Source organism: Bacillus sp. ok061, assembly GCF_900108285.1.
Lineage (GTDB): Bacteria > Bacillota > Bacilli > Bacillales > Bacillaceae_G > Bacillus_A > Bacillus_A thuringiensis_S.
In genome coordinates, this window is the sequence record NZ_FNUW01000023.1 from 1 (window position 1) to 86509 (window position 86509).

The following is an 86509-nucleotide window of genomic DNA, read 5'->3' on the forward strand; positions in this document are numbered from 1 at the left end:
TGAGCCGTTACCTCACCAACTAGCTAATGCGACGCGGGTCCATCCATAAGTGACAGCCGAAGCCGCCTTTCAATTTCGAACCATGCAGTTCAAAATGTTATCCGGTATTAGCCCCGGTTTCCCGGAGTTATCCCAGTCTTATGGGCAGGTTACCCACGTGTTACTCACCCGTCCGCCGCTAACTTCATAAGAGCAAGCTCTCAATCCATTCGCTCAACTTGCATGTATTAGGCACGCCGCCAGCGTTCATCCTGAGCCAGGATCAAACTCTCCAATAAAGTTAGTTTGTCTAGCATCTAAAAATAAAAATTGACGTTTCACGTTGTTTGTTTCGTTCAGTTTTCAAAGAACTAAAAGCGGGTGAAGAGAATCGAACTCTCGACCAGAGCTTGGAAGGCTCTTGTTTTACCACTAAACTACACCCGCGTGGTCGGGAAGACAGGATTTGAACCTGCGACCCCCTGGTCCCAAACCAGGTGCTCTACCAAGCTGAGCCACTTCCCGTAATTGGCGCGCCCGAGAGGAGTCGAACCCCTAACCTCTTGATCCGTAGTCAAACGCTCTATCCAATTGAGCTACGGGCGCTTATTCATGATGTTTTTTCGTCGTTGTATTTTGGCGACTCAATCATCTTACCATACTACATTTTCAAATGCAAGTACTTTTTTAAGATTTTTTTGATGCGGCCGAGAGGACTTGAACCTCCACGGGGTTTCCCCCACTAGGCCCTCAACCTAGCGCGTCTGCCGTTCCGCCACGACCGCGCGGAAAAAACAAAAAGTGAGCCATGAAGGATTCGAACCTTCGACCCTCTGATTAAAAGTCAGATGCTCTACCAACTGAGCTAATGGCTCGTAAATGGCTGGGCTAGCTGGATTCGAACCAGCGCATGACGGAGTCAAAGTCCGTTGCCTTACCGCTTGGCTATAGCCCATCGAAAAAAATATCTTCTTTTCAAAGACAAATGTTATTGTACCATAATGTCCAATAAAAAACAACTGCCAATTAGCAGAAGTTAAAATGGCGGTCCCGACCGGGGTCGAACCGGCGATCTCCTGCGTGACAGGCAGGCATGTTAACCACTACACCACGGGACCATTTGGTTGCGGGGACAGGATTTGAACCTGCGACCTTCGGGTTATGAGCCCGACGAGCTACCGTACTGCTCCACCCCGCGATAATACTATTCATATAAAATTCATATGGTGGAGGATGACGGGATCGAACCGCCGACCCCCTGCTTGTAAGGCAGGTGCTCTCCCAGCTGAGCTAATCCTCCGAAGTGGTGACCCGTACGGGATTCGAACCCGTGTTACCGCCGTGAAAGGGCGGTGTCTTAACCACTTGACCAACGGGCCAATATGTATGGCAGAGAAGAAGGGATTCGAACCCTCGCACCGCGTTAGCGATCTACTCCCTTAGCAGGGGAGCCCCTTGAGCCACTTGGGTACTTCTCTGTATGGCTCCGCAGGTAGGACTCGAACCTACGACCGATCGGTTAACAGCCGATAGCTCTACCACTGAGCTACTGCGGAATAATGAAGACAATTTGTATATTATAAAATTTCTTTCTGTAAGTCAAGAAGTTTTTAACAACATCTTGTTCAAACGTGACATGTTTATACTATACTGGATTGCGTTTTTACTGTCAAGATGTTTTCGATATCGGTTTAAGTTTCCCTTTACACTTTCCGCAGACATATCTTTTGGTATTTATTTGACGCCTTCTTACATATTGAAGTAAACACTCCATACATTCATACTTATAAATCTTTTTTTCCTTCTCTTCATTAATCATTCGTTTACAAAAACGAGGTGCATCAACTTTCTTTAACAACTCACGAAAATCTCTGTCCCTGTGCTTATACCCTCTTCCTGTAATATGCAAGTGATAATGACACAGTTCATGTTTGATGATTCCGATTAACTCCTCCTTACCATACATTTCGTAATATCGATAATTCAGTTCAACATTGTGACTCTTCAACAGATAACGCCCGCCAGTTGTACGCAACCTACTATTGAACTTTGCTTTATGTAAAAACGGCATTCCGAAGTATTGTAGCGATACTTCTTCCACTAGCCGTTGAATTTCTTTCTCGTCCATTCTCATTCCTCCTAAACAAAAAAATATTTTTACACTTTTCACGCTTCTTATACATATATTAAATAGTACATATACCCATCCTCATTCAAGACGCGTGGTTTCTAAAAACACAACATGAATAGAAATCCACTCACCAACCTCTCATTAATAGTACTTTAGATTTTTGAGAGTAGGATTAAACAAGGAGGGATTCCTATGCCTACGTGGCTAAAAAAACAGATGCAACGTGCATATTTCGAAAAAAACCGGTATCAAATTAAATTGCTAAATGAATGCTGGTTTTATTATAGCAAAACACATCAAAACTCATAATCCATTACACTTTTTATTCTATAAAAAAAGAGCAGTTTCATCTGCTCTCTTCTCTTACTATTCAATCGGCAACATAGATAGTGCAACGCGTCCTTTTTTTGTATCAATATCATCTACCCATACTTTTACAATTTGTCCTACTGATACAACATCTAACGGATGCTTTACAAACTGTTTGCTAAGCTTAGAAATATGCACTAAACCATCTTGCTTTACGCCAACATCAACAAAAGCACCAAAATCAACAACGTTACGCACTGTTCCTTCTAGTTCCATACCACGTTTTAAATCTTCTAATTTCAAAATCCCTTTTTTCAGAAGTGGTTTAGGCAACTCATCCCTCATATCTCGTTCTGGACTAATGAGCGCATCTATAATATCAACTAACGTCGGCTCCCCAACTCCCGTTTCTTGAGACAACTTAGAAATCTCTACTTCTTCCAATCTCTTTTGTAATTGCGGTTGTCCTACGTCATCTATCGATAACCCTAAACTCTTCAATAACAATTCAACATTTTTATATTGTTCGGGATGAATACCTGTTCGATCTAACGGATTCGCTCCTTCTAATATACGCAAGAAGCCTATACATTGTTCGTACGTCTTTGCACCTAAACGTGGAATTTTCTTTAATTCCGTGCGCTTTTTGAATTTCCCATCCTCTTCTCTCTTTGCCACAATATTTTTCGCAACGGTTTTCGATAAACCTGAAACATATTGTAACAATGCAACCGAAGCCGTATTTACATTAACCCCAACTTGGTTAACAGCTGTCTCTACTACAAATGTTAATGACTCATTCAATCTCTTTTGAGATACATCATGTTGGTATTGTCCAACCCCAACTGATTTAGGATCAATTTTCACAAGTTCAGCAAGTGGATCTTGCAGACGTCTTCCAATAGAAACGGCACTTCTCTCTTCAACTTGTAAATTCGGGAATTCCTCACGGGCTAAATCAGAAGCTGAATATACACTAGCACCCGCTTCATTTACAATAATATAAAAGACTTCCTGTTTCACACTTTGTAATACATCTACTATAAATTCCTCTGTTTCTCTAGATGCTGTCCCATTACCAATTGCAATCATTTCAACTTGATATTTATCTATAATAGAAAGAACTTTCGTTTTTGCTTCATCATATTTACGAACAGGCGGATGCGGATAAACAACATCAATATGTAGTACTTTCCCCGTATCATCTACTACAGATAATTTACAACCAGTTCTATATGCCGGATCTACCGCTAGCACGACTTTCCCTTTCATCGGAGGTTGTAATAATAAGTTACGTAAGTTCTCAGAGAAAATATGTATCGCTTGTTCTTCAGCTGTTTCTGTTAATTCTTTACGAATTTCTCTTTCAATTGAAGATTGAATTAATCGTTTATAACCATCTTCAATCGCTAATTGTACATAATGCGCACTTTTAGAATCGTTATCACGAATTACTTTCTTGTATAAGAAATTTAATATCTCATCTACTGGTGGGACAACAGAAACTCTCAATATATCTTCTTTCTCACCGCGATTCATTGCTAATACACGATGTGGTACTACTTTTTGCAATGGTTCTTCATAACTGTAATACATTTCATATATATTCTTTTCATCTTTTTCTTCACCTTTTACAGACGAAGACATAATACCTTTTCTAAAAGTAACATTTCGAATCCAACTACGATACGCAGCTTCATCTGAAATCATTTCTGCAATAATGTCTTGTGCACCTTGTAAAGCTTCTTCTGCAGATTGCACTTCTTTCTCTGCATTAATAAATTCCACTGCCTTTTTAGCCGGTTCTTCTTTCTTATATAACAATAACCATTCAGCTAACGGTTCTAACCCTTTTTCTTTTGCAATCGTTGCTTTCGTTCTTCTTTTCTCTTTATATGGACGATATAAATCTTCTACTTCCTGTAACTTTGTAGCTTTAACAATTTGCTGTCTTAGCTCTCCTGTCAGTTTCCCCTTCTCGTCAATAAGACGAATAACTTCTTCCTTCCTATCTTCAAGTTGCATCATATATTGCCATCTCTCTAAAATCGCACGAATTTGCACCTCATCTAAAGAGCCTGTCCATTCTTTTCGGTAACGAGCAATAAATGGAACTGTGTTACCTTCTTCTGTTAATTGAATAACATGACGAACTTGCTTTTCGCTAAAGCCTAATTCTTTCACTAACATTTTCATTAACGCTTGTCGATTATCTACCATTTCCATATACAACCGTAACCTCCTCTATAATAAAAAAAGTTGCCCTTCAAAGAGAGCAACTTAAACTGCCGATTTAAAAATCTATTAGTCCTAAACTAATTTGTAACGCTTCATCTACACGACTCATCATCACTTCATCTAAATGAGTGATTTTGTCCGTTAAGCGTTGCTTATCGATTGTTCGAATCTGCTCAAGTAAAATAACAGAATCTCTCTCAAAACCATACTTTTTCGCATCAATTTCCACATGAGTGGGTAATTTCGCTTTTTGAATCTGTGCAGTAATAGCCGCTACAATCACCGTTGGACTAAAACGATTTCCGATGTCATTTTGAATGACAAGAACCGGACGAACGCCTCCTTGCTCAGAACCAACAACTGGGGAAAGGTCTGCAAAATACACGTCGCCGCGTTTTACAATCAAAATATTACCCCCCGCTAACTAAGCGTTCTACTGTATGAGCTGCTTCATACTCCGCTAAGAAAGCTTCAGATGCAATACCAAGATTAATTTTTCCCATTTCAATATACCCACGTCGCATTGATTCATGTTGGTAGCGTTTCTTCGTCTTATGTTGACGCAATAACAATTGTGTTGCCTGGCAAATTAGTTCATGGCGATTCTTATTCTCTTGTTTTCCAATTCCGTCCAATTCCGTTACCATTTGCTTTGGCAACCGAACCACGATTTCAGTAGTTACACTTGATTCGGACACAAAAATACACCTCCACCGTCAACTACACACCCAAATATATATATGACACCTATTGTAATAATACCATTGTATGGAGCCTGTTGCAAAGACTTCCTTATTCCCTGCTTATGTTTTCCAATTCACAAACAAAACATTCATCTTCTTAAATTTTTTATCTCATAACTAACTAAAAACAATAGAACTCCTCTTCAAAACTTACGTGTAACTTATATAAAAAATGATTATAAGTAAAAAGCTTCTCATCAAAAAGAGCTTATTATCCAGCAATGAACAGTCACTCCAATGACAAGAAGCAATCATACTACCTTCTATATATTGTTCAAGTAATTAATTATCTCTACAACCTTACCATTCCGTATAAATATTCTTGGCACACGGAAACTGATCGTTGCAATAATTTCATAATTAATAGTCCCTGAATATTCCGCAACCTCTGTAGCGCTAATATACTCATCTCCCTGCCTTCCGATAAGCGTAACTTTCGTACCAAGCGGCACTTCACAAGGAAGATGAATCATGAACTGATCCATTGTTACTCGCCCTACAATCGGTACCCTTTTACCATTTATAAGCACTTCAAATCCTTGTAATCTTCTAAGCCACCCATCTGCATAGCCAATCGCTACAGTTGCAATCCATTCTTCAGTTTTCGTTCGGTAAGTGACGTTATAACTAATTCCATCACCTTTAATCACCTGTTTAATATGAGCTACTTTCGTATGCAGTGATAGCGCCGGTTCTAATTCAAATGGTAAAAAAGGACGTATTTCTACAGAAGGAGATAATCCATACATTGCAATCCCAATTCGCACTGCATTAAATGTAATTCCTTGAAAACGTAACGTGGCAGCACTATTAGCTGTATGGACAAACTTAGGATCCACTCCGAATTCTTTCAACCAACTTAACTGCTCTAAGAACGTGTTATATTGCTTATCAAAATACGAAGTCTCAACCTCATCTGCCGTTGCAAAATGCGTGTATACTCCTTCTAACTCTAAAAACGGTGCACCTTCTAAACTCCTTAAAAATTCTTTCAGCTCTTTTCTTTCACGTATTCCAATTCTCCCCATACCACTATCAAAATTAATATGAAATTTCATTACAGATGAACCATCCCAAAGTTTAATTGCTTCGTCCACCCATTCTTTTTGAAAAACAGTTAGCGCTACATCATTTTCAGCAGCTACATTTACATCACGCGGCGGCGAGGGACCTAACACTAAAATCGGCACAGTAATACCAGCCCTCCGAAGCACTAAAGCTTCATCTAAAAAAGCAACAGCTAACCTTGTTGCACCCGCTTCTAATGCCGTTTTAGCCACCGGTACATAATCGTGCCCATACGCGTTCGCTTTAACTACAGCAAAAATCTCTACATCACTTGGGATGAACTCTTTAATATGTGTAACGTTGTTATAAATGGCATCTAAATCCACTTCCACCCAAGTGTCACGGTAAAATGGTGCTTCTTCCATAAATACACTTCCTTATACACGATATGCGAAGCTTATTCTTTTATATGCTTCTTTTATGAAATCCACCTTCAAACTAAGAAAAGACGTGGTGCACATATATCACCACGTCTAAGAAGTTTACTTCACCTGCTTCGCTGTAACTGAACGAGCAACCATTAACAGCTCCTTCGGCTCTAAACCTTTAGACACGAGCATATATTCTACTCCGTTATGCGACCACGTTACAGAGTCTTTCGTCAATGCACCAATCGTAAACCCAAGATCAACCGGTTCCCCACTTACACTTACCGCTGATGAAGCCTCTGCAACTTTTGCCTTTTCTTGTATTAAAGTAAAGGATTTCTTATTTCCAGTGTATGTGAGTATCGCACGCTTGCCACTGTCTGTCTTCAACTCTTTTTCATCTTGCAGAGTCATACCTTGTGGTGTATCAAGCGGATACAAAGTAGCAAACGGTTTGTCTTCTTTCGCTGTTGTTTGAACATCTACCTGCGCTCTAGACATATTTTGTTTCGTATCAAATGCACCTTTATCAAATTTCGCATCGAATTTCACCTTAGAGAAATCTACTTTTACAAGAACATTTTGATCATTATCCATTAACTTCACTGAAACTGGAGTCAAATCGCTCTTCTTCAGTGTAATCTCTTGTTTCGGCAACATATTTTGATGTTGATAGTTTGTTTTTGTTTTAAAAATATAATACTTATCTGTTTTCTCGAAAGTAAGGTTTTTCTTATCCTGCAAAATATCTCTTACAAGTGATTCATATAAATAAGCCTGGCTGCTATTTTGCGGCCAATCACTTTGAAAACGGAAGCTCTTATTAAGTGCTGGCGTTAATACAAATACACCTTCTTCATTTCTTAAAATGATTTGGCTCTGATCTTTTTTTGCATTCTTTAAATTCACACGATAAAAAGACGGTTCTTTATGCCAAATCTCTACATTATACTCCTGAGGCTCATTTCCTGTTTTAATAGATAATTTCGCTTCAGCTTGATAACTTTTCATCCCTTTTACTTTCGCTTCTAAATCTCTCACGACATCATCTTGTTTCTTTTCCACACAACCCGCCAACACAAAAACGGTCAACAAACCGACAAGAACTAAAAACAGACGCCTTTTCATCACTTCAGCCCCTTTGCCCCTATAAATGAATGGAAGATGTACCTTCCTTATCGCTACCTCAAATATATGAGACAAAGATATAAAATATGCAGACTAGCGTGACGAGCTTTCTAAAACAACTTGAGCAACAGCAAATTCCTTACTATGACTAATTGATAAATGAACAATATACTCTGTACTTGTAATCAGAATCGGCTTACCTCTTTCATCATTTTTCACTTCAATATCTAAAAAGCTCACTTCTTTCCCGATACCAGTACCTACAGCTTTTGAATACGCCTCTTTCGCTGCAAACCTTCCAGCTACAAACTCTGTAAGACGACTTCCTTTCAGCTCCATAGCAACATTACGTTCATTTTCTGTTAAAATACGTTCCATAAATTTAAGCTTTCCATCTAGCATTTTTTCAATACGATTTAATTCAATAATATCGATTCCAATCCCTATAATCATTTCAAAATCCCCTTCTTCTATTTAACTTTCTTCTTTCATATTGATAAGAATAACAGAGAATCTTTCTGATGCAAAAGGGGTGATAGTAACCGTATGCTAATAAGATCCACTCAGATTTCTTTACAACCGACTATTCTCACCTTACTTCTTATTCACTTAGTCCTGATGATATTAGGCGACTTTTTCCTCTTCCCACTGGCAGCCTCTAATGAATATATCGCTAAAGGAGAATGGTGGCGTGTCATAACTTCCCTTCTGGTACACGTAGACTTACAACATTTTCTTTCTAATAGTATTTTTTTGTTTGCACTTGGTTCTTCTATCGAAAAGCAACTCGGACACTTTTCTTTTTTTATTCTATTTTTTATTTCTGGAATTTCTGGAAATATTTCTTCTTATATTATTATGCCACCTGAATATATTCACGCAGGTGCATCAGGTGGTATTTTCGGACTATTAGGCGCACAATTATTTTTATTGTACAATCGATACCGCTCTTCAAAACCAAAAGAAATTGCCATTTTCTCAATTATGATACTTCTATTACTGCTATTTACTTTCTTTAATCCTTCCGCCAATCCGATCAGTCATTTAACAGGTTTAATAACCGGCGGCATTTTAACTCCTTTTTTAACAAAAAAAAACGATGGTGCAAAGCTTATTTAATATAAAAGCTTGCACCATCGATAATTTCTACATCTACATGTTCGCTTAAATCCCTCATTAATTGAAATAAAGACTCATCCTTCATCTTCGCCTCAATCATACAATCAATTTGCGGAACACTTCCCTTTATCCTTCTTAAAAAAGATAAAAATGCGTCTACATTAATATAATCTGCATGAGCTCTTGGATCTTTTCCCTCTCTAGGGCTAGAGATATGCATTTTAACTGGCAACAAAGATGTTTCCCACGTATGAACAACACGTGCCCAATCTTCATACCAATCTTCTTGCTCATTATTCATCATATGGTGATGCAAATCAAACACGACAGGAATATCTAATTTTTCTCCTAAATATAATGTTTCCTCTAACGTAAAAGTTGTATCATCATTTTCTAATATAATCATTTCTTGAATACCCCTTGGGACATTAGACCAATTCTCTATAAAACGCTCTAATGCAAGTTCTTTATCTTTATACCCTCCTCCAACATGTAGTACACATCGTTGCTTATGTTCAATCCCCATGCCTTTTAATAATTTTTTGTGCATCTGCAATGTCTTTACAGATTGTTTAAAAACACTCTCCTCAGGTGAATTTAGTACAACAAAATGATCTGGATGGAAATCAATTCGCATATTCATATGAATTGCATATTCACCTAATTCTTTCAATTTTTCTTTTAAAGGACGAATATAGTTCCACTCTAGCAATTCCTCATGATTCGCTAAAGGAATGAGCTTAGAACTAAGCCGAAAGAAAGATATGTCATGTCCCTTATTATGCTTTAATAAACGCAAACAATTTTCCAAATTGGAATTAGCAATTCTTTCAAGTTTACGAATTGCAGCATCACGATCATCTATTTTCTGAAACTGTGCGTACGTCATCGTTTGAGATGGGGATGCATTCTTCAAATGCACACTCATCGCAACGTAACCAAGCCTTACAAGCATATAACAGCCCCTTTTCTATCATAACTACTATGTAGTATGCACAATTACAGAAATAAAAAAAGAGAATGCCCGCAAAGGGCATTCTCTTTTTTTATTAAGCTTGTGGACGGCTATGATGTTTTCTTTCGCCGCGTCCATTTGAAGATCCTGGGCGACCTTGACCTTCACCTCTACGACCACGACTACCACCATCACGATTACGATCACGGTTTCCATCACGATTGCGATCACGGTTTCCGTCACGATTACGTCCATCACGGTTACGACCATCGCCACCACCGCGTCCATCACGACTACGATTACGGTTACCATCACGGTATCCGCCTCCGTTACCGCCACGTTTTTTAGAACCGCCACCTCTTGAAACAACTGGTGGTTCTGATGTTAAAGCAATCGGAGTTGTATCCGGCTCTTTAGTCATCATTTTTAAAGCAGCAGCTACTACTGTTACAGAGTCATTCTCTTCTAACATTTCTTCTGCAATACGCTTGTAGTATGATAAGTTCTCATTTTGAATCGTGCTTTGAAGTTTTTCAGCGATTAAACGTTGTTGACCTTCTAATGCCTCATCAAGTGTCGGTGCTTCCATGCGATCAACTTTACGTTTTGTTGTACGCTCGATATTTTTTAATTGTCCTGATTCACGTGGTGTTACAAATAACATTGCAATACCTTTTTTACCTGCACGGCCAGTACGACCGATACGGTGAACGTATGATTCTGGATCTTGTGGGATATCGAAGTTGTATACGTGTGTTACGCCTGAAATATCAAGACCACGTGCAGCAACGTCTGTTGCAACAAGAACTTCAATAGCACCTTCTTTAAATTTACGTAATACAGACATACGTTTCGCCTGTGTTAAGTCACCATGAATACCTTCTGCTGCATAACCACGTAAGTTTAATGCTTCTGATAATTCATCAACACGACGCTTTGTACGACCGAATACGATCGCAAGCTCTGGAGATTGAATATCTAGTAAGCGTGTTAACACGTCAAACTTTTTCTTTTCTTGCACTTCTAAATAGAACTGCTGAATGTTTGGCATTGTTACTTCTTTTGCTTTTACTTTAATGTGTTGAGGCTCAGTCATGAAACGCTCAGCAATACGACGGATTGGATCTGGCATTGTCGCTGAGAATAATAATGTTTGATGTGTTTCTGGCACATCTGTTAAAATCGCTTCAATATCTTCAATGAAGCCCATGTTTAACATTTCATCCGCTTCATCAAGAACAACAGTCTCTACGTTTTGTAAGCGAAGTGTTTTACGGTTAATATGATCTAAAATACGACCCGGCGTACCAACAATAATGTGTGGGTGTTTTTTTAGAGCACGAATTTGGCGGTTAATATCTTGACCACCATAAATTGGTAGAATACGAACACGTTTATGTTTACCAATTTTGTATAGCTCTTCTCCAACTTGAATTGCTAATTCACGCGTTGGCGCGATAACAATACCTTGAACTGCTTCTTTATTTGTATCCACTTTATCTAATAGTGGTAATCCGAATGCTGCTGTTTTCCCTGTACCTGTTTGCGCTTGCCCAATAATATCCTTACCTTGCAATGCATGTGGAATTGTTTCAGCTTGAATCGGCGTAGCCTCTTCAAAGCCCATACTTTCAACCGATTGCAGTAAAGACTCACTTAATCCTAATTCTCGAAATGTTGTCAATGTTACTTCTCCTTTTCTATCCTATACTTATCATTTAAAAAAAGGCGTTTTCCGAATTTGCGGAAAAGCCCTTTTCCTGAATGCTCACGTATATAACCGGGCGTATATTCTTCACGAAAATACTTCTAAACGTTATTACACTTTATCAATTATAAGTTTTGTATGTGTAAAAAGCAAACCCAACTGTTACCTTATTTTATATTCAGGGCCTTTTTCTTTACTTTTATTTTTTTATCATTTACTGTAAGCGCTTATTATAAGTTTCTTCTATTTTCGTGACTATCATCCCTATTTATATACACCAATTATTTCAACATCGTAATTACTTCTTCTAATTTCATACCGCGAGATGCTTTTATTAATACAACATCTTTGGCATCGACTACCGCTTGTAAATCTCTTACTAACTCTTCTTTATTATCATACGCCTTTACACGTTCATTAGGGAAATTAATTTTCGCTCCTTCAGCAATTTGAGCTCCTAATCTACCGTATGTGAATACATGTGCGATTTTTGCTGGATCGATTAATTTACCTACCTCATAATGGAACTGCACTTCTTGATTTCCAAGTTCTAACATATCACCGAGCACAACGATTTTTTTAGTAAATCCATCTAAACCATTCATTAAATGGAATGCTGCCTCCATAGCCGTCGGACTTGCATTATAAGCATCGTTGATAATTGTTAATCCACTATCCGTTTTTACAATCTCCATACGCATGCCCGTCATTTGAAGTGTTACTAAACCTTGTTTCATTTCTTCCCACGTCACACCAAAATGTGTCGCAATTGCCATTGAAGCAAGTGTATTGTACACATTATGTTTTCCTAATACCGGTAGGTAGAATGAAATATTTTCATCTCTATTCATTTTAAAATGTGTCCCAGTTGCCTGTAATGTTACAGTTGTTGGATAGTAATCGTTGGCTCTTGCATCACCAAACGTAACTGTTTCTGCTGCTAAATTCATTTCAGGAACACGATTCGTTAATAACGGCTCATCTCCATTATATACGAACACGCCACCTTCTTGTAACCCTGTAACAATTTCTAATTTCGCTTCAGCAATTGCCTCACGAGATCCTAAATCCATTAAATGTGCCTCACCAATATTCGTAATGATAGCTGCATTAGGACGAGCTAACTTAGATAAAAATTCAATCTCTCCTCGGCTTGACATACCCATTTCTAATACAGCTACTTCTGTATTTTCTTCTAAGTTTAAAATAGTGAGAGGTAATCCAATATGGTTATTGAAATTCCCTTCTGTTTTTTGAACTTTGAACTTAGTTGCAAGAATACTTGTCACAATATCTTTCGTGGATGTTTTACCGTTACTACCTGTCACACCAACAACTTTAACATCCAATTGATCGCGATAGTTTTTCGCTAACACTTGCAGTGCAGATAGCGTATCTTCTACAAAAATAACCGGAAGATTCTCGGGTGGATTTGCTACATCTTTCATCCATAATGTAGCTACAGCTCCATTTTCAACTGCTTTATCTACAAAAGCATGTCCATCGAAACGCTCCCCTTGAATCGGAACATATAAGTTTCCTTTTTCAATTTTTCTCGTATCAATAGACACGCCTTGAATAATAGTTCCCTCATATTGCTCTGCTAATCCAGTACCATTTACCATCTGTTCTACTTGCTTTAACATTCGCTTTATCATATAGAAACGCTCCTTACATAGAGGAAGCACTATTCCTACGAATAGTGCTTCCTCCTTTTTTTGTTAGATTGTATATTTAATTTTTTGTTTTTCTTCGTGACGTTCAATCGCTAAACGAATTAGCTCTTCGATTAACTCTGGATACGGTAACCCAGTATGTTGCCATAATAGAGGAAACATACTAAACGGTGTAAATCCTGGCATAGTGTTTACTTCGTTAATATACACTTCTCCGTCTTTCGTTAAGAAGAAATCAGCTCGCGTTAAGCCTGCACCATCTAATGATTGGAACGCAATAATTGCATCACGCTTAATCACATCAGATTCTTCTCCTGTCATTTCAGCTGGAATAATTAACGCCGTATCACCATCGATATATTTCGACTTATAATCATAGAAGTCCTTTTTCGGAACGATTTCACCTACAACTGAACATTTCGGCTCATCATTACCTAGTACCCCAACTTCTACTTCACGACCTACAATATTTTCTTCTACAATAATTTTGCGATCAAATTGGAATGCCTCTACAAATGCATTCTCAAGTTCTTCACGATTTTTACACTTATTAATACCAACACTTGAACCAAGGTTTGCTGGTTTTACGAAGCAAGGATACCCTAACTTATCTTCTACTTTAGAATAAGCTTCCTCACGATCTTTTTCCCATGCACTGCGAATGAAAGACGCATATTTTGCTTGTTTTAAACCAGCCTCTGCAAAGATGTTTTTCATAACAACTTTATCCATACCAGCAGATGATGCTAGAACACCATTTCCTACATAAGGAATATTCATCAATTCTAATAGTCCTTGAACCGTTCCATCTTCACCGTTTGGTCCATGTAGTAATGGGAAAATAACGTCAATAGCGTTTTCCTCAGAAGCTGCAGATGGAATAATTTCTGTACTTAATGATAACGGAGAAATCGCATTTTCTGCACCGCTCATTTTTAAAGCTTCAATATCTGTTACTTCGCCTTCAATACGCTCACCGCGTACCCATTGACCTTGTTCTGTAATATAAATTGGATGAATCTCGAATTTATCTTGATTTAACGCTTTAATAGCAGCAAGAGCCGTCTGTAGTGAAACTTGATGCTCAGCTGATTTTCCACCATATAATAAACCTAATTTAATTTTCGTCAATGAAATCACCCTAACCAATTGTTTTCATTTTTCTATTTTAGCACTTTTTATAAAAATAGGTAGTTCCTATTTGAAATAAAATGTAACTTCCATAAATAATTAAATAACATCACATATTGGTTTTTCATTTCATTTTCTTTATAGCTACACAAAATAAAATGGCAATCTAATCTAGTTATGTACCTAAAATATGTAGAGATCCCTTTTTTTGTGTATGTCACCTATTCACTAAGAAGATTATTGGGTCAGTGTGTCTTTTTGCTTTTGCTCAACAAGACGATCTAAAGAAATATATACAATACCTGCAACTACACATCCTACAGCTAAAATTGTAAATAGAAAGTGGCCAAGTAATCGATCTAATAAAAAACCTCCCAAAAGTGGACCAAATGCGCTTCCTGTAATCCACTGCAAACTTGCAGCTCCCATATAAGTCCCTCTCAAATGTTCAGGGGCCAAATTTGCTACAAATGTCATCTGTACAGGTGACATAATCATCTCACCTAATGTATATATAGCATAAACGAACAGTAGTGTTATTAAAATAACTGTAGCATTTGTATTAAATTCTCCAAACCACTTCGGTAACCACCCTATAAAAAATAATCCAATCCCGAACAAACATGCACCATATAACATCGTCTTCCCGACTGGTTTATCCGTAGCCCATTTTGAAATTTGAAATTGGAATAAAACAACTAATAGTCCGTTTAACGCCATTAAATATGGATATGGATTATTCGTTCCAAAAATACGCTTCATTTCATTATCAAAATGTAGTGGCAACATGCCTTCGGTTTGAGAAAACCCCATCGAAATGATAATACCTGCTAATAAGTAAATCATTAATGCCTTATCTCGCATTACAATTTTCCAAACCGCCCCAGATTCCTTTTCTTTATGTTCTTCCTTATCTGTCCTCTTTGGCATCGTCTCTTGAATAAGAAGTAATACAAGTAACGCATAAAATAGCATTGTAGAAGAGGCAATAATAAACACAAGATTCTTTGACAACACAACTACTGATGCTCCCATTATCGGACCAATCGCAGCACCTATATTGTGTCCCATTCGTAATAAACCATATGCCTCTGTTCTTTTTTCTGGTGCCGTTACATCTGCGACCATAGCTGATGCAGCTGGGTGAAATAAAGAATTACTCAACCCTAAAAAAATAGATAAAATTGCATATGGAATAAACCCTTCTATAAATAGAAAACCGAGCATTAATAATGCATTACTTGCCATAGAAAATATCATAATCGGTTTTCTTCCATACATGTCAGCAATTCTTCCTCCGATAAGTGATCCAAAGCTTGCAGCAATTGGAGAAAGCGCCATAATAACCCCAACTTCCAACAACGAATCTACCTTATCTTTTAAATATAATGCAAAAAAAGGCATTAACATCATCATTGCAATTCCATTTAACGTCTCTCCAATAAATCGAATCCATACGTTACGGTCCATCTCTCTTAACTCACGCCACGTATTTTTCATCATTTCACCCCTTTAGTTAGCCAACAATTATCTTATAATAAGTTCAGAAAAATGTAAATTTTCAAATAAAAAAATCCATTCTAACAGAATTAGAATGGATTTTTTTTGCTTATAAATTCGCAACATCTTCTTCTTTTTTACTATTATTTAAAGCACTATGTTTTCGGCTATATAAGAAGTAAACCGCTATACCAATAACCATCCATATCCCAAAACTAATCCATGCTGTCCCCGATAATTGAAGCATTAAGTATAAACAGAAAATCACTGTTAATGCTGGTAAAAATGGTACAAGCGGAGCCTTAAATGCCCTTGGTAAGTCTGGATGGGTTCTTCTCATTACAATTACCGCAACAGCTACGAGTGCAAATGCTGACAATGTCCCCATATTTACAAGATGTGCTAAAACATTTAAATCTATTAATCCTGAAATCAGTGCCGCAATAATTCCCGTTGTCCATGTATTTAAAAATGGCGTTTTAAATTTCGGATGAACTTTAGCAAGACGCTTCGGCAGTAAACCATCTCGGCTCATCGCATAAGAAACACGAACTTGTCCATACATCATAACTAGCATTACTGTTGTAATTCCTGTAATTGCTCCTACTGAAATTACCCCAGCTAAGCCATCTTGTCCAATAAATTGAAGTGCAAAAGCAACTGGATCTGATATATTTAGCTGTCCGTATGGAACAATTCCTGTCAAAATAAGCGAAACAACGATATAAAGAACTGTACAAATTAATAATGATGCAATAATACCAATTGGTAAATCACGTTGCGGACGTTTCACTTCTTCTGCCGCTGTTGAAACTGCATCAAATCCTATAAATGCGAAGAATACTGTAGCCGCTCCAGCCATTACACCATCTAAACCAAACGGCATAAAAGGCGTCCAGTTTTCAGGTTTCACATAATTAAAACCAGCAAAGATAAAAATAAGAACAACCGCTATTTTAATAAATACCATAATGTTATTTACTCGTGCACTTTCACGAACACCCCTAGATAAAAGAACTGTCATCACTAAAATAATTAGAACTGCAGGTAGATCAATTATTCCACCCTTTCCTGTACCAGGAGCCGAGGAGAGAATAGTCGGAATGTGAATTCCAAACCCCTTTAATAAAGATTGAAAATATGCAGACCAACCGTTTGCTACAGCAGATGTAGCAAGTAAATATTCAAGCATTAAATCCCAGCCAATTAAAAATGCGAATACTTCTCCCATCGTCGCGTATGTATACGTATACACACTGCCCGATACAGGAACTGAAGAAGCAAATTCAGCATAACAAAATGCAGCAAAGGCACAAGCTAGCGCGGCAATCGCAAATGATAATATAATAGCTGGCCCAGAATGTTTCGCTGCCACAACACCCGTTAGAACAAAAATACCAGTTCCAACAATTGCTCCGATTCCAAGCATAGTTAAATCTAGCGCGCCCAATGTTCTTGCTAACGTTTTTTGCTTACTTTCTTGCATTAACTTTGCAATTGGCTTCTTTTGAAAAATTTGCTTCATCTTTCACTCCTCCAAGTTTTAAATTTTCTGAAAATTTTTAATTTGCTTTTTTATTTTACTCATTACGCTTTTCCTAGTCAATACTTTTGTCGAAACAAGTAGAAATTCTTCTGAATATGCACTATCCTTATCATTCTTTCTATATATCTTTCCATTATTTTTTTTGGTATTATTATACATGTCGATTCCGTGAAAAAGGCATGCTCCCTTATTGAGAGCATGCCTTTTTTACTTATTTCACAGTATATGAATCTTGTTCAATCCAGCTATACATATACTTTTCATCTTCTGTTTCATGTGCTTGTTTTACAATACGAAGCGGACGGAATGTGTCTATCATAACAGCTAATTCAAGCGTCTCTTTCTTCCCTATACTTGCCTCTGTTTTCCCCGGATGCGGCCCATGGGGAATCCCGCTCGGATGAAGTGTAATAGAACCTTCCTCCACACCTTTGCGACTCATAAAGTTTCCTTCTACATAGTAAAGAACTTCATCGCTATTAACATTACTATGATAATATGGTGCCGGAATTGACTCTGGATGATAATCGTATAAACGTGGTACGAAAGAGCAAATAACAAAATTATGCCCTTCAAATGTTTGATGTACTGGCGGCGGCTGATGAATGCGCCCTGTAATTGGTTCAAAATCCTCTACATTAAATACCCACGGATACAAATAGCCATCCCATCCAACAACATCTAACGGGTGGTGTCCTAAAACATGTTTATGCATATAACCTCTTGATTTTGTCATTACGACAAAATCGCCTTTTTCATCATAGGTCTCTAATTTTTCTGGACCACGAAGATCTCTTTCACAAAACGGACTATGCTCTAACAATTGTCCATATTCATTTCGATAACGACGCGGCGTTGTAATTTGGCTATTCGCCTCTACAACGAGAAACTTAGTCTCTCCTTCATCTGGAATAACACGATAAATCGTTCCAATTGGGATCGTTACATAGTCGCCTTTTCTATAGTGAATCGTTCCAAACATCGTTTCAATTTTCCCTGTTCCATAATGAACAAATAACATTTCGTCGCCATCACCATTACGATAGAAATAATCCATTTTTTCTGTTGGGCTCACTACTCCAATTAACAAATCTTCATTTCCAAGTATGAAATTCCGTCCACTTATTGCATCACCACTTTTTCTATTTTCTTTCGTTCGGAAGTGGCGATGAGAAAGAGCAACATCCTCTTCATACTGCAACTGACAAGAATGCGATAATGCAGAATGACCTACTTCTGTTGGCATATAGTGATGATACAAAATAGACTGCGTACCAGAAAAACCTTTTGTTCCCATTACCTGTTCACGATAAAGCGATCCATCTTTTTTACGAAATTGTACATGTCGTTTATGAGGTAGTTCTCCCATGTGACGATAAAACATGCCCATCACTCGCTTCCTTTTCTTTTTTGATCGTATTACGTAGTGTACCTAAACCAGTAATCGACAGCTCTACAACATCTCCATCTTGTAGCCACTCTTCTGTACCAAGTTCTAAAATACAGCCTGTTCCTACTGTCCCAGAACCAATCACATCTCCTGGATATAACGTAACGTCCTCTGAAGCACGTTCAATCATTTCAGCAAATGTATAGTAAATATCTTGGAAGTTTCCCTTTGATAATAGTTTTCCGTTTACATGAGCAGTCATTTCTAAATCATATCGATCACCATTACGATAAACATCTAATTCCTCTTTCGTAACAAGATGTGCTCCTAACGAAGTTGCAAAGTCCTTTCCTTTCGCTGGACCGAGACCTACTTTCATTTCTGTTGCTTGTAAGTCTCTCGCACTCCAGTCATTCATAATACAATAACCAAAAATATATTCCTCTGCTTGCTCACGAGAAATATTTCGCCCTTCTTTTCCTATTACGCAAGCGATCTCCAACTCGTAATCAAGCTTTTTAGACTTTTTCGGACCAATTACAAAATCACCGGAACCAATTACAGCACGATGATTAGTAAAATAAAAAACCGGAATATCATACCATTCAGGCACAACATCTAGTCCTCTTCGTCCGCGAGCTGTTTTTACATGTTGTTCAAATGCATAAAAATCTCGAATACTACTCGGATTAGGAAGAGCAGCTGTCAATTGTACTTCTTCTAAAGCATATATACCCTTATTTGGATTCTTAACATTCCTCACTACTTCTACATACTCATCAGCTTTCTCTAAAAAAGCCATCATAGAAGAAGGGATTCTCCCTTCACTAGCAAGATTCATATCTATTACTTTGTCACCTTCAAGCCATCCAGCCCGTATTTCTTTTGAAGGAAGACGAAATGTAACAAATTTCATCCTGATTCCTCCTTATAAAAATGAAATTTCCACCAGCAAAGGGACTTTTGCTGGTGGATACAAATCTTATAAGTTTCCGCGACGCTCTTGTTCTCTTTCAATTGATTCGAATAACGCTTTAAAGTTTCCTTCACCAAATCCACGGGAACCTTTACGTTGAATGATTTCAATAAATAGAGTCGGGCGATCAACAATTGGTTTCGTAAAGATTTGTAGTAAGTAACCTTCATCGTCACGATCTACTAAGATCTTTAATTCTTTTAGCTTATCAATTTCTTCATCGATTTTTCCAACTCGTGCAGTTAACTCATCATAATAAGTATCAGGTGTATCTAAAAACTCCACCCCATTTGCACGAAGTGCTTCAACCGTTTTAACAATGTCACTTGTTAATAAAGCAAGATGCTGTACACCAGCTCCATTATAGAACTCTAGATACTCTTGAATTTGTGACTTTCTCTTTCCATCTGCTGGTTCGTTAATAGGAAACTTAATACGGCTTCCATTTGTCATAACTTTCGACATTAAAGCCGAATACTCTGTACTAATATCATCATCATCAAAATGAATCATTTGTTTAAAGCCCATGACATTCTCGTAATAACTAACCCACTCTTCCATTTTTTCAACATTACCAACTACATGATCGACAGCAATTAAACCAGACTCTTCAAATGGAATATTAAACTCTACCTTTTGGAATCCTGGCATAAATGCCCCTTTATAATTTTTACGCTCTACAAGCGTATGAATTGTATCACCATACGTACCAATAACTGCTTTTTTCAATGTACCGTCCTCATCTGTTAATTCCTCTGGTGGAGCAATTGCGACGGCACCACGTTTCACTGCTTCTGAGTATGCTTTATCAACATCATCAACAAGTAGTGCCACATCCTTCACGCCATCACCATGAGTCTTTACAAACTCTGCAATACGATTTTCACTACTTAAAGCTCCAGACACAACGAAACGCATATTTTTTTGCACAAGAACATAAGATACCTTTTCACGGTTTCCAGTTTCTAATCCAGAGTAAGCCACAATTTTGAATCCGAATGCTCTCGCAAGATAATAACTCGATTGCTTTGCATTCCCTACGTAAAATTCCAAATGATCTACATCACGTACTGGAAAAAAGTCCTCCATTTGTGCAGCTAGCGTATCCATAGATTTTTGTTTCATAATATCTTCATCCCCCTGTAAATAGATTAAATGGTCCATACTTAAAACCAACCGAAAACGCTTCCAATATAAATAAATAGAAATTAGTTAGCAAGCTAACAAATTCTGACCTTTAAAATTTTCTATCTTTTCTGTCAAATTCCTCTTTTTTTCTTACATATAAAATTCGACTTTTTTCTCTTTGAAATAAAGTGAAACTTTAATCAGCCCTCACCAATCGGGCTTTTACTCAGTGGATTTTTGATTATTCGTTGAATCAAGTTGCAACCGCAGCGTCTAATTATTCATGAATGCTAAATAATGAGGTAACTTTAATACTTGAAGGTATATAAGAAGAAAATAAAAAAGACTCCAACATATTAACTACTTACTAATACGTTAGAGTCTTTATTTTTTTTGAATGATTGTATTTATATATATCATACTAATACACTTGCAAGGAATAGAATAAATGATGTTAATATTACCGCTCCACCTAAGGATCCTAATAAATCTGTTTTTGTTACTTGAAACACTTGTTCACTGTTCATATCCCTCATTCTCCCTTCTTTTTCTTTTGTTACAAAGTTTCTATTATACTAATACACTTGATAGAAATACGATTAATGCTGTTAATACTACCGCTCCACTTGCTGATCCTACGAAGTCACCTTTTGTTACTTGTAATACTTGCTCTTTCATATCATTTATCCTCCCTTTTCATAAGTTATCTATATGTAATTTCTAAGAAATGTTTATTTCATAGTTTTTATGTTAACGTTACATTAAATTTGATAACGTAACGTTTGTAACATTAATGTAACATAACTATTGTTACGTTGCAATATAATAACGTGAAATTTATTACACTTTTTTTACGTTTTTTTATAACAACCCCCAAAAACCTTTATTTAATGCGATTTTCACTAAGCTCACGTTTGTAACATTCGTGTAACATTACAGTCATAAAGTGAAATATAGTCATACTCCTCTCTATTTTTGTTACAAACAGTTTATTTAGTGACACTAAACCTATCTAATCTTTACTTACTTTTAATATGAGATAAAATACCGTCTTTCCAAGATAAGTTTATATGTTTCCTCTATATAACTATGTATAATAAAAACAAAGAGGTGGTCATTTTGAAATTAATCGCATTAGATATGGATGGTACACTACTATCATCTAATCTTGAAATCTCCAAAGAAAACCTACAAGCAATCCAAACTGCACAAGAAGCTGGTCATATTGTAATGATTTGTTCTGGTCGTGCGAAAGAGGATGCTTTAAAGCTATTGGAAGAATATAAATTATCTCTTCCAGTCGGAGCAAGCAATGGGGCTATTGTTTATGTGGATGGAAAAGTAATTAACTCGCGTTGTATACAAAACGACAAAGTGTACAAACTTGCAAAATTACTAGAATCTGAAAGTTTCCCATATAAGTTATATACAAATAAAGGAGTTTATTCTCCATATACATGGCAAGATCAAGTGATGCAAGCGTTCGAAGAAAATAAGCATGCGCTCGATGTTACATTAGAGGAACTTGAACGAATTACAGAAAAGCAAAAGAAATCGAACCTAATTACTGATTTCAAAAAAATAGAAGATGTTGTAAATAACCAAGAACTAGAAATATCTAAATTCTTCATTTCAACATTTAATGCAGCGCATCGCGCACAGCTATTAAGCGTGTTACAAGAAGACGCTGATATTATGGTTACAGCATCAGCTCCTACTAACTTAGAAATTATGGATAAGAATGGACATAAAGGAAACGGGCTACAGCAGATGGCAGCTCATTTTAATATTCCTATTGAAGATACAGTTGCTATTGGTGATAATTTTAATGATGTACCAATGTTAGAAGTAGCAGGCTTATCTGTTGCAATGGGCAACGCTGAAGAAGATGTAAAAAAACTATGTGATGTTGTAACATTAACAAACAATGAACATGGTGTTTCTCATGCAATCGAGCAATTTGTATTGAAACAAACTTCATCTAGTAAATAAAAAAAGGACTCTTTCAAATTGAAAGAGTCCTTTTTTTATACGTGATGACAAGCAACAAAATGCTCTGCACCAACATTACGAAATTCTGGTATTGTTTTTTTACAAACATCTGTTGCAAACGGGCAACGTGTATGAAAACGACAACCCGAAGGTGGATTTGCTGGACTTGGAATATCCCCTTCTAATATAATTCGCTCTCGCTTCACTGTTGGATCTGGTATTGGAACAGCTGATAACAATGCTTTTGTATACGGATGTAGCGGATTGGTAAATAACTCATCACGCGGCGCGATCTCCACAATTGTACCTAAATACATAATTCCGATTTTCGTACATAAATGTTCTACTACACTTAAATCATGTGAAATGAATAAATAAGATAATCCCTTTTTCTCCTGTAACTCACTAAATAAATTAATAATTTGTGCTTGGATAGATACATCTAGTGCTGCCACAGGTTCATCAGCTACAATGAATTCTGGATTTAATACCATAGCCCTTGCGATTACGATACGCTGACGTTGTCCACCAGAAAACTCATGGGGATACCGGTCAATATGATAAGGAGCTAAGCCACACAACTCCAATACTTCAATTACCTTTTCACGAACATTTTCTTTCGTCGCTAATCCGTGGGCCAACATCGGCTCTCCAAGCGCTTCACCAATTCTCATTCTCGGATTTAATGAGCTAAATGGATCTTGGAAAACGAGCTGCATATTAGGGCGATGTTTTCTCAATTCATCCTTGGATAAAGAATGAACATCTTTCCCTTTAAACTTCACTTCCCCCTCCGTTTTTTGAACGAGACGTAAAATTGTTTTTCCTATCGTTGTTTTTCCGCTCCCTGATTCGCCAACGAGACCAAACACTTCGCCTTTATTAATAGTAAAACTTACTCCATCAACTGCTTTTACATGCCCGATCGTTCTACTAAATATGCCACCTTTAATTGGAAAATATGTCTTTAGGTTTTTCACCTCTAATAATGGTTCACTCATTGTTCCGCACGCTCCTCATATAACCAGCAAGCTACTTTATGATTTTCATCATTTACATTTAGATTTGGGGCTTCTTTTTCACATATTTCCATACAATGCTCACAACGCCCACTAAAGTAGCAAAACTCACCTAAACCAACTAAATTCGGAACTTGCCCTGGAATAGAATATAGTTTATCTATTCGTTTTCCCATTACTGGTTTTGATTTCAATAATCCTTTCGTATAAGGATGTTTTGGATTTTGGAATATCTCTAATACTGGAGCTTCTTCAATAACTTTCCCACCATACATAACGACAACGTAATCAGCCATTTCTGCTACGACACCTAAATCATGTGTAATTAATAAGATCGACGTTTTAAATTCTTCTTTCACTTGTCTTAGTAAATCCAATATTTGAGCTTGAATCGTAACATCAAGAGCTGTTGTTGGTTCATCTGCAATTAATAACTTAGGATTACAACTAAGCGCAACAGCAATCATAATACGTTGTAACATCCCGCCGCTCAGTTCATGCGGATAAGAGTGGACGATTTCATCAGCGCGGGCTATGCCAACTTTACGAATTAACTCAATTGCCTTCTTATATGCTTCATTTTTACTAAGTAATTCATGCTCCCTTAACGTTTCTACAATTTGCTCTCCTACAGTGAAGACGGGGTTTAGCGATGTCATTGGTTCTTGGAAAATCATTGCAATATCATTACCTCGTAAACTACGAAGTTCTTTCTCTTTCATTCCTAAAAGACTTTTTCCTTCATATAAAATGTCTCCACCCACTACACTGCCTGATTCAGCAATAAGCCCCATAATAGATAAAGCTGTTACACTCTTCCCGCAACCAGATTCACCTACAACACAAACAGTTTCACCTTCTCGAACAGCAAAACTAACATGATTCACAGCTTTTACTGTCCCTTCCTCCGTTTGAAAGTGTGTTTGTAAGTCTTTTAGCTCTACTACCGCTCTACTCATACCTTCTCACCTACCGTCTCATCTTTGGATCTAACGCATCACGAAGTGCATCACCAAGTAAATTAATTGATACAACTGTTATAAAGATTGCAAAACCAGGTGGAATCCATAACCACGGACGCTTTTGGAAATCAATTAATGAGTTAGCTGCGCTAATCATGTTCCCCCATGATGGCGTAGGTGGGACGACGCCGAGACCTAAGTAACTTAGTGCGGATTCTCCCAAAATAGAACCTGCAACACCTAATGTAGATACGACAATTAAAATGGGTAAAACATTAGGTATTAAGTGATATATAATTTTCCGGTAATCTTTTATTCCTAACACATCCGCAGCTTGCATAAATGCTTGCTCCCTAAGTGATAAAATTTGCCCTCTTACAAGGCGTGCAAGCCCTGGCCAACCTACTAAACTTAAAATAATCATAATGACATATAAACGATAATCAGACGGTACTTTCCACTCTGATAAAATCGCACCCATTATAATAAGTAACGGTAATCCTGGCATCGACATTAAAATATCTGCAAGCCGCATAATAATATTGTCCACAATACCACGATAAAAACCTGCAATCGCTCCTAATACAGCTCCTAGTATCACTGATAAAACCATTGAAGCTATGCCGATAGTTAATGAAATCCGTCCCGCTTGCATTAGTCTCGTTAAAATATCTCTTCCTAATTGATCTGTACCAAGCCAATGAGAAAAACTAGGTGGTTTGTTAATTAGTGCAACTTGTATTTTCCCTGATGCATATGGTGAAAAGAAAGGACCAATAAAACAAAATAAAAACATAAAAATTAATGCATACAATCCTACGAGTGCCATCTTATTTCTTTTTATCTTTTTAAGAGCCTGTCGCCACGGTGATGATTCATTTTTCCTTTTCTTTTTTTCTTTTTTCTCTGTAATCGCTGTAACAGTTTCCATCTCATTCCCCCCTTACTTCAACCGAATACGTGGATCAACAACTGCATATACAATGTCTGCGAAAAAATTCGAAACAATTGTTAAACAAGAAAGAAACATCGTAAATGCCATTAACACTGTATAATCGCGGAAATTTAATGCCTCTAATTGAATACTACCAATCCCTGGCCAGTTAAAAATTTGTTCAATAATAATCGCTCCTGAAAACAAACCTGGTAATTCAAATGCTAATAACGTAATTGCCGGCAATATTGCATTTTTTAATGCATGCTTATAAATAACCGTCTTCTCCTTCAAACCTTTCGCTCTTGCTGTTCGTATGTAATCTTGTCTTACAACCTCTAACATACTTGTTCTAAAATAACGAGTTAGCGAGCCGACCCCAAGAAGTGTCAAAATAAATACTGGTAAAATCATATGTTTTGCAACTTCTATCACGTAAGCAAATCCTGTTGAATTACTGCCAACATCAATCATTCCACCTATCGGCAATAATTTAAGATCCACTGCGAACACCTTAATTAGAAACAAACCAATAAAAAATGAAGGAAATGACATTGCCGCAAAGATACCAATTGTTACAAGCTTATCGAATAAAGAATGTTGCTTCGTCGCCGAGAATACACCGATAATAAGTGCAATTAGCCAAATAAAAAATAACGCAATAACTGCTACACTAAAAGAATTCCAAATAAATTTATTTAATAATGATGTTACAGGTTCTTGATATTGAAGCGAGAAACCAAAATCTCCTTGCAAGGCATTACCTAACCAATGAAAATAACGCTCAATAATTGGCTTATTTAATCCATACAATTCCCTAAGCTCTGCTGCTCTTTGTGGTGTAATCTTAGGATTTGAATCAATATAATCCCCCGGAAGAAGTGCAAACAGGAAGAAAATAACAATTGATGTTCCAAATAGTGTAGGAATCATTTGTAACAACCTACGAACGATATACGTCTTCACCCTTTTCCTCTCCAATCTTATGCTTAAAATAGAAGAACATTTTTTCGAATCAGCATATTACTAGCTGAATGAAAAAATGTCTTCTACTTATACATTCTTCTCGTTATTTTTCAATAGATAATACTGGCGAGTTCGAACTAATACTGTCATACTTCTCAGGATCAATTCCTTTAATGTTTCCATTGTAAGCTGTGATGACTCTACGATAATTCAATAAAATTACTGGCGGATCATCACTTAATTCTTTGTATAGTTCTTTATAAATCGGTTTACGTTTTTCAATATCTACAGTTTCAAGTCCCTTTTTAATTAATGCATCTACTTTTTCATTTTTATATCCTAGGGTATTATCATCACCATCCGAGGAGTAGCCACCTACAGTTTCACTTGGATCTGTTGTAATTGGTGTTGCAACAGAAGCTAAATCATAATCTCCTTTTTTTACTTTTGACAGCATCGTATTAAAGTCCATAAATTCAGGGTTGAATTCAACGCCTAATTCTTTATAGTTCTCTTTTGCAATCGGAATAAATAAATCACCGTCTTTTGCCGAGCTTGCACCATAATACGTTAATTTAAGCTTTTGACCATCTTTTTCACGAATTCCGTCTGAACCAGCTTTCCATCCAGCTTCATCTAATAATTTCTTCGCCTTATCTAAGTTATATTCGTACTTATTAATCCCCTCTTCTGTATAAGCCCAAGATGTTGGATGAATTGGAACATTAGCTACTGTACCGTATCCTTTAAAAGCTGTATCTACATACTTTTTACGATCCAAACCATAAATAAGAGCTTGACGAACTTTCTTATCTTTTAAATACGGTTTTTTACTATTCATTCTTATATAACTAAATGAAGAAGCCGTCTCTATTTCAACATTTGCAAACTGCAAACTCTTCACTTGTTCTAAAATTTCATCCCCATAACCTACTCCTGTATAATCTATCTCACCTGTTTGGAATAATTGGAACTTGGTATCCGGTGAAGTAATTTTATAAATAAAGTTTTGAATTTTTGGTTTACCTGCATAATAATTTTCATTTGCTATAAAACGAACTTCCTGTCCTGGTATATACTTTTCGAACTTATATGGCCCCGCAGCTATCGGTTTTCCATATAACTCTTTTAAATAATCTAAACTAGTATTTTGTTTATACTCTTTTCCATAATAAGCTTTCGATAATACTGGACCACCTAAAGCAATTAGCGCTTGTGAGTTAACTTTTTCAGTCGTAATTTTAATTGTTTGTGGATCAACAACTTGAATTCCTTCAATAGACGTCGCTTTTCCCTCTTTATATTCTTTTCCACCTTTAATTACATATTGTGAAATATCATCGCCGCCTTCATATGCTTTATCATGTAGAAGTGTTAATGTAAATGCTACATCGTCGGCAGTTAATGGCGATCCATCACTAAATTTCAAGTCTTTACGTAAATGAAATGTATATGTTAATTGGTCTGAAGAAACATCCCACTTCTCAGCAAGATCCGGTATCGGTTTTCCTTGTTTATCTGTTGTAACAAGAGAAGCAAATATAACCGATGTCACATTACCATCCCAACCATTCTCTTGAAAGTAAGGTAAGAAAACTCCCCCAGGCTTGGAGATACCTGAAATAAAAGTATCTTTTCTATTTTTTGCCTTATCAGGCACCTTTGTCTTATCTGTAGCAGCAATCTTTTCAACTTTTACATTTTTTAAATCCTGCTGTTTAACCGGTTCTGTAGAAGCCGCGTCCTCCTGTCCCCCACAAGCAGACAACACAAGCGAACTACTCATTAATACCGAAAATACACCAGCCCATTTTTTTGTCTTTTTCTTCATTGTCCCCACCCTAACTTTTTATGATTATACCCTCTGAACGAATTACCTTATGTATGCCTCCCACAGCAACATTTATAGCCAATCGGAAAAGTCGGTTTTAATCGTAAAAAAATAGATGTTTTTGAGGGGTAACAATCTTATTCCGACCTTTCCGGTAGACTTTATGATTATTAGCTTATATCGTTCATTATGTTTTGTCAATTCTTTCTAAATAAATATTTTTAGAATTTTTCCAAAATTTTATCTCTACATTTATACTTTAAGAAAACTCAGCTATAATTCGTATTAAAAACTTAAAAATCTACTTCTATTTCTTCAGCATGAAACATAGAATACTAATAACCAATTACCAAAAAGGGGGCGAAAATATGGACAACCTATTCCAATACGTCCTGCACTACGTATTATTAACAATTATGATAGTCGGGGCGCTATTACTATTCCCGTTCTTCCCAAAGTTCGTCCTCTTTTTAGCTTTTTTTATCATGCTCGGGATCGCTATTATAATTTCAACAAGAGAAGATGCCACGCAGAAAGAGAGCAGAGTTCAGCGCGTAAAGCTGTAACTTTGCTCTCTTTTCGTTTTCAATCACTAGTCTCTGTTACACATATTTATCCCGCTATTTGCCGGGCAGTAAAACCCCCACTGATTAAAGTTTCACTTTATCTCTCGGGAAATAATTAGCCTTTGTTTTTGTGATTACTCCTATTGAAAAGCCACTAATGACATTTATTTTTCACCTTATCATTTCATACGCTTCACAAGCTATGCAAATTGAGGAACACGGATTTATCTAAGTTACTGTTTCACGTGAAACACATCGCTTCATTTAATCTTTAAAGCAAAATATCATTATGAAAAAGCCACTTCCTCCAGCAAAACTGAAAGGAAGTGGCTTTCTACTCTTTACTCCATAATATTCTCTAACTCACTATATAACTTCGCTCGTAACAACTCTTTCATCGTTTTTTCCTCATATAATTTTTCAAGTCTTTCAACATCAGCTACATGTTCCATTTCACATTCTATTGCATATATATCTTCTTCTACATGCATTAACTCATTTTCAATCTCTTCAAGATTCCTAGCTTTTTTCTCTTTTACTGGAACCATTTCAACACTCTTTCTCCCTTGGCGTTTCTGCTTTATTACTTGCTTCTCAAGCTTTTCTTCCCATTTTTGACGAGCCCATGCATAGTTTCCTGCAAACTCAAATAATTTACATTCATCAATCCAGTACGTCTTTTCAAATAACTTATTTAAAAAATAACGATCATGTGAAACAGCTAGGATTGTTCCATTATATTGCTCAAGGGCTTCCTCTAAAACTTCCCTTGATTCAATATCAAGGTGGTTTGTCGGCTCATCTAAAATTAGAAAATTGATGTCTTGATACATAAGTTGCGCAAGTCTTAACCTCATTTTTTCTCCACCGCTCAGTTGCGTTACTTTCTTAAATACTGCTGGACCATAAAATAAAAACTTAGCCAATATATGTCTTGCTTCTCCTTCGGTTACAGCTACATACTCTCTAAATGCTTCCAATACATTACTCTTCACATTTCCATACGTATGCTGTGATAAATAACCAATTTTGACACTACTACCAATTCGAATTTCACCAACGTCTGGATTTATTTCTTCTAATAGTAGTTTTAATAATGTAGTCTTTCCTGTACCATTACGACCAACGATAGCCGCACGCTCTTGAAAATGAACATGTAAATTCGCTTGTTCAAATAAAGGTCGGCCAGCAAAACCTTTACTCACTTCTTTCATTACAACAACATCTTTCCCGCTTCTCTCTTGCCCTTCAAACTGAAGACCCATCTGTTTTCGTTCTAAAATTGGCCTCTTTAATTTCTCTATACGTTCTAACGCACGTTCCATATTTCTCGCTCTTTTATGCAATCCTTCATTCGGAGGGTTCGCTTGATTTGCCCATTCACGTAGACGCTTAATTGCTTCTTTCATTTTCTTTATTTTCTTTTGTTGCTCCTGATAAGCTTGAAACTCTTGAAGTAATTTTTCTTCCTTCTCCTCAACGAACTGAGAATAATTCGTATGGTACACGTGAATCTCTCCATCTTCCAAATCAAAAATTTTCGTTACAACTTCATCAAGGAAATAACGATCATGTGAAATAACCATAACTGTTCCAGTGTATTCTTTTAAAAATTGCTCTAACCATTCAACTGCAAATAAATCTAAATGATTTGTTGGTTCATCTAATAGAAGTAAATCTGGTTTCTGCAATAGCATATATGCAAGGCTTACTTTCGTCTGTTCTCCTCCACTTAATTCCGTAAACACTCTTGAAAATAAGTCTGTCACTTGTAAGCCATTTGCTACCTTCATTATATTTGCCTCGATTTCATAACCACCGAGAAACGCAAATTTTTCTTGAATGACTCCATACCTCTCCATTAACTTTTCCAAAGCAGATTGTTCCTGTTCCACCGCCATATTTTTTTCTAAAGCATGCATTTCTTTTTCTAATTCCTTTTCTACTTTAAAAGCAGAACTCAATACATCATATACAGTCATAGCCTCATCAAACTTCGGAATTTGTGCGACATGACCAATACGTGTACCTTTCTTCATATGAATGGCTCCTGCATCCAAACTCTCCCTTCCCGTCAGAAGCCCAAAGATTGTTGTCTTCCCACTACCGTTACGACCAACTAATCCAACACGTTCACCATTCTTTATTTCAAGCGATATATTTTCAAATATGGTGTTTCCACCAAAAGATTTCGTTACATTATTTACACTACAAATAGTCATTTTCCGTACTCCTTTCAATATAAAAAACCATGAGAAAGAAACATTCCCCATGGTTTTCGGCATAGAAAAAGGAAGCCAAACAGCTCCCTTTTCACACGTTTATTAAAAATGGGTGAAGAGATTTCTATCGTTCAATAGTCACTATGCAATTGTTAAAAAAGGGCATACGTATCCCGTTAACAACTACATCATGAAAAATCGCACGACAAAAATAGATAAAATCTAAAAATTTGGCACGTGCAGCTAAAGAACGTTTCATCTCATTCACCCCTTTCGTACGGAATTTAATACTTACTTCTTTATTATACTTTCCAATTTCATGTTTGAATAGTCATTTTTCTGAAAATAATGAAGATAGACTAAACATTTCAATAAGTGACATCAAATCTTACAAAACTGTTATGTTCACGTAATGGAAAGCGATAGTACGAAAAGATGCCTCCCTATACAATAAAGATGTAAACAAGAGAGACAAACAAAAGGAGGAAACAAACATGATGAAAGAAATCGTAAAAGCAATCTTTGAGGTATTAGTGAACGGACAAGCAGTTGTAAAAGAACTAAATGAACTATAAAAAGGAGTGAAGAAATATGATGAACATGGTGAAAATGATTTTACACGCTTTAGTCGATGCAAAAGCAGTTAGCCAAGAATTAAACCAACAATAAAAAGGGGTATATGAATATGAAGAAAGCCATTATTATAATTGCAAGCACAGCAATTACTTTATACACAATAAAAAATAGAAAAAAGAAAAATACTGAAAATGTTCTATATTATCCATACACACTATTAGAGAAAAAATAAAAGACAAGGTACCCTATCGTAATGAGGATATCTTGTCTTTTATTTTTTCCATATTGCCTTTAGAGGATTTCCTCCTCCTTTTCCCGAATGTATTAAGCGGGATTTTTACACATATTTTAAAGGGGCATATATACAAATGGATACACAACAACTATATTTTTTAAACGATATCGGTAAACAAAAACCAGAAAGTATTCGGAATAGAAGCGTTGCATGTCCATTTTGCGATAAAGAACATTTAACGGATATTTTAGCAACTGATGGTTCTATTATTTGGTTAAAAAATAAATTTCCTACATTACAAGATACATTTCAAACAGTGTTAATCGAAACCGGTAATTGCGAAGATCATATCGCAACATATACAGAAGAACATATGCGGAAATTAATGCAATTTTCTATTCAACATTGGTTACACTTACAGAAGAAAGAAGAGTTCGCATCTGTGATTTTATACAAAAATCACGGTCCATTTTCAGGTGGAAGTTTGCATCATGCACACATGCAAATTATCGGAATGAAATATGTAGATTATCTTGAAAATATTGAAGAAGAAAATTTCCAAGGGGTAATTGTTCAAAAAAACGAACGCATTGAGCTTAATATTTCAGAGCGTCCCATTATCGGCTTCACTGAATTCAATATAATCATTGATAATATTTCATATATAGATGATATGGCAAATTACATTCAGCAAACTGTACGTTACATACTGACAGATTTTCATAAAGGATGCAGTAGTTATAACTTATTCTTCTATTACTTAAATAGAAAAATTATTTGTAAAGTTGTTCCTAGGTTTGTCGTTTCACCGCTGTATGTAGGATATAAAATACCTCAAGTTTCTACAAAACTAGAAGAGGTGAAAATACAACTCACGCAGTATTTTACGAAAGAAAAGGCTGAAATTATTCATAAAAAAACAGAGTAGGTATCAAAACCTACTCTTTAATTACACCTTTATTTCGATAGTACACATCTTCTAATCCGATGTTATACTTCATGTTATTATCCGTCCACTCTGGCCCTAAATTCCCTGGCCACCCAGATGTATTCGCTATATATTTCAGTAATGCAAAATCAGTTAAACCTTTTTGCACCCCGCGCTTATATCCTTTCATCAAATGCGGCATTGCAATTTGTGCATTTGTACGTGGATCTTTCAGCTCATCATCAGTTAAATGTTCTGGTGCAAGCCCGCCGCCGCGGTGTAGTTGAAACAATCCGAATGAAGTTCCATTATCTCCAACACTTCTTGGATTTAATCGACTTTCATGCTCAGCAATTGCAAGAGGTATCCATTCCGGAAGATTTACTTTCTTAGCTTCCTCTATAATGATTTGTTTCATCTGTTTTGCTTCTTCTGAATCAACATAGCTTGTTCCATTCACTAGCTTATCCATTCCTTCAGACTTTCCTTGGAAATATAAATATACCCCAAGAACAACTAAAAATCCTACAAAGAATTTCTTCACTACCTCTACCTCTTTCTCCGCTGAAATTTGTCCCCTTTCAGCCTTCCCTTTACAATTACCTACATTCTACTACTCTTTTATCATAGCAAATAACTATACATATTATCATCATGCTTTAGACCGATTTTGTGAAAAAAAAGCTGGTAAATACGTACAAAAATGTAACTTTCATAGACTATAACGCATTCATTGTATATAATTGTAAATTGAATTCTAAATATAAACTAGGAGAATAATAATATGAAAAAATGGCTGTTACTCTTATTTAGTTTACTACTATTAATTCCTGTCCCTATTTCTGCACAAAAAACTGAACAACCAAAAACCCTTATTTTATACAGTTCAAACGATGATCAAATTACAAGCGATATCCAAATACTTAATACACAAGTAGGGCATTTCACTAATAATATAACAATTAAAAACATAAAACAGTTAGCTGAAATAACTGATAAATCTTCGTATACACATGTTATTTACATGGGTGAAAAACAAGAAGAACTTTCTACTGAAGCAAAGGAATTTCTAGAAGGCTTCCCAGGACCATTACTAGTTTTAGGTCAAAATATAGAACAGTTATCTACTCGTTTTTCATTTATCACACTTAAAAATGAAGATATAAACTCTGATACAATTGAATATCCAACACGTAAACTAAAGAATATATTAGAAGAAGAAAGATCAATTAAACAACTTGATACAAACGGCACAATTCTCGCACATGCTTTAAGAGGAAATAATACTTATCCATTAATTGTACAGCAAAATAATTCTTATTATGTAGCAACTTCTAACCTCTTTGATTGGATATCTTATTATATTGGCGAAAGCCTATTTTCTTATTTTCGGCAAAAACCCGAAACCAATAAAAAATTAGCTTATTTACGTCTTGAGGATGTTCACCCAGCAGCAGATATAAATCAATTGAAAGAAATTGCTGAATTACTAAAAGAGAAGAAGATTCCTTACATGATCACTGTTATTCCTGTATATACAGATCCAGATACAGGTAAAACACTACATTTAAAAGATAAACCCAAACTAGTCGATCTTTTACGCTCTATGCAAGATGATGGCGCAGCGATTATTATGCATGGTTACACTCACCAATTTTATGATAGTGAAACTGGGGAAGGTTTTGAATTTTGGGACGTAAAGACGGATCAACCAATTCGCCAACCGAAACATGAAAAACCGAAGTCAAAAGATGAATTTCCAAATATAGAGTCATATAACCAATATGTAAAAAAAGGGGAAGAGTTTGAGGAAAAATATACGACAGATCACATCGAAAAGGGGATTCAAGAACTTGTAGATGCTAAACTATATCCTGTCGCCTTTGAAGCACCTCATTACACAATGTCTCAAAAAGGGTATGAAATATTATCAAGATACTTTTCAACTTATGTAGGACAACTACAGTTAAGTGATACAACTTGGAAATCCATGCACTCTCCAGCATATAGAAGTACACCATCATTTCTACATGGAATGAAATTAACGCCTGAAACAGTCGGTTTTATTGAAGAAGATAAGCCACAAGCTATTGCTAAAATGAAAGCAAATGCTTTATCTGTTGCTAAATTATCCGATGGGATTATTGGAGCATTCTATCATCCTTACTTAGGTGTGAAACCATTAAAAGAAGTGTTAAAGGATCTAGAGAGTATTCCAAATATAGAATGGATTGATTTACAAAAGGAAAAGAATGAAGTAAAAATGAAAGGTATTCATATTACTACGAATAAAGACGGCATTCACGTTAAAAAACCAACAAGTGCAAATGACATAATTGATTATATAAAGCAATATGGCTTCTTCCTTATACTAGGATTCGTTATTATTGTCTTTCTTTTATTATTAAAACGCGCGAAAAAATTAGAATCCTAATACAAAACCATCGAGCGGAACGCTTGGTGGTTTTTTGTCCTATATCAAACCGTGGCATTTTATTAAATACATTCAATTTTTACTTTTTCCGTTACATGATTAAAACTATAATTCTCCTATCCTTTCAAATAAAATCGACTTGTATTTTCATATATTGTTTCTGCAACCTTATCAATGGATATGTTTTTTATAGAACTAATTTCCTTTAATACCTCTCGAATCATTCTTGGATGCGTTACAACACCCTCTTGAAATTCCCACGGTCCATCTGTTTCTACCATCATATATTCAAGCGGATAATACGAAACGATTTTTCTAATCTTCTCCTTATGTAAAACATCCGGTGTAATCGAAATATAATAACCATTTCTCATCATCCGTTTCATTGTTTCATCGCTTCCTTTAAACCAATGGAAGTGTGCACGTGAAACTTTATATTTCTCTAGCAAATCACATACAATGTCAGCATCTTCATAAACTGCATGTAATACAATCGGCAAATTATACTTACTAGCTAGTTCTATAAATTTTTTCAATACAGCTATGTATAGACCTGCAGCAATTCTTTCATCTTCTTTTCTCAAATAATAGGGCAAACCTACTTCACCAATCGCAACAATTTCCTCTGCGTTCTGTTCAATAAGTTGATAAATCTGTTCACACTCTTCTTTATGAATCTGTTGCTCTGGATGAAACCCTATCGCTGGATATATAAAGGGATACTTCTTCGCTAAAGATAACGTTTCCTTACAAGATTGATAATTCATAGATACCGCAATAAGCCCCTTTATTTCATTACTATTTTCCACCTCTTTTAGTAATCTGCTCTTCTCTTCATCCTTATATTGATCAACATGTATATGACTATCAATCCATTTCATCTTTATGCCCCCATAAAAAAAACAAGAAAGGACTTCCTTTCTTGTTTTAGCATCTATATTATTTAACAATTAAGTTTGTTATGATATCAAATAATCCAATACACACTACGGCAACAGTAAAGTAGCTACAGAAATCTTTAATTGGTAACTTCACTACTTCTTCTTTACTCATCCCATTTTTCTCCCTTCTTACTAGATCCCTAATTATTTTTCTATTTGTATCTATTATGCAAAAAATATGACAAATTTACTATCGAATTAACTTACGTAAACCTTACAATGTTGTAAGGTTTTAAAAAAGATCCCCATCTTGATTCAGATGAGGATTATTAAAAATTAGTTGGTTTTTCATTCTTCATTACAAACAGAAAGTAATACATTGAGACTTTCTAGTTACACTATATGAAAATTACTATCTTTTAACTATCGAATTACATTACAGAAGGCTTACATGTTTGTAAGTTATGTGTAATGTAATTCGATAGTTCCCCTTACTTATATTTCGTACAATAAAATTAGAAAGTAAGCCAAATAAGAAGAACAATCACATAACCAAATTACATTGCTAGTAGCTACTCTTCTTATACCTTTCACCCATGCTACTACAATGTACCCCCTTCCCCTTTATATAAGAAAAAATCCTTAGTCTATATGGACTAAGGCTTTTTTGCTAACCTTAAAAATACCCTTACCCAGTATTTTTATTTTCGACAAAAAATAGCTGGGGGTATATTTCTCTATCTCACCGTTAAAAGTTTACTCTTCGCATTTATAGGAATATTTGCAACCTCAATCTCTTCAATGGACTCACCGTAACGCCCTTTTGCAAAAACCTTTAATGCTTCATCTCTCTTTAACATATGCTTAACCGTTTTCTTTATTTTCTGCTCTCTACCACGTTCATCGAATGCAATGAATTCATATTCATACCACTCATCACCGATATGCTGACCAATTGTATTCACAACCGTATAGTATTCTTTCGTCTTATAAAATGGATTATATTTATCGATAACCGGTCCAAGTTTCGTAGGCAGTAACATTACTACTATCACTATCATCGCTATTATAGTAGTGATCATTTTTTTCTTCATAATAAACATTCCTCCTCTGCAGGATATATATACATCCATTTTAAAAAGGGGGAATAAAATCTACTATTGAATCTCATTACATTACACTTACATTTTTGTAAGAATTAAAAAAGGTGAACGAATTTACTCGTTCACCTTTTAGCTTGCTTTAAAGCCACCGCCAAGTACATCACGTACATCGTGTATAACAACGAAAGCATCTTCATCTACCCGGCTAATAACTTGTTTTAACTTAACAAGCTCTTGTTTATTAATAACAACATATAAAACTTCTTTATTTTTACCAGTATATCCGCCGCGCCCTTCCAATACAGTAACACCGCGTGTCATATTTTTCGTAATGGCCTCACGAATTAAATCTGGTTGATTTGAAATAATCGTAACAGCCGTTTTTGTATCCATTCCTTCTACAATGAAATCAATCACCTTCGCTCCGATGAACACAGCTACAAGTGTATACATTGCCTTTTCTTGCCCTATTATAAATACAGAACCAGCAATTACAACAATATCAATAATTAGTACGCCTTTACCTACACTCCAACCTAAATATTGATTTGCTAACCGAGCTAAGATTGCTGATCCTCCCGATGTACCTCCGGCTTTGAACATACAGCCTAATCCAATACCCACAAATAAACCAGCAAATAAAGCTGCTAATAATGTATCACTATTTACATGATACTCAATATGTTCTGTAACGTATAAAAACAAAGATGTTTCTACAATCCCTAAAATTGTATAAATCATTGTTTTCTTATCAAAAAATTTATAACCAACAGCTAGTAAAATTGCATTTATAGCAAAATTCACAATCCCTGGTGACCAATCAAATAAGTAGTACGTAACAACCGTTAAACCAATAATTCCACCTTCCGATAAACGGTTTGGAATTGCAAAGTAATTAATACCAATTGCGAATAATAATGAACCAATTGTAATTAGTGTTATTTCCTTTATACGTTGATTAACCATAGTTCATACCCTCCCCCCATTTGACATTGTATCACTATCTCCTAGAGGTTTAGAAGTGGTTTTTATTCCGCATTTTCCCTCTTAAAAATTGAAATATTATGTTTAAACAGAGGGTTGATTAATTATTCATATTTGCTCTAACTACATGGACAAATCGCTCCACATTCCCTTTCTGAATATGCTTAGCTCTAACCGTTTCATGATTATAAGTAAACTCAAAGTACGGATGAAAATCTATGCTATCTATATGCAAATATGAGTACTCTTTAAATGTTGAAGGATAGTACGGAAATTTCCCGTAAAACAGGAGACGTCTAGTAGTGGCAACAAAAATTCCATGTTGATAACATAACATGAAATTATCCTTCTCAAAGATCCCTACTACAAAGGCTAAAATTTTTTCGTCATCCTCTATATACTTGTTCACACTTAATAAAAGTTCATTCATGCATATCCCTCCAAATACTATTCTTGAAAAGAATCCATGGATTATTACAGACCGGTTTAACTCCTTTATAAAGTATGAAACGCGTTTCCTGTCAAAGATATTTCAAAAAAATAATCCGTTATGCGATTATACACATAACGGATTAAGATTAAACTGTAGAACGTTCCACAAGTTCGTATGGAATTTCCAGCTTTTCTTGTTCAGAACTCTCATCATTCACTTTTCTATGCAACATTTCAAAAGCAGTTTTCCCTATCTCCTTTAAATTTTGATCAATAGTTGTCAATTGTAACACTTGCGAGATAGGTTGATTATCCAAACCAATAATTGCTAAATCTTCAGGAACTCGAATACCTAATTTCCCAACTTCCGTCATAACCCCAATCGCAACTTCATCGCCTGCTACTATTAATGCTTCAGGAAGATCCTGCATCTCTTTTAACTTATGAGCCACTTTTACACCGTCTTCTAGTGTAAAACATTCTGTAAAAATCCATTCTTCATTAACCTCTTCGTCTATAGATTGCAATTGCTGTTTATAAACATCAAAACGCTTTTGACTACTCGGCCCTAATTTTCTTCCCGTACAATAACCAATTTTTTTATAACCTTTCTCAATCAAATAATCCATTCCTAATTGAAAGGCCGCTGAATGATTCGTATATACACTTGAGATGTTTGAAATATCATTGTCTTCACAAGCAATTATTGCGCCGTAAGAAGCATACGGTTCTATCGTTTCCCAATCATTTGCACGTGAACAAATAATAAGACCATCCAATTGTTTTGTTTTTAACATATGTAAACTTTTCATTTCTTCTTTTTTATTATAATTCGTTTGGCAAAGTAGCACCCTGTAATTATGAGTTAACGCTCCCTCCATCATTCCCCCTACCATTGCATCAAAGCTCGGGTGATTAATGTAAGGTAGAATTACACCAACAATATTCGTCTTTCCTTTTGATAAATGAACAGCATTTGCGTTTTGCGAGTAATTCAATTTCTCAACTATCTCTATAACCGCTTTCCTTTTTTCTTCACTTACATATGGGTGATCATTCAACACTCTCGAAACAGTCGTAACTGAAACTCCCGCCATCTTTGCAATATCTTTAATATTAGCCATACACTCACCTCTACCTTTAACTTAATGAATCTCATGAACATATGTCAAATCTTCTTATCATTACACCTTCATTCGTTTCTCTTACAAAAGTGTAATTTTTCTGTAAGCTAATTCGATAGTTACTTTCCGCAACATTTCATACAATTGAGTCAGAAACAGGGTAACAACTATTCGAAAAGGAGCGGATTAATATGATGAACAAAATGAAAACGAACAATTTCTTAAATACAATGGGCATGGTATTTTCCGCTCTTATCGACGCAAAAGCTGCTGCTTCTACATTAAACAAGTAAGGAGAATATATTATGAATAACATCACTTTTAACAAATTAGATTTTTTAGGACTAGCTAGTGGCTCTCTTCTTCTTACTGCTTTTATTTACGCCGCTACGCTTGTATAACTTTGTGTCCCCTTTCCCCTTTATTATAAATAGCAATAGAAAAGACGACCGTCTATGCCCGGTCGTCTTTTCTTATTTTTGATTTGATTGCAAAGCTTCTTTTAACTCCTCAAACTTCTCATTTAATTGATCTGTCATCATTTTCATAGCGGTTTTTCGATCTATTTGTTCTCCAGCCTCAATTTGAATTGGATCTCCAAAAATCAATTGTGCCTTTTTTCCCTTTATTAATTCTTTTACACTTGATGGACCAACATAAGCTGCTGGTACTAACGGAACATTAGAACGCATCGCAATTGTCACAGCACCCGCTTTTAATGAAACATCTTCCGCTGATCTTGTTCCACTCGGAAAAATCCCTACTACCTTTCCTTCTTTTAATAAACGTGATGGAATTTTAAGTGTACTTGGTCCTGGATTCGCACGATCTACAGGGAATGCATTTACATTTTTAAAGAACCAATTTTTGAATTTCCCTTCAAATAATTCTTTCTTGGCCATGTAATGAATTTGAGTTGGATACATCCCTGTAGCTAACATTAATACATCCATAAAACTTGTATGTGTACATGCAACAACATACGGTCCACCTTCTGGTAGCTTTTCTCTTCCTTGTACTTCTACTTTCCCAGCTGTTTTAAATATATATTTCAACAAAAATGTAATTGGTTTATACATTTGTTTCGTCCCTTTCTAAACATCCGAAGTATAATCATATTCTTACAATAATTATAACACTAAGTTTTAGGAGTTGGTAATAAAATTAAGAATGAATTGTTAAATTTCAATTCTTACAAAAGTGTAATTTTCTTGTAAGCTAATTCGATAGTTACTTCTTACTATATTTCATACAATTAAGTCAGAAACAGGGCAACAATTATTCGAAAAGGAGTCGATTAATATGATGAACAAAATGAAAACGAACAATTTCTTAAATACAATGGGCATGGTATTATCGGCTCTTTTCGATGCAAAAGCTGTTGCTTCTACATTAAACAAGTAAGGAGAATGTATTATGAATAACATTACTTTTAACAAATTAGATTTTTTAGGATTAGCTAGCGGCTCTCTTCTTCTTACTGCTTTCATTTACGCTGCTACGCTTGTATAACTTTGTGTCCCCTTTCCCCTTTATATAGAAAAAGACGACCGTCTATGCCCGGTCGTCTTTTTAATTTTTTCTTTCTTTCAACTCTTTTAAAAGCTGTATCAGCTCAGCTTGTTGTTTTATCTTTTTACGACCATTTCGATTAATTGCTGCAAGCTCACAGGCAACTCCGACGGCGAAGAAAAACAATAAACTTTCTAACATGTGAAATCCTCCATTTGCCTATTAAACAGCTTGACGTAATTGTTCTTCTTGTAAAACTCTCTTATTTATATTTTCTTCTTTTCTCTGGCAAACGTTATTGCGAATAAGTGCTGCAATAACAAGTACAGTCCCTATAATATCAAACATTGTGATCTGATACCCTTGCATCATCATAATAACTAAAGTCGTAATTGGTACAAAATTAATAAATAAAATCCCATTAATGGATGATAAAATTTTCACACCGTAGTTCCAAGCAAGTAGCGCTACAATACCTGGCAATGTCATCATAAATAACAAATCATACTTCACAATAGAAATCGTTCCCATACTAGGAACTGAAACATATCCAAGCGACGTAATAATTACCGTTATAATTCCTGTAACAGTCGTACCGAATACACACGTCAACGTAGAATAACGTAATGTTGACCAATCACTACACGTTTGACCACCCATCGTATAAATAACCCAGCCTACAACACCAATAAATATAAATGCTAATGAGAACATATTATCTTTCAATGTTACAAAGAAACTCATGTCACCTTTTGTAATAACAAACACAGCTCCTACAAAAGCAATAACCATACTCGTTATCATATACTTCTTCGGTTTTATATGCTTATATCCCCATAAAATACAAATAGAAATCATCGGCATAAGTGATTCCATAATGGAAGCTACCATTACACCCGACTTACCCATTAACATTTGCCCTAAAAATATGAGGACATTATATACTGTAAATGCCATCGTTCCAAAAAAGACGAGTAACTTTCCTCTTCCCTCTAAACGAAATGCCTGTTTTCCTTCTTTCATTAACAACAATACAATCAGCATTATCGCCACTGCTCCATAACGAATAAGCGAAAAATAAAATGGATCTATGTATTCTAGCGCATGATCAGCAACTGGAAACATCGCTCCCCATGACATACTCGCAATTAAACACGCTAAAGCCCCTATTATCATTTGACCTCTTCTCACCGCAATCCCCCGTTTCTTTCTATTTGCACAAAGAGAATTGTAAAAGAAAAAATATATCACGTAAAATGATTCAAAATGATGTTAACTATCATTTATAATGATAGTTAACATCAAGGGGGATTACAAAATGGAATTACGAGACTTACAAATCTTTAAAAGCGTTGCTGACCAGGGTAGTGTAAGTAGCGCAGCAAAGGAATTAAATTATGTACAATCAAATGTAACTGCACGTATTAAACAACTAGAAAACGAATTAAAAACCCCACTCTTCTACCGCCATAAACGAGGAATGACTTTAACAGCTGAAGGAAGAAAAATGCTCGTTTATGTTAGTAAAATTTTGCAAGATGTCGACGAACTAAAACAAGTATTTTTAGATAGCGAAACACCCTCCGGTATATTAAAAATCGGTACAGTCGAAACAGTAAGTACACTGCCTACCATTTTATCTTCTTACTATAAAAGCTATCCGAATGTCGATTTATCATTACAAGCGGGTCTAACAGAAGAATTAATTAGAGAAGTACTTGATCATCAATTAGATGGTGCCTTTATATCAGGTCCTATTAAACATCCACTAATCGAACAATACGATGTTAGTACAGAAAAATTAATGCTTGTAACACAAAATAAAGCTTTTCATATAGAAGAATTTACAACAACGCCTCTACTCGTTTTTAACCAAGGATGCGGATACCGTTCCAAACTAGAACGATGGCTGAAAGACGAAGGTTTGCTACCAAAAAGAATTATGGAATTCAATATATTAGAGACAATATTAAACAGCGTTGCACTCGGCCTCGGAATTACACTCGTACCACAGTCTGCTGTCCATCATCTTTCTAAAGCAGGTAAGGTACATTGTCATGCAATTCCTGAAAAATACGGCAGTATTTCAACGGTTTTCATACGCCGTAAAGATAGCTATATGACGAATTCAATGCGTAGTTTTTTAAAAACAATTGAAGAACATCATCATATCAATATGCTGTGAAAGACATTCTTACATGAATGTCTTTTTTTCTTACAAAAGTGTAAGTCTTTCGTAAGCTAATTCGATAGTTGCAAGTGGACATATTTCCTATAATTAAGACATAAGCAGGGCAACAACAATTCGAAAAGGAGCGGATACGCATGATGAACAATATGAAATCAAATAAATTTTTAAATACAATGGGCATGGTGCTATCCGCACTTGTCGATGCAAAAGCTGTTGCAACTACATTAAACAAATAAGGAGAGATTATAATGAACAACATTACTTTCAACAAATCAGACTTCATCGGACTTGCAAGTGGAGCTACTCTCCTTACGGCTTTCATTTACACACTTGCTCAAGGTCTTGTTTAACACTTTGTATCCCCAAACCCCTTTATATAGAAAAAGCAGCTCGTCTTATAGACAAGCTGCTTTTTAGTTTGTTTCATATATAATTTGACCTGTTTTCGTAATATCATATCCACCAATCGCATTTAATTCATTATGAAATTCTTCCGATTGCAGAATGTCTTTCACGACTTCAATCAGCTCTTCATTTTCTTTATTCTTCAAAATTACTAAATCATACTGTTCTTTCATGATTGGAATAAAGTCCACATTTACAATTTGCGAAAACTTTTCTGAACCTACTCCTACATCAGCTTTTCCATTTGCAACTTGCGTGGCAACACCCAGATGATTCGATTCTTCCCATTCATATCCACTAATATCAGCTTTATTTAATTTTTGGATTCGTAATTGTTCATCCACTAACACTCTAATACCAGAACCCTTTTCTCGATTTATAAACTTTATAGTGGATCTGGATATGTCGGCCCATGTCTTTATTTTCTTCGGATTTCCTTTTTGGACATAAAATCCTACATTTCTGGACAATAAATTAATCATAATACATGGCTGGCCTACTAAAATGCGTTTTACATAAGGAACATTATATGTACCCGTTTCACCATCAAACAAATGCAAACTAACGATACTTCCTTCTCCTTGATACATTTTCACTAAACTTGTTAAGCTACCTTGATACGCTCTTAAAACATTAGAACTTGGCAAACGATTTTCTATACGTTTAGCTAACATATCTAACGTTAGTTCTTGACCACTAATAATACACGTGTTCAAGATACTACTACCATCGTTTTTTACAGGAGTAACTTGTACCTTTCCTGTTTTCATTTGTTTTATATATTGATCTAAATCTGCTGCATCAATGCGCATCTGTCTACCAACTCTATAAGAAGGAAGTTCTCCTTTTTTAATTAAGTCGTATACAGTTAATTTTGATACTTTTAATCGCTTTGCTACTTCTTCCGTTGTGTAGGAATGATGATCCATAGACGATTCCTCACTTTCTTCTTTCATTGTAACAAAGAAAAGAATATTTCTCCTATTTTTTAAAAATAGATATATGTTCAAATTATATTCAATTATAACTAGTTATATTTAGTTATATTTAGTTATAATTAGTTATAATTAGATGTGTCAAAACGAAAGGGGATTTTTTTATGAATAAATTTACATTACGTTCGATTGGGGCACTTATACTTTCTTTTCTTCTTATATTTAGTGTTGCATGTACAAACGGAGATAAGAAAGAGAAATCAACTGCTAAAGAAGGAAAAGCAGTTGAACTTACTATCTCAGCTGCTGCAAGCTTACAAGATGCATTAAAAGAAATTGAAAAACAATATAAAGAAAAAGAACCCAATATTAAACTTTCTTTTAACTTCGGTGCTTCTGGAGCACTTCAACAACAAATTGAACAAGGTGCACCTGCTGATTTATTCTTCTCTGCAGCAGAAGATAAATTCCAAACCCTTGTAAAAAAAGGATTCATTAATGAAAAAGAAGGGAAAAATCTTCTTGGAAATGAACTAGTTCTAGTCATCCCTAAAGATAGTTCTCTTACAAAATTTCAAGATTTAAAAGATGAGAAAATCAAAAAAATTGCACTTGGTACACCTGAATCTGTACCTGCTGGAAAATATGCAAAGGCTTCTCTAACACACGAAAACCTTTGGAATGATGTTCAAAATAAAGTCGTATTTACAAAAGATGTTCGCCAAGTGTTAACATATGTAGAAACAGGGAATATCGATGCTGGTATCGTATACAAAACAGATGCTCTCATTTCAGATAAAGTAAAGATTGGTGAAACAGCAGCAGCTACTTCTCATGAGCCAATCCACTATCCTTTAGGTGTTATAAAGGAATCTAAACATAAGAAAGAGGCGACTTCATTTTATGAATATTTGCAGTCAAAAGATGCACAATCTATCTTTAAGAAATATGGATTTACAGTCCTGTCGTAATTACTATGAGCATTGATGCTATTATATCGCCTGTCTTTCTATCTTTAAGAGTAGCTGCGTGTGCCACTATTCTCGTTACAATTTTAGGGACGATTGTCGGGCGAGCACTAGCTCGCTCCTCATGGCGATATAAAGTACTATTAGAAACTATATTTTTATTACCAATGGTACTTCCACCAACTGTTATCGGCTTCTTTCTCATTATCATCTTTGGAAACAACAGCCCGATCGGAAGGTGGGTTGAATCATTATTTCAGCAGTCTATTATGTTCACATCTACCGCTGCGATCATCGCTTCTACAGTTGTTGCATTTCCGCTTATGTACCAATCAGCGAAAACGGGATTTTCTATCGCAAATGTACAAATTGAAGAAAGTGCTCGTGACCTTGGCGCAAGTGAATATCAAGTTTTTCTGCACGTTACACTTCCGCTCGCATTTCCTGCATTACTAAGCGGGATGATTTTGAGCTTTGTCCGCGCGCTCGGTGAGTTTGGTGCTACACTCATGTTTGCCGGGAATATCCCTGGTAAAACACAGACAATCCCGACTGCAATTTACATGGCCATTGACGCAAGTAATATGCAACTCGCCTGGACACTTGTGGTTATCACTATTAGTATGTCACTCCTATTTCTGCTATGTATTCAGCTTATTAACAAAAGAATTACTAACCCTTAAAGCAGCTTTTTTGGAAGCTGCTTCTTTATTTCTTAGGAAATAAAGAAGCAGTCGGGAAATAACTGAATTTTACCTCTTATTTAAATATACATTTTATTTGAATTCACTTTCTAAAATAGGCAATTTCCTGTTATTATATGGAGGTGTTTCAAAAAATGAAGAAATGAAAACGCATTTATATCGTGAATTCTTCATCCTGTTTTAGCGATCGGTAATCTTCTACTCTATTAGTGGGGCATTACCGATCGTTAGAACAATATGTAACTATATTGGTATAGCAAACCGAAGGGAGTCTTGTAATGGACATTTTATTAGCGCTTCTTCCTGCAATTGCATGGGGAAACATCTTATTAGTAAGCGTAAAAATGGGCGGTGGTGCATATAGCCAAACGGTAGGTATGACAATCGGTGCTCTATTCTTCGCAACAATTATGTATGTATTTACTCAACCAGCTTTAACAATGACAGTCTTAATTGTTGGGTTTATTTCAGGTTTATTCTGGGCTTTAGGACAAGTAAACCAATTAAAAACAGTTGAAAAACTAGGTGTTTCAACTACCGTAACAATTTCTACTGGTATGCAACTTGTTGCAACTTCTATCTTTGGGGTTATCGCTTTCCGTGAGTGGACTACTACTACAACGATTATTCTGGGAACGATTGCAATCCTATTAATCGTAGTTGGTGTTGTATTCACATCATTAGATGATAAAGAAAATGCTCAGCCACCAGGACAATTGAAAAAAGGACTTCTTACTTTAATTGTTTCTACTTTCGGCTATCTTGTATATGTAATTATTATTCGTTGGTATAATATCGATGGTTGGTCTGCTATTTTACCACAAGCAGTTGGTATGTTTGTTGGTGCGGTTGTACTGACGTCTAAACATAAACCATTTAACAAATATGCAATCCGTAATGCTTTATCTGGTTTACTATGGGGAACTGGAAATTTATTCTTACTCCTTTCATTACCACGTGTTGGAGTAGCAACAAGCTTCCCATTATCTCAAACTGGAATCGTTATCTCAACATTCGGTGCGATTGTATTCTTAGGTGAAAAGAAAACAAAACGTCAATTGATCTTTATTGCACTAGGTAGTGTTTTAATTATCGGCGGCGCTGTATTACTTGGTATGACAAAAGCATAATCTTACATTCTATTAGTAAACCCCTGAAGCATATGTGCTTCAGGGGTTTTTTAATTCTAATTATTTTCTAGATATAATTATTTGTATGTTCTTGCTCCTTATAATTGCTCTTCCACTCTAGCAAACCAGCTACACATATAAAGAGATTAATAATAGCTAATATTAGCATGACGTATAAAGTAATAGCCCTTTCCTTTACCATGAATTTCCGCCTTCTCATTATCCATTCCACCTACGATAAGTCTTTTCTTTTTACAAAATTCCCTTAAAAATGATATCGTTTTTATAACATATCTCTACTAGAAAGGAATAAAGGATATGGCAACTAAACATCGAATTTTATTTATTGGCGCCGGTCGTATGGCAGAAGCTATATTTTCCGGATTACTCAAAACAAGCAAAGAATACATCGAAGAAATTATCGTCTCTAACCGAAGTAACGTAGAAAAGCTCAAACAGTTACAACATCGATATAATGTGTCTACTGCAACAGATTGGAAGCAGCATATTACATCTGTTGATACGGTTGTTTTAGCAATGCCACCTTCTGCTCATGAAGAGTTATTAACTGAGCTATCTCCGTTAATATCAAATCAACTTGTCGTAACAGTAGCAGCTGGCATTGGACCATCTTATTTAGAAGCTAGACTCCCAAAAGGCACGCCTGTTGCTTGGATTATGCCTAATACAGCTGCTGAAATTGGAAAGTCTATCTCCTTATATACAATGGGACAATCAGTAAATGAGTTGCATCAAGAAACCCTGCAACTGCTTTTAAGAGGCATTGGTACTTCACAGCTTTGCACCGAAGAAGAAGTTCATCAGCTTACTGCAGTTACTGGAAGTGCGCCAGCCTTCCTTTATTACTTTGCTGAAAGCTTAATTGAAGCAACAAAAAGTTATGGAGTCGATGAAGAAACCGCAAAACATCTTGTCATTCAAATGATTTCTGGCTCTGCTTCTATGCTTGAACAAACGCAAAATCCAGCTAACCTCCGAGAACAAGTAACAACACCAGGTGGTTCCACAGCTGAAGGTCTCAAAACTTTATATGAATATAATTTTTCAGAGGCAATTCAAAAAGCAGTAGAAGCAACAAATAAAAAAGCTAGGGGGAAATAATATGAATTTAACAAATTTAAAAGACTATACAACATTACATAATGGTGTGAAAATGCCTTGGTTCGGTTTAGGTGTTTTTAAAGTAGAAGATGGTTCAGAAGTAATTGATTCTGTAAAAGCAGCAATTAAAAATGGCTACCGCAGCATCGATACTGCAGCAATCTATCAAAATGAAGAAGGCGTTGGACAAGCGATCCGTGAATCCGGTGTTTCACGTGAAGAATTATTTATTACATCAAAAGTATGGAATAGCGATCAAGGCTATGAATCAACACTTCAAGCATATGAAACTACATTAGAAAAATTAGGGCTAGAATATTTAGATTTATATTTAGTACATTGGCCTGTAAAAGGGAAATATACTGAATCATGGAAAGCGCTAGAAAAACTTTATAAAGATGGCCGTGTTCGTGCTATCGGTGTGAGTAATTTCCACATTCACCACTTACAAGACGTATTTGAAATTGCTGAAATTAAGCCAATGGTCAATCAAGTGGAATATCACCCACGCTTAGCACAAGAAGAATTACATACTTTCTGTAAAGAACATAACATCCAGCTTGAAGCTTGGTCACCATTAATGCAGGGCCAACTATTAGATAACTCAACATTACAAGAAATTGCGACAAAATATAATAAATCAACTGCGCAAATTATTTTACGCTGGGATTTACAAAACGAAGTTGTAACAATTCCTAAATCAATTAAAGAATATCGCATTATTGAAAATGCAAACATCTTCGACTTTGAATTAAGTGCTGATGATATGAAAGTAATTCAAGCTTTAAATGAAGATCGTCGCGTTGGTCCAGATCCAGATAACTTTAACTTCTAGTAGAAAAACCACTGCCATATGCAGTGGTTTTTCGTTTAAGAAAACTGAAAATTTAAACTATATTTTATTTAGTTGACACTTCATTATTCAAGGTGTAAGATTTTGAATTATCAAAGAAACACAAAAATTAATAAAATTTATTCGTTTACTCATTGTATCAAGAGAGGTGGAGGGACTGGCCCTTTGAAACCTCGGCAACAGGTTCATTTTGAATACTGTGCCACTTCCTGCAAGCTTTATGCTTGAAAGATAGAATGAGGGACTTCGTTTATATACGGGTGCATAACTTGTACGTAAAAATCCCTCTTTCTCAATATGAAAAGAGGGATTTTTTATTTTTCATTTCCCTCATCATCATCCAAACTTAATTATTTAGGAGGAAAATCAAATGAAAAAGAAGTTTGTACCCGGTATTGCATCAGTTGTAGGAGTAAGTATTTTATTAGCTGGTTGCGGTAGTTATAAAAACGAAGCAAGCGGAGCAAATGCAAAAGACGAGGCACCTAGTAAACAAGTTTTAAACTTATCTTCACCTACTGAAATACGAACAATGGATACGGCTCGTGCTACAGATACTGATTCTGGTCAAGTAATGAGAAACGTATTTGAAGGTTTATATAATCTTGGTGAAGGTAACAAACCTGTTCCTGGTGTTGCACAATCTCATGAAGTAAGTGGCGATAAAACGAAATACACATTCCATTTGCGAGATTCAAAATGGTCAAACGGCACTCCTGTTACAGCTAAAGATTTTGTGTTCGCTTGGCAAAGAGCCGTAGATCCAGCAACAGCCTCTGAATATGCATTTCTATTCTTTGATATTAAAAACGCAACAAAAATTAACAACAAAGAACTTCCAGCCGACCAACTTGGTGTAAAAGCAGTTGATGACCATACGTTTGAGGTAGAATTAGAGCGTCCTGTTCCTTATTTTATTAGCTTAACAGCGTTCCCAACATTTCTACCAATTAATGAGGAATTCTTTAAAGCACAAGGTGATAAGTACGCTTTAGAAGATAATACAATCTTGTACAATGGAGCTTTTACACTAAGCGATTGGAAGCACGAACAAAGCTTTAAATTTAAGAAGAACCCTACCTATTGGGATAAAGATACTGTTAAACTAGAAGAAATCAATTTTAACGTCGTAAAAGAAAAATCAACAGAAGTAAATTTATTCGAGTCAAAACAATTAGATCGTATAAAACTAACATCTGACTTCGTTGATAAATATAAAAAAGATGCTAACTTTAAAGAACGTCCAAACGTAGGCGTACAATTTTTACGTATGAATCAACAAAACAAAGTACTTCAAAACGTTTCTGCACGCCAAGCAATCGATCAAACAATTGATAGAAAATCCTTTGTAAATACGTTATTAAATGATGGCTCTACACCAACATTTGGTCTCGTTCCAAAAAACTTTGCAAAAGGACCTGAAGGAAAAGACTTCCGTACTGCAAACGGCGATTTAACAAAAGTTGATACAAAATCTGCACAAGAGTTATGGAAAAAAGCTAAACAAGAGCTTGGTTCTGAAAAGATAACATTAGAATTATTAACGAGTGATGCTGACCTTGATAAGAAAACTGGTGAATTCTTAAAAGGACAACTAGAAAAGAATTTAGATGGCTTAACAGTAAATATAAAACCGCAGCCGCGTAAGCAACAAGTTTCGCTTTTATTAAAAGGTGACTACGAAATCGGAATTGATGGCTGGAGCCCTGACTTTGCTGATCCAATCACATTCCTTGAGCTATTTACAACGAATAATCCTTACAACTTAGATCATTACTCTAATAAGGAATTCGATGAAACAATAGCAAAAGTGAAAACAACCTTAGCTGGTGATGAAAAAGCTCGCTGGGAAGCATTACTAGAATCAGAGAAAATATTATTTAAAGACTCTGTTATCGCTCCTCTTTATCAAAAAGGAGAATCTTATTTAGAACGTTCTTACGTAAAAGGAATTGTGCAAGTAGATTTTGCTGGTCAGTTAAACTTCAAATGGGCAAAAATTGAAAAATAAAGTGAAACTTTAATAATTGGGGTTTCTTCATCCCCAATTATTATTAGCCCACACCAATTGTTTTTTTAGCAAAATATATTAAAAGCAGATTCTCTCATACAAGAGAATCTGCTTTTTTAATATATTATTCTAAGAAATTAACAATCTGTTTTTATTATTGACATATAGTTCTTTCCAGTGTTAATATTCTAAATAATCAAAGAAACAAAATATTTCACCATCAAAATATAACGTCCACTACGTTAAAAGATATAACGATAGATTATAGTTCAACATGTATATACATATAGAACACCTGATTACCTACATGCACATATCTATAATGGGTTTTATCTCCTTCTATAGCTACTTCAAGACATGGACATTATGACGTTACGAACAACACATTTAGGGAGGACCGAACAATGAAGAAAAAAATTGTACCTGTTGTTGCATCTGTTTTAGGGGCAAGTCTATTACTAACTGCTTGCGGGGGAAATAAAGATAATACAAACGGAGCGAAAGCAAACGATAAAGCACCTGATAAACAAGCAATTAACTTATCATTTGCTTCAGAAATTCCAACAATGGATGTTGCCAAAGCAACGGATGGGGAATCCATGAATGTAATGCGAAATGTTTTTGAAGGTTTATATGCAATGGGAGAAGATAATAAACCTATCCCTGGTGTTGCTGAGTCGGTTGACATTAGTCCCGATAAAACAAAATATACATTCCACCTGCGTGATTCAAAATGGTCAAACGGTACTCCTGTTACAGCAAAAGACTTTGCCTTCGCTTGGCAACGTGCCGTAAGTCCTGAAACAGCTGCCGAATATGCATTCTTATTCTTCGATATAAAGAATGCAAAACAAATAAACCAAAAACAATTGCCAATTGATCAATTAGGTGTCAAAGCTCTTGATGATAAAACGTTAGAAGTACAACTAGACCGTCCTGTTCCCTATTTCTTAAGCTTAACGACATTTTCAACATTCTTACCAATTAATGAAGATTACTTAAAATCTCAAGGCGATAAATACGGTTTAGAAACAAATCATTTAATTTACAACGGTGCTTTCACATTAGATAACTGGAAACACGAACAAAGCTTCCAATTAAAGAAGAACCCTAACTATTGGGATGCTAAAACTGTAAAATTAGAAGAAATCAACTTCAATGTCGTTAAAGATAAGTCTACAGAAGTTAACTTATATGATTCAGGACAAATTGATCGTGTTGCTTTAACTGCAGAGTTTGTCGATAAATATAAGGGCGATCCAAACTTCAAGGAACGCGCTGAAGTTGGCATTCAATTTTTACGACTAAATCAAAAGAATGAAACATTAAAAAATCAACATGCACGTCTTGCTATTAACGGCGCTATGAATAAAAAAGCTTACGTAGAAACAATTTTAAATAACGGCGCTATTCCAGCTGAAGGAATGGTTCCTGCGAAATTCGCAAAGAGTCCTGAAGGCACTGACTTCCGTAAAGAAAATGGAAACCTAGTTAAAGATGATGTGAAAACAGCAAAAGAAAACTGGAAAAAAGCAAAGCAAGAACTTGGTACTGACAAAGTAACAATTGAGCTATTAACAAGTGATAATGCTTTAGCTAAAAAGACTGGTGAATATTTAAAAGGTGAATTAGAAAAGAACTTAGATGGATTAACAGTGAATTTAAAACCGCAACCACGTAAGCAACAGTTGAAACTACTATTAAGTGGTGACTATGAAATCGGAATTGACGGCTGGGGCCCTGACTTCGCTGATCCAATTACATTCTTAGATTTATTTACAACAGATAGCGCTTATAACTTCGATAAATACTCTAACAAAGAGTACGATGAGCTAATTCATAAAGTAAAAACAGATTTAGCTGGTGATGAAAAAGCACGCTTTGAAGCAATGAAGCAATCTGAAAAAATCTTATTACAAGACGGTTCTGTCGCTCCGTTATACCAACAAGGTCGCTCTTACTTACAACGCTCTTTCATTAAAGGACTTGTAACGACTGACTTCGGCGGTGAATTTAACTACAAGTGGACAGAAGTTGCAAAATAATAAGTACTAATAAAAGGTATCCAATTGAAGGATACCTTTTTATTTTATGCTTCTTTAACTACAGAGCTTCTTCTTCCCTTTACCATTCCTTTTATAGCTAAAGTCGTCACTGCTACTAATTGTGTAACCAATACAATAACTAATAATGAAATAATATTTCTCTCTAAACTAACTCCTCCGAATATTATTGTATAATAGCCATTTGCTGCATATGTTGCGGGAAATAATTCACCGATCGTTTGATATGTTTTAGGAAGCATTTCAGTACCTCCTCACAAATTCAATTTACCATATACATACAAATCGTTTTTGATTTAAATTGCGGATTAGCCCTTGTGACTGCAGGATAATAATTTATTTTCAACACATACATAATTACATGTTTTTGGGAAAAACTTGTATAGAACGAATTTACATAAGGAGGAATTTATAATGAGAATTCTACTATCAGTTTTATTAGCTCTTATGCTAGTACCTGCATTAACAGGATGTAAAGCTCCTGCAAAAGAAGACACAACTTCTAATAAAAAGACGACTGAAGAAGCAAAAAATGAGGCTCCTGCAGATTTAAAACTAAACTTCAATGAATTCGATTTAAAGGCAGACTACCAAGATACAAAGAAAGACTACGAAGCAGACTATAAAAATGTAGCAGCTGATAAGAAAATGGAAGCAAAAATTGAAGATCATAAAGCAGATGTAAAATTAACAGGAGACGAGGCTATCACAAAATTAAGCCCACTTCTACAAGAATTAAAATTTGATAAAGATACTGCTGACCAAGAAGTAATCGATCAAGTAGTAAACGTGTTCAAACTTGATAAAGACTATCAAAAATTCGATTTAGAAGTTGTCTTCTCTGATGGAACGAAAAAAGAATATAAAAGAGAAATAAAATAAAGAAGTAGGCGATTGCCTACTTCTTTATTTTTTAATTTTTGCGTATCTTAGTTCTGGACTAGAACCGATAATGAACTGAACACCAGATACTGATGGTTTTTGTAAATATGAAGCACTTGGGAAAATAATTGGGATTAATGGTGAATCTGTAAACATAATATCTTCCGCTTTATGCAATAAGTCAAAACGCTTATCTTCGTTTTGTTCAACTTTTGCTTCTTTTACTAAAGCGTCAAATTCTTTATTATGCCATTTTGCATAGTTATTCGGACCATCACCTGCATATAAATCTAGTTTGGTAATTGGATCTAATAAAGAGCCGCCCCATCCCATATAAGCTAATTGGAAATCACTTTGCTTGTATGTGTCGATGTAACTCTTCCACTCTTTATTTTCTAATTTAATATCTACGCCAAGATTTTTCTTAAACATTTCTTGCATTGCTTCTGCTACTTTTTTATGTTGTGTATCTGTAGTGAATTTTAATGTTACTTCAGGTAATGTAGAGCACCCTTGTTCTTTCATACCTTCTTCTAATAATTTTTTCGCTTCTGCTGGATCAAATTTAACGTAATCACCTTTTTCTTTACGAAAATCACGACCACTTTGTGTTTTTGCTCCTTCTGGAACGAATGCATATGCTTCTTGCGCATTATTTTTATACAGTTTTTCAACGATAAATTTACGATCAACCGCTAATGAAAATGCTTTACGTACCTTCGCATTTGTAAACGGCTCTTTTTCTACGTTAAACGAATAAATATAAGATGAGAATCCTGCAACACGCTTATATTCTTTATTTCCTTTTTCTTTTTCAATCATCTCTTGTGGTAAACCACTTAGTAAATCTAATTCTTTTGATTTAAATAATTGATACGCTGTTTTAGAGTCTGGAATAATACGAAACTCAATTTCTTTTAGAGTTACCTTTTTATCGTAGTATTCTTTATTTTTTTGTACTGTAATAGCCTGGTTATGCTTCCACTCTTTTAACTGGAATGGTCCATTCGTAATTAGCTCTTTTGGATCTGTTTTTAATTTATTATTATCATCAATCGACTTTTTAGCTAATGGAATAAATAATGAGCTTGCTAATTTTTGTTTAATAGAAGCAACTGGATGTTCAAGAGTTACCTTTAATGTTTGAGGATCAACGACTTGAATACCAACTTGTCCCTCTTCACCTTTTCCAGTATTATATGCCTCTGCCCCTTTAATGAAATACATTTCTGTCGCATTCATAGAACCCGTTTTCGGATTTAATAATCGCTTCCATGCAAATTCAAAATCATTTGCCGTAATAGGAGAACCATCTGACCATTTAATATCTTTCTTCAAATGGATTGTATATTCAGTTCCATCAGCATTTACCTCTTCTTTCTCTGCTAATTCATTTTGATATTTCCCATCACTATCTTGCGTATATAAACTTGAAAACAACTGCCCAATTATATAACCTGACGTGCTATCTGTTGCAATAGCAGAATCAAGTGTGTATGGATCACTACTAATATTCGTTACTAATCGATCGCCTTCTCCCTTACCAGCACTCGCCTTTTGCGTCTCTTTCTTACCACAAGCGACCGAAGTAATCGCTAAAACAGTCATAATGATAAACAGTAAAAACTTCTTCATCCTACATTCTCCTTTAACCCGAAATTTTTGGTGTTGATGCTAACAATGTTTTTGTATAAGAATGTTGTGGATTACGGAACACTTCGTCCGTATTTCCAAATTCAACAAGTTCTCCTTTATATAAGACAGCCACTTTTTCACATAAATAGTGAACCATCGGCAAATCATGTGCGATAAATAAATATGTATAGCCTTGTTCCTTTTGAATTTTTTGCAGCAGATGTACAATTTGAATTTGCAATGAAACATCTAATGCTGAAATTGGTTCATCAAGGATCAATACTTCTGGCTCACACAATAACGCTCTTGCAATAGTGATACGTTGACGTTGTCCTCCGCTAAATTCATGCGGATATCGATCAATATATCTTCTATCTAATCCAACACGTTCTAGCGCATCACCTGCTACTTTATCATTCAATCCTTTATCACCTAAACCGAATGAAATATAACCTTCCGTTACGCTATCGCGTACTTTCCAGCGCGGATTTAATGCTGCCGTGGAATCTTGAAAAATGAACTGTACTTTCTGTAAAAAATCTCTCTTATGAGCTGATTTCAGCTTGTGAACGACTTGACCGTTATAATTAATTTCACCAGACGTTGGACTCTCAATCCCTGCTATGAGCTTTCCAAGTGTTGTTTTTCCTGAACCACTTTCACCAATAATGCCAAGTGTTGTTCCTTTCGGGATAGAAAGTGATATGTCTTTTAACGCTGTGATTTCTTTACTTTTACTTCCATACGTTTTCGTTACTTGCTTTACAGTAATTAAATCTGTCGTCATGAGGCATTCACCTTCTCTTTTGATTTCGCTTTATTATGCTCTAGAACATGTTGCCAACAATGTGAACTATGCTCCTTAGAATATGTGGTTCTCTCTGGAAAACGATGAATACATTCTTTTATCGCTACTGGACAACGATTTACAAAAGGACAACCGAAGCTATTTAATGTTTCAATGGAAGGTGTCGTTCCTTCTATAGCACGTAATACCTTTTCAGAATCATCCATATTCGGAATTGCTTGTAATAAACTTTTCGTATATGGATGTTTAGGAGAGCCTATTACCTCCTGTATCGTTCCTTTTTCAACGACACGTCCCCCGTACATAACAACTACTCGATCAGCTACTTCACGTACAAGTGCCAAATCATGTGTAATTAATAAAATACTCGTATTTTGTTTTTCTTTTCTTTCTTTTAATAGCCCCATAATTTGTTTCTGAATCGTTACATCTAACGCTGTTGTCGGCTCATCTGCAATTACAAGCTTTGGATGACAAGCAAACGCAATTGCTAAACAAATACGCTGCCTCATACCTCCACTTAATTGATGTGGGTACTGTTCAAAGCGTTTCTCTGCTTCATGTATCCCTAAATCTGTTAACAAGTTAATCGCAATTTCCTTTGCTTCTCTTTTCGATTTTTTCTCATGTTGCAAAACTACTTCTGTAATTTGTTTGCCTACCTTCATCGTTGGGTTTAAAGATGAAAGCGGATCTTGAAATATAAAGGAAATATCTTTTCCACGAATTTGATTCCATTCTGACTCTTGTAAATTCGTTAATTCCTTTGCTTGGAAAGCTATATTTCCATCATCGATATGAATTGATTCTTGATTTAGTCCGATAATAGATTGTGCTGTAACACTTTTTCCTGAACCACTTTCTCCTACAAGTGCAACTATTTCACCTTCGTTAATAGAAAAAGAAACATGTTTCACAATCGCTTGCTTACTATTCTCTTTTTCAACGGCTAACGTTACGTTTTCTAAAGATAAGATTTGTGCCATGTTTTTTCTCCTTTCGATTCCGTTTGACGATTTTCGGATCAATTGCATCTTGCAAACCATCACCAATTGCATTAAATGCGAACATAATGAGTGCAATCATGATTGCCGGGAAAAATAACTGCCACCATTCTCCGCTCAATAATGTCCCGAGTGCATCATTCGTCATCGTCCCCCAACTTGCCGCTGGTGATTGTACTCCAAGTCCTATAAAGCTTAAAAATGATTCTGAAAAAATAGCTGCTGGAATTGTAAATGATAAATTTACGATAATAATCCCTGTTAAATTCGGAATTAAATGCCCATATATAATTTTCATATGTGATGTACCTAATCGCTCTGCTGCAATAACAAACTCTCGTTGTTTTAAAGACAATACTTGTGCTCGAATGAGACGAGCCATTCCAATCCATCCCGTTAATGCAAGGGCGATAATAATGGTGAAAAGACCTGGTTTCATAACAATTAATAGTAAAATAACAATTAACAAATATGGGATGCCATATAATACTTCAATTCCCCTTATAATCCACTCATCAATTAACGTTCCAAGGCGATTACGCCCTCTCACATATCCACTAAATCCACCAATCAGTACACCAAGCCCTATATCGAGGGCAGCTGCTACTAATCCAACTGTTAGTGAAATCTTCCCACCAGCCCAAGTACGTGCCCAAATATCTCTTCCTAGATCATCTGTTCCAAACCAATGTTCACTACTCGGCGGTAAATTTGTTGCCTCTTTTACTTGTTCACTCGCAGTAAATGAAGTTAAACTTTCGCCAATAAGCGAGAAAACAATAATTAGCAATAACGTCACTGTTCCTAAAACTGCGATTGGATTCGATATAAACTTACGAAACACTTCTTTCTTTCTGCTAATCGTTTGCTGATTTTTATTTATCGTTAATTCTTTTTTCTCTTCTTTCGTTAATAACTGTTCATTAATTTCATAAGCTCCCATTTAAATATCCCCCCTCCTTATGTAATAGAACGAATACGCGGATCAACAATGCGGTGAATAATATCTGTAATGAAAATACAAGCAATTAATAATGCACTATAGAAAATCGTTGTTCCCATAATCACCGGATAGTCTCGGTTAAAAATACTATCTACAAAATATTTTCCTAGGCCAGGAATTGAAAAGATTTTTTCAATAACGAAAGTCCCTGTTAAAAGTCCAGCCATTAACGGTCCCACAAATGTAAGTACTGGAACAATCGCATTTCGAAGAGCATGTCTTATAATAATCTTCTTAATTGGTATACCTTTTGCTCTTGCTAGCTTAATATAATCACTCTGCAGTACTTCGATCATATTAGAACGAACAAACCTCGTAATAACCGCGATTGGCCCTAACGCTAATGCAAAGGATGGCAATACCGTATGTTCGAATGTTCCCCAAGAAGCTACTGGTAAAAGCTCAAATTGGATAGCGAATACTTGTATAAATAGTGGTGCTAAAATAAAACTTGGAATAGAAATACCGAGAATTGCAAGTAAACTCAGACTATAGTCAATTACTTTTCCATGATATAGAGCAGCAAATGTCCCTGCCGCAATTCCTACTAACAACGAAATAACAAGTGCTTGTAGACCAATAATTGCCGATGGACCAAAGCCAGTTGTTATAATTTCTGATACCCCTTGTCCGGTTGATTGAACAGACTCACCAAAATCAAAATGAACTACACCGTCTAAATAAGCAACATATTGATTCCATAACGGTTCATCAAGGTGATACTTCGCTCTCATGTTTTGGATCACTTCTTCAGGAAAGATTTTTGCATCTGATGAAAATGGATCTCCCGGAATAATATGCATAATTAGAAATGTCACTGTCGTAATAACCCATAGTGTGAACACCATAACCGATAATTTTTTAATTACATACACTCTAATAACCCCCTAAACACATATATTTACTTTGTTTTATGAACGTACTTTTTCAATTACTCCCTTTTCTCTTTTTAGAATACAAAAAGCCTTGATCTTAAAAAATAAGATCAAGGCTTAATAAACAAAGGCCCATCACTTATCTTTCAAGACTTGCTTGCTGGAATTAGCACGGTGTTCCTATTACAGAACCCGCTGCTGAGGTGTCATAGGGCCAGTCCCTCTACCTCTCTGGATAAGTAAATTGCTATATTATTATTTGGTTCAAATTGTATATTTCGAATTATAATTCTGAAAAATTAAAAAGTCAATCGAATTGGATAATTTTAGAAAAATCAGTTTTTAATCCTTTTATCGAAATTACAGTTTTCGGCTTATCATAAAAAGAAATGATGATAAAGGAGTTATAAGATGGACCCCTTACTTCTTGCTACTATAGGATTCCCCTTAACAATCGTTATACTTGTCATCATTGGCTTCTATAAACTCTTTATTAAAAAGAAAAGTATTACTTCTTTTTATACCCCTTTCGATAATATTACCGGGCAAACTATTTCCGAATTTTACGAAGAACAGAAGGTATTAGTATCCGAGGATGAAGACGGAGATGGCAAGAAGAAAAAATAACCTTGCACAGGCAAGGTTATTTTTTCGTTTCTGCTTGAAAACGTTTATAGTATGTCGATGCTGTTGCAAAATTAATTTCTATATCACGAATCAACGATGAATCTTCTTCTTTAGCTAACTTCTGTAATTTTTTCATTGCTTGTTCCGATTCATTTAAGAAACCAACATATACCTCATGTTCTTGCTCTTTCGACTTCGGAACACGAATTTCTTTACGTATATTATCAATATCTTCTAACATGCTCGTTGTTACCTTTTGCACATCTTCTTTATATGTAGCCTTCGTTATTTCCTTACCGCCCTTTTCCTTTGCCACTTCAAATAGCTGCAGTGCTTTATTAATTTCTTTATTCATTTTTATATCGTATTTTTCATGTACTGCACGGTATTCTTTCATCTCTTCTGTTTGTTCTGTAGATTGCTCTATCTTTTCTTTCGGTTCTTTCGTATCTTTATTTCCATCACATCCTGCTAGAAGGATCATACTTCCCATTACAGCAATACCTAAAACCTTCTTCATCTCTTCTTCTCCTTTTATCTACAACTACTACTCATTATAGTTTCTTTTATCTCCACTTGTTATTATACCGAGAACATCCTACTTTTTACACTTAAGACGACATCGTAATATATATACCAACATGTTTGTCACAGTATCGTCACTTTATACAAATAACTTTTGCAATGCTTTACTACATCACCTTACAAAACTGTAAGCACACATAAAGAACAAACCATGCTAGACTTACATATGCATAACGCAAACATATGTAAGTTTTTAAGGAGAATCATCTATGTACAACACAACGCCTTTTATGGGAGAAGATATTCGTGTCCTTATTCGCGAAAAATCACTTCATATCGAAAATACAGAGAGCCTTCGCCGCGTATTAAAGAAGAAGCATGCTCCATTTAAGTTAGCCCAATATTTAAAACAACAACATACAAATCAATTTCATACCGTGCTAAATATATCGGATAAATCATTAACAATCGAAATCATCGGTCATGTCTACATTGGAAACTTCGCAGATATCTTAAAAGAAATCCCACGTATACCGAAAATTACTCCTATTATCGTTAAAAAAGCATATAAAATTACCGGCCATACCGATATTATCGACTGCGGGGAAAAAGAGGTCGATAGTAATCGCTGGGTGTGGGATAAACTTGCTGTTTTATATGATACGATCATGAATAATATGTATGAGGTATTTCAAAAAAATGAAAAAAAGAACTGATTCAAACATTCCCTTTGAATCAGTTCTTTTTTGTTAAGCCTCTAGATTTTGTTTTTGCTGCAGTTCAAACTGCTTCTCACTTCTTCTGGCCATAAATAGATAACATAACACTGCTCCTACTTCACAAAGCGCAATAACAACACCCATCGGTAATGCTGTATTACTTCCACCGATACCTACTAGCGGAGCAACAAGAGCTCCTGAAATAAACTGTAATAAACCTAATAAAGCTGATGCTGTTCCTGCAGCTTGTTTCTGATTTCTCATCGCTAATGAGAACCCAGTTGTTGATACAACCCCGACACTTGATACGACAAGGAATAACGAACATAAAACACCAATTAAACCTATTCCTAGTACGATTGTCAGTAATAAAGATAGGCCACCAACAGCTGCGATAATAATACCAGCAATAAATAATGTCTTCTCATTCACTTTCCCCGCTAAACGCCCCGTTACCTGACTAGCAATAATAATACCGATGCCGTTAATCGCAAAGAATAAACTAAATTGCTGTGGTGATGCTCCGTATATGTTCTGTAACACAAATGGTGAGCCCGAAATGTATGCAAACATTGCCGCTGTTACTAATCCTTGTGACAATGCATATCCCATAAATAGACGGTCCTTTAACAATTTTCCGTACGTCGCCAAAGTCCCTGACAAACCACCCGTTTCTCTTTCTTCAGGAGGTAATGTTTCACGCAATACAAAAGTAGCTGAGATTAACATGAATACGCTAATTGCTCCAAGAACGATGAAAACACCGCGCCACGTTGTAAACTGTAACAATTGCCCTCCAATAATTGGTGCCAAAATAGGTGCTGCTCCGTTTACTAACATAAGCAGTGAGAAAAACTTCGTCATTTCAGAACCTGAGTACATATCACGTACCATTGCACGTGATATAACAATCCCGGCTGATCCTGAAGCTCCTTGTAGGAAGCGCAATAACACCAATGTCCAAATAGATGGCGCAACAGCACAAAGTAAAGAAGAAGCAACGTAAATAATAAGAGCAATAATAAGTGGTTTGCGTCTTCCGTAAATATCACTAATTGAGCCAACAAATAATTGTCCTACTGACAGCCCAAGCAAACAAGCTGTTAATGTAAGCTGCGCTAGGGATGCACCTGTTTGCAAGTCATCCGTTAACTTCGGTAATGAAGGCAAATACATATCAATAGATAATGGCCCAATCGCCGTAAGTGTTCCTAATACAAGAATCATCCATAACCTGTTTGCCTTTACAGGTTTATATATTTCGTGATTAACTTCATTCACTTTTTCAATTCACCCTTTCCTATACACACTGAATCGTAACAATTATAGTTACATCATAAACATACGTCAAGTACAGCGCATTTTCCTCTTTCATAATGTAAAAAAAGCGATAGAAATTCTATCGCTTTACTTTTTAACATTGCTATTCGTAAATTTAGATACCGAGGCCATCGTCTCTCCTGTATCTAAATATGTAATTTGAATTGGGTCTCCTACTTCTGTAAACATAGCATACGGGAATTTCTTCACCGGTATCATAAATACCTTTTGTTCATTCTCTAAAAGTACGTACACGATTGTATTTTCACCTGATTTCTCTTTATATACACGTTGTACAATACCTTCTTTTTGCGCTTCTTTTCCTGTTGAGGTTGGTCTAAAGGTATCACCATTACCGCTCATTACGTTTTTATAATTCTCAAGCGCTTCTTTCTGCGAAGAACCTGTCGCAAATATTTTTGCATTAGCAGCATAAACAACTGTATGTGCACGTACTAGGCCTCCGTCATCAACAACCGGAATAATCCAAGCTGGTTTACCGTATACGTTATAAATGACAGGCATTGTCCCATGCCATTTCTCTCTCTTAAAGGAATTATCCACTACTTCTGTAACTGCTGAACCATCCATAATCCCCTTTACTTCTTTTCCATTATAGTAATATAGCTCGCCTGTGCGTGCATCTACTAATGAATAGCCTAGGGCTGAATCTACTCCTTCTTTTGGAGAAGTAAAGTCTGTAAAATAATACAGTGTTCCATCTTTACCAAAGATCGGGGTCACGCCTTCTTTCGTTCCCCACTCAGTCGGAATCTTCATATCAGTTTGCGAAAATTTCGTATTCCAAAATCCGTGAATATATTTACCAAAGTACGTATTTAACGTAGATGCAGTCTCATGATTTAATACACCATCAACAAATTTAGGTGCCTTTCCTTTATCATACCTTTTCACTTCACCTGTTTGTGCGTCTACTACGACAACACCTTCTACCTCAAATCCAGATCTTCCTGAAATAAATTCACCATACGTCATTGTATAATATGGTTTCCCTTTATCATCAACCTCAAATTTAGGTTTTCCTTTAAAGATTAAATCTGGTTCTGCTTGCCTTACCACACGCTCTAAATTATTACCAAAAAACATGCTTGGCACATATTTCATTTTATAACCGAGGTGCAGTTTCGCTTCCGCATCAGGATTCGTACCTGACATCGTTACATACCCTGGAATTGTCTCAGCTTTACGCGCTTTAAAAAATCCTGAAACTTCAATCGGCGCTACATATAAAGCTTCGCCGTTTACCATTTGTGGCGTTAATTCTCCTAGCTCAAAATAAGCTACTTTCGGAATATCACCAAATACTTTTTTCATCTTATTCTCCGCTGTCTTTGGCGGCACTGTAAACGGCTGGTCATTTTCAGTAAATGGCTCTGAAATATCTTTCTCTACCTTAACAACAGAATCATATTTCTTTTGCGAGATTACTATATCGTGCAAATAACCAAAGTAACCGTAACTTGCGAGTAAAATAAACATTAGAAGTCCTTTTAACGCACCTTCTAATTTACCTATTTGATCTTGTGAAAATAAAACAAGCCCAATTAAAATTGCTACTGCAACAGAATAATGAGTAAGAATCGAATCTACTCGATCATCAATTAGCCAAAAGTATTCATAGATTGCAATACCTATCCAAAATAAAACAGGAATAACTAAAATAGATGATTTCTTACCCTTTACAACCTTCTTATCTCCCTTCTTATCCACCGCTCGAAGCTTACTACTACTTCTTGTCCATGGAATCAAAAACAAAGTAAGAATAGCTAAAACTACAAATTTCATCAAAGGCACTGTCCCCTTTTCTTTTGTATTCCCTTTTAGTATAACAAATAAAGGGTATTAAGGTGAAAATAGGAATAGTTATATTTTTTTACTACTTAATACAATCCCGCTCACTACATATAGAATAGATGCAATATAAAAAATTGTACCAATCGTAAAGAAATCTACTAAATATCCCGTGGCAATAACCGCTATTGCTCCGCCAATGGATGTCCACACATGGTATTTTCCAATCTCATAACCAGCCTTTTCCTGCGCAACCTTTCGTGCTAACGAAGTCTTCTCAGTATTACGCTGCACAGCACCTAAAACACCCATTACAATTTGAAGAATATACACATGCCAAACTTCCGTGGCAATTGGAAAGCAAAGCATTAAGATTGCCATGGACCAAGCGTATATGATTAATAATTTTTTATCACCTACTTGATCAGATACCTTTCCCACTAGTGGATATACAAGTGCTGATGTTAAAGCAAATAAGCCATACGCCCAGCCAAATTGCGAGAAGCTATTTCCAACGTTTCGAAGCAATAATATATAAAAAGGAAATACCATACTTCCTGCCATCATGATGATACTTTGCGAAGCCACAAATCTTCTATATGTCATTTCGTATACTCCCTATAAAATAAATTCACAAATCTCTCTTCTGAATCTACTTCCTTCTTTTTCTTGAGAAATTCTTCAATGCGAGGATATGCCCTCTTTAACTGCTCTTTCGTTGGATAAGAATAATACGGCAAATAGTAACTACCATTATGCTTTAAAGTAACATCAATCATCTTTCGAATGACATCCTCTGTTTTCTTTATCTCACTCTCTGAGCGTCCCTGGTTAATCAAAAGAACCAGCGCAAACATATCATCTTTCGCATAGGACAAAACTGCATTTTCATTCTTTTCCACGTAACGAATCGTAATGTTGAGTAAATTAAACTCTTCTTCATTTAATACGTTACGTAAATCATCTATATACTCTGTGAAAGCATCTATAGGCACAAAGTATTCTTGTAACACTTCGGTCCTATTTGGATTTTCATATTCCATAAAAGCACTATCTGATCTCATAACGTTATTACGCGTCTCATACTTTCCATCTGTACGTTCAAAATAACCTCTTTGTATATCCCAAAATGTATTCTTTCCCCAATCACTATAACGTGATAACCCAAGTAAAAATTTCGGTGCAGCTATAATATTTTCTTCCTTTAATTCACTGTACTCTTCTCTCATATTTTGATTTTGTACCAAAGTATAATTTGTCACATACATCTCTTTTAAAAATGAATTTGGAGCAACAGAAATACGCGCTAAGTGCATACGAACATTCTCATCTCTTTTCACTCTCTCTTTGAAATAAGATGCGTATTCTTTATAATCTATCATTCTCGTGTGCATTTCATATAATTCATCATCTGTTAACTTCAGCGTCACATCTAAAATAACTCCAAATAAACCGTAACCCCCAATGACATATGGAAATAACTCTGCATTTTCTTCTCTACTTACATTACGCACCGTGCCATCTGCCATTAACAATCTGAATGACTCTACTGTATCAATTAGTGCCTCATGACGAATATCACGCCCATGTACATTCACACTTAATGAACCACCAACAGTAAAAATATTTTGAGACTGCATGACCTGTACCGCAAGGCCATAAGGATTTATTTTCTTCTGAATATCATTCCACGTGACACCACTTTGAACTGTAATCCGCTTCTTCTCTGGATCAAATTCTAATATTTTATTATATCCTTTCATATCGAGCATCGTGCCATTCGGATAATATGTCTGTCCTCCTTGGCTATGTTGCATGCCTGCAATGGAAATTTTCTCTCCTGAAACTTTTGCATCTCGCACTAATTTTATTAACGAGTGCTCTTCCGTAGCACTTTCAACACGTTTTATTTTTGTCGGAAGCAATTTACCTACATCACTCATAATAGGATGATCAATTTGTTTTTTATACGTATGTACAGACGTTGCAAGCAAAACCGTATATGTGACAATGACCACTGCTATCTTTCTTTTTTTCAAAGGACACTCTCCTTATTAGCAACAAAAAGAGATACCCGTTCTTTCAGGTACCTCTCTTGACAGTGATTACTTTGCTGCTGGCAATTGTATTGGATCAAATTTATCATACGATGTAAACTTTGCATCCGTAATAATGTGCGCTTTATCCTCACCATTGCTACTCATAACCATATCTATCTTTGCTGATTCATATTTAAAATCTTTTGTAATAATATATTCCCCATCTATTTCTTCTATCTTTGCATTTTGGCCTTGTAGCATTTTTTTCTGCTTTTCATCCATACTAGCTAGCATACTCTCTGTCTCTTGCCCTTTTAATGCAAACTTCAGCTTATAATTATCTCCACTTTTCTCCATCTTCACTTTATTTAAAATTTCCGATGGAATCTCTAAATTATCTACCATTCCTTGAGTCGCGTTCATTCCGTTAGCATTTAATTGTTCCTCTGGTACAGACATAACTTCACCCGTATTAGGATTTTTCAACTGACCAGCAATTTTGCCACCCACATCATAAACAACAACCTCTGTACCAGAAATATTCATTTCAGAACGAGAATTTTTTTTCTTCGGCTCTAGTTGCATTTTGGCCTTTATTACATTCATCTCTGTTCCTTCAGCCTTTATTCCCACATCATATGTCATCGTTACATTTTCTTCGTTTTTAAAAGCTTCATTCGCTTTATTGAAAACATCCTTCGCTGTTAATTCCTTTTCTTTCTGCACAGCTTCTTTTTTCGGTTCATCAGTCTTTTTTGTTTTCTCATTACTACACCCTACTCCTAGACCGACTGCAAGTACTAAACTTGAAATTAAAATAAGTTTTTTCATAACGTCCCCTCCTTCCCCAAAATAATATCATCTCTTTTCCTATTAAATCTATATAATTCGTAATATTTATCTTTAAATTTATTTCCTATATAACAACATGTTTGAGAAAAATTTTAAATATGATGTAAATAATAACAACTCATTTCAGGAGGTCATTATGAAAGCGATTATTTGTACAAAGTACGGACCACCTAATGTTCTCCAGCTTCAAAATGTAGAAAAGCCTAAACCTAAAAAAAATGAAGTATTAGTTAAAATTCACGCAACAAGTGTATCGACTGGAGATTGTAGAATACGTGGCTTTAATAGCCCCCTCTTATTTTGGATTCCTATGCGGATCATATTAGGTTTCAGAAAACCGAGAAAACCTATACTTGGCGTAGAGTTATCCGGTGAAATCGAAGACATTGGAACAGATGTAACACAATTTAAAAAAGGAGATCAAGTTTTTGCATTAACAGAACTAAACCTTGGTGGTTATGCGGAATACACATGCGTGCATGAAAGTGGATTAATAGCATTAAAACCTACCAATGTGACATATGAAGAAGCTGCTGTTATTCCTTTTGGCGGAACTTCAGCATTGCACTTCCTTAGAAAAGGACAGATTAAAAAAGGACAACGAGTACTTATATACGGCGCCTCTGGGTCAGTAGGGACAGCTGCCGTACAACTTGCTAAATACTTCGGGGCGACTGTCACAGCCATTTGTAGTAGTTCGAATTTCGATTTAGTAACAGCTTTAGGGGCAGACAACGTAATTGATTATATGAAAGAAGATTTTACTAAGCAGGGCGAGCACTACGATATTATATTTGATGCAGTTGGAAAATATAAAAAGTCTCTTTGTACAGATGCATTAATGCCTAATGGAAAATATGTATCTGTGAACGGAATGATGGCAAAGGTCAGTAAAGAAGATATGAACCTACTAAAACAACTAGCTGAAACAGAAAAGCTAAAACCTGTTATTGATAGAACTTACCGATTAGAAGAAATTGCTGAAGCTCATATATATGTAGAAAAAGGACATAAAAAGGGGAACGTTTCGATTACCTTAAAATAAAATATATTCTGAAAATACCATTGACAATTTTTTTTGTACGATTTACTATTAGTACCATATTCAAAACTACATACACATACTCTTATCAAGAGTGGCGGAGGGACTGGCCCGATGATGCCCGGCAACCGAGCTTATGACGTATAAGCTAAGGTGCTAATTCCTGCAAAACGAGTTTTCGTTTTGGAAGATAAGAGAGGAATCTATTTCGTCTATTCGGCACCTCTCTTATTTTTGGGAGGTGCTTTTTATTTTGGAATGTATATGAAGGGGGATTTATAGATGAAAAAGGTATTATTAAGCATCGTAAGCGGAGCAGTATTGTTATTAGGCGCATGTAGCGTGAGTTCAGATAAAGAGGTAAAAGCATTAGACGAGAAAAAGATTACTGTCGGTGTAACAGGTGGACCACATGAACAAATTTTTGAAAAGGTAAAAGAAGTTGCAGCAAAAGATGGTCTCGAAATTGATATAAAAGTATTTAATGATTATGTAGCGCCAAACGTATCATTAGATGAAAAAAGCCTTGATGTAAATAGCTACCAAACGAAATCGTATTTAGATGTATTTAAAGCTGAACGCAATATGAAATTAGCTGAAGTATTTTCAACAGTAACATTCCCTATGGGCGTATATTCTAAAGATATAAAAGATGTAAAAGACTTAAAAGAGGGCGATGCAATTGCTGTACCAAATGACCCAACGAATGAACTTCGAGCTTTAAAATTATTTGAAAAAGCAGGGGTTTTAAAAGTTGATCCAAAGGCTACAGAAAAAGCGACTGCAAAAGATGTAATTGAAAATCCCAAAAAATTAAAGATTGTCGAATTAGAGGCATCTCAATTACCAACGCAACTAAGTGAAGTGAAAGCAGCTGCAATTAACACAAACTTTGCATTAGGTGCAAAATTAAGTCCGGCGAAAGATTCTATTTTCCGCGAAGGAAAAGATTCACCATATGTGAACTGGGTCGTTGTTCGTACTGAAAATAAAGATGATGCCGTTGTAAACAAATTAAAGAAAGCTTATCAATCTAAAGAAGTAAAAAAGTTTATCGAGAAAAAATTTGATGGTTCAGTTTTACCATCTTGGTAGGAGCTGACGATAATGATTGAATTAAAAAACATATCCAAAGTATTTACAACAAAAAAAGGGAATGTTGAGGCTCTTAAGTCTACTTCCCTTAAAGTAGAAAAAGGCGAGGTATTTGGAATCATTGGGTATAGTGGCGCTGGTAAAAGTACATTGATTCGATGTGTAAATTTATTAGAAAAACCAACGACAGGAAATATCATTGTAAACGAACAAGACTTAACAACGTTATCGACAAAAGAACTCGCAAAAGCGAGACAAAAAATCGGAATGATCTTCCAAGGATTCAATTTACTTAAAACTGTTACCGTTTATGAAAATATCGCATTACCGTTACGGCTTACTGGCATTCCAAAAGCAGAAATTGAAAAAAGAGTAGAAAAGTATTTACGCATTGTCGATCTTTTTAATCGAAAAGATGCGTATCCAAGCGAACTTTCTGGTGGGCAAAAACAGCGTGTTGCAATTGCTCGTGCGCTATCACATGAACCTGAAGTGTTATTAAGTGATGAAGCAACGAGCGCATTAGATCCAGAAACAACCGATTCTATCCTTGATTTGCTATTAAAGATTAACGAAGAAATCGGAATTACGATTTTACTCATTACACATGAAATGAATGTCATCCAGCGTATATGTGACCGCGTTGCTGTTATGGAACATGGATCTGTAGTCGAAAGTGGGACTGTAAAAGATATTTTCACAAACCCACAACATGTAACAACAAAGAAATTTGTAAATAGCGCATTTGCAGCGAAAATTCCAGAAGAGGTACAGAAAGAACTACAAAGTACTGGAGAAATTGTAACACTTTCGTTTATTGGCACTACTTCAGGGGAACCTGCCTTAGCCGTTGCCACAAAACGTTTCCAAGTGTATCCGAATATTTTATCCGGTAATATTACGCAGTTAAAACATGAAGCATATGGGAAACTAGTCGTTCACATGCAAGGGGGACAAAATGAAATCCAACGTGCTTTATCATTTTTACAAGAGCAAGGAATCATCGTAGAAGGAGGTAGAACAGATTATGGGAAACAAGCCCTTTTTGGATGAATGGGGTAAAGTCATATGGGAAGCCACAATCCAAACCTTTCAAATGACATCTATTTCATTACTCATCTCTATCCTTATTGCACTGCCACTTGGCGTCACACTTGTTTTAACGAGACCTGGTGGGCAGCGTGAAAATAAAATCATCTATCCTATTCTTAATACAATTATTAATATCATTCGCTCTCTTCCATTTATCATTCTATTATTCTTTATTTTACCTTTTACAAAGTTTCTAATGGGAACGTCCATTGGCGTGCAAGGTGTTATCGTACCGCTTGTCGTCTTCACAGCCCCTTATATCGCACGTTTAATGGAGACAGCTTTACTAGAAGTCGATCGAGGTGTCATTGAAGCCTACCAAGCGATGGGCGTTTCTACTATAAAAATCATTTGGCACGTTATGGTGAAAGAAGCACGTCCCTCCCTTGTACTCGGATTAACAATCGCAACAATTGGCTTAATTGGCGCAACAGCAATGGCTGGCCTTGTAGGTGCTGGCGGGCTAGGGGATTTAGCATATCGCTTCGGACATTTACGCTACGAGCCTGAAGTAATGTATGCAACTGTCTTTATTTTAATTATCCTCGTTCAAGGATTACAGTCTTTAGGGAATGGTGTTGCACGAAGACTGAAGAAAGATTAAAAAAGAAGGTATCTCCTCAGGGTGAGATACCTTCTTTTTATCTTTTAAATCCACCTTCTGAATGAATAACTTGCCCAGTAATCCACTCAGCTTCTTCACTTACTAAAAATTTAATGAGTCTAGCTGTATCCTTTGGCTCACCAATTCTGCCGAAAGGAAACATCGGCTTTAACCCTTGTTTTATCTCTTCAGTCATCCATCCTGTATCGGTTGGTCCTGGATTAATTGCATTCACTGTTATGCCTAAATGAGCTACCTCTGCTGACAACGTACTAGTAAGAGCATCAATAGCTCCCTTCGTTGTCGCATAAGCTAGTTCTCCTGCCATAGGACCTTGAAATTGCCCCGAAGTAATATTAACAATTCTACCACCAGATTTCTTATCAAATCCCCGGGCAAATTGACTACTTAACAATGTAGTCGCACGGATATTTACCATGTAATGCTTATCTAATTCTTCAGCAGTCAACGTAGAGAAATCATTATTCGTAGAGTACGCTGCATTATTAATTAATATATAAGGGTACCCTAATTGTTCAGTAACTTTATTTATAAGCTCTTTCGGTGCATCATTCCGACTTAAATCTAACTCCATGCTCGATACTCTAACACCGCTTTGCAATAGCTCTTCTTTTAATTGTATTTGTTCATTTTTATCAACGCCCCAAGGCATCTCTTTATCGTAAGCTGTCCAATAGGTAAAAAATATATCGTATCCTGCTTCAGCTAATTCTTTACAAATCGCTGCCCCAATACCATCTAGACGACTTACCCCTGTAACAACTGCTACTTTATTTTTTAATTGATTCATCATATACTCCTCCAAGTTTAAAGGGCGCATACTTTATATAAGAGATATAAAATTTCCCACAAAAAAAGACAGATACATAAAATAGGCATCTATCCTTACAAAAGGGATGTACAAGCCAAATATGCAGTCCTTGAATGATTTACAGATAGCTAAATAAACCCTCACTTATGAGAGAAAAATTCATCTATCTAATTTCTAATCATTACAATTTCATCCACATATTAAGTCTTTGTCCCCTTTACATATATCTCTATTCTTAGTTTACCAAAACAGATAAAATGTTACAAAAAATAAAACAATTACTCACAACCTATCCTTGTTCACATTCTCTTCATTGTGAATCTTTTCACATTGAATATATAATAAACTTGTAAATACAATATTGGAGGGATTTCAATGATTATCAATTTTTTAAGAACTGATAAACGTGCTACTTTCATATTATTACTTTTACGTCTTTACATAGGATATACATGGCTCGCTGCTGGGATAGGCAAAGTCTTCGGACAATCTTTTGACGCAAGTGGTTTTCTAAAGGGTGCTATTGCTCAAGCATCAGGTGACCACCCTGCAGTACAAAGTTGGTGGGCAGATTTTCTTCAACATTTTGTCCTTCCAAACGCAGACCTATTTAGCTTTTTAGTTCAATGGGGAGAAATTTTAGTAGGTCTAGGTTTAATTTTAGGCGGATTAACAAAAACAGCTGCATTTTTCGGAATCATAATGAATCTTTCATTTTTATTAAGTGGAACTGTTAGTGTAAACCCAAACCTGCTTATTTTGACTATGTTCATTTTAGTTGCAGGGCAGAACTCTGGACGTATTGGATTAGATGGCTATGTTTTCCCTAAACTTTTCCGTAAAAACAACCACGGAACATATAAATTAAGTAAAACTGCGTAGTAACAGTTTACTTTTAAAATATAAATAAGAAAAAGAGCCTGAGTATAGGCTCTTTTTCTTATTTATCCTAATTTAAACTTTTAACGAGCCACGAAAACCTCTGGCAGCATAGTAAGAATCTGCTCCATTGTGGTACACGAAAACATGTCCGAAGCGATAATCGCAAAATAGAGCACCACCGAGTTCTCGAATATCTGAAGGTGTTTGTACCCAGCTTGATGATTTCATGTCGAAATCCCCAAGTTTTTGCAATTCCCGATATTGTTCTTCCGTTAATAGTTCAATGCCCATAGCATTTGCAACATCAATAACGTTATTTTCTGGTTTATGTTTTTTTCTTGATTCTAACGCTTCAAGATCATAACAAAGACTCCTGCGGCCTTTAGGACTCTCCTTTGAACAATCATAGAAAGTATATTCGTCCTTTTCTTCATCATAACCAACAACATCCGGCTCACCGCCAGTTACTTCCATTTCGTTAAGTGACCACAATTTTTCATTATTAGTAGTCAGCTTCGCTTCAACTTTAGCCCATTCAAGACCTTCATGACGGTTCATGTTTTCCTCAAAACGAGCTTGTAATACTTTCAATAGCTCTTCACGTTTTTCTACTAGTAAGTCATTTTTATTTCCTGTCATATTAGTCCTCCCTGATGTGTGTACTGATAGTAGTTTAAGTATATATTTTATAATAAATCATCTCAATATGAAGAGCATTTCAACCTTATGTCTTGTACAAACATCCATTATAAAGTCCTAAAACCCTCCATACTCTCTCCAAGAATATAGTGTGAAAACCACATCAAGTTCTGCTTCATAATAGCCACATGAACTCCTGGTTGGTCAGAACTATATGCCATTCCTTTAAATATAATTAATTCTGTATCAACTTCCATATCCATTAATCCTTGATATAGATCATATGCATTTGTAATTGGAATTCTTGCATCCTTTTCCCCATGTTGAATTAAGGTAGGCGTACAAGCTGATTTAATATACGTCATAGGTGATGTCTTCGTATATATATCTGGATCATTCCATGGAGTATTTCCCAAATACATTCTAATAAAGTAAGGTATATCTGTATTTACATAATGGGTACTCCAGTTAGTTATTCCACCGCCAACTGAAATAGCTTTAAACCTGCTACTAAATGTAGAACAGAAAGCTGATACATATCCACCGTTGCTCCATCCCATAACTCCTACTCTATCTTTATCTACTATCCCTTGATCAACTAGTTTATCCACTCCTGATATAACATCGTCGTAGTCAGCAATCCCCTGTTTTCTATAGTTAGCTTTTAAAAATTCATTACCATAACCTGAACTTCCTCTGTAATTTGGTTCTAAAACGATAAAGCCTTTTTCAACAAACTGTTCAATTGGATATTTCTCATTGAAGCAGTCTGAAAATATCGGAAAAGATGCCCAAGCCGGACCGCCATGAATTACTACTAATAAAGGATATTTTTTATTAGTGTCAAACTCTACTGGCGTTGATAAAACACCTTCTATTTCAAGACCATCACTACTTTTCCATGAGATGATTTCCCTGTTACTTTTAAGTTTCCCTTTGAAAAAGCTATTTTCATCCGTTATTTTTTTATCGTCTAAATAGATTTCAAAGGTTTCATTTATTATAGCCTTATTATAGGATATATGTTCTCCATCCTTTGTTATAGAAGCATCCATTATAAAGCCATCTACTTTTTCGCTTAATGCTTCCACAGTGCCATCTTCAGCTAGCAAACCAATAAGATAATTTGTTTTATTCTGCCATCTAATTAAAATTCCTTTAGCTGTCCACTGTAGTGGCATAACTGTACTATCAAAATCTGTTAAAGGTTGAATTACCTCTCCGGTATTCATATCATATATCTCTAACGTACAATCTTGTATATGGTTTCTATAGTAATCCCTCCCTCTTATGCTTGCTGTGTAACATATTTTACTGCCGTCAGGAGAAAAGCAGACGCTACCGCCCAACAACTTATCCACATTCAGCTTTTGGAGCTCTCCAGCTTTAGTATGGAGTATGTATAAATCTCCATTTATATAATCCGCCATATTTGAGCTTGGTGTCGCCATAAACACAATCTTCTTCCCATCATTTGAAATATCAAATTCATGGATATGAAAATCCTTACCATCAGTTAATTGATAAACAACTCTGTTCTCGTGTTCATCTGTATCACTTTGTATTACCTTTTCTATTTCAATGTAATATAAACAATTATTCTGGTGTTCCTTACCTATATGTTGAAAATCTCCATATAGGTCCTTACGTTTCTTTATCTCCTCACATTCTTTTAACTGCGTAACATAATAAGGACCCTTGCCAGTAGGATCCCATTTGAATGTACTAATTCCTTCCTTCTCATCAGTAATTTGAACCTCGCTATAACCACCTAGTGACTTAACAAATATCTGATTTTCCCCATCACCAACTGGACTAAGATATGCGATACACCTAGCATCTGGAGACCATAATGGGTGTGTACTATCTATATCCCCATTTGATAATTGGGAACTCTGCTTCTTATCTTTTTCATATATCCATACATGATTTCTATAAGTATTGTCTTTCCAATCAGCCGTCTTCTTAACAAATGCTACGTTTTTACCATCATCACTTATGTTTGTACTTAATAAGGTTGGTAATGAAATAATCTCTTCTATACTTAGATATGTTTTTTCATTCACTTTCATCAATATACCCCCTTGAAATGTCCATAAATCCCTCGTCTCTTTTTGTCGTAATAAAGGAGATTTTTCACAGATACTTAAAATAATAACGGAAAATTCAGATAAATAAAAGTAAAACATTAATCTATAGGTTTCTATCCACTTACCAATTCTAGATGTTCTTTTTCGGCACAAAAACACCCCTTTAGATAAAATATCTAAAGGGGTGTAAATTTGTAAATTTATTTTAAAGCTATAACTATATTTATTAACCTACCAATCTCCTACTCAACAGTAACAGATTTAGCTAAGTTACGTGGCTTATCAACATCACACTCGCGGTGAAGTGCTGCGTAGTATGAGATAAGTTGTAATGGAATAACTGCTACTAGCGGTGCTAGTGCTTCGTGTACAGCTGGTAATACGAAGCTGTCACCTTCCATTTCTAAGCCTTTCATTGAGATGATACATGGGTTAGCACCGCGTGCTACTACTTCTTTCACGTTACCGCGAATTCCAAGGTTTACGTGCTCTTGTGTAGCAAGTGCGATAACTGGTGTACCATTTTCGATTAAAGCGATTGTACCGTGTTTTAACTCTCCTCCAGCGAATCCTTCTGCTTGGATGTAAGAGATTTCTTTTAGTTTTAACGCACCTTCTAATCCTACGTAGAAGTCTACGCTACGTCCGATGAAGAAACAGTTACGCGTTGTTGCTAAAAATTGTTTTGCTAATGCGTCCATTTCTTCTTTTTGATCACAAAGTTCTATCATTGCATTTGCTACAAGTCCTAGTTCGTGTGTTAAATCGAAATCAAGAACTTCACCTTTTGCTTTAGCAATATCAGCTGCTAAAATTGAAAGTACTGCAAGCTGTGCTGTATAAGCTTTCGTTGATGCAACTGCAATTTCTGGTCCAGCGTATAATGGAAGTGTATAATCAGCTTCACGAGAAAGAGTAGAACCAGGCACGTTTGTAATTGTTAATGCTTTATGACCCATTTCATTTGTTTGTACAAGTACTGCACGGCTATCAGCTGTTTCACCACTTTGTGAAATGTAAATGAAGAATGGTCTTTCTGTTAATAATGGCATGTTGTAAGAGAATTCACTTGCTACATGTACTTCAACTGGCATTTTTGCAAACTTCTCGATAAATTGTTTTCCAACAAGACCTGCATGATAACTCGTTCCACATGCAATGATGTAAATACGATCGCTATCTAAAATCGCATTGCGGATGTCTTGATTTAATTCAATTTCGCCATTTTCATCTTGATACTTTTGAATTATATTACGGATTACAAGTGGTTGCTCATCGATTTCTTTAAGCATGAAGTGAGGATATGTTCCCTTTTCAATATCACTTGCGTCTAATTCCGCTGTAAAAGGTGCACGTTCAATCGTTTCACCTTGTAAGTTTTTAATTGTAATACTTTCTTTCGTTACGATTACGATTTCTTTATCCATTAACTCAATAAATTGATCTGTAACTTGTAACATCGCCATAGCGTCGCTTGCCACAACATTAAAGTTGTCACCAACACCTACTAATAGCGGGCTTTTGTTTTTAGCAACATAAATCATGTTTGGATTTTCAGCATCAAGTAATCCGATTGCATAAGAGCCATGTAAAAGAGATAGCGTATTACGGAACGCTTCTTCTACACTTAATCCTGTGCTCACTTGTTGTTCCATAAGCTGTACGATAATCTCTGTATCTGTTTCACTTACGAACGTTACATCTTGTAAATATTCCTTTTTCACTAATTCATAGTTTTCAATTACACCGTTATGAACTAGTGTAAAGCGTTTTGATGTACTTTGATGCGGATGCGCGTTTACTTTACTTGGAACACCGTGTGTAGCCCAGCGTGTGTGTCCGATACCTACGCTTGCTGCTGCGTTCTCATCTACGATTTCACGAAGTTTTGCGATACGGCCTTTTTCTTTGTATACAACAACACCGTTCTCTGCTTGTACTGCAATACCTGCTGAATCATATCCACGATATTCTAGCTTTTCTAAACCTTTTAATAAAATTTCCTTTGCATCTTGCTCTCCAATAAATCCTACGATTCCACACATGTTTAGTCGCCGTTACAAATGCTTACACTGCTCTGCGAACATGTAACGACATAGTCCGATACCATTTTTATTTATACTAAAAAACGGATTACATATTGCTAGCCCTGTAAGCTTGTAACGGCTTTCACCTTCCTCTCGATTGGGTTTAAGTCCGTATATACTTATACAGCTAGTTTTCATCCGTTCCTCTTCTCTCATCACACTTTCACCTTTGTCCACTAAGTCACCTTAATGATTTAAGTAAAAGTTTGCGGTTGTGATGAACAACCGGGAGTCATCCGCCGAAATCTCGATAAACCCCACCTCGTCAACTACACTATTTGTAGTTCTGGCGCTTTTATAATTTACAATATTTCCTTTGAGAAAAAGAACAAGACCATCTTATAACAAACATGGATAAACCGTCAATGAAATTTTTTTCATCGTCTATAAAACATATGAAAAAGGAGCACTTTTTGTGCTCCTTTTTCATATAAATTCAGCTAATTATTCAGCGCCAACTTCGGCTTTCACAACTTCTACAATGCGATGTACATATGCATCACAAACTTCTTGTGTTGGTGCTTCTGCCATTACACGAATAAGTGGCTCTGTTCCAGATGGACGAACAAGAATACGGCCATCACCGTTCATTTCTTCCTCTACAACACGAATAATTTCTTTAATTTTTTCATTTTCTAATGCTAATTTTTTATCTGTTACACGAACGTTTACTAGCAATTGTGGGAATTTCGTCATTTCTCCTGCAAGCTCAGATAATGGTTTTTTCGTCATTTTCATGATGTTTACAAGTTGAAGTGCACTTAACATTCCGTCACCAGTTGTAATGTAATCAAGTAAGATAATATGGCCTGATTGTTCTCCACCTAAGTTGTAACCACCGCGTTTCATCTCTTCCATTACGTAGCGGTCACCGACTGCTGTTTTATCACTTGTAATATTATTTGCTTCAAGTGCTTTGTAGAAACCTAAGTTACTCATAACAGTTGAAACAACTGTATTATGTTTTAATTGACCAGTTTCTTTCATGTATTTCGCACAAATAAACATAATTTGATCACCGTCAACGATGTTTCCTTTTTCGTCTACAGCAATTAAACGGTCGCCATCGCCATCAAAAGCAAGTCCGATGTCAGCACCTTTTTCTTTTACTAATTCAGCTAATACTTCTGGATGTGTAGATCCTACACCTTCGTTAATATTCATACCGTTCGGTGAAGTCCCCATTGTTGAAATATCAGCTTCTAAATCTGCAAATAAGTATGGAGCTAAAGAAGATGTGGCACCATGTGCACAATCTAAAGCAATATGTAGGCCAGAGAAGTCTTCTTCAACAGTTTGTTTAATGTATTGTAAATATTTTTGTCCACCTTCAAAGTAATCGCTCACTTGTCCAAGGTTAGTACCTGTTGGACGTGGTAGTTCATCAACTTCTTTGTCTAATAAAGCTTCAATTTCAGCTTCTTGCTCATCTGTTAATTTAAAGCCGTCTGAACCAAAGAATTTAATACCGTTATCTTGTACTGGATTATGAGATGCAGAAATCATAACACCCGCTTGTGCGTCTAGTGCTTTTGTTAAATAAGCAACACCCGGTGTAGAAATAACGCCAAGGCGCATTACTTCTGCTCCAGTTGATAATAGACCTGCTACTAAAGCTCCTTCTAACATATGGCCAGATACACGTGTATCACGACCGATAATTACTTTTGGACGATCTGTATCTTTTGTTAATACATAACCACCAAAACGCCCAATTTTGAAAGCTAATTCAGGTGTTAACTCCTTATTTGCAACTCCGCGTACTCCATCTGTACCAAAATATTTACCCATTATGATTCGCTCCTTTTTCTTGCTCTTTTTGATTATGGTTATCTACTGTTGGTTCTTGACTAGTTTCTTTATCTTTATCTTGATTTTGGTTTTGATTATTTTCCTGTTCCGTTTCCTTTTCTGGATCGGGTTCAGGATTTTTTGGCTTCTGATTTTGATTTTCTTGATTGGTGTTTGAATCCGGTTGTTGACCGTTACCCTGTACTTCTTTATCTGGTTTTTCTTTTTTTACAATAGTAACTTTAGCACTTTTTTGTTTTGGCTCTATTGAAATATTACCAGGACCACTCACTTGAATAGAAATATCTTTCGTCCCTGAAGATACATTTTGCAGATTAATTACCGCTGTTATTTGGGCAGCTGTTATTTTATCTACTATACTTGCTTCTCCTGAAATATCAACACTTATCTTTTCATCTTGCGGCGAAATTAGCTGAGCCGTAACATCTTTAGAAAGTCCATTTTTTTGGATTGGGATACCATCAATCGTTTTTGTTTTCGTTTGCTTTGTTTTTTGTACTCCCACCGAAACCTTCACTTGATTCGGTTTTGCACTTGTTACACCCTTGGGTAATAAAACAGAGGCATCGAATGTTGTAGACTCTGTCAATTGACTAAAATCTACTTCGACCCCCTCTAGCGATTGTATATTATCCAAAATATCTTTTGGACCAGCTATCGTTACTTCTCTCGGCTCGACACTGATATTTGTAACTGCCAATCCTTCTGCTAAATTCCCCTTCTTCGTATACGTTACAGGAACAGTTTTTTCAGTATTATTGGCTGTAGTTTGCGTTGCCACATTCAACGTTACACTAATCTTAGATGGACTTGTTCTTACATTTAAACGTTTTCCTTCTTTATTGTATAATGTAACTTCGGGCGTTTTTGTAACAGTTTTATTAACACCTTTTAAATCAACATACGCTTTGGCAGATGAAATGCTTTCAATTTCTTCTTTCGTCCCAACTACCTCAACAGTATCCGGTTTAAGGCTTGATTTTTCGAGAGTAGCCCCCGCTGGCATCTGATCCTCATTTGATAATTTCAAATCTACATGAACATATTTTCTCGCCTTTTCATGAAGAGTAACTTTAATTGTTGATGGCTGAACTGTTCCTTTCACATCATCTGGAAGCCCGTTCGTTTTTAAAGAAATCTCATAAGTTCCTTTTGGACTATCTCGCAAATCAATTGGTATGTCAAATTGTTTTTTTGCTTTTGCTGTAGCAACTGATGCTTTTGGGCCTTCTAACTTCACCTTAACGCCCTCTGCTGGAATACCACTTACAATATATTTCTCCTCATCATACTTAAGGTTAATCGCATAATTAGTTAATGTTTCTTTCGTATCATTTGCAAAAGGTAATATACCTGATGTCGTATTTTTTTCAGTTAACGTCGCTGACATAAAAAGCATACACGCCAATAGTAATGAGATCCCTTTTAAAAACCAATGATTCTCCATTAACTTATCCATGACGCTTTCTCCTCCAATTCCATAAAGACGAAGAAGTCGTTTTTTCGTTCCCACTAAATTCAGCTAATAACATATCCTTCAGCTGTTCTGTCTTCAAATCACGATGCAACTTACCATTTTTCGTTAAAGAAATTTGACCAGTTTCTTCAGACACAACTACTGTAATACTATCAGTAACTTCACTAACTCCCATTGCAGCACGATGTCTAGTTCCTAATTCTTTAGAAATAAACGGACTTTCTGATAATGGAAGATAGCATGCTGCTGCTTTAATTGTACTTCCTTGCATAATTACCGCTCCGTCATGAAGAGGTGTATTTGGAATGAAAATATTAATAAGTAATTCCGATGATACGTTTGCATTCAGCGGAATACCCGTTTCCACATAATCACCCATACCGGTCTCTTTTGACAAAGTAATTAATGCACCAATTCTACGTTTCCCCATATATTCGGTTGCTTTTGCTATCGCTGTTGCAACCATTTCAGGTTCATCATCCTCATGCGTTCCAACACGCGAAAATAAACTCCCGCGCCCTAGCTGCTCAAGTGCTCTTCGCAATTCTGGCTGAAAGATAATAATAACGGCTAAAAATCCCCACGTTAATACTTGTTCAGTTAGCCAAGATAGCGTATGCAATTCAAGGAAAATACTAATCATCTTAACGACAATGATAACTGTAATCCCTTTTAAAAGTTGAACAGCTTTCGTCCCTCGGATTATAAGAATTAGCTTATATATAATAAACCATACAATGGCAATATCTAATGCCGTACTAAGATATTTCAAAATGGTCGTATCTTCAAAAGGCATGCTATCCCTTCCTCCTACTTACGAGCAATTCTATCCATATATTGAAATATTGTTTTATGCTCTATCTGTATGTATTTCCAACAACTAGTTAATTATACCATACATGAAATAAACGACAATTACAAACAACCCCCTTTAGCTCAAATTGGTAAGATGTCAAACATTTTTATCTTACAGTATAATATAAATCATTATTATACGCCTATTTTCAAATAAAAAAAGCAACTTCTCAGTTGCTTTTCTTACATTTATTTTAGTTTTTCACCGAATAAAGAACCCATTAAAGCAACTGCTGTTGTTGCCGTTCTATTTCTCTCATCTAAAATCGTATTTACCTCAACAAATTCAGCAGATGTGATAATATCAGCTTCCGCTAACATTTCCATCGCCAAGTGGCTTTCACGATAAGATAGACCACCAATTACAGGCGTTCCAACACCTGGTGCATCATGAGGATCAAGACCATCTAAATCTAATGATAAGTGTACACCATCAGTATGAGATAAATATGCGATTGTTTCTTCCATAACAGCCGTCATCCCCATACGATCAATTTCATGCATCGAGAACACTTTAATACCTTCATTGCGAATGAAGTCTTTTTCTCCTTCATCTAATGCACGCGCACCGATAATTACAACATTCTCTTTTTTCACCTTTGGATATGCTCCGTATAAATCTACAAGTGAAGAATGTCCATAACCTAAACTTGCAGCAAGTGACATACCGTGAATATTTCCAGATGGTGAAGTTTCCTCTGTATTTAAATCACCGTGTGCATCATACCAAATAACACCTAAGTTTTTATAATGTTTGGCTACACCAGCTAATGTACCGATAGCAATACTATGGTCACCACCTAATACAAGTGGAAAACGACCTTCTTCTATAATATGATCCACCTTACTTGCTAATTCATTACATACAGTTGCAACTTGTCTAAGGTTTCTTAATTTTGTATTTTCATCTACCTCTTTTTCTCTCTCTATACATATATCTCCCATATCTTTAACGTCATATCCAATTTCTTCAATTCTTTCAATTACCCCTGCATAACGGATCGCGCTCGGTCCCATATCAACTCCACGACGCATCTGTCCTAAATCCATTGGAACTCCAATAACTGAAATTTCTTTTTTCATAGATAGTATCCCCCTTTTATGCCTTCACTAAATATTTTAAATCTTTTATATAGTCTGACTCAACTCGACATTTTTTTGTATGGATATACAATTTATTCACTTATATTCACGTTGAAAATCAAATTTCAAGACTATTCTATGTATAAAGTTAACTTAATGAAACAATCGCAATCACTATTATCAAATAATAATAATAAAACACTCCTACATTTAGAAGTGTTTTTCTGACGCTATTTTCCATACTGCTGCAATATTCTTCGTTGTCATTTCAATATTTTCTTCTGCTACTCTATATGCTTCTTCTAGTGTCATCGGTCTCGTTGTAATACTAAATACCGCATCTATTCCTTTCTCGTAAACAGCTGGATAATCAGATGATACAGACCCTCCAATAGCAATTACAGGCACAGAAAAACGTTTCGCACGCCCCGCAACACCAACAGGAGCCTTCCCATATGCAGTTTGTTCATCTATTCTACCTTCACCAGTTATAATGAGATCTGCATCTTCTATATGTTTATCGAAATTTGTATAATTCAATACAATTTCAATGCCCCTTCGCAAGTCTCCCTTTAACACTGAAATAACAGCTGCTCCCATTCCTCCCGCTGCCCCTGCACCAGGTATTTCAGATACATCAAAAGATACATATCGTTTAAGGATATTCGCGTAATGTTTTAAATTCTCATCTAGCTCTTTCATCATCTCTACATTCGCACCCTTTTGTCTCCCAAATACGAAAGATGCTCCCTGCATTCCGACTAATGGATTATCCACATCACAGGCCGCTTCTATCTTTACTCCCTTTAAGCGTGGGTCCAGTTGTGAAAAATCAATAGCAACAATTGAATGTAATGTGCCTCCAGATGGATTTATTACTTCATCCTTGTCATTTATAAATCTTACTCCTAAAGCTGCTAACATACCTGCCCCACCATCATTTGTAGCACTTCCTCCAAGTCCTAAAATTATGTACTTCACTCCTTGATCTAGCGCATGTAATATAAGTTCTCCTGTTCCTTTTGTCGTTGTAATAAGTGGATTGCGCTTTTCAACTGGAACGTGCTGTAATCCTGATGCTGCTGCCATTTCAATAAACGCTGTCTTTTTATCTTTAGAAATGCCATAAAAAGCTTGTACACCTTGTCTAAGCGGTCCTGTCACACTAATTGATATAATTCTCCCCCCTGTAGCATCAACAAGTGATTCAACCGTCCCTTCTCCTCCATCTCCAATTGGTATTTTTACATACTCTGCATTAGGAAAAATCGCTCTAAAACCTTTTTCAATAGCTCCACATACTTCTATAGCTTTTAGGCTTTCTTTATATGAATCAGATGCAATAACAACTTTCACAATTATCCCCCCATCCCTTATTTTTACGTTTTCTTCATTTTAAACGATAAATATAAAAGTTGTCTTTTTAAACACAAAAAAGCTTACATCGTATGATGTAAGCTTTTTCTATTTAGATGGAGCCTAGCGGGATCGAACCGCTGACCTCCTGCGTGCAAGGCAGGCGCTCTCCCAGCTGAGCTAAGGCCCCTTAGTAATAAAGCGGAAGACGGGATTCGAACCCGCGACCCCAACCTTGGCAAGGTTGTATTCTACCACTGAACTACTTCCGCGAAAATGGTGAGCCATGAAGGATTCGAACCTTCGACCCTCTGATTAAAAGTCAGATGCTCTACCAACTGAGCTAATGGCTCGTAAATGGCTGGGCTAGCTGGATTCGAACCAGCGCATGACGGAGTCAAAGTCCGTTGCCTTACCGCTTGGCTATAGCCCATTAATATTTACTAGTATGGTTATCTTCTCAAAAAAATAAACCCTTTCAGGTTATTTTAAAGAAAATGGTGGAGGGGGGCAGATTCGAACTGCCGAACCCGAAGGAGCGGATTTACAGTCCGCCGCGTTTAGCCACTTCGCTACCCCTCCGACATTTAAACATATATGGTGGAGGATGACGGGATCGAACCGCCGACCCCCTGCTTGTAAGGCAGGTGCTCTCCCAGCTGAGCTAATCCTCCAAAAGTGGTGACCCGTACGGGATTCGAACCCGTGTTACCGCCGTGAAAGGGCGGTGTCTTAACCACTTGACCAACGGGCCAAAAATTTAAAAACTTTTCCAAGCTTCCAACCGGGCTTGAACCGGTGACCTCTTCCTTACCATGGAAGTACTCTACCAGCTGAGCTATGGAAGCATAATGGCTCCGCAGGTAGGAATCGAACCTACGACCGATCGGTTAACAGCCGATAGCTCTACCGCTGAGCTACTGCGGAATAATACAAGCCTGGCAACGTCCTACTCTCACAGGGACAAGGTCCCAACTACCATCGGCGCTAGAGAGCTTAACTTCCGTGTTCGGTATGGGAACGGGTGTGACCTCTCTGCCATCATTACCAGACTTTTATCATTATACACATTCTTTTCAGAATGTCAAAAGGAATTTTAAATATATATTCCTTCAAAACTAGATAACATTGCTACATATTATATGGTTAAGTCCTCGATCTATTAGTATTCGTCAGCTCCACATGTCACCATGCTTCCACCTCGAACCTATCAACCTGATCATCTTTCAGGGATCTTACTAGCTTACGCTATGGGAAATCTCATCTTGAGGGGGGCTTCATGCTTA

Annotated in this window: 84 protein-coding genes, 21 tRNA genes, 3 rRNA genes and 3 riboswitches; of the genes, 26 read left to right on the forward strand and 82 right to left on the reverse strand. The window is 35.9% G+C overall.

Annotation, left to right across the window (positions count from 1 at the left end; all coding sequences use genetic code 11):
- From C4S65_RS24200 to C4S65_RS24265, 14 genes are all read right to left on the reverse strand, one after another.
- A 16S ribosomal RNA gene (locus tag C4S65_RS24200) occupies window positions 1-278 on the reverse strand; the annotation flags it as partial.
- A 77-nt stretch (window positions 279-355) separates the two neighbouring features.
- Window positions 356-426: transfer RNA gene (locus C4S65_RS24205), tRNA-Gly, on the reverse strand.
- A gap of 1 nt (window position 427) precedes the next feature.
- Window positions 428-504: transfer RNA gene (locus tag C4S65_RS24210), tRNA-Pro, on the reverse strand.
- Window positions 505-508: 4 nt separating this feature from the next.
- Window positions 509-585, reverse strand: a tRNA-Arg gene (locus C4S65_RS24215).
- 96 nt (window positions 586-681) lie between these two features.
- Window positions 682-764 (reverse strand) — tRNA-Leu (locus tag C4S65_RS24220).
- A gap of 17 nt (window positions 765-781) precedes the next feature.
- Window positions 782-854: transfer RNA gene (locus tag C4S65_RS24225), tRNA-Lys, on the reverse strand.
- A 5-nt stretch (window positions 855-859) separates the two neighbouring features.
- Window positions 860-934, reverse strand: a tRNA-Gln gene (locus C4S65_RS24230).
- 87 nt (window positions 935-1021) lie between these two features.
- Window positions 1022-1097: transfer RNA gene (locus tag C4S65_RS24235), tRNA-Asp, on the reverse strand.
- 3 nt (window positions 1098-1100) lie between these two features.
- A tRNA-Met gene (locus C4S65_RS24240) sits at window positions 1101-1177 on the reverse strand.
- A gap of 26 nt (window positions 1178-1203) precedes the next feature.
- Window positions 1204-1279, reverse strand: a tRNA-Val gene (locus tag C4S65_RS24245).
- A 4-nt stretch (window positions 1280-1283) separates the two neighbouring features.
- Window positions 1284-1358: transfer RNA gene (locus C4S65_RS24250), tRNA-Glu, on the reverse strand.
- A gap of 8 nt (window positions 1359-1366) precedes the next feature.
- Window positions 1367-1457 (reverse strand) — tRNA-Ser (locus C4S65_RS24255).
- 3 nt (window positions 1458-1460) lie between these two features.
- Window positions 1461-1535: transfer RNA gene (locus C4S65_RS24260), tRNA-Asn, on the reverse strand.
- Window positions 1536-1648: 113 nt separating this feature from the next.
- Window positions 1649-2107, reverse strand: coding sequence for a SprT family protein (locus C4S65_RS24265; RefSeq protein WP_000343551.1), 459 nt, complete (start codon window positions 2105-2107; stop codon window positions 1649-1651).
- Between the two features lie 195 nt (window positions 2108-2302).
- On the opposite strand from C4S65_RS24265, the gene cmpA reads away from it, so the two are divergent.
- Window positions 2303-2419: a cortex morphogenetic protein CmpA gene (cmpA, locus tag C4S65_RS24270; protein WP_086406725.1), complete on the forward strand. Its 117-nt coding sequence runs from the start codon at window positions 2303-2305 to the stop codon at window positions 2417-2419.
- Between the two features lie 57 nt (window positions 2420-2476).
- Here cmpA and C4S65_RS24275 read toward each other — a convergent pair whose 3' ends face one another.
- The 6 genes from C4S65_RS24275 to acpS all read right to left on the reverse strand — a co-directional run bounded on the left by C4S65_RS24275 (window position 2477) and on the right by acpS (window position 8417).
- On the reverse strand, window positions 2477-4645 hold the full coding sequence (locus C4S65_RS24275; protein WP_140337854.1) for a Tex family protein: 2169 nt from the start codon (window positions 4643-4645) through the stop codon (window positions 2477-2479).
- Between the two features lie 67 nt (window positions 4646-4712).
- Complete coding sequence (gene ndoA / locus C4S65_RS24280; RefSeq protein WP_000635965.1) at window positions 4713-5063, reverse strand: type II toxin-antitoxin system endoribonuclease NdoA; 351 nt, start codon at window positions 5061-5063, stop codon at window positions 4713-4715.
- 4 nt (window positions 5064-5067) lie between these two features.
- Window positions 5068-5355: an antitoxin EndoAI gene (locus tag C4S65_RS24285; RefSeq protein ID WP_000004570.1), complete on the reverse strand. Its 288-nt coding sequence runs from the start codon at window positions 5353-5355 to the stop codon at window positions 5068-5070.
- Between the two features lie 308 nt (window positions 5356-5663).
- Complete coding sequence (alr, locus tag C4S65_RS24290) at window positions 5664-6833, reverse strand: alanine racemase (protein WP_000390595.1); 1170 nt, start codon at window positions 6831-6833, stop codon at window positions 5664-5666.
- 117 nt (window positions 6834-6950) lie between these two features.
- On the reverse strand, window positions 6951-7901 hold the full coding sequence (locus tag C4S65_RS24295) for an outer membrane lipoprotein carrier protein LolA (protein WP_003306148.1): 951 nt from the start codon (window positions 7899-7901) through the stop codon (window positions 6951-6953).
- A gap of 156 nt (window positions 7902-8057) precedes the next feature.
- Entirely contained in the window at window positions 8058-8417 is a 360-nt protein-coding gene (gene acpS, locus C4S65_RS24300; protein WP_000583417.1) for a holo-ACP synthase, read from the reverse strand.
- 93 nt (window positions 8418-8510) lie between these two features.
- Between acpS and C4S65_RS24305 the strand changes: the two genes are divergently transcribed.
- On the forward strand, window positions 8511-9083 hold the full coding sequence (locus tag C4S65_RS24305) for a rhomboid family intramembrane serine protease (protein ID WP_016078971.1): 573 nt from the start codon (window positions 8511-8513) through the stop codon (window positions 9081-9083).
- Here C4S65_RS24305 and uvsE read toward each other — a convergent pair.
- The 11 genes from uvsE to C4S65_RS24360 form a co-directional block, all read right to left on the reverse strand.
- Window positions 9076-10038, reverse strand: a complete 963-nt coding sequence (gene uvsE / locus C4S65_RS24310) for a UV DNA damage repair endonuclease UvsE (RefSeq protein WP_000961145.1) — start codon at window positions 10036-10038, stop codon at window positions 9076-9078. The genes C4S65_RS24305 and uvsE overlap by 8 nt on opposite strands.
- A gap of 94 nt (window positions 10039-10132) precedes the next feature.
- The gene (locus tag C4S65_RS24315) at window positions 10133-11722 is read right to left on the reverse strand and encodes a DEAD/DEAH box helicase (RefSeq protein ID WP_000206602.1); all 1590 of its coding nucleotides are present in this window, start codon (window positions 11720-11722) and stop codon (window positions 10133-10135) included.
- Between the two features lie 305 nt (window positions 11723-12027).
- Complete coding sequence (gene murF, locus C4S65_RS24320; RefSeq protein ID WP_061667696.1) at window positions 12028-13404, reverse strand: UDP-N-acetylmuramoyl-tripeptide--D-alanyl-D-alanine ligase; 1377 nt, start codon at window positions 13402-13404, stop codon at window positions 12028-12030.
- A 63-nt stretch (window positions 13405-13467) separates the two neighbouring features.
- Window positions 13468-14553, reverse strand: a complete 1086-nt coding sequence (locus C4S65_RS24325) for a D-alanine--D-alanine ligase (protein ID WP_061667697.1) — start codon at window positions 14551-14553, stop codon at window positions 13468-13470.
- A gap of 237 nt (window positions 14554-14790) precedes the next feature.
- Entirely contained in the window at window positions 14791-16053 is a 1263-nt protein-coding gene (locus C4S65_RS24330; RefSeq protein ID WP_103945509.1) for an MFS transporter, read from the reverse strand.
- 109 nt (window positions 16054-16162) lie between these two features.
- On the reverse strand, window positions 16163-17578 hold the full coding sequence (locus tag C4S65_RS24335) for an amino acid permease (protein ID WP_000809361.1): 1416 nt from the start codon (window positions 17576-17578) through the stop codon (window positions 16163-16165).
- A 232-nt stretch (window positions 17579-17810) separates the two neighbouring features.
- The gene (locus C4S65_RS24340) at window positions 17811-18983 is read right to left on the reverse strand and encodes a homogentisate 1,2-dioxygenase (RefSeq protein ID WP_061667700.1); all 1173 of its coding nucleotides are present in this window, start codon (window positions 18981-18983) and stop codon (window positions 17811-17813) included.
- Window positions 18949-19905: a fumarylacetoacetate hydrolase family protein gene (locus C4S65_RS24345; RefSeq protein WP_000673996.1), complete on the reverse strand. Its 957-nt coding sequence runs from the start codon at window positions 19903-19905 to the stop codon at window positions 18949-18951. Before C4S65_RS24345 ends, C4S65_RS24340 begins: the two co-directional genes overlap by 35 nt.
- Window positions 19906-19971: 66 nt before the next feature.
- The gene (gene hppD, locus C4S65_RS24350; protein ID WP_000810920.1) at window positions 19972-21090 is read right to left on the reverse strand and encodes a 4-hydroxyphenylpyruvate dioxygenase; all 1119 of its coding nucleotides are present in this window, start codon (window positions 21088-21090) and stop codon (window positions 19972-19974) included.
- Between the two features lie 419 nt (window positions 21091-21509).
- Window positions 21510-21620, reverse strand: a complete 111-nt coding sequence (locus C4S65_RS24355; protein WP_001083691.1) for a DUF3948 family protein — start codon at window positions 21618-21620, stop codon at window positions 21510-21512.
- A 43-nt stretch (window positions 21621-21663) separates the two neighbouring features.
- Window positions 21664-21780, reverse strand: coding sequence for a DUF3948 family protein (locus tag C4S65_RS24360; protein ID WP_025988984.1), 117 nt, complete (start codon window positions 21778-21780; stop codon window positions 21664-21666).
- Between the two features lie 432 nt (window positions 21781-22212).
- On the opposite strand from C4S65_RS24360, the gene C4S65_RS24365 reads away from it, so the two are divergent.
- Complete coding sequence (locus C4S65_RS24365; protein WP_061666727.1) at window positions 22213-23085, forward strand: Cof-type HAD-IIB family hydrolase; 873 nt, start codon at window positions 22213-22215, stop codon at window positions 23083-23085.
- A gap of 35 nt (window positions 23086-23120) precedes the next feature.
- Here the strand turns inward: C4S65_RS24365 and C4S65_RS24370 are convergent, their stop codons facing one another.
- The 5 genes from C4S65_RS24370 to C4S65_RS24390 form a co-directional block, all read right to left on the reverse strand.
- A complete protein-coding gene (locus tag C4S65_RS24370; protein ID WP_061666728.1) occupies window positions 23121-24086 on the reverse strand; it encodes an ABC transporter ATP-binding protein in 966 nt (321 codons plus the stop codon).
- A complete protein-coding gene (locus C4S65_RS24375; RefSeq protein WP_000085614.1) occupies window positions 24083-25063 on the reverse strand; it encodes an ABC transporter ATP-binding protein in 981 nt (326 codons plus the stop codon). The genes C4S65_RS24370 and C4S65_RS24375 overlap by 4 nt, the downstream gene beginning before the upstream one ends.
- Before the next feature lie 10 nt (window positions 25064-25073).
- Window positions 25074-25997, reverse strand: coding sequence for an oligopeptide ABC transporter permease (gene opp4C / locus C4S65_RS24380; protein ID WP_000451060.1), 924 nt, complete (start codon window positions 25995-25997; stop codon window positions 25074-25076).
- A gap of 12 nt (window positions 25998-26009) precedes the next feature.
- Window positions 26010-26966: an ABC transporter permease gene (locus C4S65_RS24385; RefSeq protein WP_000860745.1), complete on the reverse strand. Its 957-nt coding sequence runs from the start codon at window positions 26964-26966 to the stop codon at window positions 26010-26012.
- A gap of 103 nt (window positions 26967-27069) precedes the next feature.
- Window positions 27070-28797, reverse strand: a complete 1728-nt coding sequence (locus C4S65_RS24390; protein ID WP_061666729.1) for an ABC transporter substrate-binding protein — start codon at window positions 28795-28797, stop codon at window positions 27070-27072.
- A 368-nt stretch (window positions 28798-29165) separates the two neighbouring features.
- On the opposite strand from C4S65_RS24390, the gene C4S65_RS24395 reads away from it, so the two are divergent.
- A complete protein-coding gene (locus tag C4S65_RS24395; protein WP_000369254.1) occupies window positions 29166-29363 on the forward strand; it encodes a hypothetical protein in 198 nt (65 codons plus the stop codon).
- 341 nt (window positions 29364-29704) lie between these two features.
- Here the strand turns inward: C4S65_RS24395 and abc-f are convergent, their stop codons facing one another.
- The gene (gene abc-f, locus C4S65_RS24405) at window positions 29705-31636 is read right to left on the reverse strand and encodes a ribosomal protection-like ABC-F family protein (RefSeq protein WP_142391580.1); all 1932 of its coding nucleotides are present in this window, start codon (window positions 31634-31636) and stop codon (window positions 29705-29707) included.
- 73 nt (window positions 31637-31709) lie between these two features.
- Entirely contained in the window at window positions 31710-31844 is a 135-nt protein-coding gene (locus C4S65_RS35360; protein ID WP_000830643.1) for an RAxF-45 family protein, read from the reverse strand.
- A gap of 420 nt (window positions 31845-32264) precedes the next feature.
- Here C4S65_RS35360 and C4S65_RS34060 point away from each other — a divergent pair, with 420 nt between their 5' ends.
- Together C4S65_RS34060 and C4S65_RS24420 are read left to right on the forward strand one after the other, a co-directional pair.
- On the forward strand, window positions 32265-32393 hold the full coding sequence (locus C4S65_RS34060; protein ID WP_002083998.1) for a hypothetical protein: 129 nt from the start codon (window positions 32265-32267) through the stop codon (window positions 32391-32393).
- A gap of 136 nt (window positions 32394-32529) precedes the next feature.
- A complete protein-coding gene (locus C4S65_RS24420) occupies window positions 32530-33324 on the forward strand; it encodes a DUF4931 domain-containing protein (RefSeq protein WP_086406729.1) in 795 nt (264 codons plus the stop codon).
- 10 nt (window positions 33325-33334) lie between these two features.
- On the opposite strand, the gene C4S65_RS24425 is transcribed toward C4S65_RS24420, so the two are convergent.
- A complete protein-coding gene (locus tag C4S65_RS24425) occupies window positions 33335-33868 on the reverse strand; it encodes a transglycosylase SLT domain-containing protein (protein ID WP_000713249.1) in 534 nt (177 codons plus the stop codon).
- A gap of 240 nt (window positions 33869-34108) precedes the next feature.
- On the opposite strand from C4S65_RS24425, the gene C4S65_RS24430 reads away from it, so the two are divergent.
- On the forward strand, window positions 34109-35758 hold the full coding sequence (locus C4S65_RS24430) for a polysaccharide deacetylase family protein (RefSeq protein WP_061666732.1): 1650 nt from the start codon (window positions 34109-34111) through the stop codon (window positions 35756-35758).
- A 116-nt stretch (window positions 35759-35874) separates the two neighbouring features.
- Here the strand turns inward: C4S65_RS24430 and C4S65_RS24435 are convergent, their stop codons facing one another.
- The 5 genes from C4S65_RS24435 to C4S65_RS24460 form a co-directional block, all read right to left on the reverse strand.
- Window positions 35875-36639, reverse strand: coding sequence for a TatD family hydrolase (locus C4S65_RS24435; RefSeq protein WP_061666733.1), 765 nt, complete (start codon window positions 36637-36639; stop codon window positions 35875-35877).
- Between the two features lie 737 nt (window positions 36640-37376).
- Window positions 37377-37733 (reverse strand): YxeA family protein, encoded by a 357-nt coding sequence (locus C4S65_RS24445; RefSeq protein ID WP_000728423.1) that lies wholly within the window; start codon window positions 37731-37733, stop codon window positions 37377-37379.
- A gap of 138 nt (window positions 37734-37871) precedes the next feature.
- On the reverse strand, window positions 37872-38708 hold the full coding sequence (locus C4S65_RS24450; protein ID WP_000248046.1) for a YitT family protein: 837 nt from the start codon (window positions 38706-38708) through the stop codon (window positions 37872-37874).
- Window positions 38709-38826: 118 nt separating this feature from the next.
- Window positions 38827-39156 (reverse strand): PH domain-containing protein, encoded by a 330-nt coding sequence (locus tag C4S65_RS24455; RefSeq protein ID WP_001004229.1) that lies wholly within the window; start codon window positions 39154-39156, stop codon window positions 38827-38829.
- Window positions 39157-39304: 148 nt separating this feature from the next.
- The gene (locus tag C4S65_RS24460; RefSeq protein WP_061666735.1) at window positions 39305-40282 is read right to left on the reverse strand and encodes a LacI family DNA-binding transcriptional regulator; all 978 of its coding nucleotides are present in this window, start codon (window positions 40280-40282) and stop codon (window positions 39305-39307) included.
- A 305-nt stretch (window positions 40283-40587) separates the two neighbouring features.
- Between C4S65_RS24460 and C4S65_RS24470 the strand changes: the two genes are divergently transcribed.
- Complete coding sequence (locus C4S65_RS24470) at window positions 40588-40683, forward strand: DUF3948 family protein (RefSeq protein ID WP_001060007.1); 96 nt, start codon at window positions 40588-40590, stop codon at window positions 40681-40683.
- 72 nt (window positions 40684-40755) lie between these two features.
- On the opposite strand, the gene C4S65_RS24475 is transcribed toward C4S65_RS24470, so the two are convergent.
- On the reverse strand, window positions 40756-41361 hold the full coding sequence (locus C4S65_RS24475) for a lysophospholipid acyltransferase family protein (RefSeq protein WP_000277778.1): 606 nt from the start codon (window positions 41359-41361) through the stop codon (window positions 40756-40758).
- A 337-nt stretch (window positions 41362-41698) separates the two neighbouring features.
- Here C4S65_RS24475 and C4S65_RS34065 point away from each other — a divergent pair, with 337 nt between their 5' ends.
- Entirely contained in the window at window positions 41699-41794 is a 96-nt protein-coding gene (locus C4S65_RS34065; protein ID WP_001060007.1) for a DUF3948 family protein, read from the forward strand.
- A gap of 60 nt (window positions 41795-41854) precedes the next feature.
- Here the strand turns inward: C4S65_RS34065 and C4S65_RS24485 are convergent, their stop codons facing one another.
- Both C4S65_RS24485 and C4S65_RS24490 read right to left on the reverse strand, forming a co-directional pair.
- Window positions 41855-41995, reverse strand: coding sequence for a YrzO family protein (locus tag C4S65_RS24485; protein ID WP_000894065.1), 141 nt, complete (start codon window positions 41993-41995; stop codon window positions 41855-41857).
- Window positions 41996-42016: 21 nt separating this feature from the next.
- Window positions 42017-42985 (reverse strand): DMT family transporter, encoded by a 969-nt coding sequence (locus C4S65_RS24490; protein ID WP_002004285.1) that lies wholly within the window; start codon window positions 42983-42985, stop codon window positions 42017-42019.
- A gap of 127 nt (window positions 42986-43112) precedes the next feature.
- Between C4S65_RS24490 and C4S65_RS24495 the strand changes: the two genes are divergently transcribed.
- On the forward strand, window positions 43113-43979 hold the full coding sequence (locus C4S65_RS24495) for a LysR family transcriptional regulator (protein ID WP_023520844.1): 867 nt from the start codon (window positions 43113-43115) through the stop codon (window positions 43977-43979).
- A gap of 254 nt (window positions 43980-44233) precedes the next feature.
- On the forward strand, window positions 44234-44335 hold the full coding sequence (locus C4S65_RS24505) for a DUF3948 family protein (RefSeq protein WP_001060018.1): 102 nt from the start codon (window positions 44234-44236) through the stop codon (window positions 44333-44335).
- A 63-nt stretch (window positions 44336-44398) separates the two neighbouring features.
- Here C4S65_RS24505 and C4S65_RS24510 read toward each other — a convergent pair whose 3' ends face one another.
- The gene (locus C4S65_RS24510) at window positions 44399-45319 is read right to left on the reverse strand and encodes a substrate-binding domain-containing protein (RefSeq protein ID WP_002094235.1); all 921 of its coding nucleotides are present in this window, start codon (window positions 45317-45319) and stop codon (window positions 44399-44401) included.
- Window positions 45320-45489: 170 nt separating this feature from the next.
- Here C4S65_RS24510 and modA point away from each other — a divergent pair, with 170 nt between their 5' ends.
- The 3 genes from modA (at window position 45490) to C4S65_RS24525 (ending at window position 48127) form a co-directional block, all read left to right on the forward strand.
- The gene (gene modA / locus C4S65_RS24515; RefSeq protein ID WP_001032241.1) at window positions 45490-46296 is read left to right on the forward strand and encodes a molybdate ABC transporter substrate-binding protein; all 807 of its coding nucleotides are present in this window, start codon (window positions 45490-45492) and stop codon (window positions 46294-46296) included.
- A 5-nt stretch (window positions 46297-46301) separates the two neighbouring features.
- Window positions 46302-46976, forward strand: a complete 675-nt coding sequence (gene modB, locus C4S65_RS24520; protein ID WP_002152004.1) for a molybdate ABC transporter permease subunit — start codon at window positions 46302-46304, stop codon at window positions 46974-46976.
- 299 nt (window positions 46977-47275) lie between these two features.
- On the forward strand, window positions 47276-48127 hold the full coding sequence (locus tag C4S65_RS24525; protein WP_000353546.1) for a GRP family sugar transporter: 852 nt from the start codon (window positions 47276-47278) through the stop codon (window positions 48125-48127).
- A gap of 67 nt (window positions 48128-48194) precedes the next feature.
- On the opposite strand, the gene C4S65_RS34615 is transcribed toward C4S65_RS24525, so the two are convergent.
- On the reverse strand, window positions 48195-48347 hold the full coding sequence (locus C4S65_RS34615; protein ID WP_001254374.1) for a hypothetical protein: 153 nt from the start codon (window positions 48345-48347) through the stop codon (window positions 48195-48197).
- A 98-nt stretch (window positions 48348-48445) separates the two neighbouring features.
- Here C4S65_RS34615 and proC point away from each other — a divergent pair, with 98 nt between their 5' ends.
- From proC to C4S65_RS24545, 4 genes are all read left to right on the forward strand, one after another.
- A complete protein-coding gene (gene proC, locus C4S65_RS24530; protein ID WP_000201593.1) occupies window positions 48446-49249 on the forward strand; it encodes a pyrroline-5-carboxylate reductase in 804 nt (267 codons plus the stop codon).
- Between the two features lies 1 nt (window position 49250).
- Window positions 49251-50084 (forward strand): aldo/keto reductase, encoded by an 834-nt coding sequence (locus C4S65_RS24535; protein ID WP_001054776.1) that lies wholly within the window; start codon window positions 49251-49253, stop codon window positions 50082-50084.
- A gap of 151 nt (window positions 50085-50235) precedes the next feature.
- Window positions 50236-50340, forward strand: a riboswitch (SAM riboswitch).
- 132 nt (window positions 50341-50472) lie between these two features.
- The gene (locus C4S65_RS24540) at window positions 50473-52113 is read left to right on the forward strand and encodes a peptide ABC transporter substrate-binding protein (protein WP_000726437.1); all 1641 of its coding nucleotides are present in this window, start codon (window positions 50473-50475) and stop codon (window positions 52111-52113) included.
- Between the two features lie 404 nt (window positions 52114-52517).
- The gene (locus tag C4S65_RS24545; RefSeq protein ID WP_103945511.1) at window positions 52518-54158 is read left to right on the forward strand and encodes a peptide ABC transporter substrate-binding protein; all 1641 of its coding nucleotides are present in this window, start codon (window positions 52518-52520) and stop codon (window positions 54156-54158) included.
- 44 nt (window positions 54159-54202) lie between these two features.
- Here the strand turns inward: C4S65_RS24545 and C4S65_RS24550 are convergent, their stop codons facing one another.
- A complete protein-coding gene (locus C4S65_RS24550; protein WP_000937087.1) occupies window positions 54203-54418 on the reverse strand; it encodes a hypothetical protein in 216 nt (71 codons plus the stop codon).
- A gap of 172 nt (window positions 54419-54590) precedes the next feature.
- Between C4S65_RS24550 and C4S65_RS24555 the strand changes: the two genes are divergently transcribed.
- Window positions 54591-55058, forward strand: a complete 468-nt coding sequence (locus C4S65_RS24555) for a YusW family protein (RefSeq protein ID WP_001221551.1) — start codon at window positions 54591-54593, stop codon at window positions 55056-55058.
- Between the two features lie 24 nt (window positions 55059-55082).
- On the opposite strand, the gene C4S65_RS24560 is transcribed toward C4S65_RS24555, so the two are convergent.
- From C4S65_RS24560 to C4S65_RS24580, 5 genes are read right to left on the reverse strand one after another with little or no spacing between them, the layout of a single operon-like run.
- Entirely contained in the window at window positions 55083-56693 is a 1611-nt protein-coding gene (locus C4S65_RS24560) for a peptide ABC transporter substrate-binding protein (RefSeq protein WP_086406732.1), read from the reverse strand.
- A gap of 13 nt (window positions 56694-56706) precedes the next feature.
- Window positions 56707-57480 carry an ATP-binding cassette domain-containing protein gene (locus tag C4S65_RS24565; RefSeq protein WP_103945512.1) on the reverse strand — a complete coding sequence of 258 codons (774 nt, stop codon included), beginning with the start codon at window positions 57478-57480 and terminating at the stop codon, window positions 56707-56709.
- Window positions 57477-58487, reverse strand: coding sequence for an ABC transporter ATP-binding protein (locus C4S65_RS24570; RefSeq protein WP_000057270.1), 1011 nt, complete (start codon window positions 58485-58487; stop codon window positions 57477-57479). Before C4S65_RS24570 ends, C4S65_RS24565 begins: the two co-directional genes overlap by 4 nt.
- Window positions 58444-59448 (reverse strand): ABC transporter permease, encoded by a 1005-nt coding sequence (locus C4S65_RS24575; RefSeq protein ID WP_016083992.1) that lies wholly within the window; start codon window positions 59446-59448, stop codon window positions 58444-58446. The genes C4S65_RS24570 and C4S65_RS24575 overlap by 44 nt, the downstream gene beginning before the upstream one ends.
- 17 nt (window positions 59449-59465) lie before the next feature.
- A complete protein-coding gene (locus C4S65_RS24580; protein WP_000289317.1) occupies window positions 59466-60383 on the reverse strand; it encodes an ABC transporter permease in 918 nt (305 codons plus the stop codon).
- A 136-nt stretch (window positions 60384-60519) separates the two neighbouring features.
- A riboswitch (SAM riboswitch) is annotated at window positions 60520-60625 on the reverse strand.
- A gap of 169 nt (window positions 60626-60794) precedes the next feature.
- Here C4S65_RS24580 and C4S65_RS24585 point away from each other — a divergent pair.
- Entirely contained in the window at window positions 60795-61010 is a 216-nt protein-coding gene (locus tag C4S65_RS24585) for a DUF3951 domain-containing protein (RefSeq protein ID WP_000371382.1), read from the forward strand.
- Between the two features lie 16 nt (window positions 61011-61026).
- Here the strand turns inward: C4S65_RS24585 and C4S65_RS24590 are convergent, their stop codons facing one another.
- Complete coding sequence (locus C4S65_RS24590) at window positions 61027-61530, reverse strand: hypothetical protein (RefSeq protein WP_000756519.1); 504 nt, start codon at window positions 61528-61530, stop codon at window positions 61027-61029.
- 274 nt (window positions 61531-61804) lie between these two features.
- On the opposite strand from C4S65_RS24590, the gene C4S65_RS24595 reads away from it, so the two are divergent.
- Complete coding sequence (locus C4S65_RS24595; RefSeq protein WP_000282892.1) at window positions 61805-62251, forward strand: hypothetical protein; 447 nt, start codon at window positions 61805-61807, stop codon at window positions 62249-62251.
- A gap of 33 nt (window positions 62252-62284) precedes the next feature.
- Here the strand turns inward: C4S65_RS24595 and C4S65_RS24600 are convergent, their stop codons facing one another.
- From C4S65_RS24600 to C4S65_RS24620, 5 genes are all read right to left on the reverse strand, one after another.
- Window positions 62285-63544 (reverse strand): multidrug effflux MFS transporter, encoded by a 1260-nt coding sequence (locus tag C4S65_RS24600; RefSeq protein ID WP_223285854.1) that lies wholly within the window; start codon window positions 63542-63544, stop codon window positions 62285-62287.
- A 117-nt stretch (window positions 63545-63661) separates the two neighbouring features.
- Window positions 63662-65380 (reverse strand): DUF3981 domain-containing protein, encoded by a 1719-nt coding sequence (locus C4S65_RS24605; RefSeq protein ID WP_103945513.1) that lies wholly within the window; start codon window positions 65378-65380, stop codon window positions 63662-63664.
- Window positions 65381-65458: 78 nt separating this feature from the next.
- The gene (locus C4S65_RS24610) at window positions 65459-65992 is read right to left on the reverse strand and encodes an MFS transporter (protein WP_061666741.1); all 534 of its coding nucleotides are present in this window, start codon (window positions 65990-65992) and stop codon (window positions 65459-65461) included.
- Window positions 65989-67425, reverse strand: a complete 1437-nt coding sequence (locus tag C4S65_RS24615; protein WP_140337856.1) for an FAD-binding oxidoreductase — start codon at window positions 67423-67425, stop codon at window positions 65989-65991. Before C4S65_RS24615 ends, C4S65_RS24610 begins: the two co-directional genes overlap by 4 nt.
- A gap of 66 nt (window positions 67426-67491) precedes the next feature.
- The gene (locus tag C4S65_RS24620) at window positions 67492-68256 is read right to left on the reverse strand and encodes a DUF6612 family protein (protein WP_061666743.1); all 765 of its coding nucleotides are present in this window, start codon (window positions 68254-68256) and stop codon (window positions 67492-67494) included.
- A 157-nt stretch (window positions 68257-68413) separates the two neighbouring features.
- Here C4S65_RS24620 and C4S65_RS24625 point away from each other — a divergent pair, with 157 nt between their 5' ends.
- The 4 genes from C4S65_RS24625 (at window position 68414) to C4S65_RS24640 (ending at window position 72110) form a co-directional block, all read left to right on the forward strand.
- Window positions 68414-69322 (forward strand): NAD(P)-dependent alcohol dehydrogenase, encoded by a 909-nt coding sequence (locus C4S65_RS24625; RefSeq protein ID WP_061666744.1) that lies wholly within the window; start codon window positions 68414-68416, stop codon window positions 69320-69322.
- A 79-nt stretch (window positions 69323-69401) separates the two neighbouring features.
- Window positions 69402-69516: riboswitch (SAM riboswitch) on the forward strand.
- Window positions 69517-69601: 85 nt separating this feature from the next.
- Window positions 69602-70414 (forward strand): MetQ/NlpA family ABC transporter substrate-binding protein, encoded by an 813-nt coding sequence (locus C4S65_RS24630; protein ID WP_061666745.1) that lies wholly within the window; start codon window positions 69602-69604, stop codon window positions 70412-70414.
- Window positions 70415-70426: 12 nt separating this feature from the next.
- Entirely contained in the window at window positions 70427-71467 is a 1041-nt protein-coding gene (locus tag C4S65_RS24635; RefSeq protein WP_061666746.1) for an ATP-binding cassette domain-containing protein, read from the forward strand.
- Window positions 71442-72110: a methionine ABC transporter permease gene (locus tag C4S65_RS24640; protein ID WP_061666747.1), complete on the forward strand. Its 669-nt coding sequence runs from the start codon at window positions 71442-71444 to the stop codon at window positions 72108-72110. The genes C4S65_RS24635 and C4S65_RS24640 overlap by 26 nt, the downstream gene beginning before the upstream one ends.
- Before the next feature lie 37 nt (window positions 72111-72147).
- On the opposite strand, the gene C4S65_RS24645 is transcribed toward C4S65_RS24640, so the two are convergent.
- Window positions 72148-72924, reverse strand: a complete 777-nt coding sequence (locus tag C4S65_RS24645; protein WP_061666748.1) for an SDR family oxidoreductase — start codon at window positions 72922-72924, stop codon at window positions 72148-72150.
- Between the two features lie 393 nt (window positions 72925-73317).
- Here C4S65_RS24645 and C4S65_RS24650 point away from each other — a divergent pair, with 393 nt between their 5' ends.
- Window positions 73318-73824, forward strand: coding sequence for a DoxX family protein (locus C4S65_RS24650; protein ID WP_098838685.1), 507 nt, complete (start codon window positions 73318-73320; stop codon window positions 73822-73824).
- Window positions 73825-73896: 72 nt separating this feature from the next.
- On the opposite strand, the gene C4S65_RS24655 is transcribed toward C4S65_RS24650, so the two are convergent.
- From C4S65_RS24655 to C4S65_RS24750, 20 genes are all read right to left on the reverse strand, one after another.
- A complete protein-coding gene (locus tag C4S65_RS24655) occupies window positions 73897-74463 on the reverse strand; it encodes a DUF4256 domain-containing protein (protein WP_061666750.1) in 567 nt (188 codons plus the stop codon).
- Window positions 74464-74570: 107 nt separating this feature from the next.
- Entirely contained in the window at window positions 74571-76535 is a 1965-nt protein-coding gene (locus C4S65_RS24660; protein ID WP_142391579.1) for a S9 family peptidase, read from the reverse strand.
- 260 nt (window positions 76536-76795) lie between these two features.
- Window positions 76796-78598 (reverse strand): glutamine--fructose-6-phosphate transaminase (isomerizing), encoded by a 1803-nt coding sequence (gene glmS, locus C4S65_RS24665; RefSeq protein ID WP_098838684.1) that lies wholly within the window; start codon window positions 78596-78598, stop codon window positions 76796-76798.
- Window positions 78599-78610: 12 nt separating this feature from the next.
- Window positions 78611-78796, reverse strand: a complete 186-nt coding sequence (locus C4S65_RS24670; RefSeq protein WP_001206405.1) for a hypothetical protein — start codon at window positions 78794-78796, stop codon at window positions 78611-78613.
- Between the two features lie 288 nt (window positions 78797-79084).
- Window positions 79085-80431 (reverse strand): phosphoglucosamine mutase, encoded by a 1347-nt coding sequence (gene glmM / locus C4S65_RS24675; RefSeq protein ID WP_000521479.1) that lies wholly within the window; start codon window positions 80429-80431, stop codon window positions 79085-79087.
- Window positions 80424-81911, reverse strand: coding sequence for a CdaR family protein (locus C4S65_RS24680; protein WP_097960136.1), 1488 nt, complete (start codon window positions 81909-81911; stop codon window positions 80424-80426). The genes glmM and C4S65_RS24680 overlap by 8 nt, the downstream gene beginning before the upstream one ends.
- The gene (gene cdaA, locus C4S65_RS24685) at window positions 81904-82725 is read right to left on the reverse strand and encodes a diadenylate cyclase CdaA (RefSeq protein WP_001115695.1); all 822 of its coding nucleotides are present in this window, start codon (window positions 82723-82725) and stop codon (window positions 81904-81906) included. Before cdaA ends, C4S65_RS24680 begins: the two co-directional genes overlap by 8 nt.
- 248 nt (window positions 82726-82973) lie before the next feature.
- Window positions 82974-83867: an arginase gene (gene rocF / locus C4S65_RS24690; RefSeq protein WP_097960135.1), complete on the reverse strand. Its 894-nt coding sequence runs from the start codon at window positions 83865-83867 to the stop codon at window positions 82974-82976.
- A 210-nt stretch (window positions 83868-84077) separates the two neighbouring features.
- The gene (locus C4S65_RS24695; RefSeq protein WP_000869580.1) at window positions 84078-85223 is read right to left on the reverse strand and encodes a glycerate kinase; all 1146 of its coding nucleotides are present in this window, start codon (window positions 85221-85223) and stop codon (window positions 84078-84080) included.
- Window positions 85224-85340: 117 nt separating this feature from the next.
- Window positions 85341-85413: transfer RNA gene (locus C4S65_RS24700), tRNA-Ala, on the reverse strand.
- Window positions 85414-85423: 10 nt separating this feature from the next.
- A tRNA-Gly gene (locus C4S65_RS24705) sits at window positions 85424-85495 on the reverse strand.
- Between the two features lie 5 nt (window positions 85496-85500).
- A tRNA-Lys gene (locus C4S65_RS24710) sits at window positions 85501-85576 on the reverse strand.
- A gap of 5 nt (window positions 85577-85581) precedes the next feature.
- A tRNA-Gln gene (locus C4S65_RS24715) sits at window positions 85582-85656 on the reverse strand.
- A 65-nt stretch (window positions 85657-85721) separates the two neighbouring features.
- Window positions 85722-85805, reverse strand: a tRNA-Tyr gene (locus tag C4S65_RS24720).
- Between the two features lie 16 nt (window positions 85806-85821).
- A tRNA-Val gene (locus C4S65_RS24725) sits at window positions 85822-85897 on the reverse strand.
- 5 nt (window positions 85898-85902) lie between these two features.
- Window positions 85903-85977 (reverse strand) — tRNA-Glu (locus tag C4S65_RS24730).
- Window positions 85978-85998: 21 nt separating this feature from the next.
- Window positions 85999-86071 (reverse strand) — tRNA-Thr (locus C4S65_RS24735).
- A gap of 4 nt (window positions 86072-86075) precedes the next feature.
- A tRNA-Asn gene (locus C4S65_RS24740) sits at window positions 86076-86150 on the reverse strand.
- 9 nt (window positions 86151-86159) lie between these two features.
- Window positions 86160-86275: ribosomal RNA gene (gene rrf / locus C4S65_RS24745) — 5S ribosomal RNA — on the reverse strand.
- 90 nt (window positions 86276-86365) lie between these two features.
- Window positions 86366-86509 (reverse strand): 23S ribosomal RNA (locus tag C4S65_RS24750); the annotation flags it as partial.

What these genes read in the sequence shown, in the direction of transcription:
- C4S65_RS24335 (WP_000809361.1), bottom strand. Translation starts at nt 17,578, where the DNA reads ATGAAGCAAATTTTTCAAAAGAAGCCAATTGCAAAGTTAATGCAAGAA.
- C4S65_RS24670 (WP_001206405.1), bottom strand. Translation starts at nt 78,796, where the DNA reads ATGAGAGAAGAGGAACGGATGAAAACTAGCTGTATAAGTATATACGGA.
- C4S65_RS24605 (WP_103945513.1), bottom strand. Translation starts at nt 65,380, where the DNA reads ATGAAATTTGTAGTTTTAGCTATTCTTACTTTGTTTTTGATTCCATGG.
- C4S65_RS24265 (WP_000343551.1), bottom strand. Translation starts at nt 2,107, where the DNA reads ATGGACGAGAAAGAAATTCAACGGCTAGTGGAAGAAGTATCGCTACAA.
- C4S65_RS24395 (WP_000369254.1), top strand. Translation starts at nt 29,166, where the DNA reads ATGGACAACCTATTCCAATACGTCCTGCACTACGTATTATTAACAATT.
- abc-f (WP_142391580.1), bottom strand. Translation starts at nt 31,636, where the DNA reads ATGGGGAATGTTTCTTTCTCATGGTTTTTTATATTGAAAGGAGTACGG.
- C4S65_RS24660 (WP_142391579.1), bottom strand. Translation starts at nt 76,535, where the DNA reads ATGAAAGTGAATGAAAAAACATATCTAAGTATAGAAGAGATTATTTCA.
- C4S65_RS24635 (WP_061666746.1), top strand. Translation starts at nt 70,427, where the DNA reads ATGATTGAATTAAAAAACATATCCAAAGTATTTACAACAAAAAAAGGG.
- C4S65_RS24505 (WP_001060018.1), top strand. Translation starts at nt 44,234, where the DNA reads ATGAACAACATTACTTTCAACAAATCAGACTTCATCGGACTTGCAAGT.
- C4S65_RS24550 (WP_000937087.1), bottom strand. Translation starts at nt 54,418, where the DNA reads ATGCTTCCTAAAACATATCAAACGATCGGTGAATTATTTCCCGCAACA.
- C4S65_RS24535 (WP_001054776.1), top strand. Translation starts at nt 49,251, where the DNA reads ATGAATTTAACAAATTTAAAAGACTATACAACATTACATAATGGTGTG.
- C4S65_RS24470 (WP_001060007.1), top strand. Translation starts at nt 40,588, where the DNA reads ATGAATAACATCACTTTTAACAAATTAGATTTTTTAGGACTAGCTAGT.
- opp4C (WP_000451060.1), bottom strand. Translation starts at nt 25,997, where the DNA reads ATGGAAACTGTTACAGCGATTACAGAGAAAAAAGAAAAAAAGAAAAGG.
- C4S65_RS24510 (WP_002094235.1), bottom strand. Translation starts at nt 45,319, where the DNA reads ATGGATCATCATTCCTACACAACGGAAGAAGTAGCAAAGCGATTAAAA.
- rocF (WP_097960135.1), bottom strand. Translation starts at nt 83,867, where the DNA reads ATGAAAAAAGAAATTTCAGTTATTGGAGTTCCAATGGATTTAGGACAG.
- C4S65_RS24450 (WP_000248046.1), bottom strand. Translation starts at nt 38,708, where the DNA reads ATGGTTAATCAACGTATAAAGGAAATAACACTAATTACAATTGGTTCA.
- C4S65_RS34615 (WP_001254374.1), bottom strand. Translation starts at nt 48,347, where the DNA reads ATGAGAAGGCGGAAATTCATGGTAAAGGAAAGGGCTATTACTTTATAC.
- C4S65_RS24625 (WP_061666744.1), top strand. Translation starts at nt 68,414, where the DNA reads ATGAAAGCGATTATTTGTACAAAGTACGGACCACCTAATGTTCTCCAG.
- C4S65_RS24495 (WP_023520844.1), top strand. Translation starts at nt 43,113, where the DNA reads ATGGAATTACGAGACTTACAAATCTTTAAAAGCGTTGCTGACCAGGGT.
- C4S65_RS24610 (WP_061666741.1), bottom strand. Translation starts at nt 65,992, where the DNA reads ATGACATATAGAAGATTTGTGGCTTCGCAAAGTATCATCATGATGGCA.
- glmS (WP_098838684.1), bottom strand. Translation starts at nt 78,598, where the DNA reads ATGTGTGGAATCGTAGGATTTATTGGAGAGCAAGATGCAAAGGAAATT.
- C4S65_RS24545 (WP_103945511.1), top strand. Translation starts at nt 52,518, where the DNA reads ATGAAGAAAAAAATTGTACCTGTTGTTGCATCTGTTTTAGGGGCAAGT.
- C4S65_RS24455 (WP_001004229.1), bottom strand. Translation starts at nt 39,156, where the DNA reads ATGAATGAACTTTTATTAAGTGTGAACAAGTATATAGAGGATGACGAA.
- C4S65_RS24630 (WP_061666745.1), top strand. Translation starts at nt 69,602, where the DNA reads ATGAAAAAGGTATTATTAAGCATCGTAAGCGGAGCAGTATTGTTATTA.
- modB (WP_002152004.1), top strand. Translation starts at nt 46,302, where the DNA reads ATGAGCATTGATGCTATTATATCGCCTGTCTTTCTATCTTTAAGAGTA.
- C4S65_RS24585 (WP_000371382.1), top strand. Translation starts at nt 60,795, where the DNA reads ATGGACCCCTTACTTCTTGCTACTATAGGATTCCCCTTAACAATCGTT.
- C4S65_RS24345 (WP_000673996.1), bottom strand. Translation starts at nt 19,905, where the DNA reads ATGAAATTTGTTACATTTCGTCTTCCTTCAAAAGAAATACGGGCTGGA.
- cmpA (WP_086406725.1), top strand. Translation starts at nt 2,303, where the DNA reads ATGCCTACGTGGCTAAAAAAACAGATGCAACGTGCATATTTCGAAAAA.
- C4S65_RS24525 (WP_000353546.1), top strand. Translation starts at nt 47,276, where the DNA reads ATGGACATTTTATTAGCGCTTCTTCCTGCAATTGCATGGGGAAACATC.
- C4S65_RS24650 (WP_098838685.1), top strand. Translation starts at nt 73,318, where the DNA reads ATGATTATCAATTTTTTAAGAACTGATAAACGTGCTACTTTCATATTA.
- cdaA (WP_001115695.1), bottom strand. Translation starts at nt 82,725, where the DNA reads ATGCCTTTTGAAGATACGACCATTTTGAAATATCTTAGTACGGCATTA.
- C4S65_RS24390 (WP_061666729.1), bottom strand. Translation starts at nt 28,797, where the DNA reads ATGAAGAAAAAGACAAAAAAATGGGCTGGTGTATTTTCGGTATTAATG.
- C4S65_RS34065 (WP_001060007.1), top strand. Translation starts at nt 41,699, where the DNA reads ATGAATAACATTACTTTTAACAAATTAGATTTTTTAGGATTAGCTAGC.
- C4S65_RS24570 (WP_000057270.1), bottom strand. Translation starts at nt 58,487, where the DNA reads ATGGCACAAATCTTATCTTTAGAAAACGTAACGTTAGCCGTTGAAAAA.
- C4S65_RS34060 (WP_002083998.1), top strand. Translation starts at nt 32,265, where the DNA reads ATGAATATGAAGAAAGCCATTATTATAATTGCAAGCACAGCAATTACT.
- C4S65_RS24575 (WP_016083992.1), bottom strand. Translation starts at nt 59,448, where the DNA reads ATGGGAGCTTATGAAATTAATGAACAGTTATTAACGAAAGAAGAGAAA.
- C4S65_RS24275 (WP_140337854.1), bottom strand. Translation starts at nt 4,645, where the DNA reads ATGGAAATGGTAGATAATCGACAAGCGTTAATGAAAATGTTAGTGAAA.
- C4S65_RS24475 (WP_000277778.1), bottom strand. Translation starts at nt 41,361, where the DNA reads ATGTATAAACCAATTACATTTTTGTTGAAATATATATTTAAAACAGCT.
- C4S65_RS35360 (WP_000830643.1), bottom strand. Translation starts at nt 31,844, where the DNA reads ATGAAACGTTCTTTAGCTGCACGTGCCAAATTTTTAGATTTTATCTAT.
- C4S65_RS24560 (WP_086406732.1), bottom strand. Translation starts at nt 56,693, where the DNA reads ATGAAGAAGTTTTTACTGTTTATCATTATGACTGTTTTAGCGATTACT.
- hppD (WP_000810920.1), bottom strand. Translation starts at nt 21,090, where the DNA reads ATGAAACAAAAATCTATGGATACGCTAGCTGCACAAATGGAGGACTTT.
- C4S65_RS24375 (WP_000085614.1), bottom strand. Translation starts at nt 25,063, where the DNA reads ATGAGTAGAGCGGTAGTAGAGCTAAAAGACTTACAAACACACTTTCAA.
- C4S65_RS24680 (WP_097960136.1), bottom strand. Translation starts at nt 81,911, where the DNA reads ATGGATAAGTTAATGGAGAATCATTGGTTTTTAAAAGGGATCTCATTA.
- C4S65_RS24645 (WP_061666748.1), bottom strand. Translation starts at nt 72,924, where the DNA reads ATGATGAATCAATTAAAAAATAAAGTAGCAGTTGTTACAGGGGTAAGT.
- C4S65_RS24590 (WP_000756519.1), bottom strand. Translation starts at nt 61,530, where the DNA reads ATGAAGAAGGTTTTAGGTATTGCTGTAATGGGAAGTATGATCCTTCTA.
- alr (WP_000390595.1), bottom strand. Translation starts at nt 6,833, where the DNA reads ATGGAAGAAGCACCATTTTACCGTGACACTTGGGTGGAAGTGGATTTA.
- C4S65_RS24435 (WP_061666733.1), bottom strand. Translation starts at nt 36,639, where the DNA reads ATGAAATGGATTGATAGTCATATACATGTTGATCAATATAAGGATGAA.
- C4S65_RS24540 (WP_000726437.1), top strand. Translation starts at nt 50,473, where the DNA reads ATGAAAAAGAAGTTTGTACCCGGTATTGCATCAGTTGTAGGAGTAAGT.
- C4S65_RS24640 (WP_061666747.1), top strand. Translation starts at nt 71,442, where the DNA reads ATGGGAAACAAGCCCTTTTTGGATGAATGGGGTAAAGTCATATGGGAA.
- glmM (WP_000521479.1), bottom strand. Translation starts at nt 80,431, where the DNA reads ATGGGTAAATATTTTGGTACAGATGGAGTACGCGGAGTTGCAAATAAG.
- C4S65_RS24555 (WP_001221551.1), top strand. Translation starts at nt 54,591, where the DNA reads ATGAGAATTCTACTATCAGTTTTATTAGCTCTTATGCTAGTACCTGCA.
- C4S65_RS24460 (WP_061666735.1), bottom strand. Translation starts at nt 40,282, where the DNA reads ATGGCTAATATTAAAGATATTGCAAAGATGGCGGGAGTTTCAGTTACG.
- C4S65_RS24485 (WP_000894065.1), bottom strand. Translation starts at nt 41,995, where the DNA reads ATGTTAGAAAGTTTATTGTTTTTCTTCGCCGTCGGAGTTGCCTGTGAG.
- proC (WP_000201593.1), top strand. Translation starts at nt 48,446, where the DNA reads ATGGCAACTAAACATCGAATTTTATTTATTGGCGCCGGTCGTATGGCA.
- C4S65_RS24430 (WP_061666732.1), top strand. Translation starts at nt 34,109, where the DNA reads ATGAAAAAATGGCTGTTACTCTTATTTAGTTTACTACTATTAATTCCT.
- C4S65_RS24445 (WP_000728423.1), bottom strand. Translation starts at nt 37,733, where the DNA reads ATGAAGAAAAAAATGATCACTACTATAATAGCGATGATAGTGATAGTA.
- C4S65_RS24620 (WP_061666743.1), bottom strand. Translation starts at nt 68,256, where the DNA reads ATGAAAAAACTTATTTTAATTTCAAGTTTAGTACTTGCAGTCGGTCTA.
- C4S65_RS24330 (WP_103945509.1), bottom strand. Translation starts at nt 16,053, where the DNA reads ATGAAAAATACGTGGCGTGAGTTAAGAGAGATGGACCGTAACGTATGG.
- acpS (WP_000583417.1), bottom strand. Translation starts at nt 8,417, where the DNA reads ATGATTATAGGGATTGGAATCGATATTATTGAATTAAATCGTATTGAA.
- C4S65_RS24355 (WP_001083691.1), bottom strand. Translation starts at nt 21,620, where the DNA reads ATGAACAGTGAACAAGTGTTTCAAGTAACAAAAACAGATTTATTAGGA.
- murF (WP_061667696.1), bottom strand. Translation starts at nt 13,404, where the DNA reads ATGATAAAGCGAATGTTAAAGCAAGTAGAACAGATGGTAAATGGTACT.
- C4S65_RS24565 (WP_103945512.1), bottom strand. Translation starts at nt 57,480, where the DNA reads ATGACGACAGATTTAATTACTGTAAAGCAAGTAACGAAAACGTATGGA.
- modA (WP_001032241.1), top strand. Translation starts at nt 45,490, where the DNA reads ATGAATAAATTTACATTACGTTCGATTGGGGCACTTATACTTTCTTTT.
- C4S65_RS24420 (WP_086406729.1), top strand. Translation starts at nt 32,530, where the DNA reads ATGGATACACAACAACTATATTTTTTAAACGATATCGGTAAACAAAAA.
- C4S65_RS24595 (WP_000282892.1), top strand. Translation starts at nt 61,805, where the DNA reads ATGTACAACACAACGCCTTTTATGGGAGAAGATATTCGTGTCCTTATT.
- C4S65_RS24305 (WP_016078971.1), top strand. Translation starts at nt 8,511, where the DNA reads ATGCTAATAAGATCCACTCAGATTTCTTTACAACCGACTATTCTCACC.
- C4S65_RS24655 (WP_061666750.1), bottom strand. Translation starts at nt 74,463, where the DNA reads ATGACAGGAAATAAAAATGACTTACTAGTAGAAAAACGTGAAGAGCTA.
- C4S65_RS24370 (WP_061666728.1), bottom strand. Translation starts at nt 24,086, where the DNA reads ATGAGTGAACCATTATTAGAGGTGAAAAACCTAAAGACATATTTTCCA.
- uvsE (WP_000961145.1), bottom strand. Translation starts at nt 10,038, where the DNA reads ATGCTTGTAAGGCTTGGTTACGTTGCGATGAGTGTGCATTTGAAGAAT.
- C4S65_RS24340 (WP_061667700.1), bottom strand. Translation starts at nt 18,983, where the DNA reads ATGTTTTATCGTCACATGGGAGAACTACCTCATAAACGACATGTACAA.